This window comes from Vallicoccus soli (genome assembly GCF_003594885.1).
Lineage (GTDB): Bacteria > Actinomycetota > Actinomycetes > Motilibacterales > Motilibacteraceae > Vallicoccus > Vallicoccus soli.
Window position 1 is genome coordinate 1 of record NZ_QZEZ01000007.1, and the last position, 114084, is coordinate 114084.

Here is a 114084-nt window from a genome sequence, read left to right on the forward strand (position 1 = left end):
TTCGACACCCATCACTTCGCCCGGAGGTCCTCCCTCACGTCAACAACGTCCGTGGGCACTACACCTAGCTGCTGTGCGCACGTGGAGTCGCGCCCGCCGACGGCGGGAGGACAGAACCGTGCTCGTGGTCGCGATCGCCCTGTTGAGGCGTGCCCCTCGATGGTCGGTGACGATCGCCGACGTTCCTGTACCGGCACGGGACCTCCAGCGTCCACGTCGTTGCATCCGCTCGATCGGCATGGGTCGAACGGGCGGAGACGTCAGCTCCTGGCCCGTACGACCGCGCCGAGCCTCACGCCGGCGCGGGCTCGCGGCGAGGCGAGAACAGGCGCAGGTGTGCCCGAGGCTCGACACCAGCACACCACCGTCGGCAGACGACGATGACCGCCGGCCCTCACGGCGGACCGATGCCGCCACCCCGGTTCCAAAGGAACCGCGTGTTCCACGTGGAACGTCGTTGGTGCGCTGTCCACCGCATCGTCCACAGATGCAGGGCCGGTGGGTTGTCCACATCACCGCGGCGTGGGTCCGCGGCGGCACCCCCCCGGCGGGTTAGCGTGCCGCGACCCACTGAGGAGAGGACGACGACGTGAGCGACCGACGGCGAGGACTGGGACGCGGGCTGGGAGCGCTGCTCCCTTCGGGGCCGGTGGTGCCCGGGGGCGACACCCGCGGTACGGCCTTCGCCACGACGTCCCCCGTCGACGTCTTCTTCCGTGAGCGCGACGGGATCGCCGCCGTGGGCCACCCGACCACCCCGCTTCCGGAGGACAGGGCGGACCGCCCGAGCGAGGACGGCGCGCCGCCGGCCTTGGAGCACCCCACGACGGGGCACGGGCAGACCGGCCAGCCGGCACCGGCGGACGACGGGTCGGACCACGAGGCGCAGCCCGCGGAGGTTCCGGCCGCCCGACGTCCGGACGTCGCGACCGAGGGCACGGACGGCGGAGCCCTGCCCGGTGACCTCGACGAGGAGCCGCGCCTCATCGGTGGGGCCTACTACGCCGAGGTCCCGCTGGACCGCATCCGGCCCAACCCGCGCCAGCCGCGCGAGGTCTTCGACGAGGAGGCGCTGGCCGAGCTCGTCGCCTCCCTCAAGGAGGTCGGTCTGCTGCAGCCGGTCGTGGTGCGACCCGTCGGCGACGGCTACGAGCTCGTCGTCGGGGAGCGCCGGTGGCGTGCTGCGCAGGAGGCGGGCTTCGAGAGCATCCCCGCCCTCGTCCGGGAAACCGGTGACCAGGACCTGCTGCGCGACGCCCTGCTGGAGAACCTGCACCGCAGCCAGCTCAACCCGCTGGAGGAGGCGGCGGCGTACGGGCAGCTCCTGGAGGACTTCGGCTGCACGCACGACGAGCTCGCCCGCCGCATCGGGCGCTCGCGCCCGCAGATCTCCAACACGCTGCGGCTCCTGCGCCTGCCGCCGCTCGTCCAGCGCCGCGTCGCCGCAGGTGTCCTGACGGCGGGGCACGCGCGAGCGCTGCTCGCCGTCGAGGACGGCCCGGCCCAGGAGCGGCTGGCGCAGCGCATCGTGGCCGAAGGCCTCTCGGTGCGCGCCGTGGAGGAGATCGCGGCGCTCGGGGAGACCGGTGGTGACCCGGTGGTCCGCGCACCGCGCCGGGCCCGTGCCGCGGCGCCCGGGCTCGACGAGCTCGCCGGTCGCCTCGCCGACCGGTTCGAGACGCGGGTCAAGGTCGACCTCGGCAAGAGCAAGGGCAAGATCGTCGTCGAGTTCGCCTCGCTGGAGGACCTCGAGCGGATCGTCGCCCTCATGTCGCCCGGCGCCGGGCTCGGCGACGTGCAGAACCCGGGCCAGCAAGACCAGCAGCCCGCAGAGCCGGGCGCGGCCTGACCCGGCCGACGGCAGCACCGGCGGCGCGGCCCCGAACGGGGCCGCGCGCCGGTCAGGCGCGTCGTGCGGCGGCGCGGGCGACGAGGGCGGCGTACACCTCGCCGAGAGAGCGCTGCGCTGCCGCGACCGCCTGGGGCAGCAGCGAGGTCTCGGTCATGCCGGGAGCGACGTTGACCTCGAGGAACCAGGGGCGGCCGTCGGCGTCGACGATGAGGTCGCTCCGGCTGACGTCGCGCAGGCCGAGCGCGCGGTGCGCGGTGAGCGCGGCCTGGGCGGCGGCCTCCGCCGCGGCCGCGTCGAGACGCGCGGGAGCGAAGAACTCGGTGGTGCCGGCGGTGTACCGGGCCTGGTAGTCGTACACGCCGCCGTCCGGCACGATCTCGACCGCGGGCAGGGCCAGCGGCTCGCCGTCCGGGCCCTCGACGACGGACACGGCGACCTCGGTGCCCTCGACGTGGCGCTCGACGAGCGCGGTGTCGCCATAGGAGTAGGCGTGCACCATGGCCGCGGGCAGCGCGTCTACGCTGCGTACGACGCTCATGCCGAGCGAGGACCCGCCGGACGCGGGCTTCACGACGAGCGGTACGCCGACCCGCGCGACGAGCGCGCCGAGAACCCGCTGCGCCCCGAGCTCGCGGAACGTCGTGTGGGTCAGGGCCACGGCCTCCGGCACGTCGAGCCCGGCGCGGGCGACGACCGCCCGGGCGGACGGCTTGTCGAAGGCCAGGCGCGAGGCGGCGGGGGCCGACCCCACGTACGGGACCCCGACGAGCTCGAGGACGGCGCGCACCCCGCCGTCCTCGCCGGCGACCCCGTGCAGGACGGGGAAGACCACGTCGGGGCGCCACGTGTCGACGAGGTCGAGCAGCTGCGCGTCGGCGTCGGCGAGCTGCACGTCGAGCCCCTCGTCCCGCAGCACCTCCGCGACGCGGCGCCCCGAGCGCAGCGACACGTCGCGCTCGTGGGACAGGCCGCCGGCGAGGACGAGGACGCGCAGGGAGTCGCTCACGGGTTCGGTGCTCCTCGGAGGGTCGGAGAGGGTGGAGGGGTGGCGTACCGACCGGGGTCAGGCGAGGTCGGGCGCCGGGGCGTCGCCGTCGTGGGCCGCGCCGTGCGACGGTGCCGGGCCGAAGAGCTCGCGCATCGACAGCTCCTCCTCGATGACGCCGGCGAGCCGCCGCACGCCCTCGCGGATCCGCGCCGGCTCGGGCAGGCAGTAGGACAGGCGCATGCTCCGCGCGCCCGAGCCGTCGGCGAAGAACGCCGAGCCGGGGACGAAGGCCACCCGTGCGGTGACGGCCCGGGGCAGCATGACCCGCGTGTCGAAGCCCTCCGGCAGCGTGACCCAGACGTAGAAGCCGCCCAGCGGGTGGGTCCACGTCGTGCCCTCCGGCATGGTCGCCGTCAGGGCCTCCAGCGTGGCGTCGCGCCGCTGCCGGTAGAGGTCGCGGTAGACGTCGACCTGCCCGCGCCAGTCCTGCGTCGAGAGGTAGGACGACACGGCGAGCTGGCTGAAGGACGACGGGCACAGCTGGGTGGCCTCGGAGGCCAGGACGAGCTTCTCGCGCACCGCGTGCGGCGCGAGCGCCCAGCCCACCCGCAGGCCCGGGGCGAAGGTCTTGGAGAACGAGCCGAGGTAGATGACCCCCTCGGGGTCGTCGGCCCGCAGGGCGCGGTAGGGGTCGCCGTCGAAGCCCAGGAGCCCGTACGGGTCGTCCTCGATCACCAGCACGTCGTGCCGGCGGCACACCTCGAGCACCTCCTCGCGCCGGCTCTCCGGCTGGGAGGTGCCGGCGGGGTTGTGGAACGAGGGGATCGTGTAGAGGAAGGCGAGCTGGCGCCCCTGCGCCCGCAGGTGCTGGATGGCCTCCTCGAGCGCCACCGGCTCCAGGCCCTTGTCGTCCATCGGCACGTGCACGACGTCCGCCTGGTAGCTGCGGAACACCTGCAGCGCGCCCACGTAGGACGGTGCCTCGGCGAGCACGACGTCCCCGGGGTCGACGAAGATGCGGGTGACCAGGTCGAGCGCCTGCTGCGACCCGGTGGTCATGACCACGTCGTCGGGGTGCCCGTCGATGCCCTCGGGCGCCATGACCTCGCAGACCTGCTCGCGGAGCAGCTCGTCGCCCTGGGCGGTCGCGTACTGCAGCGCCACCGCGCCACGGCGCGCGACGAGGTCGGCGAGGGTCTCGGCGACGGCGTCCATGGGCAGGGCGGACACGTACGGCGACCCGCCGGCGAGCGACACGACCTCCGGGCGGGAGGCCACGCTGAACAGGGCGCGGATCTCCGAGGCGGTCATGCCCTTGGTCCGTGCGGCGTAGTGGTCGACGTAGCGGTCGAGCCGGGAGCCGGGGGTCTGGGGCACGCTCACGACGGTGCTCTCCTCGCTCGTGGCGGGCGGCGGGCGCGCGCGCCCTTCCGGTCCGGCACCCTCGAGGCTAGGCTCCACCACGAGACGAGCGGGACGGGTCGGCCGCGCGTGCCCGGGGCCTCGTCCTGCAGGGTCTGTCACAGGGAGTCTGTCATGCCGCACCGGCGCCGCACGGCGCGACCTGGCCGCGCCCGCGTGGCGCTCGTGGCGGGTCTGCTGGCCGGCGCCGGCGCCGCCTTCCTCAGCGGCTTCCTCGGAGCGCTGCTCACGCGGCAGGACCCGCCCGCGGGTCACCGACCGGCGGCCGCCGCCAGGGGCTGACCGTGTCGCGCCGGGTCGCCAACCTCACCCTCGACACCCTCGACGACCTCCCCGGTCCGTGCCGGGCCTGCGTGCGGTGGGAGCTCGACCCGGTCGCCCAGGACCGCGCCGCCGCCGCCGGCGACCTCGCGCTGGAGAAGGAGGCCTGGGTCTCGTCGGTGCTGCTCGAGTGGGGCTCCTGCGGCAAGGTCGCGTACGTCGACGGGGTGCCGGCCGCATGGGTGCTCTACGCACCGCCCGCGTACGTCCCCCGCGCCGTCGCGTTCCCGACCTCCCCCGTGAGCGGGGACGCGGTGCTGCTGATGACCGCGGCGGTGCAGCCGGAGATGCGCGGCGGGGGACTCGGGCGCGTCCTCGTGCAGAGCGTGGCCAAGGACCTGGTGCGCCGCGGGGTCCGGGCGCTGGAGGCGTTCGGCGACGCCCGCCCCGACGAGGACGCCGACGCGGCGCCGACGGGCGCGCCGGCGGGGCGGCGGGCGCACCGGCGCGCGTGCCTCGTGCCGGCGGACTACCTGCTGGCGGTGGGGTTCAAGACCGTCCGCCCGCACCACCGCTTCCCCCGCCTGCGCCTGGAGCTGAAGAACGCCGTGTCCTGGCGCGAGGACGTCGAGGTGGCGATCGAGCGGCTGCTGGGGTCGATGGCGCCGGAGCCGGCGCTGCGGCGGGTCCGCGGCTGAGCCGGCGCACGGAGGGGCCGTCGGGCCGGTCGCACCCGACGGCTCCGGCTCCGAGCTCAGCGCCGGGCGAGCTCCGGCAGGCGCAGCGTGCCGGTGGGGGCGTCGTCGTCCGGCGGGAGGTAGAGCCGGCCCACGGCCACGACGACGGCCTCGGCGACCACGTCGCGGAAGCCCGGGTCGGCCAGGCGGGCGGCGTCGCCGGCGTTGGTGAGGTAGCCCAGCTCGATCCGCACGGCCGGCATGCGGGTGCGGCGCAGCAGGTCCCAGGTCTTGCCGTGGGTGCGCCCGTCGACGAGGTCGGTGCGGGCGACGATCTCGCGCTGCACCAGCTCGGCGAACCGCTCGCCGACGGCCGAGGAGTGCCCGTGGCGGTCGTTGCCGTAGTAGTAGGTCGCGACGCCCGCGGCGCGCGGCGAGGGCGCCGCGTCGACGTGCAGGCTGATGAGGAGGTCGGCCTCGGCGGTGTTGGCGAAGCCGGCGCGGTCGACGTCGTCCAGGCCGGACTCGGTGCCGCGGGTGAGGAAGGCCAGGACGCCGGTGGCGGTCAGGCGGCCCTCGATGCGCGCGGCGAGGTCCTCCACGAGCGACGCCTCGTCGAGGCCGTGCGCCACGACCCCCCGGTCGGCCCCGCCGTGCCCGGGGTCGACGACGACGACCTTCCCGGAGAGGGCCGGGCCCGAGCGGGCCAGCGCGGTCTCCTCGCGGAGCATGTCCGGCCGACCGCCGACCACGGTGCGGGTCAGGCGTGCCAGGGCCTTGAAGGTGCTCGGGCCGCAGGTGCCGTCGGGCTGCAGCCCCACGTTGCGCTGGAAGTCGCGCAGCGCGGCCTCGGTGCGGCGCCCGAGGACCCCGTCGACCCGCCCGGCGTCGAAGCCCATGTCGAGCAGCCGTCGCTGCAGCGCCGCGACGTCGTCGCCGGTCATCGGGTGGCTCACGGCGTGCGTGAGGATGCGCTCGCCGAGGCGCCAGCGCGCCTCCTCCAGCACCCGGTAGGTCTCCGCGCCCACCACGCCGTCGACGGTGATGCCGCGCTGCTGCTGGAACGCGCGCACCGCGCGGTCCATGGCCTCGTCGAACCGCGAGGGGTCGCCAGGAGCCCCGTCCGGGGTCTCGAGCAGGCCGAGGCGGGCGAGCTTGCCCCGGACTTCGAGGACCGCGGGGCCCGCGTCGCCGCGCCGGAACGCCTGGGGGGCGCTCACCGGGCGCCCGCAAACCGGCGCCGGGCGGTCCGCGTGGGCCTCGTCGACCTCGTCATGCGCAGGGTCCTCGCAGGTGGCGTCGAGGGGGCGGCGTCGGCGTCCCCGGGGCGGGCCGCTCCGTGCGGTCGCACGGGCGGTGGCGCTCCGGCGGCGGCCGGGGCAGCGGGGCCCGGGCGGTCGGCAGAGCGCTACGGATCCTAACCCCGGCGCGGACGACCCCGGCGGACGCGCGCCGCGTGCAGCGCCCGCCCGCCGGTGGGTCGGGACGCGGTGGGCACCGGCCGCACGGGCCGGCGCCCACCGCCGTCGGGGCCCGGGGTCAGAGGAAGGCCTCGAGGTCCTTGAGGATCATGGGCTTCGGCTTCGCGCCCACGATGGTCTTGACGACCTCGCCGCCGCTGATGACGGCCATCGTCGGGATCGAGGTGATCCGGTACGCCGCCGCCGTGGCGGGGTTCTCGTCGATGTTGAGCTTCACGACGTCGATCTTGTCGGCGTGCTCGGCCGCGATCTGCTCGAGGACCGGGGCGACCTGGCGGCACGGGCCGCACCACTCCGCCCAGAAGTCGACGACGACGGGCTTGTCGTTCTTGAGGACCTCGGCGTCGAACGACGCGTCGGTCACGGCCCTGGTGGTGCCCATGGCGCTGCTCCTCGTGCGGTGGTGGGTGGGTGGGGGAGGGGGGGTCAGGCGCTGGCGGGGACGGCCACCTGCGCCGCGTCGCCGGTGAGGTCGGCGTCGTCGAGCGAGGTGAGGTAGCGCTCCGCGTCGAGGGCGGCGGCGCACCCGCTGCCGGCCGCGGTGATGGCCTGGCGGTAGGTGTGGTCGACGAGGTCGCCGCAGGCGAAGACGCCGACGAGGTTGGTGCGGGTCGTCGGGGTCTCGACGAGGACGTACCCCTCGTCGTCGCGGCGGACCTGCCCCGCGAACAGCGCGCTGCGCGGGTCGTGGCCGATCGCGACGAACAGGCCCGTGACGGCCAGGTCGCGCTCGCTGCCGTCCTTCGTGCTGCGGACCCGCAGGCTGCTGAGCTTGCCGTCGGTCGCCACCGCCTCGACCACCTCGGTGTCCCACACGAACTCGATCTTGTCGTTCGCGAAGGCGCGCTCCTGCATGATCTTGCTGGCGCGCAGGCTGTCGCGGCGGTGCACCAGGTAGACCTTGCGGGCGAAGCGGGTGAGGAAGGTCGCCTCCTCGATCGCCGAGTCGCCGCCCCCGACGACGGCGATGTCCTGCCCGCGGAAGAAGAAGCCGTCGCAGGTGGCGCACCACGAGACGCCGTGGCCCGAGAGCTCCTTCTCGCCGGGCACGCCGAGCTCGCGGTAGCCGGAGCCGGTGGCCAGGATCACCGAGCGCGCGCGGTGCTCGCTGCCGTCGCCGGTGCGGACCGTCTTGACCGCCCCGGTGAGGTCGACCTCCACGGCGTCGTCGGCCACCAGCTCGGCGCCGAAGCGCTCGGCCTGCGCGCGCATGCGCTCCATGAGGTCGGGGCCCATGACGCCGTCCGGGAAGCCGGGGAAGTTCTCGACGTCGGTGGTGTTCATGAGCGCACCGCCGGCCGTGACGGCCCCCTCCAGCACCAGGGGCGCCAGGCCCGCGCGCGCGGTGTATACCGCCGCGGTGTAGCCGGCGGGGCCGGAGCCGATGATGATCACGTCGCGGACGTCGCTCACGTGCGCCTTCCCAGTCGTCGTGGCGCGGGCTGCCTGCCCGCGGGGGGTGCAACCGATGCTAGGGGCGGGGTGTTCCCCGCCCCGTCCGCCGCACCCGCGCGCGTCCAGGGCCCGTGCGGGGGGCCCCGGCCGGACTTCCCCGGTCAGCGCGGGGCGCCCACCGCGCCGAGCACGTCGGCGCCGCGCTCGCCGCAGCCCGGCCCCACCGCGACCACCACCCAGGCCGTCGGGTCGTCGACCGGCAGGACGAGGACGGCGGCGGGGCGGCCGTCGTACCGCGCGAGGTCGACGCGCACGGGGTCGCCCGCGAGGGGCCCGGCGGGCAGGTCCTGCGCCCGCAGCGCGGCGACGCAGCGGTCGAGCGCCGCGGGGTCGCGCAGCCGGTCCAGCGCGGAGGCGCCGCCGCCCGGCGCGCTCAGGGCGCTCGGCCCGGTCCCCTGCGCGGCGGGCCCGGGCGCGGCGCCGGCGGGGGCGTCCTGGCCGTCGAGGGCCTCGGGGTCGCCGTCCGCGGCCGGCCCGCGGGCCGCCGGCGCCCCGGGGTCCGCCGCAGCGGCTGCCCCCGCCAGGTCGTCCGCGCCCCAGTCGCGCCCGGAGGCCACCACGAGGGGCCCCGCCGGCGCGGCCTCGACGGCGCCCCCGCCCGCAGCGCTCGAGGCCCCGTCCTCGGCGCCGTGGCCGCCCAGCGAGCCGGCGACCGGGACGGCCACGACCGCGGCCGCGGCGACCGCGGCGGCGGCGCCCAGCAGGGTGCGCGCGCGGCGGGGGCGGCGCCGGGCGCGGGCGGCCGCGAGCTCGTCGGCCCCCGTGCCGGTGCCGGTGCCGGTGGTCCCGGTGCCGGTGGTCCCGGCGCCGGTGGTCCCGGCGCCGGCGGGGCCGGCACCCGGGCGGCCGGGCGCGCCCTCCGCGGCCAGCGCCGTACGCAGCCGGGCGGCCACGTCGTCCGGGACCGGACCCGGGCCGGGCAGGGCGGCGAGGAGCGCGCGGACGCCGCGCAGGTCGTCCAGGAGGGCGGCGCACGCGGGGCACCCCGCGACGTGGCGCCGGCCGAGCTCGGCGTGCCGGTCGCCGTCCCCGCCCCCGCCGTCCCCGCCCCCGCCGTCCCCGCCGGCCCCGTCGGCGGGCCGGTCGTCGAGCGCGTCGAGCGCCGCCGCGTCGAGGTGCCCGGGCCAGGGGACGGGGGAGCCGGCGCCGGGGGTGCCGTACCCGCCGCTCACCGCCGCACCTCCTCGCCGCTGCCGTCGCCGGTGCCGCCGGACCGGGCGGCACCCCTCCCTGGGACGCCGCCGCCGGCCGCGCGGTTCCCCCCCGCGGGCGCGCCCTCGCGCACCCCCGCGAGCAGGGGCACGAGGCGCGCCCGCCCCCGCGCGCACCGGCTCTTCACCGTGCCGGGCGCGACGCCGAGGACCTCCGCGGCGTCGGCCACCGACCAGCCCTCGAGGTCGACGAGGACGAGGGCGGCGGCCTGCTCGGGCGGCAGCGCCCGCAGCGCGTCGCGCACGACGAGCTCGGTGGTCCGCGCCTCGGCGGGGTCGGCGACGACCGCCGCCGGAGCCCGCGGCGGCCGGTCCTCGTCGCCCTCGAGGTCCTCGGGCAGCGGCACGGCGGGGCGGGCCGCCCGCCGGCGGACCCGGTCCAGGCAGGCGTTGACGACGATCCGGTGCAGCCACGTCGTCACCGCGGACTCGCCGCGGAACCCGCCGCGGGCCGAGGCGCGCAGCGCCGAGACGAGGGCGTCCTGCAGGGCGTCCGCCGCTTCCTCGCGGTCGCCGAGCGTGCGCAGCGCGACCGCCCAGAGCCGGTCCTGGTGCCGGGCCACCACCGTGCCGAAGGCCTCGACGTCGCCCGCGGCGTGCCGGCGCAGCAGCTCGGCGTCGGCGACCCCGCCGTCGTCGGCGGGCAGGGGGACGGGCGGCACGCGGGCCGGCGCCTCAGCTGCGCACGGCGAGCTCGGCGACGCCGCCGCGGAACTCGCCGTCGCCGACCTCGGGCAGCTCGGTCAGCCAGAGCAGCAGCCAGCGCGCGTCGACCGGGCGCTCCGGCGCCAGCGTGGTGGTGCCGGCGACGTCGCGCTGCGCCGCCACCTCCACCCAGTCCTCCGGGTCCTCGGGGGCCTCGCCGGCGATCGCCGGCGCGGCGCGCAGCGCCACCGCGCTGCCCTCGCCGTCGAGCTCGACGGTCACGGCGCCCACGCTGCGCACCGCGCCGAGGTCGACGACGAGCCCCACGCCCTCCTTGAGCCCGCCCAGCGGCTCCCCGAAGTACGTCTGGGTCGTCCAGGACGTGCCGCGGTCGCCGTCGACGGCGAGGTCGGCGCGCTCGTCGTGCTCGCTGCCGTCGCCCTGCGGGTCGTACGCCGCGACGCCCTCGACGGGCAGCGCGAGCCCGGCGGGCAGCGTGCCCGGGGGCAGCGGGGCGGCGGCGCTCGGCGGCGGCGACGGGGCGGGCGCGGGCTCGTCCGCGTCCTGCAGGCCGGCGACCACCTGGTAGCCGAGGAGGCTGCTCGCGGCCACGAGCACGCAGCCCACGAGCAGCGACAGCGCGCGCCGCGCGCCGCCGGGCCGCGCGGGCGCGGCGAGCAGGGGCACCGGGGCGTCCGCCGGCACCACGGGCAGGGGCCCGGTGGACGACTCCCCGCCGCTGCCGCCGGTGCGGGGCAGCAGCGCGACGAGCTCCTCGACCCCGCCCAGCGGGGCCCGGTGACGGCGCCGGTGCACCCCGAGCGCGCGGCAGGCGAGGTCGTCCAGGTCGGCCGGGACGGCGGCGCGCACCTGCCCGGGGGCGCACGGCTCGCCGTCGACGACCGGCGCCGGGGGCAGGTCGGTGCGCCCGTGCTCCGCCTCCAGCGGCCAGCGCCCCGTCAGCGCGGCGTAGAGGACGGCGCCGGCGGCGCGCAGGTCCTCGCGCCGGGGGTCCGGCGCGGGCGTCGCGTGCGGGTGGGCCGCGGCCGAGACGCCGAGGCCCGCCACCTTGAGCCGGCCCGCCTCGGTGAGCAGCACGTGCTCGGGCAGGAGCCGCCCGTGCGCGAGGCCGGCGCGGTGGGCGACGGACAGGGCGCGTGCGAGCTCGGCGACGAGCGCCTGCGCCTCGACGTCGGCCAGGGGCCCGGCGGCCAGCAGCGCGGTGAGGTCGCGCGCCTCGACCCACTCCGTGACGACGTACGCGAGGCCGCCCGCCTCGTCGGCGTCGAGGACGGCGACGAAGCGGGGGTCGTCGACGGCGGCGGCCCGTCGGGCGGCCGCGAGCACCGGCCCGGCCAGCGGGTCGCCGGCGGGCAGGACGCGCACCCCGACGGGCCGGTCGAGGACCTCGTCGTGCCCCTGCCAGAGCAGCGCGGGGAGCGCCGGGGCGAGCACGGGCCGGGCGGTGCTGCCCGGCGTGCTGCCCGGCGTGCTGCCCGCGGAGCCGGTCGAGGTGCCGTGCGGCGACGCCGAGCCGGCCGCGGGCCGGCTCAGCCGGTAGCGGCCGGCGAGCCGCTGACCGGGCTCCACGGCGAAGGCCACCTCGTCATGCTAGGGGGACCAGGGGTCCCTGCGGGCGGTCGCGGTGGGGTCCGCCGACCGGGGGTCCGTCAGCCCCTACCCACATCGGCCCCGGCCCCTCCCGCGTTGCATCGGGCGCCACCGGACCCGGCTTGAGCGGGGAGCGGCTCAGCGCCCGAGCCGCGCCCGCAGCTGCCCGGTGAGCCGGGTCACCTCCCGCACCCGCATCCGCCGCGCCGCGAGGACGTACGTGACCGCCGCGAGCGGGAGCGACAGGGCGAGGCCCAGGACGACGCCGGCGTACGAGCCCTCGGGCATGAGGGCCCGCACGGCCTCGAGGACCGCCCAGGCCAGGAGGCCGGCCACGAGCGCGGCGACCGCCAGGCGGACGTACGTGCGCAGCACCCGGTGCCCGTCGAGGCCGCCGACCCGGCGGCGCAGGGTGAGCGCGGAGACGACGAAGCCGACGACGTACGCGAGGGCGTAGGCGGCGGCCACGCCGACCGTCTTGTGCTCGGCGGGCAGGACGCTGTACGCGACGAGGGCAGCGCCGACGTCCAGCGCCGCGATGAGGGCGGCGAGCAGGAACGGGGTGCGGGTGTCCTCCAGCGCGTAGAAGCCGCGCAGCACCAGGTAGTGGGCGCTGAACGGCACGAGCCCCAGCGCGAAGGCGGACAGCACCCGGCCGATCGCCAGGCCGTCCTCCACGCTCGCCTCGCCGAAGCTGAACAGGGCGGCGCCGAGCTCCGGGCCGAGCAGCAGGAACAGCACGCTCGCGGGCACGAGCACCACGCCGACGAGGCGCAGCCCATGGCTCAGGTCGTCGCGGACCGAGCGCAGGTCGCCCTGGACGGCCTGCCGGCTCATCCGCGGCAGCAGCGCCGTCACCACCGAGACGGTGATGATCGAGTGCGGCAGGAGCAGCATGAGGTACGCGTTCTGGTAGGCCAGGTAGCCGCTGCCCGGTCCCCCCTGCTCCGCGACGAGCTTGCCGGCGTCGGTCGTCAGGCGGACCACGACGAGGTACGCCAGCTGGGTCACGCCGACGTACGCCAGGGTCCACTTGGCCAGCGAGCCGGCCCGGCCCAGGCCCGAGCCGCGCAGGTCCAGCCGCGGCCGGTAGCGGTAGCCGACCCGGCGCAGCACCGGCACGAGCGCGAGCGCCTGCACGACGATGCCGAGCGTGGTGCCGGCGCCCAGCAGGGCGATCTCGCCGCCGTCCAGCGACCCGGAGTCGCGCGGGCCGACGGTGGCGACCGCGATGAAGAGCAGCCCGGTCGCGATCGCGACGAGGTTGTTGAGGATGGGCGTCCACATCATGGGCCCGAAGGAGCCGCGCGCGTTGAGCACCTGGCCCAGCAGCGTGTAGAGGCCGTAGAAGAAGATCTGCGGCAGGCACCAGTAGGCGAACGCCGTGGACAGGCGCAGGTCGGCCGGGGACAGCTCGCCGCCGGCGTACAGGCGCACGACGAGCGGCGCGGCGAGCGTCGCGACGAGCGTGACGCCGGCGAGGACGAGCACGGCGAGGGTGAGCAGACGGTCCGCGTACGCCCGCCCCTCCTCCTCCCCCGCGGTCATCGCCCGCACGAGCTGCGGCACGAAGACCGCGTTGAGCAACCCGCCCGCGATGAGCGTGAACAGGACGTTGGGCACGGCGTTGGCCAGCGCGAAGGCGTCGCCGACGGTCGCCGAGCCGAGCGCGGCCACGATGACCACGTTGCGCAGGAAGCCCAGGGCGCGGCTGACCACCGTGCCGGCGGCCATCGCCCCGCTGGAGCGCACCAGGCCCGCGGGCCCGCCCGGCCCGGGCCCCGGCTCCGGGGCGGACGCCGCGGCCGGGTCGGGTCCCGTCACCGGGCCCGGGACCGGGCCGGCACCGGGCTCCGTCGCCGTCGCCCGCCCCGCCGGGGCTCCCGCCCGCTGCTGCGCGTCCTGCTGGTGCACCTCGTCCACGGGGGCCATGCTCGCACCGTCAGCCCGCGTGCCGGCCCCGCGCGCCGTGCCGGTCGCCCCCGCCGGCACCCGCGGTCGCGTCGTCGAGCGCCGCGGGGTCGGGCGAGGTGACCGGCCCGTCGGCGGCGTCGCCCGGCCGGCGCCCGCCCCGGGCACCCCGCACGCGCCGCACCACGTTGCGCGTCGCCGCGAGCAGCAGCAGGGCCAGCGCCGCGAGGGTCACCGCGAGCGCGGCACCGCCGAAGTCGGTCGCCCGCACGCGCACGGCGACCGGGTCGCCGACCGGGTCGCCCTCGACGCTCGTCAGCTGCGCCCGCAGCGTGGCCGCCCCCGGGGCCAGCGCCTCGGCGCTCACCACCACGGCGTCCTTGCTGCCGGCCGCGACGGTCACCGGGTCGCTGGGGGCCACGGTGATCCGGGGCTGGTCGGTGCTGAATGCCACACGCACCGTCACGGCGTACGGCGTGTCGTTGGCGACGGTGACCCGGAAGTCGCCCTCGAGGGAGGGCAGCTGCACGTCGGCCGGGACGACCCGGACCCCCTCGAGGACCTCGTCGAGCGCGCCGAGCGCCTGCTCGCGCAGGGCGGTGCGCAGCTCGGGGCGCGGGCGCAGCGAGGCCGAGACGAGGCGGAGCCGCTGCACGTCGTAGGCCGCGCGCAGCGCCGCCACCGGGTCCTGCGGGGCCCCCTGCTGCGCGGCCCCGTCCTGCGCGGCCCCGTCCTGCGCGGCCCCGTCCTGCGCGGCCCCGTCCTGCCCGGCCCCGTCCTGCGCGGCCCCGTCCTGCCCGGCCCCGGCGGCGGGCCCGGCACCGGCGCGGCGCCGCGGTGCCTGCGCGGGGGCGAGGACCTCGGCGAGCGCGTCCACCCGGGTGCGCACCCGCTCGACGGCGGCGAGGTGCTCGGGCGGCAGCGGTGCCGGCCCGCCCGGCGGGTCCTGCGGGCCGGTCCGCTGCACGTCCTCGGGCACCGGGACGGCGAGCAGGCCGGGCAGCGTCCCCGGTGCGAGCCAGGGGGCGGCTGCGGTCGCCGCGAGGACGGCGCCGGCGGTCCCCGGGGCCGGCCGCCACAGGCGGGGCGGCGCGACGGCCACCGCCCGGGGGATGCCGGGGCGCTCGAGGACGAGCATCTCGGTCTCGGCGACGAAGCGCGCCAGCTGCTCGCCCGCGGTCGGCACGGTCCCCCCCGGCCCGGGTGGCGCGTCGGCGCGGGGCACTAGGGCGCTGAGCGCCGCGTCGGCCAGCGCCACCGGGTGGGCGCCGCCGGCCAGCCGGAGCGAGGCGCGCCCGGTCGGCGTGTACGGCACCTCCGGCGCGGGCAGCGCGGTGTCCTCGAGCACGAGGGCGCGCTCGGGGGCGCCGCGCAGCAGGGTGGTGAGGGTGCCCTCGTCGCCGGTACCGGCAGGGGGCAGCGCCGCGTCGAGCGGGCGGGGGGCGCCCGGCAGGACCGTGCGCAGCACCTGCCCCCCGCGGGCGCGGGCCGCGTCGAGCAGCCCCTCCTGGCCCTCGGCGCGCAGCGCCTCGACGTCGGGGTCGCCGTAGGGCAGGGCCACCCACGAGGTGCGCTGCAGCAGCGCCCGCAGCCGGTCGAGGAAGGCCGCGGCGCGCGCGCCCCCGGTCCCCTCGACGAGCCCGCCGTCCCCGTCGTCCCCGCTGACGACCTGGTAGCCGCGGCGCATGGCGTCGAGGTCGTCGAGGAGCATGGGGTCGACGACGAGGGTGAGGTCCGCTGCCGGGGGTCGGCGCTCGGCCGCGCGCAGCAGCGCGTCGAGCCGGCCGCCGCGGACGACGGAGGCGGCCAGGTCGTCGTCGAGGAACGCGCCGTCGGCGCGGCGGTGCGGCACATCGGCCAGCGGCCAGAGCCAGGCCAGCGACGTCGGCTCCACCTGCGCCGGGTCGGCCGCCCAGGACAGCTGCGTGCGGGCCGTGCCCAGCCGCTGCTCGGCCCGCTCGGCGCCGCCCGCGTCGACCGGTTCGCCGCGCAGCTCGACGGCCAGCGGGTGCACCGCGGTGGCGCCGAGCCCGAGCTGGTCCGCGGGCACGCGCAGCACGAAGGGGGCCGAGGCTCCGGGGGCCAGGTCGCCGACAGCGGTGCGGACGCCCTCGACGGCGGAGCCGTCGCGCACCACCTCGCCCGCGGCGAGCCGCGCGAGGTCGGCCCGGCTGAGCGTGGTGCTGCGCGACAGGCGCAGGCGCGCGTGCGCGTCGACGACCGGCTCGTCGCCGTCGTTGACGACCCGCCCGCGGACCTCGAGGACCTGCCCCGGGCGCAGCACGGACGGCGAGAGCCCGGCCAGCACCACGCGGACCGGGTCGGCGGTCCCGTCGGCCCCCCGGCCGCTGCCCGCGGCGGCGACGGGCGCGGGAGCCAGGAGCACGCCGACGAGCGCGAGGACGGCGACGAGGCAGGCGGCGGAGCGGGCGCCGGCCCGGGCCGGGCGGGCGCGGGTGCCGCAGCGCGCCGCCCCCGGGTCCCCCCGACCGTCCGGCTCCCCGCCCACCCGGTCCGGGGCCGTCACGCCGGGTCCGCGAGCAGCTCCGCCGCGGTGCGGGCGAGCCGGCGCTCCCCGGCGTAGGCGAGGCGGGAGGGCAGGTCGGCCACGGCGACCCAGGCGACCTCCGTCACCTCCACGTCGGCGTCGGAGAGCTCGCCGCCGGTGGCGCGCAGCAGGTAGTGGTGCACGGTTTTGTGGACGCGCCGGTCCGGCGTGACGAACCAGTAGTCGATGCTGCCGAGCGGGGCGAGGACGGTCCCGCGGATGCCCGTCTCCTCCTCCACCTCGCGCACGGCCGTGTCCTCGACGCTCTCACCGGGCTCGATGTGCCCCTTGGGCAGCGACCACAGCAGGCGCCCGCGGCGGTCGAGGCGCCCGATGAGCGCGGCGCGGGGCACGGGGGCGTCGAGGTCCACGACGAGCCCGCCCGCCGACGTCTCCTCCACCTTCCGCAGCCAGCGGCGCGGGGCCGGCTGCGGAGGGGTGCGCATCCGCCGATGGTAGCCAGCGGGACGAGGCGCGGACGGGCCGCGCTTACCCTTGGGCCCCGTGCCCGAGCCCCTCGACGTCCCCACCCCGGCCAGCGCTCCGGCCGGAGGCCCGGCGGACCGCCCCGTCACCGGGCCGGCCGTCGACCCGGCCGCCGTCGCGCTGAGCACGGCGCTCGCCGCGGCCCGGCGCCGGGCGGTCGAGGGACTGCTGCAGGCGACGCCGGTGGCCGTCGAGCTGGGGGAGCGCTTCCGGGCCGCGGGCCACGAGCTGGCGGTCGTCGGCGGGCCGGTGCGCGACGCGGTGCTCGGCCGGGTGAGCGCCGACCTCGACTTCACCACCGACGCCCGTCCCGAGCAGGTGCGTCCCCTGCTGCGCGGATGGGCCGATGCGGTGTGGGACGTGGGCGTCGCCTTCGGCACGCTGGGCGCCCGCAAGGGCGAGGTGCACGTCGAGATCACGACCTACCGGGCGGAGGCCTACGACCGCACGTCGCGCAAGCCGACGGTGACGTACGGCGCCTCGCTGGAGGACGACCTCGCCCGGCGCGACTTCACCGTCAACGCGATGGCCGTGACGCTGCCCGACCTGCGCTTCGTCGACCCGTACGGAGGGCTGCGCGACCTCGCCGCCGGGCTGCTGCGGACCCCGGGGACGCCGGAGGAGTCTTTCTCGGACGACCCGCTGCGCATGCTGCGGGCCGCCCGCTTCGCCGCGCAGCTGATGTTCCACGTGGAACCGGCCGTGGTGGCCGCCATGACGGCGATGGCCGAGCGGCTCGACATCGTCTCCGCCGAGCGGGTGCGCGACGAGCTGTCCAAGCTGCTGCTGGCGACCGCGCCCCGCCGGGGCCTGGCCCTGCTCGTCGACACCGGGCTGGCCGCCCGCTTCCTGCCCGAGCTGCCCAAGCTGCGGCTCGAGGTCGACGAGCACCACCGGCACAAGGACGTCTACGAGCACAGCCTCACCGTGCTGGACCAGGCGATCGCCCTGGAGGACGAGGACGGCCCCGACCTCGTGCTGCGCCTGGCCGCCCTGCTGCACGACATCGGCAAGCCCAAGACCCGCCGGTTCGAGCCGCGCGGCGGGGTGTCCTTCCACCACCACGAAGTGGTCGGCGCGGACATGGCCCGGCACCGGCTCAAGGCGCTGAAGTACCCGAAGGACGTCGTCGACGACGTCGCCCGGCTCGTGGAGCTGCACCTGCGGTTCCACGGCTACGGCACGGGGGTCTGGACCGACGCCGCGGTCCGCCGCTACGTCCGCGACGCGGGCCACCTGCTGCCGCGGCTGCACCGGCTGACCCGCTCGGACTGCACCACCCGCAACCGCCGCAAGGCCGAGGCGCTGCGCCGGGCGTACGACTCGCTCGAGGTGCGCATCGCCGAGCTCGCCGAGCAGGAGGAGCTGGGCAAGGTCCGTCCGGACCTCGACGGCAACGCGATCATGGCGCTGCTCGGCGTCCCGCCGGGCCCGGTGGTGGGGCGGGCGTACCAGCACCTGCTGGAGCTGCGGCTCGACCGCGGTCCGCTGGGGCCCGAGTCCGCCGAGGAGGAGCTGCGCCGCTGGTGGGCGGAGCAGCAGCAGGGCTGAGCAGCCGGGGCCCCTGAGCCGCCGGGGCCCCCGCGGGTCGGGCCGCCGCCGCCTCAGGTCAGAGGTAGACCGGCGGGCGGGTCGAGCCCGGCGGAAGCGGCAGGTCGGCGACCGGGGTCACCGGCGGCAGCACGGCGAGCAGCCCGGCGGCCTGCTCCTTGGCGCCGTCGATGACCTTGCGGGCGAGCAGCAGCTGCGCCGCGCCGGGGGCGCCGTCGATCGAGGAGGTCTCCATGCCCCTCCATCGGCCCGTCCGCGGCTCGGCGCGAGGGGTTCAGGCCGTCGGCACCCGTGCGGCCCAGCGCCGGGACGCCCGGGCGTAGGCCAGGCCGGTCCCGGCGTACCCGAGCGCGACCGCGAGCACGACGGGCGCGGAGACGCCCGACGGGGGGAGCACCAGCGCCGTAGCGCCCGCCGCGGCGACGAAGGCGACGTTGAAGAGGACGTCGTACAGGCTGAAGACGCGGCCGCGGAAGGCGTCGTCGACGCTCTCCTGCACCAGGGTGTCGACGCAGATCTTGGACCCCTGCGCGCTGACGCCGAGCAGGAAGGCGCCGAGGACGACGAGCACCTCGTCGAGCCGGACGAGGTACACCGCCTGGACGGCGCCGGCGAGCAGGAGGCAGGCGGTGACCCACGCCTGCTTCGACACGCGGGCGGTGACCCAGGGCGTCACGAGCGCCGCGGTGAAGAAGCCGAGGCCCGAGGCGCTCACGGCGGCGGCGAGGCCGCCGAGCCCGGCCTGCACGTCCTGCGGGGGGTTGAAGTGGTTCCGGTACAGCAGGATCACCGTGAAGGTGGACACGCCGTAGCAGAAGCGGTGCCCCCCGATCGCGGCGAGCGCGTGGGCGGCGCGCGGGTGGCTGCGCACGTGCCGGGCGCCGTCGAGGAAGCCGGACGCGACGTGCCGCAGGGCCTCGCGGGTCGCGGGCCGGCCCTCGTCGGGGTCGGGGCCCAGCAGGTCGGGGTGCATCGTGCGCGCGACGAGCGCCGAGCCGGCGTAGGCCAGGGCCGCCACCACCGCGGTCTGCGCGTCGGCGGCGTCGCCGCCCCCGAGCGCGGCGACCAGGAGGTAGCCCGCGCCGCCGCCGAGCAGGGCCGCGACCGTCCCGGAGGTGGGCGTCACCGCGTTGGCCATGACGAGCTCGTGCCGGGGGACGACGTGCGGCAGGGAGGCGGACAGCCCGGCGAGGAAGAAGCGGTTCACCGACAGGCAGGCGAGCACCGCCAGGTAGAGGACCGGCCCCTCGACGTCGAGGGCGATGAGCACCGCGACGCCGAGCACCATCGCGGCGCGCAGCAGGTTGGCGCGCACGAGCACCTGCCGCCGGCGCCAGCGGTCCAGCAGCACCCCGGCGAAGGGGCCGACGAGCGAGTAGGGCAGCAGCAGCACGGTGAAGGCCGCCGCGATGCCGCCCGCCGTCGTCTGGCGCTCCGGGGAGAAGAAGAACAGGCTGGCCAGGGCCACCTGCAGGACGCCGTCGGCGAACTGGCTGCTCAGCCGCGTGGCGTAGAGCCGCCGGAAGTCGCGCCCGCGCAGCACGTCGCGCAGGTCGCCGGCGAAGGACACGCCGTCCACTGTAAGGAGGCGTGCGGGGCGCGCTCTCCGCGGCGACGACGAGCGCCCGCCCCCCGGCCGGGGCCGGGGGACGGGCGCGAGGTCGTGCAGGTGGTGCGGGTCGTGCAGGTGGCCTCAGCCGCTCAGCGCAGCGTCCAGCGCAGGACCTTGCCGTCCGGCGCCGCCTCCGGGGCCGGGAGCACTTCGGTCGTGGCGTAGAGGTGCTCGTGGTGCAGCTCGACGGCACCGGGCAGCGGCACCTCGGCGAGCGTCGACTTCTTCCCCTTCGCGATCTTGGTGATCTTGCCCGCGAAGAGCTCGGCGACGTACATCGTGCCGTCGTGGTCCACGGCCAGGTCGACGGCGCTGACCAGGCCCGTGACGACGCGCTTGACCGAGCCGGTGGCCGGGTCGACGCGGAAGACGCCGCCGAGGGCGCCGAGGCTGCCGTCCTCGGGGCCGCCCGGCAGGCTGGTCACGTAGAGCATGCCGTCGGGGCCGACCTCGACGTCGGTCGGGACGGGGTGCAGGTCGTACCGGGAGCCGACGGTGCAGTCGGGCAGGCCGAGGCCCTCGGCGATGGCCCCGGTGATCCGCACGCCGACCGGCGGCAGGACGGCGAGCGTGGAGACCTTGCGGTCCGGCCCGACCCGCAGGAGCGCGTTCGCCCCGGCGTCGGCCACGACGTAGCGGCCCTTGCCGAGCTCGGCCACCTTGTACGGGTTGGGGTTGACGTCGCCCTTCTGCGGCGCCCCGCCGATGAAGTCCGGCACCTGCGCCCGGCAGTCGGCGGTGATCCCCTTGAAGCCGTAGGTCACCTTGCCGTCGGGGTTGTTCCGGATCTCGTGCCGGGCGAGGTCGCCGAGGACCTGGCGGGTGCCGTTGGCCCGCACCTTGACCAGCTTGGCCTCGGGCGCCTCGGGGGTGCCCGCGGTGTAGGTGTAGGCGACGGAGCCGTCGCTGAGCACCTCGACGCCGTTCGGCGAGCCGCCCTCGACGACGGCCACCGGAGCCGGCGCGCCGACCTGCGTGACGAGGCCGGCGAAGGACTGCGCGACGTAGACGTCGCCGGGCTCGCTCACGGCGAGGCCCAGCGGGCCGACGAGCCCGGAGGCGACGACGGTCGGCGCCGGGACCGCCGCACCGGCCGGCGCGGCGAGCGGTACGGCGAGCGCTGCCGCGGCCCCCACCGCGGCGGCGGTCGTGCCCAGCGCCCGGCGAGCCGAGCGGGCCGAGCGGGTCGAGCGGGTGGTGCGGGTCACGGATCCCCCTAGGTCCTGACGTCCGGGGAGGCCCTCCTGGCCGCCCCGCCGCCGGGGACGTTAGGGGGGTGCGGGGGGTGCGCGCGGCCGAACGGGTGAAGCCGTCCCGCGACTCGCCCGGAGCGTTCCCCGATGTCCGGAAGGCCGACGGGCGCCACCGCCGCAGCGGTGGCGCCCGTCGGGGCCAGCAGGGTCGTGCAGGGGTCGTGCAGGGTCGTGCCGGGTCGTGCCGGGTCGTGCAGGGGTCGTGCAGGAGCTGTCCTAGGGGGGCCGGTGACCTCCGCTCAGCGCTCCACGGTGCCGGCGATGAAGCCCTCGACGGCCTCGCGGGCCTCGTCGTCGGTGTACTGCACCGGCGGGCTCTTCATGAAGTAGGACGACGCGGAGAGGATCGGGCCGCCGATCCCCCGGTCCTTGGCGATCTTCGCCGCGCGGACGGCGTCGATGATGATGCCCGCCGAGTTCGGCGAGTCCCAGACCTCGAGCTTGTACTCGAGCGAGAGCGGCACGTCGCCGAAGTTGCGGCCCTCGAGCCGGACGAACGCCCACTTGCGGTCGTCGAGCCACGCGACGTAGTCGGACGGGCCGATGTGGACGTTGCGCTTGCCGATGTCCTGCTGCATCTGCGAGGTCACGGACTGCGTCTTGGAGATCTTCTTGGACTCGAGCCGCTCGCGCTCGAGCATGTTCATGAAGTCCATGTTGCCGCCGACGTTGAGCTGGTACGTCCGGTCGACGGTGACGCCGCGGTCCTCGAAGAGCTTGGTGAGCACGCGGTGGGTGATGGTGGCGCCGACCTGGGACTTGATGTCGTCGCCGACGATCGGCACGCCGGCCGCCTCGAACTTGTCCGCCCACTCCTTGGTGCCGGCGATGAAGACCGGCAGCGCGTTGACGAAGGCCACCCCGGCGTCGATGGCGCACTGCGCGTAGAAGCGCGCCGCGTCCTCGGAGCCGACCGGCAGGTAGCAGACGAGCACGTCGACCTGCGCCTCGCGCAGCGCGGCGACGACGTCGACCGGGGCGTCCTCGGACTCCACGACCATCTCGCGGTAGTACTTGCCGAGCCCGTCGAGGGTGTGGCCGCGCTGGACGACGACGCCGGTCGGCGGCACGTCGGCGATCTTGATCGTGTTGTTCTCGCTGGCGCCGATGGCGTCGGCGAGGTCCTGGCCGACCTTCTTGGCGTCGACGTCGAACGCGGCGACGAACTGGACGTCGCGGACGTGGTACTCGCCGAACTGCACGTGCATGAGCCCGGGCACGCGCGACTGCGGGTCCGCGTCCTTGTAGTACTCCACGCCCTGCACGAGCGAGGCGGCGCAGTTGCCCACGCCGACGATGGCCACGCGGATCGGTGCCACGGTGTTCTCCTTGGTGGTGTTCATCCCCCGTGGGGGTCCCTGTCAGGTCGTGCCGTCGCGGCGTCCGCCGCGGCTGGGGCCGGGTGCCCGGGGGGCGGGCCGCTGCGGGCCGCGCCGTCGCGCTCGCTGTCGATGACCTCGCTGAGCCACCGCACCTCCCGCTCCACCGACTCGAGCCCGTGGCGCTGCAGCTCGAGCGTGTAGCCGTCGAGGCGCTCGCGGGTGCGCTGCAGGGAGGCCCGCAGGCCCCCGAGCCGCTCCTCGAGGCGGCTGCGCCGACCCTCGAGGATGCGCAGGCGCACCTCGGCGTCGGTGCGCCCGAAGAAGGCGAAGCGCACGCCGAAGCCCTCGTCCTCCCACGCCGCCGGGCCGTTCTCGGCCAGGACGGTCTGGAAGCGCTCCTTGCCCTCGGCGGTGAGCCGGTAGACGGTCTTGGAGCGGCGAGGGCCCAGCGCCGGCGCGGTGGGGTCGGCGTCCCCGTCCTCGACGATCCACCCCTGGGCCACCATCTGCTTGAGGCAGGGGTAGAGCGAGCCGTACGAGAACGCGCGGAGCGAGCCGAGCAGGGCGGTGAGCCGCTTGCGCAGCTCGTACCCGTGCATGGGCCCCTCGTGGAGCAGCCCGAGGACGGCGAGCTCGAGGATGCCGACGCGCCGTGCCATGCTGCCCCCTCCCGGCCTGGGATGCTGTTCCGATGCATCGCGCCGATGTGTCGACGTGATGTATCGAACCGATACATCGGAACGATAGGGCAGGCGTGCGGCGTTGTCGACGGCGACGCGCCGGGGCCGGTGCCCGCACCGCTGCGGCCCGCACCGGCCCGTCCCGGCTCACGCCGGGCCGCCGCCGTGCCGAAGCAGGTGCGACGGCAGCACCCGCGAGACGACCCCGACCCCCCGGAGACCCGTGAAGATCCGCTACCCCCGCCAGGGCGTGCCGGGCGTGCGCCGCTTCCTGCCCTCGTGGAAGCTCGTCGTCGGCCTGGGCGCCCTCGGCGTGCTCGCCGTCGTCGGCGCGTTCGGCGTGGCGTACGCCCTGACCGACGTCCCGGAGGAGAACGAGGAGGCCACGGCCCAGGCCTCCATCGTCACCTGGGCCGACGGGCGCGAGATGGGCCGCTTCGGCGTGACGAACCGCGAGGCGGTCGACGTCACGACGCTGCCGGACCACGTCACGCGGGCCGTGCTGGCCGCGGAGGACCGCTCCTTCTACGAGAACAGCGGCGTCAGCCCGCGCGGCATCGCCCGCTCGGCGTGGAACAACCTGCGCAGCGACGCCACCCAGGGCGGCTCGACGATCACGCAGCAGTACGTGAAGAACGTGTACCTCACGCAGGACCGCACGCTCTCGCGCAAGGCCCGCGAGTTCTTCATCGCGCTCAAGGTCGACCGCGAGCGGAGCAAGGACGAGATCCTCGAGGGCTACCTCGACACGATCTACTGGGGCCGCTCGTCGTACGGGATCCAGACGGCCGCCAAGGCGTACTTCGGGGTGAGCGCGCAGGAGCTCACCGTGGCGCAGGCGGCGTACCTCGCCGGGATCATCCAGTCGCCCGGGTCCTACGACCCGGCGCAGGACCCGGAGCGGGCGCGGGCGCGCTGGGAGCACGTGCTCGACGCCATGGTCGAGGAGGGCTGGCTGGCGCCGGAGCAGCGGGCGCGCCAGCGGTTCCCCGAGCTGGTGGAGCACACCCGCACCAACCGCTACGCCGGCACGACCGGGTACCTGCTCGAGCAGGTGCGCCGCGAGCTGCGCGCGAAGGGCTTCACCGACGCGGAGATCGACGGCGGGGGCCTGCGGGTGCGCACGACGTTCGACCGCCGCGCCCAGCGCGACGCCGAGGAGGCGGTGCGCGAGGAGGGCCCGGACGAGGTGCCCGACGACGTCGACCTGCACACCGCGCTCGTCGCGCTGCGCCCCGGCGACGGCGGCGTGGTCGCGATGTACGGCGGCGAGGACTACCTGGAGAAGCAGTACGACGACGCCGTGCAGGGCGCGACGCAGCCCGGCTCGACGTTCAAGCCGTTCGCGCTGGCGGCCGCGCTCGAGGACGGCATCTCGCTGGAGACGACCTTCGACGGCTCGGACGAGCGCAGCTTCGAGGAGTACGAGGACGGGCGCCCGGTCCCGAACTTCGGCGGCGGCGACTACGGCTGGATCGACCTCGTGACCGCGACCGAGAGCTCGGTCAACACGGTCTACGTCGACCTGGGCCTGGAGGTGGGCCCGGAGAGGGTCATGGACGCGGCCGTCCGGGCCGGCATCCCGCCGACCACCGAGGACCTCAACGCGTACCCGTCGAACGTCCTCGGCGTGGCCAACGTCCACCCGGTCGACCTCGCCGAGGCGTACGGCACCTTCGCCGCGCAGGGCGTGCACGCGGACTGGTACACGGTCGCCGAGGTCCGCTCGCCCGAGGGCGAGCTGCTGCTCAAGGGCGGCGGCGGCGCGCAGCGCGTCTTCGACGAGGACGCGATGGCCGACCTCACGTACGCCCTCACCCAGGTCGTGGAGGACGGCTCCGGCTACGCCGCGCAGGACCTCGGCCGCCCGGCGGCCGGCAAGACCGGCACGACGAACGGCGGGCGCTCGGCGTGGTTCGCCGGGTACGTCCCGCAGCTCACCGGCGTCGTGGCGCTGTGGGACGGCGACGACGACCCGAGCCTCGACGGGGTCGGCGGGCGCAGCAGCGTGACCGGCGGCTCCTTCCCGGCGAGCATCTGGACGGCCTTCATGGAGGCCGCCCTCGACGACCTCGACCTGCCCGAGGAGGACTTCCCCGACCGGGCGTACGTCGGCGACGAGGACCGCGGCTCGGCGCCCGAGCCGACGGACAGCACGCAGGACGAGCCCGCCGGGGAGCCGTCGGAGTCCCCGACCGAGGAGCCGGTCGAGGAGCCGTCGGAGTCGCCGAGCGAGGAGCCCTCGGAGTCCCCCTCCGAGGAGCCGACGGCGGCGGACCCGAGCCCGACGGACGAGCCGACCCGCGAGGAGCCGGTCGAGGAGCCCACCGACGGCCCGACCGGCGGCGACGGCGGCGGCGGTGAGGGCGGCGACGGCGGCGACGGCGGCGACCAGGGCGGCGACCAGGGCGGCGACCAGGGCGGCGACCAGGGCGGCGGCACCGGCGGCGGCCAGGGCGTCGCGGCGCCGCCGGCGACCCCCGGGGTCCGCGAGCCCTGAGCCCGGCCCCGTCGGCCCGCCGCCCGCCGCCCGTAGGGTGCGGCGGGTGCGAGGGAACGAGGAGGGCGCGCCGGACCGGGTGCTGCCGAGCCGGGAGGACCCGGTCGCCCGGGCGACGTCCGAGGTGCTCGGCGGGCCGCTGGGCCCCCGGGCGCTGGCCGGGGTGTCCGCGGCGCGGGCGCTGCCGGTGCTGCTGGCGCTGACGACGCTCGCGATGGTCCTGGCGGTGCTCGTCAAGCAGCACTGCCGCACGCAGGGGTGGGACGCGCCGGGGCAGTTCGTCCACCTCTGCTACTCCGACCTGCCCTCGCTGTTCTTCTTCCGCGACATCGGCAGCGGGGCGGTGCCCTACCTGTCCGACGTGCCGCCGGACGCCGTCGTGGAGTACCCGGTGCTCACCGGGCTCGTCATGTGGGTGACGGCCCTGCTCGTGCCGGGGTCCGGGGAGACGGCCGAGCGGGCCCTGACGTACTTCGACGTCAACGTCGTCGGCCTCGCCGCCTGCGCGCTCGTGCTCGTCTGGGCGACGGCGGTGACCGCCCGGCGCCGGCCGTGGGACGCGCTGCTCGTGGCGGTGTCGCCCAGCCTGGTCCTCGCCGCCACGGTCAACTGGGACCTGTGGGCGGTGGCGCTGCTCGCCCTGTCGATGCTCGCCTGGGCCCGCGAGCGCCCGGTGCTCGCCGGGGTGCTCCTCGGCCTCGCGACGGCGGCGAAGTTCTACCCGCTGCTCGTGCTCGGGCCGCTGCTCGTGCTCTGCCTGCGCGCCGGGCTGCTGCGCACCTGGTGGCGCACCCTCGGCGCGGCCGTGCTCGCCTGGCTCGCCGTCAACGTGCCGGTGGCCCTCGCCGCGCCCGAGGAGTGGGCCCGCTTCTACCTCTTCTCCCGCGAGCGCGGCGCCGGCTTCAGCTCGGTCTGGTACGTCATGTACCAGCAGGGCGTCGGCGTGCCGACCGTCTCGGCGCTCAACCTGCTCGCGACCGGCCTGCTCGTCGCGTGCTGCGCCGGCGTCGCGTGGCTGGCGGTCGCGGCGCCGCGGCGCCCGCGCCTGGCCCAGCTGGCCTTCCTCGTCGTCGCGGCGTTCCTGCTGACCAACAAGGTCTACAGCCCGCAGTACGTCCTGTGGCTCCTCCCGCTCGCGGCCCTCGCCCGGCCGGTGTGGCGCGACCACCTCGTGTGGACCGCCGGCGAGGTCGTGCACTTCGTGGGCATCTGGCTCTTCCTCGCCGGCTTCCCGAACGACGGGGACCCGGACCGGGCGCTGCCCGAGGGGCCGTACGGCGTGACGGTGCTGCTGCACGTCGCCGGCACCCTCTGGCTCGTCGCCCTCGTCGTGCGCGACGTGCTGCACCCGGAGCACGACCCGGTGCGCGCCAGCGGCGACGACGACCCGCACGGGGGGCCGCTGGACGGCGCGCCCGACCGCCTCGTGCTCGGGCCCGCCCGCCGCGCCGCCCGCGCCCGGCACGCGGCGCCGGCGGTCCGGCCCTGAGCGCGGCCCCCGGCCCGGCGGCCCGCGCCACCGTGGCGCTGCGCCCGGGCGAGCGGCGCGCCCTCGCGCTGTGGGCCTGGACCCGCGTCGCGGTCCTCGTGGCCGCGGGGGCGGGGGCGTACCTCACCGCCCGCGAGGACGTGCTCGCCGGGCCGCTGGAGCGGTGGGAGCGCTGGGACGTCGTGCACTTCGAGGCCGTCGCGCGCGGCGGCTACGACCAGGAGGGGCCGACCCCGTACGCCGCCTTCTTCCCGGCCCTGCCGCTGCTGCTGCGGGCCCTGGGCGCGCTGGGGCTCGACCTCACCGCGGCGGGGCTGCTCGTGTCGCTCGTCGCCGGGGCGGTGGCGGTGGTGGCCCTCGTGCGGCTCGTGGAGGAGGCGGGTGGCGCGCACCCGGACGGCACCGGCGAGCGCGCCGTGCTGCTCCTGCTCGCCTCGCCCTGCGCGGTGTTCCTGGCCGCCGGCTACACCGAGGCGCTGTTCCTCGCCCTCGCCCTGCCCGCCTGGCTCGCCGCGCACCGCGGGCGGTGGTGGGCCGCGGGCCTGCTCGCCGGGGCCGCGGGCCTGGTCCGGGTCACCGGGCTCTTCCTGGCCGCCGCCCTCGTCGTGCAGTGGCTCGTGCAGCGCGGGCGGCGCCCCCCCGGGCGCGCGGACCTGCCGGACCTCGCCGCGCTGGGCACCGCGTTCGTGCCGCCGCTGCTCTTCATGGCCCACCTGCGCCTGGTCACCGGCGACTGGCTGGCGTGGGTGCACGCGCAGCAGGACGGGTGGTACCGCCGCCTCACCGACCCGGTCGAGGCGTGGCGCACCACGTGGGACGCGGCGTTCGACGACGGCCCGCGGCCCGTGGCCGAGCTGCTGACCTTCCGCGCCGAGCTCGTCGCGGTCGTCGTCGGCGTCGTGCTGCTGGCGGTGCTGCTGCGGCGCCGGGCGTGGGGGGAGGCGACGTACGTCGGCCTGCAGGTCGCGGCGTTCTCGACCTCGACGTGGTTCTTCTCCGTGCCGCGGGCGACGCTGCTGTGGTGGCCGCTGTGGGTGCTGCTGGCCGCCTGGACGCTGCGCCGGCCGTGGGCGCTGCGCGCCTACCTCGTGCTCAGCGTGCCGCTCGCCGTGCTGTGGGTCACGACGTTCACGACCGGGCGCTGGGCGGGCTGACGGCCCGCCACCGGCGCGTCACGGACCCGTCGCCGGCCCGTTCACCGGCGCAGCCAGGGCTGCAGGGCCCGCGTCACCGCGGGCAGCACGAGGTAGGTCATGACCGGTGTGAGGAGCAGCGTCAGCAGCAGCGTGCGCCACAGCACCGGCCACGCGGCCGTGGCGCCGCCGACCGTGGCGTTGGCCGCCAGGCTCACCGGGAAGAAGCCGCACCAGATGACCGTCGCCTGCTTCCAGCGCGGCGGGCCGGTCGTCGCCGGGGCGGGCGCGCCGGCGGCGGGCGCCGCGTCGAACCAGCCCTCGACGCCCGTGCGCCGCTCGGTGCGGGTCTCCTCCACGATCCCCTGCGCCGACGCGAGCCACCACCGGCGCTGCGCCGAGCGCTCCCACGCCGCGAGCTGGTCCGCGCGCGCGAAGCGGTAGAGCATGTGCCACTCGTCCGAGCCCTCGCCGGCGCGGACCCAGCCGAAGCCGAGGAAGCCGGGGAACCCCTCGGCCAGCGCCGCCCCGGCGCGCACCCAGGCGCTCATCTCCGGCGCCCGGTCGGGCGGGGAGCGCCGGGTGACGGCCGTGGTCACCGTCGGGGCGTCGGCCCCGCTCACCGCAGCACCACCCGGTCGAAGGTCGAGGTCGTCATCCGCACGTCGCACTCCAGCTCGTCGCCGATCGCGGGCGCGGGCACGTCGGCGGGCAGCAGCAGCATCGACACCTGCATGTGGGGCGGCTCGGCGAACCAGCGCCGGCGCCCCGCGACGGTGAACGGCGAGAGCGTGAGCCCGGCGGCCTCGAGCCCCCCGCCGACGGCGACCTTCGCCCGGGCCACCAGCCCGGTCACGGCCTTGGGGGCGACCAGGCCGACGCCGTGCGCGGTGCCGCCGGAGACCACGACGAGGGTCCCCGGGAACGGCGCGCGCCGCTGGCGGTAGCCGTACCGCTCGCCGCGCGCCAGCGGGGTCGCGTCGAGCACCGTGCCGGTGGCCCGCGCCGCTCCGCGGTCGCCCAGCCAGAGCGCGGTGCCGGTGCGCGGGCGCAGCACGAGGGGGGCCAGGTCGTGCTCGAGGCGCCGCAGCTGCGCCGGCCCCAGGTGCGACACCCAGAGCGTCCCCGGCTCGATGCCGGCCCCGCGCAGCAGCGCCACGGCGTCGACGACCTGGTCCGCGTGGGTGCCCTGCCCGGGCCCGAGCGGCAGGTGCAGCGCCCAGCCCTCGACGTCGACGCCGCCGAGCAGGCCCGCCACCTCGGGGAGCACCTCCGGGGCCAGCCCGTGCCGGCGCAGCGTGGTGCGCAGCTCCAGGACGACCCGCGCCCGCGGCGTGCGCCCGCCGAGCGCCCGCAGCGACTCCACGTGCGAGACGGTCCGCACCAGGCGGGGGTCGTCCGGCGCGTCCGCCGTCCCGTCGTGGTACGGCGTGAGCACCAGCACCGAGCCGTCGTACGCCGTCCGGACCCGCGCCACCTCCTCGGGCACGCCGACCGCGACGGCGTCGACCCCGAGGCGCGCGGCCTCCTCGCCGAGCCGCTCGAGGCCGAAGCCGTACCCGTTGCCCTTCGCGACCGGGACGAGCCCGGGGGTGTCGGCGACGACCGAGGCCAGGTGCTTGCGCCAGCGCTCGGCGTCGACGGAGAGCGTGAAGGTCACCGCGCGCCCCCGCTCACCGGCGCGCCAGGTACGTCTCGAAGGCCCGGTGCAGCAGCCGGTGGAGCGGCAGGTCCCACTCCCCCAGGTACGCCAGCGCGTGCCCCCCGGTGCCGAGCTTGAACTGCACGAGGCCGAAGAGCGGGTCCTGCGCGTCGAGGGTGTCGCTGATGCCGCGCAGGTCGTACACCGCGCAGCCGGCCGCGTGCGCCTCCTCGACCATCCGCCACTGCACGGCGTTGCTCGGGCGCAGCTCGCGCCGGTGGGACGCCGAGGCGCCGTACGAGTAGGTCGCGTGGTCGCCGACGGTGACGAGGGTGGCGGCCGCGAGCGGCTCGCCCTCGTGCTCGGCGAGGAACAGGCGCAGACGGCGCGGGTCCTCGGCGCGCATCGCGCGCCACATCCCCTCGAAGTAGCCCAGCGGCCGCGGGACGAAGCCGTCGCGCTCGGCGGTGTGGACGTAGAGCGCGTGGAAGGCGGGCAGGTCCTCGGCGCCGCCCTCCCGCACGACGACGCCGCCCTTCTCCGCCTTCTTGACGTTGCGGCGCCACAGCTGGTTGAGCCCCGCGCGCACCTCGTCGAGGCTGCGCCCGGCGAGCGGGAGCTGGAAGACGTGCCGGGGCTGCCCGGCGCTGAAGCCGTGCCCGTCGCCGTCCTCGGCGGGCGGGCGCCAGCCCTGGGCCGCGAGGCCCTCGCGCAGGCCCGCGACCCACGGCGTCGTGGCGTCCGGCGGCACGTCGCCGAGGCGCCGCGCGGTGCCGGCGGCGACCGCGGCCTTGAGCGTCGCCGCCTCCCAGCGCTCGACCTCGACCGGCGGGCCCATCCGCACCGCGAAGGCGCCGCCGCGGCGCAGGTGCCCGACGAGGGGCACGAGCCAGCCGGCCACGTCCTCGGCGACCTGCTCCCACGGCAGCGACGGCCCCTCGGGCAGGTAGGCGAGCGTGCGCCCCAGCACCGGCAGGCGCCGGTGCAGCACGAGCCCGGCGCCCACGAGGCGTCCCGAGCCGTCGTCCCAGCCCACGCTCTCCGCGCGCCAGCCCGCCTTGACCTCACCCCAGGAGGGGCACTGCAGGGGGCTCACCGACGGCTGCTCCGCGATGAACGCGAGGTGCTCCTCGCGGCTGATCTGCCGGACGCGGCGCATGCGCGGGCGGTCCCCCCTCTGGTTCGTGCGCCGGTCTGCGCCGGCCCCTCCTGCGGGGCCCGCCCTGCCGCGACCGGCCCCTGACGACGGTAGTGCTCCGGCGCCCCTACCCCGGCAGGCGCTCCCGCAGCCAGGCCAGGTCGGCGGCCTGCCCGTCGACGCCCCCGGGCGTCTCGACGACCACGGGCGCCCCCGCGGCCGCGACGACGGCCACGAGCTGCTCGGGGTCGACCTGCCCGCGCCCGAGGGCCTCGTGCCGGTCGCGCCCGGAGCCCGCCGCGTCCTTGGAGTCGTTGCAGTGCACCAGGTCGATGCGCCCGGTGACCGCCTTGAGGCGGTCGACGACGTCGGCGAGGTCCTCCCCGCCGGCGTGGGCGTGGCAGGTGTCGAGGCAGAAGCCGATGCGCCCGTCGGGGTCGGCCGCCGCGACGGCGTCCCAGAGGCGGGCCACCGCGTCGAGCCGGCGGGCCATCGCCTGGTCCCCGCCGGCGGTGTTCTCGATGAGCACCGGCACCTTCGCGTCGAGCCGCTCCACGGTCTTGCGCCAGTTGTCGAAGCCCGCGGCCGGGTCGCCGTCCTTGAGGACGTGCCCGCCGTGCACGACGAGCCCGGCGGCCCCGACCTCGGCGGCGAGGTCGACGTGCTGCTGGAGCAGCTTGCGGCTCGGGATGCGGATCCGGTTGTTCGTCGTCGCCACGTTGATGACGTAGGGCGCGTGCACGTAGAGCGCGACGCCGTCCTCGCGGGCGGCCTCGCGCAGCGCCGCGGCGCCCCCCTCGCGGGCCACGACCGGCGCCCGCCACCCCTGCGGGTCGCCCAGGAAGAACTGCACGAGGTCCGCGCCGCGGGCGGCGGCCTCCGCGAGCGGGTCGGCCTGGTCGACGTGGGCGCCGAGGAGGAGCGTGGTCACGCCGACGAGCGTACGGCGGCCGTCCGACGGGTCCCGTCCCGCCGGTGGCAGGCTGGGGCGCGTGATCGTGGCCTTCAGCATCAGCCCGTCCGGCGGCGACGCGGACGGGGGCGTCAGCGAGGCGGTGGCGGAGGCGGTGCGCGTGGTGCGCGCGTCCGGGCTGCCGTGCGAGACCAACGCGATGTTCACCAACGTCGAGGGCGAGTGGGACGAGGTCATGGCGGTGCTCGGGCGGGCCGTCGACGTCGTCGCCGCCCGCGCGCCGCGGGTCTCCCTGGTCCTCAAGGCGGACGTGCGCCCCGGGTGGACGGGCCAGCTGTCGGCCAAGGTGGAGCGCCTCGAGGCGCGCCTCGCGGGTGAGGGGGCGGCCCCGGGCGGGCAGGGGGCGGGGGACCGCACGCGCCCCGAGCAGCAGGAGGACCCCGTGAGCGACCAGCAGCCCCGTACCGGCGCCGACGGCCCCGTCGACCCCGAGGACCTCGCCGCGGCGCACGGGCAGGACCCGGAGCGCCCCGAGGTCGTGGAGCGCTTCGCCCGCCGGCTCGACGAGCAGGGCCGCGAGGCCGCGGTCGAGGACGCCGTCTCCGACGAGCGGGTGCGCGCGAACGACGTCGGGCGCACGCAGAGCACCGGCTACCCGTCGGTGGAGAACCCCTAGCACCGCTCGTCCACAGGCCCGGGCCGGCGACGCCGCGCGACCGGTACCCTGGGACGACCGCGCAGGGCCCCCGCCGTCCGCACCGGACGGTCCCGGAGGCCCCTGCACGACGCACGCAGCCCTCCTGCCACGGAGAGACCGTGGCCGCTGAGTCCGAAGGAGGTGGGTCCGCCATGCGTCACTACGAGCTCATGGTCATCCTCGACGCCGACCTCGAGGAGCGCACCGTCGGCCCGTCGTTCGACCAGTTCCTCAACGTCGTCCGCCAGGGCGGCGGCACGGTGGAGAAGGTCGACGTCTGGGGCCGGCGCCGCCTGGCGTTCGAGATCAAGAAGAAGAGCGAGGGCATCTACGCCGTCGCCGACCTGCGGGCCACGCCCGAGGTCGTCAGCGAGCTGGACCGCCAGCTCAACCTCAACGAGGCCGTCCTGCGGACGAAGATCATCCGCCCCGACACCCGCTGAGCGCACCACCCGTCCCGCCCGCCCCGACGCAGCGAGGAGCAGCCCCATGGCAGGGGAGACCGTCATCACGGTCGTCGGCAACCTGACCGACGACCCCGAGCTCCGGTTCACCCCGAGCGGGGCGGCCGTCGCGAACTTCACCATCGCGTCGACGCCGCGCACCTTCGACCGCCAGAGCAACGAGTGGAAGGACGGCGACGCGCTGTTCCTGCGCTGCTCCATCTGGCGCCAGGCGGCCGAGAACGTCGCCGAGACGCTGCAGCGGGGCATGCGGGTCGTCGCCCAGGGCCGGCTGCGCCAGCGCTCCTTCGAGACGAAGGAGGGCGAGCGGCGCACCGTCGTCGAGCTCGAGGTCGACGAGATCGGCCCGTCGCTGCGCTACGCCACCGCGAAGGTCCAGAAGACCTCCCGCGGCGGTGGGGGCGGCGGCTTCGGCGGCGGCGGCCAGGGCGGCGGGTACGGGGGCGGCTCCGGCGGCGGCCAGGGCGGCGGCTGGGGCGGCTCCGGCGGCCCCTCCGGCGCCGACGACCCGTGGTCGACCCCGCCCTCGGGCGGCGGCGGCCAGGGCGGCGGCGGCTGGGGCGGCTCCGCGGGCGACGAGCCGCCGTTCTAGCCCCGGCGCACCTGCGCCGCTCGCGCCTCCCGCTGCACCCGCACGAGCGCACCACCCGCGGGCCCCGCGCCCGCACCGACGTCCACCCACCATTCCGGGCCGCCTCCTGCGCGGACCAGCGCCCGGGCCCAGACGAACTGGAGCACCACAATGGCCAAGCCTCCGCCGCGCAAGCTGAAGAAGAAGGTTTGCGTGTTCTGCAAGGAGAAGATCACCTACGTCGACTACAAGGACACGGCGCTGCTGCGGAAGTTCATCTCCGACCGCGGCAAGATCCGTGCCCGTCGCGTCAGCGGCAACTGCACCCAGCACCAGCGCGACGTCGCGACGGCCGTGAAGAACAGCCGCGAGATGGCGCTGCTGCCCTACACGAGCACCGCGCGCTGAGGGAGGGGACCCACGTGAAGCTCATCCTCACCCAGGAGGTCTCCGGCCTCGGCGGCCCCGGCGACGTCGTCGAGGTCAAGGACGGCTACGGCCGCAACTACCTGGTCCCGCGCGGGCTCGCCCTGCGCTGGACCCGTGGCGCCGAGAAGGACGTCGAGGCCCTGCGCAGGGGCCGCGCCGCCCGCGAGATCAAGGACCTCGGCGCCGCCAACGAGGTCAAGGGCCGCCTCGAGGGCCTGACCGTCACCCTGCCGGTGCGCGCCGGCTCGGGCGGTCGGCTCTTCGGCTCGGTCACCGTCGCCGACGTCGCCAAGGCCATCACGGCCGCCGGCGGCCCGGAGGTCGACCGCCGCCGCATCGAGGTCGACCAGCCGATCAAGTCGCTCGGCGCGCACCGCGTCTCGGTCCGCCTGCACCCCGAGGTGCTCGCGACCGTGCCGGTGGAGGTCGTCGCGTCCTGACGCGCGGCCCCGCCCGGGCACCACGCACGAGGCCCGCACCCCCTCCCGGGGTGCGGGCCTCGTCGCGTCGCGGCGTCGCGCGGGTGGCGCGGCGGGCGCGTCAGTGCACGGGTGCCGCGCCCTCCTCGGCGAGGCGCTCGGCGCCGGACGTGGTCTTCAGCGGCACCTCGCGGATGAGCAGCACGACGCCGAGGGCGAGCGCCGCGAGCGGGGTCGCGATGAGGAAGAGCTCGGCGGTGCCGGCGGCGTACGCCCCCTGAACGAGCCCGAGCACCTCCGGCGGGAGGGCGGCGACGTCCGGGACCGCGGTGTGCCCGCCGCCGCCCCCGCCGCCCGCCGCGCCGAGATCGGAGGACACCCGCGCGGCGAGCACCGCGCCGAGCACGCTCACGCCGATGGTCCCGCCGAGGCTGCGGAAGAACGAGATGACCGAGGTCGCGGCGCCGAGCGCCGCGGCCGGGACGTCGTTCTGCGCGGCGAGGACGAGGTTCTGCATGAGCAGGCCGACGCCGGTGCCCAGCACCGCCATGTGCAGGCCGAGGGCCCAGACCGGGGTCCCGGCGTCGAGCGTGGACAGCAGCCCGAAACCGAGCGTCATGAGCACGCCGCCGGCGACGAGGAACCGCTTCCACCGCCCGGTGCGGGTGATGAGCGCGCCGGCGACCGTCGAGGACACGAGCAGCCCGAGGACCAGGGGCAGGCTCATGAGGCCGGCCCGGGTCGGCGAGTAGCCGAGGGCGACCTGGAAGTACTGCGACAGGAACACCGTCCCGCCGAACATGGCGATGCCCACGAGCGCGCTGGCGACGGTGGCGAGGGTGACGGTGCGGTGGCGGAAGATCGTCAGCGGCACGACGGGCTCGTCGACGCGGGCCTCGACGAGGACGGCGAGGGCGAGCAGCGCGGCGCTGGCGCCGACCATCGCCGCGGTCTGCCAGGACGCCCAGGCGAAGTCCGTGCCGGCGAGGGTCACCCAGACGAGCAGCAGGCAGACGCCGGCGGTGATGAGCGCCGCGCCGAGCCAGTCGATGGAGCGGCGGCGGCGCACCTGCTCGAGCTCGAGCGTGCGCTGCAGCAGGACGATGGCGAGCAGGCCGAACGGCACGCCGACGAGGAACGTCCAGCGCCAGCCGAGCCACGAGGTGTCGACGAGCACGCCGCCGATGAGCGGGCCGGAGACGGTGGCGACGGCGAAGACCGCGCCGAACACGCCCGCGTACCGGCCCAGCTCGCGCGGCGGGATGATCGCCGCCATGACGATCTGCACCAGGGCGGTCAGGCCGCCCGCGCCGATGCCCTGCAGCGCGCGGGCCGTGATGAGGGTGCCGATGCCCTGCGAGAGCCCGGCGAGCAGCGACCCCGCGACGAAGACGACGAGCGAGAGCTGCACCAGCAGCTTCTGGCTGTAGAGGTCGGCGAGCTTGCCCCACAGCGGCACGCTCGCGGTCATCGCGAGCAGCTCGGCGGTGACGACCCAGGTGTAGACGGACTGGCTCGCGCCGAGGTCGGCGATGATCACCGGCAGCGCGTTGGAGACGATCGTCGCGGCGAGGATCGCGACGAACATGCCGGTCATGAGGCCGGAGAGCGCCTGGAGCACCTGTCGGCGGTCCATGCGGCTGGCGGGCAGGGCGGTGCCCTGCCCGGGCGGGTCGGCGGTGGCGGTCACGGTGGTCCTCCGGGGGTGGTGCGGGTACGGGGCGCGCTGCCGGGCGGCGTCGGCCGGCGCGCGGGACGGGCTGGTGCGGGGGGTGCGGGGGCTGCCGGGCTCAGGGGCCGGTGGCGGTGGCGACCGCGGCGAAGGCCTCGTCCACGAGGCCGGCGAGCGGCGCGGCGCCCCCGCCGCGCTGCCACTCCACGAGCGCGTGCCGGGCGGTCGCGGACGCGACCGCGGCGAGCAGGCGGGGGCGCGCGTCCTCCGGCGGTGCCCCCGCGCGCTCGGCGAGGGCCGCGGCGAGCTCCTGCTCCTCGGCGGTGCCGGCCGCCACGAGCCGCGGCAGCAGCGAGGGGGTGGCGGCGATGACGTCGAGGCGCACGAGCCAGTCGTCCCGCTCGGCCTCCAGCGCGGCGAGCCGCACCCGGAGCACGCGCCGGCAGGCCTCCCACGCCGGCAGCGCCGGGTCCTCGGCGAGCAGCGCCGCGCGCACCTCGCCGGGCACGCGGCCCACGGGGAAGACGAGCGCCTCCTCCTTCGACCCGAAGTGGTTGAAGAAGGTCCGGTACGACACGTCGGCGCGCGCCGCCACCTCCTCCACCGTCACCGCGTCGAGGCCCCGCTCGGCAGCGAGCTCGAGCACGGCGGCGGCCAGCGCCGCCCGCGTGCCCCGCTTCTTGCGCTCGCGCAGGCCGGGGGCCGGCGCGCCCGTGGGCGCTGCCGCCCCCGTCCCGGCCGTCGCCGCCGTCCCCTCGGTCACGCCCCCAGTGCACCAGAATCGCTGCAGTCTGTGCAACGTTTCCCGGTGTGCAGCGGGCGTGGCGCGCACCACGTCCCCGCTCCCTCCACGAGGGGCACCCTCAGGCGCGCGTGGCCCCGGTCACCAGCCAGGCGTCGGAGCGCCAGCGCAGGACGAGCGTCACGAGGCGGGCGAGCATGAAGCCGCCGAAGGCCCACCACAGGGCGCTCAGCCCCGCCGACGTCGCCGCGACGAGCAGGGCCAGGGGCGCGTACACGACGAGGGTCACCACGCCCGCCGCGGCGAGGTAGCGCCCGTCGCCGGCGCCGATGAGCACCCCGTCGAGGGCGAACACCACCCCGGCGACGGGCTGCTGCACCGCGGCCACGAGCAGGACCCCCGCGAGGAGGGCCTGCACGGCCGGGTCGGGGCTGAACCAGCCGTCGTACGCGGGGCGCAGCGCGACGACGAGCGCGCCGAGGACGGCGCCGCTCACCGCGCCCCAGCCCACCATGCGCCGGGTGGCGGCCCGCGCTGTGGCGACGTCGCCGGCGCCGAGGTGCCGCCCGACGAGGGCCTGCCCGGCGATGGCGACGGCGTCGAGCGCCAGGGCGAGCAGGCCCCACAGCGCGAAGGCCACCTGGTGGGCGGCGACCGCCGTGTCGCCCTGGCGCGCGGCGACCCAGGTGGTGAGCAGGATCGCCGCGCGCAGGGTGAGGGTCCGCACGAGCAGCGGCGCGCCGGCCGACGCCGCGGCCCGCGCGCCGGCCCAGGACGGGCCGAGCGGGGTGCCGGCGCGGCGGGCCCCGCGCACGACGATGCGCAGGAAGGTCGCGGCCATGGCGGCCTGGACGAGCACGGTCCCGAGGGCCGACCCCGCGACGCCGAGGCCGGCGCCGTGCACGAGGAGCAGGTTGAGCGGCGCGTTGACGGCCGCCCCGGAGGCCGCGACGACGAGGGGCGTCCGGGTGTCCTGCAGGCCGCGCAGCACGCCGGTGGCCGCGAGCACGAGCAGCATGGCCGGGATGCCGGGGGCGCTGGCGAGCAGGTACGTGCGGGCGTGCCCGGCGGCTGCGCTCTCGGCGCCGAGCGCGCGCACGACGGGCCCGGCGGTCGCGGCGGCGAGCACGGCGAGGCCGGCGCCGAGGCCGGCCGCCAGCCACAGCCCGTCGACGCCCTGGCGCAGGGCGCCGGCGAGGTCGCCCGCTCCCACCCGGCGCGCCACCGCGGCCGTCGTGGCGTAGGCGAGGAAGACGCACAGGGCCACGAGCGTGGTGAGGGCCGCGCCGGCCACCGCCACGCCGGCCAGCTGCGGCGTGCCGAGATGGCCCACCACGGCCGTGTCGGCGAGCACGAAGAGCGGCTCGGCCACGAGGGCCCCGAAGGCCGGCACCGCGAGGCGCAGGATCTCCGCGTCCAGCGGGCTCGGCCGGGGTACGAGCCGGCGGGCGGCGGAGCGGCGCGCGGGGCCCGCGCCGGGCCGGGGGCTCGCCGGGGTGGTCGGCACGGTAACGATCGTACGCCGCACCTGGTCCTTACCCGCCCGCCGGGACCGGCCGTCCGGCCGTCCCCTGGCCCGTCCACAGGCCGTGGACGCCGTGGGGGCAGCCCGTGCGGCGCGGCGGCCCCCCGCCCGGGCGCGCCGTCCCCAGCGCCGTCCCCAACCGCGTCCCCCGGCGCCCCCAGGGCGTCCCCAGCCTTCTCCACAGCCTGTGCACAGGGGTGGCGGGGAGGCGTTGGACCCCGTGGCCCGGCGCCGCCTAGCCTCCCGCGAGCGCCGCGGCCGGCAGCGCCCGCGGACCACGTCCGCGGACCTGTCGGACCCGGGACGTAGGACTGCTGCGCGAGCAGCGGACGAGCCGCCCGGGCGACCGGGCGCCGACGACGAGGGGGGAGCGCGTGAGCGTCGCGCAGCTGCAGGGCGGGCACGGCGGTGACCTGCCGGAGCCGCGCGGCGGGCGCGACGGGGGGCGGGACGCGGCGTACGAGCGGGTCCCGCCGCAGGACCTCGCCGCCGAGCAGTCGGTGCTCGGGGCGATGCTGCTGTCGAAGGACGCCATCGCCGACGTCGTCGAGGTGCTGCGCGGCGGCGACTTCTACAAGCCGGCCCACGAGCTGGTGTACGAGGCGGTCCTCGACCTCTACGGCCGCGGCGAGCCGGCCGACGCGGTCACCGTCGTCGCCGAGCTCACCAAGCGGGGCGAGGTCGCGCGCGTCGGCGGCGCGCCCTACGTCCACACCCTCATCTCCACCGTCCCCACCGCGGCCAACGCCGGCTACTACGCGCAGATCGTGCGTGAGCGTGCCGTGCTGCGCCGGCTCATCGAGGCCGGCACGCGCATCGTGCAGATGGGGCAGGCCGCCGACGGCGGCGAGGCCGACGAGATCGTCGACCGGGCGCAGGCCGAGATCTACGCTGTGACGGAGCGGCGCACGTCGGAGGACTACGCGCCGCTGTCGGACATCATGGAGGGCGCCCTCGACGAGATCGAGGCGATCGGCTCGCGCGGCGGCGAGATGGTCGGCGTCCCCACCGGCTTCGCCGACTTCGACCAGCTCACCAACGGCCTGCACGGCGGGCAGATGATCGTCGTCGCGGCCCGCCCCGCGGTAGGCAAGTCGACGCTGGGCCTCGACATCGCCCGCTCGGCCGCGATCAAGAACCAGATGGCGACGGTGATCTTCTCCCTGGAGATGGGCCGCAACGAGATCACCATGCGCCTGCTCTCGGCCGAGGCGCGGGTGCCGCTGCACCACATGCGCAGCGGCACGATGAGCGAGGACGACTGGAACCGCCTGGCCCGGCGCATGGGCGAGGTCTCCGCGGCGCCGCTGTTCATCGACGACTCGCCGAACATGTCGATGATGGAGATCCGGGCCAAGTGCCGCCGGCTCAAGCAGCGCAACGACCTCAAGCTCGTCGTCATCGACTACCTGCAGCTCATGAGCTCGGGCAAGCGGGTCGAGTCCCGCCAGCAGGAGGTGTCGGAGTTCTCCCGCGCCATCAAGCTGCTCGCCAAGGAGCTCGAGGTCCCCGTCATCGCGATCTCCCAGCTCAACCGCGGGTCCGAGCAGCGGACCGACAAGAAGCCGCAGATGTCCGACCTGCGCGAGTCCGGCTCCATCGAGCAGGACGCCGACATGGTCATCCTGCTGCACCGCGAGGAGCTCTACGAGCGCGAGTCCCCGCGCGCGGGCGAGGCGGACTTCATCGTGGCCAAGCACCGCAACGGCCCCACCGCCACGATCACCGTCGCCTTCCAGGGGCACTACTCCCGGTTCGTCGACATGGCCCAGATGTAGGGCAGGCGCCGCCGGCGGGACGGTCGCGGGCCACCCGATGCTCACGCACCGGTCGCCGGAGCCGGGTGACCGCCCGGTGCGACGGGGTACGGCGGTGCCGTCCAGCACCCGTCGAACCGAGGAGCCGTCGTGCCCCAGGTCCCGCAGCCCGTCACCGACGACAGCATCGCCGTCCGCCAGCTCTCGCACTACCAGTTCAGCTGGGTCGCGGGGGAGCCCGGCCAGCCCGGGACGTACACCCTGCAGCTCGTGCTCGACCAGGGCGCGTGGGAGGAGGTCCTCACGCTCGACCCGGACGACGCGGACAACCTGCAGGACCTGCTCACCGCGCAGGGGACCGTGCACTACGACGTGCGCCGGCGCGTCCTCATGTTCGGCGTGAAGCAGCCGGGCAGCTGAGAGCCCGGGCGACGTGGTCGACGGCGCCGGCCCCCGACGCGGGGGCCGGCGCCGTCGTGCGTCCCGGCGACGGTGCGGCGACGGTGCGTCAGCCGCGGCTGCCGTACCGGCGCATGGTGAGCGGGCCGAACACGGCGACGAAGAGCGCCGACCAGCCCAGGACGAGCAGCACGTCGCCGCCGTCCGCCGTGCCGTGCATGAGCCCGCGCACGCCGGTGGCCAGGTGGCTGATGGGGTTGACGCCGACGACCGCCTCGAGCCAGCCGGGCATCGTCGCGGGGTCCACGAAGATGTTGCTGCCGAAGGTCAGCGGGAACAGCACCATCATGCTCGTGCCCATGACGGAGTTCGGGGTGCGCAGCACGAGCCCGAGGTAGGTCCACGCCCAGCCGAGGCTGAAGGCGAAGACGAGCAGCAGCGCCACCCCCGCGAGGACGCCCGCCACGCCCGCGTCCGGGCGGAAGCCCAGCACCACGCCGAGGACGACGACGATCGTCGAGGCCAGGGTGAAGCGCACCGCGTCGCCGAGCAGCGCGCCGACCATCGCCGAGGGGTGCCAGACCGGCAGCGAGCGGAAGCGGTCGAAGACGCCCTTCTCCCGGTCGGTGTTGAGCGCGACGCCGGTGTACATCGTGATCATGACGACGGTCTGCACGAGCACGCCCGGCAGGAAGTACTGCACGTACGCCGACACCGAGCCGGCGAGGGCGCCGCCGAACAGGTACGTGAACATCAGCGTCGTGATGACCGGGAAGGCCGTCACGTCGAACAGCTGCTCGGGCACGTGCTTGATCCGCAGCAGCGCCCGCCAGCCGAAGGTCGCGGACGCGCGGGCGGCCGACGGCCGCGGCGGGCGCACTCCGCCGACGAGGGCGGCGTGCAGCGCCGCGGGGTCGTGGGGCTGCCCGCCCGCCGCGCTGCTGGTGCTGGTCGTGCTCGTCGTGCTCGTCGTGGTCATGCCGGCACCTCCTCGGTGCGCTCGCCGTCCGCCTGGCGCGGTACGGACCCGTCGTGGGCGGTACGGCCGGTGAGGGCCAGGAAGACCTCGTCGAGGCTGGGCTGGCCGAGGGCGAACTGCGCGACCGCGAGCCCGGCGGCGTCGAGCGCCGCGAGCGCCCGCGCCACCGGGGCGGCGTCGTCGCCGACGCGCGCGGTGAGGGCCGCCGGGTCCGCCGCCCGCTCGACGTCGACCCCGAGCTCGCGGACCAGCAGCTCGCGGGCCCGCTCCCGCTCGTCGGGGTGCAGGACGCGCACGTGCAGCGCCCCGGCGCCCACCGAGGCCTTGAGCTGCCCGGGGGTGCCCTCGGCGATGACCCGGCCGGTGTCGATGACGCTGATCCGGTCCGCGAGCTGGTCGGCCTCGTCGAGGTACTGCGTGGTGAGCAGCACCGTCGTGCCGGTGGCGACGAGCGCGCGGACGATGTCCCAGACCTGCCCGCGGCTGCGGGGGTCGAGCCCGGTCGTGGGCTCGTCGAGGAACACCAGGTCCGGGCGCACGACGATGCTCGCGGCGATGTCGAGCCGCCGGCGCATGCCGCCGCTGTACTTCTTGACCTGCCGGCCCGCGGCGTCGGTGAGGCCGAAGGCGGCCAGCAGCTCGTCGGCGCGGGCCTTGGCGCCGGTGCGGGAGTGCCCCAGCAGCCGGGCGAGCAGCAGGAGGTTCTCGCGGCCGGTGAGGTCCTCGTCGACCGAGGCGAACTGCCCGGTGAGGCTGACCCTGCCGCGCACGGCGTCGGCCTCGCGCACGACGTCGTGGCCGAACACCCGCGCGGTGCCGGCATCGGGGCGCAGCAGGGTGGCCAGCACTCGGATGGTCGTCGTCTTGCCGGCCCCGTTGGGGCCGAGGAAGCCGTGCACCCCGCCGGTGGGCACGCGCAGGTCGACGCCGTCGACGGCGGTCGTGCCGCCGAACCGCTTGACGAGGCCCTCGGTCTCGATGGCCGGGACGTCCACGGCTCAGCCCTCCCGCTGCGGCGGGCTCGGGGCGGTGCTGGGGGGCTGCATCGGCGTCTCCTGGGGGACGGGCCGCGGCGCGGCCGCTCGAGGGGTGGACCCCCGGGACGTCCCGGACTCATCGCCCGGTCCGCGGTCGAGGTCACCCCGCCCGCACCCCGGCGGGGTCCGCCTCCTTGACCGCCTGGAGCGTGTACGTGTGGGGCAGCCGCCACGGCGCCTCGCGCAACCGCTTCTCGCCGCCCCCGACGTCCTCCATGAGCCCGGGCAGCGCGTCCCACGGGACGCTGTCGTGCTCCTGGAGCATCGTCAGCCGCAACCCCCGGGCGAGCAGGGCGGTGACGACCTCGCCGAGCCCGTGGTTCCACGTGGAACTGCGGGTGTGGGTGAAGCGCACGTCCGTCGCGACGTACGTGCCGTCCTCGTCCCACACGTCGGGCTCGACGCGCTCCACGTAGGGGTAGCGCAGCGCCAGCACCCCGTCGTCGCGCGCGTCGTCGAGCGCCCAGAGCACCGGGTGGGCCTCCCGCAGGAACAACCGGCCGCCCGGACGCAGCAGCCCGGCCACGACCCCGGCCCAGCGCTCGACGGACGGCAGCCAGCACAGGGCGCCGATCCCCGTGTAGACGAGGTCGAACGCCCCGGCGCCGAGCACCTCGACCGCGTCGTGCACGTCCGCGTGCACGTACTCCACGGCCGGGCCGGCGGCCGCGGCGAGGCGACGGGCCTGCTCCACGGACGCGGCCGAGAAGTCCAGACCGGTCATCGTCGCGCCGCGCCGGGCCAGCGAGAGGGTGTCCGTCCCGAGGTGGCACTGCAGGTGGACCCCGCGCAGTCCGCTCACGTCGCCGAGCCGCGGCAGGTCGAAGCGGACCACGTCGGAGAGGTGCTCCGGGTCGTCGACGAACCGCGCGAGGCCGTAGTCCGGGGACGCGGCGTGCGCCGGCGCCCGCTCGTCCCACAGGGCGCGGTTCATGGCCGACGCCTCGTCCCTGGCGGTGCCGCCGTCCCCGCTGCTGCCGCTCGTCGCCGTCACGCGCGCCAGCCTGCCAGCGCCGCCCCCCGCCCGTCCGCCGTGTCCGTCCCCACACCGCCGTGGTTCGCGTCGGGCGGGTCGCGCCGGGCAGCATGGAGGGACCGCACGGAGCCGTGTGACCGCACCACGCCCGCGTACCCGCACCGCCTCCCGTGACCCTCGCCGGGACCGGCGGCGCCCGGAGGACCCCCGTGACCCCTCGCCCGACCCTGCGCGCGCGCCGGCCCGCCGGCCTGCGCGTCCCGCGCCCGCTCGCACCGGCGGCCGCCGGTGCTCCCGCTTCCCCGCGCGCGCTGCGCGCCGCCACGACCGCCGTGTTCGCGCTCGACGGCGCGGTCTTCGGCAGCTGGGCCGCGCGGGTGCCCGACGTGGCCGCGCAGACCTCGGCCTCCCCGACCGCCCTGGGCGCTGCCCTGCTCTGCATCGGCCTCGGCGCGCTCGCGGCCATGCAGCTCACGGGTGCGCTGTGCGCGCGCCTGGGCGCCGGGCTCGTGAGCGCCGCCGCGGCGCTGGTGCTCTGCGCCGTGGCCGTGCTGCCGGGCCTCGCCGGGTCCGTGCCGCAGCTGTGCGCCGCCCTCGTGGTGTTCGGCGCCGCCAGCGGAGTGCTCAACGTCGCCATGAACAGCCTGGGCGTCCAGGTCGAGGCGCGGCGCGCCCGTCCCCTGCTGCCCTCGTTGCACGCGGCGTTCAGCCTCGGCGGCCTCGCCGGGGCCGTGCTCGGCGGCGCCGCCGGCCAGGTGCTGGGGGTCGCGCCCCACCTGCTGCTCGTCGCCGGCGTCGGCCTCGCCGTGGTCGCCGCGGCCGCACCCGTGCTGCTCCGCCTCGACGCCCGGCCGGGCGCCCTGCCGCGCGCTGGGGGGTCGGTGGGCGTGCGCGGGAGCCGCGCCGCCGCGCCCCTCGTCGCGCTCGGCGCCCTCGCGGGGTGCGCGGCGTACGGCGAGGGCGCGGTGACGGACTGGGCCGCGCTGCACCTGCGCGAGACGCTGCACGCCGGGCCGGCCGTGGCTGCGGGCGGCTACGCCGGCTTCTCGCTGGCCATGGCCGTCGCGCGCCTGGCCGGCGGCGGCCTGGTGCAGCGCCTCGGCGCCGCGCCGGTGGTCACGGGCGGCGCGGTCCTGGCGGCGGGCGGCGCCCTGCTGGCCGCCCTCGCGCCGAGCGCCCCGCTCGCCCTGGCGGGCTTCGTCGTGGTCGGCCTCGGCCTGGCCAACGCGTTCCCGCTGGCCGTGGCCCGCGCGGGGGCGCGCGGGGGCGCCCGCGGCGTCGCGCTGTCCACCACCGTGGGGTACGCCGGGATGCTCGGCGGGCCGCCGCTGCTGGGCTTCGCGGCCGAGCGGGCAGGGCTCCCGGCGGCCCTCGCGTCCGTGGCGCTCCTCGCCGCCGCCGCGGCGGCCCTCGGGCCGGCCGTGGCCCCCGCCCCGCGCGCGCTGCTGCGCCCGCTCCGCACCGCCGTCGCCGCGCGGGTGCCCCGCCCGTCCTGGGACCCCGCGCGCGGCTACGTCCTCGACCTGCCGCTGCTGCTCGACGGGCGCGCGAGCGCGGTGCCCGCCCGTGCTCCGCGGCCGGCCGCCGAGGGCCTCGGGCTCCTGCTGGCGTGAGCCCGGGCGGACGTTGACGCGTCAGCGTCTGCGGCGTACCGTCGGCGTTGCTTGAACCCTCAACGATCTGCCCGCGCCGCACCGGGAGCCGCCGTGACCGCCCCTGCCCCCGCCGCACCCGCCGCGGCGTACGACGCGCTCCTCCCCGCGCTGCGGGCCGCGAGCGCGGCCCAGCCCGCCTGGACGCCGGACGACGGCCCGCTCCCGCCGGTCTACCTCAGCCACGGCGCGCCCCCGCTGCTCGACGAGGCCGGCTGGATGCGCTCGCTCGCCGCCTGGGCCCGCTCGATGCCCAGGCCGCGCGCCGTCCTCGTGGTGAGCGCCCACTGGGAGTCGGCCCCGCTCGCGCTCTCCGCGCCCGCCGCGGGCACCCCGCTCGTCTACGACTTCGGCGGCTTCGCCCGCCGCTACTACGAGCTGGAGTACGCCACCCCGGACGCCTCCGCCCTGGCCGCGCGGGTCGCGGCGGCGATGCCCGACGCCGAGCCGGTGCACCAGCACGGCTCGCGCGGGCTGGACCACGGCGCGTGGGTGCCGCTCATGGTGATGTACCCGCTCGGCGACGTGCCGGTCCTGCAGCTGAGCATGCCGACGCACGACCCCGCGCGGCTGCTCGCGCTCGGCGCCCGGCTGCGGCCGCTGCGCGAGGAGGGCGTGCTCCTCGTCGGCTCGGGTTTCATGACGCACGGCCTGCCCTTCCTCGGGCGCGAGCAGTGGACCCGCGGCGCCGTGCCGACCTGGTCGGCGGAGTTCGACGCGTGGGCCGCAGAGGCGCTCGCGCGCGGCGACGTCGACGAGCTCGCCGCCTACGCCACCCGGGCGCCGGGGATGCCGTACGCCCACCCGACGGTCGAGCACCTCAGCCCGCTCTTCGTCGCGCTGGGCGCCGCCTCCCGCCCGGACGCACCGGCGACGACGACCGTCGACGGCTTCTGGATCGGCCTGGCGAAGCGGTCCGTCCAGCTGGTGTGAGGTCGTCGCCGGTCGGCCCCAGGGTCGAGCGCGCCGGCCGACCGGGTCCTCGCGCGCCGGACGGGGCCGTCCCGCACCGGTGAGAGCGGGGCGGCGCGGCGGTCCACCCCGTGACCGAGCCCGGCGCCGCCGCTGCCCGGCGGCGGCACCCGACCCCGAGGAGCACCCGTGCCCGAGCTGCGCGCGTACGCCCTGTCCCTCTCCCTCGACGGCTACCTCGCCGGCCCCGACCAGGGCCCGGACGCCCCGCTGGGTGTCGGCGGCGAGCGGCTGCACGCCTGGGTGACGGCGACCGGCGCGTGGCGCGACCGGCACGGGCTCCCCGAGCCCGGCGCGGCCGACCCGGTGGACGAGCGCTTCGCCGCGCGCGGTGGCGGCGACGAGGTCGGCGCCACGATCATGGGGCGGAACATGTTCGGCCCCGTCCGCGGCCCCTGGCGCGACGCCTCCTGGCGCGGCTGGTGGGGCGAGGAGGGCCCGTTCGGGCACCCGGTGCTCGTGCTCACCCACCACGCCCGCGAGGACCTCGTCCTCGGCGACGGCACTCGCTTCCGCTTCGTCACCGGCGGGCCGCGCGCGGCGCTCGACCTCGCGCGCGAGGCCGCGGGCGACCGGCACGTGCGCGTCGGCGGCGGCGCCGCGACCGTCCGGCAGTATCTCGCCGCCGGCCTGCTCGACGAGCTGCACCTGGCCGTCGTACCGGTGCTGCTCGGCGCCGGCGAGCGGCTCTTCGCCGACGACCTCGGCGCCGCCGCGAGCGGGTACGAGGTCGTGGAGCACGCGCCGTCCTCGACCGTCACCCACATGCGGCTGCGGCGGCGCGCTCAGCCGTAGATCCGGTCGCCGTACGACGGGCCGTAGTAGCGCTCGAGCTCCTCGAGGCTCTCCCCGGGCCGCTCGAGCGCCTGCGCGATGCGCGCGCGGGACGGCAGCGCCCCCGGGTCCCAGGTGGCGGGGTCCCACAGGGACGAGCGCAGGAAGGCCTTCGAGCAGTGGAAGAAGACCTCCTCCACCTCGAGCACGAGCGCGAGCGGCGGCCGGTGCCCCCGCACCACCATCGCGTCGAGGAACGGCGCCTCGCGCACCACGCGGGCGCGCCCCGCCACCCGCAGGGTGTCCCCGCGGCCGGGCACGAGCACGAGCAGCGCCGCCCGCGGGTTCTCCAGCACGTTGCGCAGGCTGTCCGCGCGACGGTTGCCGGGGCGCTCGGGCAGGGCCAGCGTGCGCTCGTCGAGCACGAGGACCGACCCCGGCGGGTCGCCCCGCGGCGAGACGTCGCAGCGCCCGGCGGCGTCCGCCGTGGCGAGCAGGAGGAACGGGCTGCGCCGCACCCACTCGGCCGCGTACGGGTGCAGGGTCGCCCGCGGCTTGTCGCGCGCGGCGGGCAGCGGCTCGCCGAGCAGGCGCGCCAGCTCCGCCCCGTCGGTGACCTCGGTCCAGGGCTGCACACCCCGCATCCTGCCGCGGCGCGCCGCTCGCGGGTACCGGACAGCGCGTCGAGACCTGTCGGTCCGCGGGCCTAGCGTCGGGCCGTGACGACGAGCGGGACCGCCCCTGCACCGCCGGCCACCGGCGCCCCCGACCTCCCCGCGCTGCTGGCGGCGGGCACCACGGTCGTGCTCTGGGCCTCGGCCTTCGTCGGCATCCGGCACGTGGGCACCGAGGTCGGGCCGGCAGCCCTGACCCTCGGGCGCCTCGCGGTGGCGGCCCTCGTCCTCGGCCTGGTCCTGCTGGCGCGCCCGCGGGCGGCCGGCCCGCGCCCGTCCCGGCGCGACCTGCCCCTGCTCCTGCTGTGCGGGCTGGCCTGGTTCGGGGCGTACAACGTGGCGCTGAACGCCGCCGAGCAGCGGCTCGACGCCGGCACCGCGGCGATGCTGGTCAACGTCGGCCCGCTGCTCATCGCCGCGCTGGCCGGGGTGGTGCTCGGCGAGGGCTTCCCCCGCCCCCTCGTCACCGGGCTGGGCGTGGCGTTCGCGGGCGTGCTGGTCATCGGCGCGGCGAGCTCCTCGGGCGGCGCGGAGGCGTGGGGCGTGGTCCTGTGCCTCGTCGCGGCCGTGGCGTACGCGGTGGGCGTCGTGGCGCAGAAGCCGCTGCTCGGCCGGCTCACCGGTCTGCGCGTCACGTTCCTCGCCTGCGCGGTCGGCGGGGCCGCGTGCCTGCCCGCCGCCCCGGCGCTGGCCGACGACCTCGCCGCGGCGAGCACCGGCACCGTGCTGTGGCTCGCCTACCTCGGCGTGTTCCCGACCGCGGTGGCCTTCACCACGTGGGCGTTCGCCCTGTCGCGCACGACCGCGGGCCGCATGGGCGCGACGACGTACCTCGTGCCGCCGCTGGCCGTGCTCATGGGCTGGGCGCTGCTCGGGGAGGTGCCGGCGGCCCTCGCCCTGGCCGGCGGGGCGCTCTGCCTGGCGGGAGTGGCGCTCGCCCGCCGACGGCCTGCGCCATGATGGGCGCGCACGCCGCAGCGCCCCCGCGCCGCGGCACCGACGGGGACGGAGCACCAGCGCGCGATGAGGACGAGGCGCTCGACGGCGGTCGGGCTGACCGTGACCGCGATGCTCGCGATGGGGCTGACCGCCTGCGGGCAGGACGAGGAGGTCGAGGCGGCCGCCGTGTGCACCGACGCCGAGACCGGTGAGCGGGTCGACGACGACCAGTGCGACGACGACAGCTTCCGGGGGGTCGGCGGCGGCGCCTTCCTCTGGTACTTCCTGCCGATCGGCGGGCGCGCGCCCGCCATCGGGTCCCGGGTCACCGGGGGGACGTACGACCGCCCGTCGGGCAGGTACGCCCTCGGCGGGGTCGACCGCGGCGGCCAGACGATCAGCCGCGGCGGCTTCGGCGGGTCGTCCCAGTCCGGGCGCATCGGCGGCTGACCGGCGCGTGTACCGGCACCTCTCCCGCCCGCGCGACGGCTGGCGGCGCACCGTCGAGTCCCAGGGGCTCGTCTGGCCCACGACCCGCACCCCCGACGGGCGCGAGGTCCCGTACTGGGACGAGTCGGCGTACTACGAGCTCTCCGAGGACGAGGTCGAGCACCTCGAGTCCGTCACCGAGGAGCTGCACCGCATGTGCGTCGAGGCGGCGCGGCACGTCCTGGCCGAGCCGGCGCGCCTCGACGCGTTCGGGCTGCCGCGCGCCGCCCGCGACTACCTGCGCAGCACCCTGCTCAGCGGGTCGCCGAGCCTCTACGGCCGCTTCGACCTGCGCTACGACGGGCTGGGCCCGGCCAAGCTGCTGGAGTACAACGCGGACACCCCGACCGGGCTCGTGGAGACCGCGGTCGTGCAGTGGCACTGGCTCGAGGAGGTCATGCCCTCCACGGACCAGTGGAACTCGGTGCACGAGCGGCTGGTGCGCGCCTGGCAGCGCACGGGCCGGCACGTCGTGCACTTCGCCCACTCCGCCGCGGACGAGGAGGGCGAGGAGTGGATGACGGTCGCGTACCTGCGCGACACCGCGATCGAGGCCGGCCTCACCACGTACGGCCTCCAGGTGGAGCAGATCGGCTGGGACGCCGCGGCCCGGGTCTTCGCCGGGCTCGACAACGAGCCCATCCACACCTGCTTCAAGCTCTACCCCTGGGAGGACATGCTCCGCGAGCCGTTCGGCCAGCACGTCCTGGACAACCCGGCGGCCGCGACGTGGATCGAGCCGGCGTGGAAGGCGGTGCTGTCCAACAAGGCGCTGCTCGCGGTGCTGTGGGAGCTCTACCCGGGCCACGAGAACCTCCTGCCGGCCTACCTCGACGGGCCGCGCGACCTCGTGGAGTGGGTCAAGAAGCCGCTGCACGGGCGCGAGGGCGACGGCATCGAGGTGCACACCCTCGCCGGCGACACCCGCCGCGCCTCCACCCGCTACGGGCCCGAGGGCCACTGCTGGCAGGAGTACGCCGAGCTGCCCCGCTTCGACGGGAACCACGTCGTCATCGGCTCGTGGGTGGTCGACGGCGAGGCCGCCGGCTGCCTCGTCCGCGAGTCCGACGAGCCCGTGACCGACTACTACGCCCGGGTGCTGCCGCACGTCATCGCCGCGCCCCGCCCCGACGAGGCCACGCAGCGCGCGTGGCTCGACGCCTGAGACCCCGGAGGTCACCACCCGTGCTCGAGAGCCTCGGCTACGGCGCCGCCTACACCCTCGTGGGCATCGCCCTGCTCGCGGTCGGCTTCGTCGTCCTCGACCTGCTGACCCCCGGCCACCTCGGCCGGCACATCTACGAGGACCGCTCGGTCAACGCGGGGATCGTCGCCTCGGGCGGGTTCCTGTCGCTGGGCGCGGTGCTCTTCACCGCGATCTGGACGAACGCCGACTCCGGCTTCGGCGAGGCGCTCGGCTACACCGTCGCGTTCGGCGCGCTCGGCATCGTGCTGCAGGCGGTCGCGTTCCTCGTCCTCGACGTGCTCACCCCGGGCAAGCTCGGCGAGCTCGTCACCGAGCGCCACTTCCACCCGGCCTCGCTCGTCACCGCCGCGTCGCAGCTCTCGGTCGCCGCGATCATCGCGGCGTCCATCGCGTAGGGCCCGTCGCGGTGCGCGAGCTGCTCGCCCGCATCGTCGGGCGTCCCCGCTACCTCGTCGGCGCGATGGTCGCCGACGTGCTGGTCTGCGGCTGGCTCTACGCCCTGCTCGAGGGCAAGGGCCCGGTCGAGGGCCCGTGGTGGGGGATCGTCACCGGCACCACCACCGGCTACGGCGACTTCTACCCCTCGACGACGGCCGGCCGCGGCGTCGCCGCGTTCCTCATGGTGTCCATGATCCTGCTGACCGCCTGCTTGACGGCGCAGCTCACCGCGCACCTCATCCCGGACCCCAACGTCTTCACCCACGAGGAGCAGGAGCAGATCAAGGCCCAGCTCGCGGCCGTCGAGGCCAAGCTCGACGCCCTGCTCCAGCAGCGCGAGGGGAGCGGTCCGCCGCCCGGCTGAGGACCGCCGCTCACGCTCCGTCCCCCCGTACCCCCGAGCGGGTCGTCCTGCTTCGTCCGGATCCGCACCGGCCCGTCCCCAGCGAGACTCCGAGGCGCAGGACATCGCCCACGCAGCCGCGCGGGTGCCGGTGGGGACGGGGGACGGACGGGTGCGCGCAGCGCGACGGGGTGCGAGCGGCAGGGGCGGTCCCGCGCGCGCGGGGCGGTCGGCGCGGGCGGGCGCTGCGGCGCTGCTGCTGGCCGCCCTCGCGGCGGTGCCCGCCGTCGCGGCCGGGGGGCTGGCGGGGGCCGGGCGCGCCGGGACGAGCGCCACGGCCGTGCCCGCGACGACGGCCGTGCCCGCGACGACGGCCGTGCCCGCGGCGACGGCCGCGGTGGGGGCGCCCGCGGCGCGCCCCGCCGCTGCCGCTGCCGGAGCCGCCGCCCGCGAGGCCGAGCGCGTCGCCCGGCAGGTCGCCGGGTCCGCGGCGGAGCAGCGCGCGGGACGGGTCGTGGAGCACGTGCGGTACCAGCGCCAGGTCGAGGACTGCATGCGGGCGGCGGGCCTGGACTACCCGCGCCTACCGCTCGTCGACGTCCCCGGCGGCACCGCGCTGCCGGGCGCCTGGACGGCACCGCTCGGGGCCGACCTCGGGGCTGGTGCGCAGGTGCGCGCGGTGGCGCGGCAGGACCCGGCCCCGTCCGCGCGGGCGGCGCAGCGCCTGGCCGCCGCCGAGCAGGGCCCCTGGTACGCGCGGCTGCGCGGCTGCGAGCCGGACCCGTCGACGTACCTCGACAGCCACGTGCCCGCCGGCGCCGTCCGCCTCGGCGCGCTGCTCGCCGCGGAGGTGGCGGCCGCCGAGCGCGCGGGCGTCACCGCCGCGGCGGCCGGCGGCTACCGCACCTGCCTGCAGCGGGCGGGCGTCCCCGCGACCTCGTACGAGGACCTGCGCCTGCGGGTCCTGGCCGCGTACCCCGGCCAGGACGCGGTGGCGGCGAGCCGCGGGGCCGGGGGGGCGTGGGACCGGGCGGCCGCGCTGGAGGCCCGGGCGGCGGCCGCCGACGGCACCTGTCGGGCCCCGCTGCGCACCGCGGCCCTGCGGGCCCTGCAGCCGCGGCTCGGCCCCTTCGCAGCGCACCACGCCGCGGAGCTCCGCCGGGTGCGCGCGGACTGGGCGGCGCTCGCGGCCGAGGCCCGCCGCTACGAGCGGCAGGGGCTGGTGCAGCCGGCCGCCCTGCGCTGGTAGCCGCTCAGGCGTCGACCCGCGCGACCTCGCCGGTGCGCAGGCCCTCCTCGTGCTCGCGCAGCTCGCGCCGCACGACCCCCATGAGCAGGTAGACGCCGATGAGGTTCGGGATCGACATCGCGAAGATCATGGAGTCGGAGAAGGCGATGATCGGGCCGAGCGAGGCCGCGGCGCCGATGACGACGAAGGCGAGGAACACCACCTTGTAGACGGTGTCCGCGACCCGGCTCTCGCCGCTGAGGTACGCCGTGGCCTTCGCGCCGTAGTAGCTCCAGGCGAGCTGGGTGGAGAACGCGAAGAGCACCACGGCGAGCGCGAGCACGTTGTCGAACCAGGGCAGCACCGTCTCGAACGCGGTCGAGGTCAGCTGCACCCCCTCCTCGCCCTGCTGCGTGTACGCGCCCGTGACGACGATCGTCAGCGCGGTCATGGTGCAGATGACGACGGTGTCGATGAACGGCTCGAGGAGGGCGACGTACCCCTCGGTGACGGGCCGGTCGGTCTTGACCGCCGAGTGGGCGATCGGGGCGGAGCCGAGCCCGGCCTCGTTGGAGAACGCGGCGCGCTGCACGCCGACGATGAGCACGCCGACGACTCCGCCGGCCACGGCCTCGGTGTCGAAGGCCCCCTCGACGATGAGGCGGGCCGCCTCCGGCAGCGCGGAGGCGTTGGCGAGCAGGACGACGACGCAGGCGGTCACGTAGAGGACCGCCATGAACGGCACGAGCTTGTCGGTGACGCTCGCGATGCGCCACATGCCGCCGATGATGACGACGCCGACGACCGCGGCGAGGAGGAGCCCGAACAGCACGCCCGCGGCGCCCCCGCCGAGCAGCCCGTCCTCGCCGCCCGTGACCGCGCGCATCTGGGCGAAGGCCTGGTTCGCCTGGAACGCGTTGCCGCCGCCGAGCGAGCCGAGGATGCAGAACACCGCGAAGACGGCGGCGAGCACCTTGCCGAGGCCCGCCATGCGCCGCTCGGCGAGGCCCCGGGACAGGTAGAACATCGGGCCGCCGGAGACCGTGCCGTCCGGGTTCACCCGGCGGTACTTCACCCCGAGCGTGCACTCGGTGAACTTCGTCGACATCGCGAGCAGGCCCGCCACGATCATCCACAAGGTCGCGCCGGGCCCGCCGAGGGTGATGGCGACGGCGACGCCGGCGATGTTGCCGAGGCCGACGGTGCCCGACACCGCGGTGGCGAGGGCCTGGAAGTGCGAGACCTCGCCGACCTCGTCGGGGCGGGTGTACTTGCCGCGCACCAGGTCGATGGCGTGCTTGAAGCCGCGCAGGTTGACGAAGCGGAAGGAGAGCGTGAAGACGACGGCGGCGAGCAGCAGCCAGGCCACGACGACCGGGAACGTGACGTCGCCCAGCGACACCTCGTAGAAGACGACGGACTCGATCCGGTCCGCGATGCCGGCGAAGTTGTCGTCGATGAAGGCGTCGAGGCCGCTGGGGGCCGGCGCGGAGGCCAGGGCGGGCAGGGCGTACGGGTCCATCACGGCACCACCGTCACGGGGACCTCGGCGATCTGGATGAGGTTGCTCGCCGTCGACCCGAAGAGCAGGGAGCGCACGCGGCTCTCGCCGGTGCGCCCGACGACCAGGTGCGTCGCGCCCGCCTCGCGGGCCAGCGCGCAGAGCGTCTCGGCCGGGTGGCCGTGCCGGACGACGGCCTCGGCCCGGACGCCCTCGCCGCGCAGCTGCTCGACGAGCGGGTCGACGAGGCGGTGGGCCATCTCGACCTCGTGCGCCTTGGTGAGGCTGCGCCGCTCGTTCTCCTCCGCGCTCTGCACGGTGAACGGCGACCAGGGGACGACGTGCGCCACCACCACCCGCCCGTCCCCGACGTCGCGCAGCCGCGTCGCGAAGCGGACGGCGCGCCGCCCCGCCTCGCTCGCGTCGACCCCGACCACGACCGCCACGGCGGGCTCCCTCCGGTGGGTAGCCCCCCACGATGGCGCAGCAGCGCCGTCCTGGGAACCCCCCGGTGAGCGGAGGGCGACGCTCCGGTGCCGCTCCTCCCCCTAGCGGGGGGTGCGGGGCGGGAGCGTGAGGAGCGCGTGGACGCCCGCGGCGACGAACCCCGGCAGGTCCCGGGGGTGCAGCCGCCGCAGCGGCGGGCGCCGCGCGGGGGTCGTGGCCGCCCGCCCGAGCGCCGCGAGCAGGGTCAGCAGGACGACGAGGTACGCCGTGAGCGCCATGCCCCCACCGTGGTGCAGCCACCTCCCGACGACGAGTGGCAGGACTGCCGTGGTGCGTCGAGTTCCTGCCACGGGTCGCGGCGCGGCGCGCCGGGTGCAACCGGCCGCGCGGGCGGGGCGTACGAAGGGCAGGAGGTGGCGCGCCGCGGCACCCGGCAGGGAGGGGGGTCCGTGGACGCCGCCGAGTTCGACGCGTTCTACGAGCGCTGGGTGCGCCCGCTGACCGGGCAGCTGTACGCGATGACGGGGGACCTCGCGGAGGCGCAGGACGTCGTGCAGGAGGCCTTCGCCAAGGCCTGGGAGCACCGCGCGCGGCTCGACGCCGAGGCGGCGCCGCAGGCGTGGGTGCGCACCGTGGCGTGGCGGCTCGCCGTCAGCCGGTGGCGGCGCACCCGCAACGCGCTCACCGCCTGGCACCGCAGGGCGGACGACCAGCCGGTGCCGCCGCCGTCCGAGGACCACGCGGCGCTCGCCGCCGCCCTGCGCCTGCTCCCCGCCGAGCAGCGCCGGGCGGTGGTCCTGCACCACCTGTGCGACCTCAGCGTCGAGCAGGTCGCCGCCGAGACCGGCGCGCCGACCGGGACGGTCAAGGCGCGGCTCTCGCGGGGCCGGGCGGCGCTCGCCGCGCACCTCGCGCAGGACGACGGGCTCGGCGACGACGACGCCCTGGGCGGCGGGCCCCGCGGCGCGGGAGCCGGGCGGGGGTACGGGCGCGCGCCGCAGCGCGCGCAGCGGCCGGGGGACCGGCTGCGCATCGACATCGACGGGGACGCGGTACGGACGGCGCAGGGCGCCGCCGCGGCAGGAGGGGCAGGACGATGAGCGAGCGGGACGAGCTGGGGCGGGGCCTGGACGACCTCGCGGGGGCGGGCGAGCGGGCGGCGCGCCCGCGCGCGGCGGCGGACGTGCGGCGCGCCGGTGACCGGCGCCGGCGGCAGCGGACGGCGTACGCGGGGGTGGCCGCCGCGGCGGTCGTCCTCGGCGGCGGCCTGGGCACCGGAGCGCTGCTCGCCGACCGCGGCGACGACCGCGGCACCGTCGTCGCCAGCGTGGCCGACCCCGGGGCGACGGCCGGCGCGACGCCGACCGCACGCCCGACGACCCCCACCACGCCGCTCGCCGTGCCGAGCGCGGAGCCGTCGGGGGAGCCGAGCGATGAGCCGTCGGGAGAGCCGTCGGGGGAGCCGAGCGGGGAGCCGTCGCAGGAGCCGGGCGGCGGAGAGCCGTCGGGCGCCGCGTCGCAGGAGCCCTCCGCGCCGGCCGAGCCCTCGGGCGGGCCGTCCGAGGAGCCGTCGGAGGAGCCGTCCCAGGAGCCGTCGGGGGAGCCGTCCGGAGAGCCCTCGCAGCCGGCCGAGCCGTCGCAGGGACCGTCGGTGCAGCTCCCGCCCGTTGCGGAGCTCGAGCACGGCGGCACGGCGTGGGCGGTGTACCTCGCGGTGACCTACGAGCCCGACGACGCGCGCCTCGAGCAGGCCCGCCGGGACGCGGCGGCCCTCGGCTACGAGGTCGGCGCGGGCGACGTGGACTGCGACCAGGGCGCCCGGGAGGCCCTCCGGCTCGACCCGGACCGGTACTACCGCGGTGCCGCCGTCTACTTCGGCTCCGCGCAGGACGCGCAGGCCTTCGTCGACGCCTTCGAGCCCGGCGTCGTGGGCACCGCCCGCGTCACGACCTACTGCCTCGACTGACGCCCTGCGCGCCGGGGCGCAGGGGCGGGTGCCGGCCGACCGGCCGTACCCGCCCCCCGCCGCGACCACGCGCGGAGGGCGCCGCGGGTCCCGCTCCCGCCGCGATGATGAGCGCGTGGTGAGCCGGGTCCCCTCCGGGGTCCCGCCCCCCTCCGCCGTGATCATGCGCAGAGGGCGAGGGCTGCGCTCGCCCACGGGTCCAGACCCGCGGTCGCCCGCGCCGTGCCGGCGTGGTCGTGGCGGTCTCCAGGGCTCCCGCCCGCCCTCCGCGCATGATCACCGCGGGCTCCCGGTGGGCGTCGTCAGGGCCCGCCGCGCCACCCCTGCATGATCACGGCGGGGCCTCCGGCGGGCGCGGCCCCGGTCACCGCCACCCCCGCAGGGTCGCGGCGGGCTCCCGCGGCGCCCCGGTCACCGCCATCCCCGCATGGTCGCGGCGGGGCTGGTGGGCGCCGCACCGCCATCCCCGCATGGTCGCGGCGGGGTCAGGGCTGGGCGGCGCGGAGCTGGCGGGCGATCTCGCGGAGGTACCAGCGGCGCAGGTCCGCGTGCTCGGCGAGGCCCTCGGCCTGCACGAGCAGGCCGCCCTCGGCGCTGAGGCCGGCGGCGGCCTCGACGGCGTCGAGGTAGCGCAGCGCGGCGTCGGCGGCGGAGGGGGGCAGGGTGAGCTCGAGGGTGGCGACGGCCTCGCCGTTCGCGCGGGCGCGCATCCCGAGCCCGCGCAGCTGCAGGCGGCCCTCGGCGAAGTCCTCGACGGCCTCGTCGAGGCGCCGGGCGACGAGCAGGGCGGCCGCCCCGGTGCCCTCGCCCTCGGCGGCGGGCCGGGCCCGCCCGGCGTCGAGCAGGACCAGCCGCAGCTCGCGGACGAGGTCCTCCATGTGGGACTTCGCGGCGAGCAGCGCGGCGACGGGCACGTCGCGCAGCACCACGCGCACCGGCAGCTCGGAGGTGTCGGGGCCGAGGTCGCCGTCGGCGCGCGACCACATCTCGACGAGGTCGTCGACGTCGAGCTCCTGCGGGGCGGGCGCGTCGCCGCCGAGCTCGAACCAGACCACCTTGCCGCCCTCGCGCGGCTCGACCCCCCAGCGGCGGGCGAGCGTCGCGACGAGCACGAGGCCCCGCCCGCTCATCGCGGTGGCCCGCAGCGCGCCGGGCAGCGGCAGCACCGGGCTCCCGTCCTGCACCTCGACGCGCACGCCGCCCTCCTGGGCGACCACCCGGACCTCGACCTCGGTGCGGGCGTGCAGCACCGCGTTGGCGACGAGCTCGGAGACGAGGAGGGCGGCGTCGTCGGCCAGGGCCGCGAAGCCGGCGCGCTCGACCTGCGCGGCGACGGCGCGGCGCGCGCGCGCGACGGCCGTGGGCTCCGGCGCGTAGCGCGCCGCGCACGGCGGCGGGATCGCCACCTCGGCTCCTCCTGCGTGCGACGGTCGTGGCCCCCGGGCGGCGCCGCACGCGCGTGCCCCCCGGGACGGCGGTGTCCTCGCCGCACACGCTACGCCCGCGGGTCGTGCCGGAGATCACGCGGGGGTCGGGAACCGGCTGCTCCGCCGCGTGGTTGTCGCGTCAACGAACCGCACGTCGACCTCCCGGAGCACCGCGTGACCCTCGCCCTGCACCCCGACGCCCAGGACCTGCTCTTCCGCACGGCCCGGACCGCCACCCGCTTCACGGACCAGCCGGTGGGCGAGGACGAGGTGCGGGCGGTCTACGACCTGGTCAAGCTCGGCCCGACGGCCATGAACGCGAACCCCCTGCGCGTGCTCCTCGTGCGCAGCCCGCAGGCGCGCGAGCGGCTCGCCGTGCACATGGCCGAGGGCAACCGCCGCAAGGTGCTCGACGCGCCGCTCGTCGCCGTGCTCGCCGCCGACGTCGACTTCCACGACGACCTGCCGCGGCTCTTCCCGCACGCCCCCGGGGCGCGGGACCGCTTCGCCGAGGACGAGCTGGCCCGCGAGGACGTCGCGGTCCGCAACGCGATGCTGCAGGCGGGCTACTTCATCGTGGGCGTGCGCGCGGCGGGGCTCGCCGCGGGCCCCATGACGGGCATGGACGCCGCGGGCGTGGAGAAGGAGCTGTTCCCCGACGGGCGCCACCGCGTCGTCCTCGTGGTCGCGCTCGGCCACCCCGCGCCCGGCGCCGGGCACCCGCGCGGGCCGCGCCCGGACTACGACGAGGTCGTCAGCACCGTCTGAGCGCGGGCCGGGCCACCGGTCACAGGCGGCGCTCGAGCTCGACCGTCGTGCCGGTGGGGCCGGCCGCGACCCGCACGTCGGCGAAGGCGGCCATGAGGGTGGAGCCACGCCCGCGGTCCATGGAGGCCCGCCGCTCGCGCCACCCGCCGGAGTCGCGCACCGCGACGCGCACGAGGCGCGGCGCGACGACGAGGTGCACCTCGACCTCGGGCCGCGCCGGGTCCTGCGCGTGCTCGACGGCGTTGTTCACCGCCTCCGACACCGCCACGAGCAGCTCGTACGCGACGTCGTCCGGGACGCCGGCCGCCGCCAGGTGCCGGCGCAGGTCGCGCCGGGCGCCGGCCGCGGCCGAGGTCGCCGACGGGTACGACAGCAGGACGTCCGCCGGCGCGACCGGCGGGGCGGCCGCGGGGAGGGGGGCCGCCGGCAGCCGGCGCACCACGAGCACCGCGACGTCATCGAGGTCCACCGCGCCCGTACGGCCCGCGTCGCCGGCGCCCGGGTGCCCGGCGAGCACCGCGTCGACGACGTCGGGGGCGGGCGCGCCGCGGGCCGCGCCGAGGCGGCGGAGCAGGCGCGGCATGCCCTGCTCGAGCTGGTCCCCGCGGTCCTCGACGAGCCCGTCGGTGCACAGGAGCAGCACCCCGCCGGGGGCGAGGTGGGCGCGGTGCACCGGGGGCGGGGCCCAGGCGGCGAGCGGCCCGGTGCCGAGCGGGGCGCCCGGCTCGCCGGACAGCCACCGCGCGCCGCCGGCGTCCTGCAGCACCGGCGGCAGGTGCCCGGCCGAGGCCCACTCGAGGGCCCCCGTCGACGGGTCGAGCCGCACCACGAGCGCCGTCGCGGTCGCCGGCGCGCCGTCCACGCCGCCCAGGCGGGCGACGAGCGGCTCGAGGCGCCCGAGCACGTCGGCCGGCCCCAGGCCCTCGCCCAGGTGGGCGCGCGCGCCCGCGCGCAGCTGCCCCATGGCGGTCGCGGCGCCGAGGCCGTGCCCCTCGACGTCGCCGACGCACACGGCGAGGCGGCCGTCGGGCAGGTCCACGGCGTCGTACCAGTCCCCGCCGACCTCGGCCTGGCCGGGCGCGGGCAGGTAGCGGGCGGCGAGCTCGAGCCCCGGCACGTCGGGCAGCCGGTCGGGCAGCAGGCTGCGCTGCAGCACCAGCGCGACCCGCTGCGTGCGCTCGAGCTGCCACCTGCCCTCGGCGACCGCGCCGAGCATGCGGGCGAGCGGCCGCAGCAGCTCGACGGGCGGTCGGGCGCTGCCCGGGGGCAGCCGCACGGCGACGCCGCCGAGCCGGCGCCCGTCGCGCCCCCGCACGTCCTCGGCGGCGACGGCCGCGGCGCCCGGCTCGACCGGCGCGGCGCCCTCGGGGTCGGTGAAGGACAGCCGCCCGCCGTCGTCGTCGACGAGCTCGCTGGTCGCGGCCGCGCCGCCCAGCAGGGCGCGCGCCTGGCGGGTCAGCCGCAGCACCGCGTCCTCCAGGGCCCGGCCCGAGGCGATGACCGCGGCGGTGTCGGCGGCGGTGGTGGCGAGCTCGTCGAGCTGGGCGCGGTGCGCCGTGCGCAGCCGGGCCAGCGCGACGGTGGTCCGCAGGCGCGCGACGAGGTCGCCGGCGGTGAAGGGCTTCACGACGTAGTCGTCGGCGCCGAGCTCGAACCCCTCGACGCTCGCCTCCTGCCCCGCCCGCGCGGAGAGCACGACGACGGGGAGCGCCGCGGTGCCCGGGGCGCGGCGCAGCGCGCGCAGCAGCTCGAAGCCGTCGACCCGCGGCATCATCACGTCGGTCAGCACCACGTCGGGCGCGCGGAGCCGCACGGCCGCGAGCGCGGCCTCGCCGTCCTCGACGGCCTCGACCGCCCAGCCCTGCGCGGTCAGCAGGCGCTCGAGGTACGCCCGCATGTCGGCGTTGTCGTCGACCACGAGCACCCGCACCGCGCCCAGCGGGTCGTCGGCCCGCGCCGCCGCACCGCCCGGCCCCGGAGGGGTCGCCGCACCGGTCGACGGGGCCGGGGCGGCGAGCCAGTGCTCCGCGGCGTCGGCCGCGTCCGCCGCGCGCCCGGTCGGCGCGGCGGTGGGGGCTGCGCCGGCCCCCGCCGCGGGCGCGTCCGCGGCGCCCGCCGGGTCGAGCGCCGCCCAGGGGAGGGTGACGACGAAGGTCGAGCCCTCGCCCGGCGCGCTGCGCACCGCCACCCCGCCCCCCTGCAGCAGCACGAGCTCGCGCACCAGCGCGAGCCCGATGCCGCTGCCCTCGTGGCTGCGCGAGCGGGCGCCGGCGACGCGGTGGAACCGCTCGAAGAGCCGCCCCTGCTCCTCGGGGGCGATGCCGATGCCGGTGTCGGCGACCTCGAGGACCACGCCGTCCAGGTCGTGCCGCAGCACCACCGCCAGCCCGCCGACGAACGTGTGCTTGAGCGCGTTGGACAGCAGGTTGGTGACGACGCGCTCCCACGCGGCGGGGTCGAGCGCGACGCGCCGCGGCAGCGGCGGGCAGTCCACCTGCAGCCGGAGCCCGGCGCGCTCGACGGCGGCGCGGAAGGCGCTGGCCAGGTCCGTGGTGAGCGCGGCGAGGTCGACGACCTCCCGGCGCCCGTGCGCGCGCCCGGCCTCGATGCTGCTGAAGGTCAGCAGGTCGTCGACGAGCCCGCGCAGGCGCAGGGCGTTGCGCCGCGCCGTCTCGACCCGCTCGCGCTGGGCCGGGCCGAGCGGCTCGTCGACGGCGTCGAGGGCGTCGGCGAGCGGGCCGAGCATGAGCGTGAGCGGGGTGCGGAACTCGTGGCTGACGCCGGTGAAGAAGGCGGTCTTCTCGCGGTCGAGCTCGGCGAGCGCCTCCGCCCGGGCCCGCTCCTCCTCGTGGGCGCGCGCGTTGCGCACCGCCACCGCGACCTGCTGGGCGAGCAGCTCGACGAACGAGCGGTACGGGTCGTCGAGCGCCCGCGCCGCGCTCACCCCGGTGACGAGCACGCCGACCGGGCGGCCCCGGTCGGCCGAGGCGAGCGGCAGCGCCAGGGCCTCGCGCACCGGCTCGTGCCACGGCCCGCTCGGCACCGCGACCCGCGCGGGCACGTCCGTGACGAGCGCCGGCCGTCCGGCCGCCGCCGCGCGCAGGCCCCAGGGGTCGGGGTCGCCGCCGACGTCCAGCACCGCCGGCAGGGCGTCGGCGACGGGGCCGACGAGCGCGACCCGGCGCAGGACCGCGCCCTCGCGCACGTAGGCCGCGGCGAACGGCACGTCGAGCGGGTGCCGGGCCAGGACGGCGGCGAGGTCGTCGCCGGTCGCCGCGACGGTCGTCGTCTCCCCGGCCCGCACGGCGAGCTCGCGCAGGAGCCGCAGCCGGCGCTCGCCGACGACCTGCTCGGTGACCTCGCTGCACACGGTGAGGACGCCGACGGTGCTGCCGTCGTCGTCGCGGACCGGGGCGTGCGAGACGCTGAAGTACGCCTCCTCGCGGTAGCCCGACCGCTCGAGGAGCAGCTGCAGGGCGGGCACCCACGACGCGACGCCGGTGGCGACGGCCTCGTCGATGAGGGGGCCGAGCACGTGCCAGCTCGAGGCGAGCGTCTCGCGCACGTCGCGGCCCATCGCGGACGGGTGCTGTTCGCCGATGAGCTGGGAGTACGCGTCGTTGTAGAGCTGGGTCAGCCCGTCGCCCCAGAGGACGAGCATGGGGTAGCGCGAGGACAGGACGGTGCGCACCGCCGCGCGCAGGCTCTGCGGCCAGCCCTCGACGGGCCCGACCGGCGTGGCCGCCCAGTCCACCCGGGCCATGAGGGCGCCGGCGGCCCCGCCGCCCGCGAAGAGCCCGTCCCCCGCCACCACGGTCCTCCTCGCGACGCCGCCCCGACGACCGGGACGGGCGTCATCGTGCCACCCGGCCCCCCGGCCCGCCCGGCGGGCGCAGCCCCCCGGCGAGCAGGTCGACGAGCCGCTCGAAGCTCTCGTCGCGGTCGAGCGGGAGGCCGTACCCCCCGGCGGCCTCGAGCGCGCAGAAGCCGTGCAGCGCGGCCCGCACGGCCCGGACGGCGTGGACGGCGTCGTCGCCCTCGAGGCCCCAGCCGCGCAGGACGGCGGTGAGCACGCCGACGAGGTCCGCGGCGGCGGCGGTGAGCTCCTCGTCGTCCGCGGCGGGGGCACGCTGCAGCGCCTCGTACGTCCCGGGGTGGTCACGCGCCCAGGCCCGGTACGCCCGCGCCACGGCGCGGAGCGCGTCGGGGCCGCTGCGCCCCACGGCCGCCTCGCGCAGGGCCGCGGCGAGCCCGCGCAGGCCGGCGAGCGCGACCCGCCGGCGCAGGTCGGGGAGGCCGTCGACGTGCTTGTAGAGCGAGGGGACCCGCACGCCGAGCTGCTCGGCGACCGTGGCGAGGGTGGTGGCGGCCCACCCGGCCGCGTCGGCCCGGGCCGCGGCCGCGGCCACGACCCGCTCGGGGGTCAGCCCCGCGCGCGGCATCAGGCGACCGCCGCGCGGCGGGCGAGCGCCAGCACGGCGGGCGTGACGACGTCGGGGCGCTCGAGGTGCGGGTAGTGCCCGGCGCCGTCGACGAGCAGCACGTCCGCCGGCCCGCCGAGCGCCGCGGCGGTGCGCCGCGCCTCCTCGGCGGGGTCGGCGAAGTCGGGGTCCTGGCATCCCACGACGACGAGGGCCGGCGCCCGCACGTCGCCGAGCACGGCCTCCGACGCCGCGTGGCCGGCCCGCGCCATCGCCGCGACGGCCGCCCAGCGCCCGGGCTCGCGCAGGTTCGCGGCCAGGGCGCGGCGGTGCTCGGCGAGGTCGTCGGGGCGGGTGCCGTAGAGCGAGGGGACGTACGCCGACCACAGCGGGCGGCCCAGCGGGGTGCGGGCCACGAGCCACGCCGCCGCGCGCTGGCCCCGGGTGCGCGGCACGTCGCGCACGAACGCGCCGCTGAGCACCAGCCCGGCGACGAGGTCCGGGCGCCGGGCCGCGGCGACGACCGCCGCGCCGCCGGAGTAGCTGCTGCCCACGAGGACGGCCGGGCCGCCGAGCTCCTCGACCAGGGCGAGGAGGTCGCCGGCGACCGCGGTGGTGCTGACGTCGTCCCAACCGGTGCTGGCGTCGCCGTGGCCGCGCAGGTCGAGCGCGGCGACGCGGTGCCCCGCGGCGCGCAGGGCGGGCGCGAGGCGCCGGTACGTGCCGCGCAGGTCGCCCATCCCGTGGGCGAGGACGACGAGCGGGCCGTCGCCGGCCACGTCGTACCCGAGCGTGCCGCCGGGCCGGTGCAGGGTGCCGAGCACGGGAACCTCCTGAGCCTGTGGGCTAAGTACATTAGCCAGCATGCACCCGCCCGTACCGTCCGTCAAGGCCGGCGACGCCCGCAGGGCCCGCCCGCCCCTAGGCTCGCGCCATGACCGAGCGCCGCGAGACGGAGTGCTGGCTCACCGACATGGACGGCGTGCTCGTCCACGAGGGGCAGGCCCTGCGCGGGGCCGCCGAGTTCCTGCAGCGCCTGGTCGACCGCGAGCGGCGCTTCCTCGTCCTCACCAACAACTCGATCTTCACCCCGCGCGACCTCAGCGCGCGGCTGGCCCGCAGCGGCCTGCTCGTGCCGGAGGAGGCCATCTGGACCTCCGCGCTGGCGACCGCCACCTTCCTCGCCGACCAGGCGCCCGGGGCGTCCTGCTACGTCATCGGCGAGGCCGGGCTCACCACCGCGCTGCACGAGGCCGGGTTCGTCATGACCGACACCGACCCGGACTACGTCGTCCTCGGGGAGACCCGCACCTACTCCTTCGAGGCCATCACCCGGGCCGTGCGGCTCGTCGGCGCCGGCGCCCGCTTCATCGCGACCAACCCCGACGCGACCGGGCCGTCCGCGGAGGGCCCGCTGCCCGCGACCGGCGCCATCGCCGCGATGATCACCCGCGCGACCGGGGCGGAGCCGTACTTCGTCGGCAAGCCCAACCCGATGATGTTCCGCAGCGCGATGAACCGGATCGACGCGCACTCGGAGACCACGACCATGGTCGGCGACCGGATGGACACCGACATCGTCGCCGGCATCGAGGCCGGCCTGCAGACCGTGCTCGTCCTCAGCGGGTCGACGCGCCGCGACCAGGTCGAGCGGTTCCCGTTCCGCCCGAGCATGCTCCTGGAGTCGATCGCCGATCTCGTCGAGCACGTCTGAGCGCCCGTCGTCGGGGCTGACCGGGGTGCGGGGGTGGGGCTAGCCTCACCCCCGGGACGCCCGCCCGCCGGATGGGCGGGCCCGCCCGCGCGGAGGACGGTGACGGCATGACCTCGACGACCCTCCCGCGCGGCGACCTGCGCAGCCCCGCCCCCGGTGCCGGACCGGAGCGCTCCTGGTGGTGGGACAGCGCCTACCTCCTGGCCGCCTTCCCGCTCGCCGTCACCTCCTTCTCCGTGCTCGTCACCGGCGTGGCCGCCTCGGCCGGCCTCCTCGTCACCCTCCTCGGCGTGCCGCTCGGCGTGCTCACCCTGCTGGCGGCGCGCTGGTTCGCGGTCGCCCAGCGGTGGGGCCTGCGGGCGGCGGGGCACGACGCGCCCGAGCCCCCGTACGCCCCCCTGCGCCTCGGCACCCTGCGCGGCTGGGTCGAGCCGCTGCGCGAGGGGCAGCTGTGGCGCGACCTGCTGCACGGCCTGGTGTCGTCCCCGCTCGCCACGGTCACCTGGAGCGTGCTCGTGACGTGGTGGGCCGGGGCGCTGGGCGGGCTGACGTACCCGCTGTGGGTCTGGGCCGTGCCCCAGGACGGCGAGACGCTCTTCGAGCTGCTCGGCCTGCCGACGGCGCTGGAGCAGGTCGCGTACGTGCTGCTCGGCGCCCTGTTCGCCGTCAGCCTGCCGGTGGTCTCCCGCGGGCTCGCGACGGCGCACGCCGCCCTCGGGCGGACGCTGCTCACGGGGCAGGGCGCGGCCGAGCTGCAGCGCCGGCTGCGCCAGGTGTCCGCGAGCCGCGACTCGGCCGTGCAGGCCGAGGCCTCGGCCATGCGCCGGCTCGAGCGCGACCTGCACGACGGGCCGCAGCAGCGCCTCGTGCGGCTCACCATGGACCTCAGCGCCGCCCAGCGCCGGCTCGAGAGCGACCCGGAGACCGCCAAGCCGCTCGTCGCCGAGGCGCTCGCCCAGACCCGCGAGGCGCTCGGCGAGCTGCGGGCGCTCTCGCGCGGCATCGCCCCGCCGATCCTCACCGACCGCGGGCTCCCGGCGGCGCTCGCCGCCGTGGCCTCGCGCTGCACCGTGCCGGTCGACCTCGACGTGCGCCTCGCCGAGGGCGAGCGCCTGCCCGCGCACGTGGAGAGCGGCGCGTACTTCGTCGTGACCGAGGCGCTCACCAACGTCGCCAAGCACAGCGGCGCGACGGCGGCCCGGGTGCGGGTCGACCGCTCCGGCGGCTGGCTGCGCATCGTCGTCGAGGACGACGGGCACGGCGGCGCGCACGCGGCGAAGGGGCACGGGCTGGCCGGGCTCGTCGAGCGCACCGCGGCGCTCGAGGGCGGGCTCGACGTCGACAGCCCGCCCGGCGGGCCCACCGTCCTGCGCGCGGTGCTGCCGTGCGGGTGAGGGCGCTGCCGCGGGGGCCGCGGGCGTGAGGGTGGTGCTGGCCGAGGACTCGGTGCTGCTGCGCGAGGGCCTGGTGCGCCTCCTCGAGGAGGCCGGCTGCGCCGTCGTCGCGGCCGTGGGCGACGGCCCCTCCCTCGTCCGGGCGGTGCGCGAGCACCGCCCGGACGTCGCCGTCGTCGACGTGCGCATGCCGCCGACGCACACCGACGAGGGCCTGCGCGCCGCGCTCGAGGCGCGCGCCGCGGTGCCCGGCACGGGGGTGCTGGTGCTGTCGCAGTACGTCGAGGAGGCGTACGCCCGCGACCTGCTCGGCGACCGCGCGGGCGGCGTCGGCTACCTGCTCAAGGACCGGGTCAGCGCCCTCGACGAGCTCGCGGACGCCGTGGAGCGGGTCGCCGCCGGGGGCACCGTGCTCGACCCCGACGTCGTGGCCCAGCTCTTCGCCCGCTCGCGCCGCGACCCGCTGGAGGCGCTCTCGCCGCGGGAGCGGGAGGTGCTCGGGCTCATGGCCGAGGGCCGCACGAACCGGGCCGTCGCCCGGCACCTCGGGGTGAGCGACGGCGCGGTCGAGAAGCACGTCTCGTCGATCTTCACCAAGCTCGACCTGCTGCCGAGCGACGACGACCACCGCCGGGTGCTCGCCGTGCTGCTGTGGCTGGCCGGCTGAGCCTCAGCGCGAGGGCGGCGACGGGCCGTCGGGCTGCCCCGTGGTGCCGCCGACACCCTCCACGACCTGCTGCGCGAGGTCCCGGAGCTTGACGTTGCGGCCCTGGGAGGCGCGTCGCAGGATGCCGAAGGCCTCCTCGGCGCCGCACCGGTTCTGGGCCATGATCACGCCCTTGGCCTGCTCGATCACCGCCCGGCTGGCCATCGCGGCCTGCATGTCGGAGGCGAGCTTGGCGATGTCGGTGTAGGCCACCGCGTTGGCCACCGCCACGGCGAGGTGCGCCGCGAGCTCGCGGGCCACCTCCTCGCTGCGCTCGGTGAACGCCGCCGGCCGCCGGCTGTAGCAGTTGAGCGCCCCCACGACCTCGCACTGCAGCGGCAGCGGCACCGACATCGAGCTCAGGACGCCGGCCTCGACGGCGCGGGGGGCGTAGTCCGGCCAGCGGGTCTCGGTGCGCATGTCCGGCACGTGCAGCACCGTGCCGGAGGTGCCGGCGTCGATGCAGGGGCCGTAGCCCGCGCCGTACTGCAGCTCGTCGGCCGCGAGCGCCATCTCGCCCGCGTGGGCCGCGGTCCACGGCCGGTCCTGCCGCACGAGCGTCAGGGACACCTCGTCGGCGCCCTCCACCACCTCGTTCGCGATCCGCACGATCCGCTGCAGCACCTCGTCGAGGGACGCGCCGCCGAGCTCGACGGCGAGGAGCGACGTGAGGACGTCGGGGGGCAGCAGGCTCACCCCGGGGAGCCTAGCCGCCGCCGGCCCCCGCGCCCCCCGGGCGCGGACGGGCCCCCGCCGCGGGGAGCGGCGGGGGCCCGGTGGCCCTGCTGCGTGCTGCTGGTGCTGCTGTGCTGCTGCCGTGCTGCTCAGCCCGCGGGGCGCACCCGGTCGGTCGCCGGGGCGGTGACGCCGGGGTTGGCCGCGAGGTAGTCGGTGAACGCGTCGAGGTCGACGGCGCCGTACACCCGGTCCTCGCCCTCGGTGAGGGTCGTGAAGCCGTCCCCGCCGTCGGCGAGGAAGTTGTTGACCGTCACCCGGTACGAGGCGGCCGGGTCCACCGGCTCGCCGGCGATGCGGACGTCGCTCACGGTGCCGTCCGCCGCGAGGGCGTAGGTGAGGGTGGAGGAGGGCTGCAGCAGCCGGCCGGTCTCCTCCTGCTGCTCGAGCACGGCGACGAGCTCCTCGCCCGTCATCGTCTGGGTGACGAGGACGTTGCCGAACGGCTGGACCGTGAAGGCCTCGCGGTAGGTGACGACGCCCGGCGCCTCGCCGTCCGCGGACTCGGCCGCGACGAGGTCGGCGCGCACGCCGCCCGGGTTCATGAGCGCGACCTGCGCGCCCTCGTCCTGCGTGGCCGCGAGCTGCGCGTCGGCGATGAGGTCGCCGAGCGGCGTCTCGCCCTCGGCGTCGGCGGCGCGGGTGATGTCGCCGCCGATGGTGCCGACCTCGCGCCCGGCGATCGGGGCGATGGCCTCGGCGTACTTGGCGATGAGGCGGGTGGTGGCGCGGTCCGGGCGGACGTCGCGCGTGACCGGGTGGTTCAGCGCCTCGGTGAGCGGGCGCACGACGTCGTTCGCGCGGCGGTCGATCGTCAGGTCGATCTCGGAGACGATGCGCCCGTTCGCGGCGCCCTGCACGACCGGGCGGCTGCGCCCGTCCGGGCCCTGCACGACGCAGTTGTACTGCTGGTGCGAGTGGCCGGTGAAGACCGCGTCCACCTCCGCCGCGGCGAGGCGGGCGATGGTGCCCGCGGCGCCCGGCAGGGTCGAGCAGGTGTTGAGGGCCACGCCCGTGCTGTCGCCCTGGTGGAGCAGGAGCACCTGCGCCTCGACCCCGCGGCGCGCGAGCTCCTTCGAGGCCTTGGCGATGGCCGCGACCTCGTCGGTGAACTGCAGCCCGGCGATCGCGGACGCCGAGACGATGGTCGGCGTCTCCTTGAGCGGCACCCCGATGAAGCCGACCTTGACGCCCTTCGGGAAGCGCTTGACCGCGGAGGCCGGCATGACCAGCCGCCCGGTGTCCTCGTCGACGACGTTCGCCGAGAGGTAGGTGAAGTCGGCGCCGGCGAAGCCGTCGCCGCCGAAGCAGCCCTCGGTCGGGTGGCAGCCGCCGTCCTGGATGCGGCGCAGCTCCGCGAGGCCCTCGTCGTACTCGTGGTTGCCCGTCGAGGAGGCGAACAGGCCCAGGCCGTTGAGGAACTCGACGGTCGGCTCGTCCTTCGCCGCGGCGGAGAGGAACGGCGTGCCGCCGATGTTGTCGCCGGCGGAAACGAAGACCGAGTAGTCCTGGTCGCGGTCCCGCCGCAGCTGCTTGACGTGCGTCGCGAGGTACTCCGCGCCGCCGACCGGCTCGAGCGTCTGGGGGGTCTGCCCGTCGGGGCCGAGGACGGTCAGGCGCGAGCTCGACCCGGTGGGGGGCTCGAGCTGGCCGTGGAAGTCGTTGATCCCGAGGATCTGGACCGTCGCGTAGCGGTCGTACCCGGCGCCCTGCGCCCCGGCGGGCGCGCCGGACGGGGCGGCCGAGGCGGGGGCGGCGGCCAGCGGGGCGAGCAGGGCCGCGCCGGCCGCCAGGACGGCGGCCCGGCGGACGGCGCGGGCGGGACGCGCGGCGCGTCCCTGACGTGCGGAGGGCATGGTGCTCCCGTGGTCGAGGTGCTGACCGCGGGACGGTAACCCGCCGCCGGGGCCCCTACCAAGGGGTGCCACCGGATCGCCACCGCCCCTTCCGCCGCGGCGCCACCCGGCGGGGGTCAGACCGTGACCGCCGCCGGCTGCGCGAGCCCCGCGACGACCTCGGCGAGCACCGCGTCGGCGTCCTCGTGCGGCACCTGGCAGGTGCCCGCGGCGAGGTGGCCGCCGCCGCCGTACCGCAGGCAGACCGCGCCCACGTCGACCGGCGAGCTGCGGTCGATGATCGACTTGCCCACCGCGAGCACGGTGTTCTGCTTCTGCTTGCCCCAGAGGACGTGCACCGAGACGCGGGCCTGGGGGAAGAGCGCGTACACGACGAACCGGTTGCCGGCGTGCACGACCTCCTCGCCGCGCAGGTCGACCACGACGACGTCGCCGACGACGCGGCTGACCCGCCAGAGCTGGGCGACGAACGCGTCGTGCTGGGCGCGGTAGAGCTGCGCGCGCTCGGCGACGTCCGGCAGCGCCAGGATGGCCTCGACGTCCTGGTGCTCGATGACGGCGTCGATGAGCTGCATCATCAGCTGGTAGTTCGAGATGCGGAAGTCGCGGAAGCGGCCGAGGCCGGTGCGGCTGTCCATGAGGAAGTTGAGCAGGGTCCAGCCGGTCGGGGCGAGGACCTCGTGCAGCTGGTACTGCGCGGAGTCCGCGCGGTCGACCGCCTCCATGAGCTCGGCCGAGACCTGCGGGAACGTGGCCGCGCCGCCGAAGTGGTCGTAGACCACCCGCGCCGCGGACGGGGCGTGCACGTCGATGACGTGGTTGGCGGCGCCGCCGCCGGTGCGCAGGCCCTCGGAGTGGTGGTGGTCGAAGACCGTGTGCGCCGCGGGCGCGTACGGCAGGTTCGTGAGGATGTCGCGGTCCGTGATCTCCACGGTGCCGTCCTGGACGTCCTTGGGGTGCACGAAGGTGATCTCGTCGATCAGCCCGAGGTGGCGGAGCAGGACCGCGCAGACGAGCCCGTCGAAGTCGGACCGCGTCACGAGGCGGTGGGTCACGGGGGTCCTCCCGGTGCGGTGGTGCCGCCCGGGCTGGACGGCGTCCGTCCCATCGGCAGCCCGGCGGCCCGGCTTGAGCCGCGGCGAGCCGGCGCGCGGGCGGGCCCGCGGGCCGCGCTGCGCCCGTCCTGCCCCGGTCTGGGCACCGCCTGATCGTGCCGTGCTCCGAAAGCACAGTCGGGCTTCGACCTTTCACGGGACGAAGTCCTTCCTCGGGCGGTCCCAAGGCCCTAGCGTCCTCCCCGAACACCGACCCCCGGGGGAGGAGCGCCGTCCGCGACGCCGCGGCCGCACCCGGGGACACGCTCGAGGAGGAGCATGCGATCCACCGCACGAGGACGCGGTACGAGGGGGGCGGTGGGCCTGCTCGGGCTCGCGCTGCTCGGCACCTCGGCCACCGCCGTCCTGCCGACCGCCGCGCAGGCGGCGGGCAGCGCCGCGCTCGACCGGCCGGCCGCGTCGGCCCCGGGGGCCGCCGCCGCGGCCGACCTGCCGGACCAGGAGCCGGGGGTGACCCTGCGGACGTACCAGCTGGGCCAAGCCCTGGACAGGCTGTGCGTCCTCAAGGACGGCCAGACCCCCAACGTCGACAAGCGGATGCCGGTCGTCGACTGGACGACGGCCGAGCAGTTCGGCGCCGAGGACAACTTCGTCTCCGAGGTGCGGGGCAACCTGCACGTGCCCGCGGACGGCGAGTACGCCTTCCGCCTCGTCAGCGACGACGGCTCGCGCCTGTCGATCGACGGGCAGGTCGTGGTCGACCACGACGGCCTGCACGGGGCGGAGCCCAAGGACGGGACCACCACCCTCACCGCCGGGCCCCACGCGCTGGCGATCGACTTCTTCGAGGCCGGGTACGGCCAGCAGCTCACCCTGCAGTGGCGCCCGCCCGGCGCCGCGGGCTTCACCCTCGTCCCCGAGTCCGCCCTGAGCACCGACGCCGGCGTCGTGCGGGTCGTCGCGCCCGGGACGAAGTACTGCGAGGGCGCCACCGACACCGCCGGCGACGGCCTGCGCCTCGACGCGGTCAACCCGATGTACGACCTGCTCGACCTGCGGCCCGGCGGCTTCGAGCCCATGGTCGCGGCGATGGAGTTCGTCGGCGACGACCTCTACGTCGTCACCTCGGGCGCGGTGAGCCCCGCGGGCCCGCCGGAGGACCCCACGCCGGGCGAGGTGTTCCTCCTCGAGGGCGCGGCGACCGCGGACAGCCCCGACGACGTCGTGCCGGTGAAGGTCGCCAGCGACCTGCTCAACCCGATGGGCATCGACCACGTCGACGGCTCGCTCTACCTCTCCGAGCGGGACCGGCTGACGAAGCTGGTGCCGGACGGCGACGACCCGGACGAGCTGCTCGACCACGAGACCGTCGCCGAGTGGCCGTACGGCGGGAACTTCCACGAGTTCGCGTTCGGCCTCGAGCACGACGCGGAGAGCTTCTACGTCAGCCTGTCGGTCGCCATCGACTTCGGCGGCGCCACGACGAACCCGCAGCCGGGCGGGCCGGACCGCGGCACGACGATCAAGGTCGACCGCGACACGGGGGAGATCACGTACGTCGCCGGCGGCCTGCGCACGCCGAACGGCATGGGCTGGGGCCCGGGCGGCGAGCTCTTCGTCATGGACAACCAGGGCGGCTGGCTGCCGTCCTCGAAGATGGTCCGGATCGAGCAGGACCGCTTCTTCAACCACTACCAGAACCCGGCCGGGAGGTTCGAGTCCCAGCCGGTCACCCCGCCGGTGCTGTGGCTGCCGCAGAACGAGATCGGCAACTCCCCGAGCAACCCGGTGATGCTGCAGGAGGGCCCGTTCGCCGGGCAGATGGTCTTCGGCGACGTCACCTACGGCGGCCTGCAGCGCGCGTACCTGGAGAAGGTCGGCGACGACTACCAGGGCGCGGTGTTCCGGCACTCCGCGGGCCTCGAGGCGGGCATCAACCGCACCGTCCTCGGCCCCGACGGGTCCCTCTACGTCGGCGGCATCGGCGAGGCCGGCAACTGGAGCGAGCCGGGCAAGCTCAAGTACGGCCTGCAGAAGCTGCGGCCGAACGGCACGAGCGTCTTCGACATCCAGAAGGTCGAGGTCACCGAGACCGGCTTCGACCTGACGTACACCGAGCCGCTGTCCGACGACACGGTCGACGGCATCGCCGGCGCCTACCGCGCCCAGCACTGGCGCTACGTGCCGACGCCCGCGTACGGCGGCCCGAAGGTCGACGAGGAGGTCCTGCCGGTGACGGCGGCCCGCGTCTCGGCCGACCGGCGCACGGTGTCGATCGACGTCGAGGGCCTCGAGCCCGGCCGCGTCGTGCACCTGCGCTCGCCGCGCTCCTTCACCTCGCAGGACGGCGAGGAGCTGTGGAGCACCGAGGCCTGGTACACGCTGAACACGCTGCCCGGCTACGTGCCGCCGCCGGACCTCGGCTACTACGAGGCCGAGGAGGCCGCCCTCGCCGGCGGCGCGGGCGTCACCACCGAGCACAACGGCTACTCCGGCGCCGGCTTCGTCGACGGCTTCCTCAACCCCGGCGCCTCGGTGACGTTCACGGCGAAGGCCGAGCGGGGCGGCGTGCAGCCGGTCCACCTGCGCTACGCGAACGGCCCCAACCCGTTCACGGGCACCAAGACCGTCTCGGTCGTCGTCAACGGCACCGAGGTGGAGCCGTGGGCGCTGCCCAGCACCCGGGACTGGCAGGCGTGGGGGGTCGCCACCCGCCAGCTCGACCTGCGGGAGGGCACCAACACGATCACCGTCCGCTTCGACCAGGGCGACGACGGCAACGTGAACCTCGACGCCCTGCGCGTCGGCGCCACCCTGGACACCTGCGCCCCGACGCCGGCCGAGGCGGGCTGGACCAGCCTCTTCGACGGCACGCTGGCCAGCTTCACCGCCTGGCGGCACGCGGGCGACGGCTCCTTCGGGCGCCAGGACGACTGCACCCTGCGCACCAGCGGCGGCCTCGGCCTGCTCTGGTACGAGCCGCAGGAGTTCGAGGACTACGCGCTGCGGCTGGACTGGAAGCTCGTCAAGGACGACAACGGCGGCGTCTTCGTCGGCTTCCCGAACCCCGGCGAGGACCCGTGGGTCGCGGTCGACCAGGGCTACGAGGTGCAGATCGACGCCACCGACGCGGACGACCGCACCACCGGCGCCATCTACACGTTCCAGGGCGCGGACCTCGCCAAGGTCGAGGAGGCGCTCGAGCCCGTCGGCCGGTGGAACGCGTACGAGATCCGGGTCGAGGGCCAGCGCATCCAGGTGCTGCTCAACGGCGTGCTGGTCAACGACTTCACCAGCACCGACCCCGCGCGCGACCTCGCGGGCTTCGTCGGCGTCCAGAACCACGGGGGCGGCGAGACGGTCTCCTACCGCAACATCCGCATCCAGCCGCTCGGCGACGCCGACGTGACGGCGCCGACGGTGTCGGTCGCCACCGCGCCGGCGGAGCCCACCGGCACGGGCGGCTGGTGGACCGGGCCGGTGACGGTGACCGCCACGGCGCAGGACGCGGTGGACCCGTCGCCCGCGCTCGAGGTGTCGACCGACGGCACCACCTGGGCGCCGTACGCCCCCGTCGAGGTCACCGAGGACGGCGAGCGCACGCTCCGGTTCCGGGCGACGGACAGCGCGGGCAACGTCTCCGAGCCCGAGCAGGTCGTCGTCAAGGTCGACCGGACCGCGCCGGTCGCCGCGCTCGTCGGCGGCCCGAGCGGCACGGTGCCGGCCGGGCAGGTCCCGGCCGCGCCGACCTGCGAGGCGTCGGACGCGACCAGCGGGCTCGCCGGCTGCGAGGTCACCGGCTACAGCACCGAGGTCGGCCAGCACGTCCTGCGGGCCACGGCGACCGACCGGGCCGGGCTCACCACGACGGTGACCCGCGCCTACGCGGTCGCGGCGGTGGGCGGCCTGCCGGCCGCGCCGACCAAGGTCAAGGCCGTCGCGGCCGACGGGTCCGCGCGGGTCACCTGGGCGGCGCCGAAGCACCGGGGCGGCTTCACGGTCACCGCCACCCCGGGCGGGGCGACCTGCACCAGCCCGTCCGCGCGCACCTGCGTGGTCACCGGCCTGGTCAACGGCACCTCGTACACCTTCACGGTGGTCGCGAACAGCCCGGCCGGCCCCTCGGCGCCGTCGGCTCCGTCGGTCCCGGTCACGCCGTCGTGGCGCCCGGGCACCCCCGGCAAGGTCTCGCTCGCCGTGTCGGCGAAGGCGTCCTGCGCCGGCGGCCGGGCCGTGCTCGCGGTCCACGTCGTCAACAAGGAGGCCGTCAAGGCCGACGTGCGGATCACCACCCCGCTCGGCGAGGTCAAGGTGACCGGTCTCGCGCCGGGCGCCGCGCACCAGCAGCGGTTCCGCGGGACGTCGGCGACCCTCGCCGGCGGCACCGCGAGCATCGCGGGCTACACCTGGCGCGGCGGCACGGGGCACTACGCCGTCTACCAGGCCGGCTACGCCGGGACCGCCTGCTGACGCGGTCCCCGCGCGGGTGAGGGGAGCCCGGGACCGGCCGCGCCGGTCCCGGGCTCCTCGCGTCCGGGCCCGCCCGCCCCGGCGCCCCCCGGGCCGCTGCGCCGTCCCGGGCCGGCCGGCGGGGTTCGGGCCGCCCGTCGCGGGCACGACCGCACGGCACACGGAGGCGACGAGCGGAGGTCGGGACGATGGCGGACGGTCCACGGACGGACGAGCACGGGGCGCAGGGGCAGGGCGCGGTCGTGGAGCTGCGCGAGGAGCGCGCGGTCGTCGACGTGACCCGGGTGCCGGCCGAGCGGGTGCGCTGGGGCAAGCGCGTCGTCGTCGAGGAGCGGACCGTCGTCGTGCGCCTGCGGCGCGAGGAGTTCTTCCTCGAGCGCGAGCGGCTCGACGGCGGCCGCACCGCGGGGGAGGCGCTCCCGGGCGCCGGGCAGGGCGCCGACGAGGGCCCGCGCGGCGGCGAGCTGGTCCTGCACGAGGAGCGCGCCGAGGTCGTCGTCACCACCGTCCCCGTCGAGCGGGTCCGCGTCGCCGTGGACCGGCAGGTGGTGGACTCCCGGCTCGAGGTGGAGCTGCGCCGCGAGGAGGCCGAGCTCGTCGAGGACGGGCTCGTGGACGGGCCGGACGCCGTACGGGGCGGCGGGACCCGCTGAGGGTCCCGCCGCCCCGCCCCGCGCCCCGCGCCCCCGCGGGGGCGGGCCGGCTAGCGGTCGCGGCCCGCGGCGGCCCAGGCCCCGCGCCAGGACGAGCGCGTGCGCGTCTGCAGCAGCGAGCCCTGGTAGAGCCGCGCCGCCAGCGCCACGAGCAGCACCGCGGTGAGCGCCACGAGCCCGGCCGAGGCCACGCCCTCCCACCAGGCCGCGTCCCCGGTGAGCAGCCGGCGCGGCATGGTGAACGGCGCCGAGAACGGCACCCAGGAGGCGACCACGAGCGCGGGGCCCGTGGCGTACACCGCGACGAAGAACGGCACGAGCACGACCGCCTGCAGCGGCAGCGTCGTGGACTGCAGGTCCTCCTGGCGCGAGGCCAGCGCGCCCGCCGCCGCCCAGACGCAGGCGAGCATGAGGAAGCCGAGCAGGAAGAAGACGAGGAACCACGGCGACGAGGTCGCGATGAGCGACACGAGCTCGCCCTGCCCGGCCACCGAGGCGGCGAGCATGCCGACGCCGACGAGCAGCACGAGCTGGGCGACGGCGAGCACCGTGTTGCCGAGGACCTTGCCCGCGAGCAGCGCGCGCATCGGCACCGCCGCCACGAGCAGCTCGACCACCCGGCTCTGCTTCTCCTCGGTGACGCTCTGGGCGATGCCCATGCCGAAGAGGAACACCGAGTAGAACAGCAGCACCGAGAACGCGATCGACAGCACGAGGGCGCGGCCCTCCTCGCCGTCCGGGTCGAGCAGCCGCTCGCCGACGGGGGTGCCGGCGAGCAGCTCCTGGCGCTCCTGGGCGGACGCGCCGAGGTCCTGCAGGCCCGCGTCGAGCTGGGCGGTGGCGACCGCCTGGCGCAGCAGGGTCGCCGCGCCGTCGGGGACGGCGGTGTCGCCGACGAGCTCGTACGAGCCCCCGCCGCCCGCCGGCAGCAGCGCCACGTCGGCGTCGCCCTCGTCGAGCGCCGCCTCCGCGGCGCGGGCGTCCGCGGCGTCCACGACGGTGAAGCGCGGGTCGGCGTCCTCGCCCTCGGGGGCTGCGGCGGCCGAGGCCGCGTCCGCCGCCTCGACGGCGGCGCGCCCGCCCGCGTCGGTCACCGCGACCTCGTACCGCTCGGGGCCCCCGCCCCCGATGAGGGCCTGGATGCCGATCCCCCCGACGATGATGACGAGGGTGAAGGCCAGCGAGGCGAGGAAGGCCTTGTCCCGCAGCTTGGCGGCGACCTCCCGCTCGGCGACGATGCGCACGGCGCGCGAGCCGCTGCCGCGGCCCCCGGGGGCCGGGGGCCGGGGGGCGGTGCCGCCCGCGGTGCCCGTGGCGGTGGCGGTGGTGGTCATCGGACGACCTCCCGGAAGAGCTCGGCGAGGGTGGGGACGACGGGGGTGAACTCGCGGACGGTGCCGGCCTCGAGCGCCCGGCGCAGCAGCTCCTGCTCCTGCGCGCGCAGGACCCCGGGGTCCGCGTCGGTGAGGGTCGGCAGCTCCACGAGCGCGCGGGGGCCGTCGACGTCGAGGACGTCGAGCCCGGGCACCCCCCGGAGCCAGCCGGCGTCGGGCTCGACCGTGAGGCGGTAGCGGGCGCGGGCGTGCGCGCGGCGCAGGCCCTGCGCGTCGCCCGCGGCGACGACCCGCCCGCTGTCGACGATGACCACCTCGTCGCAGAGCCGCTCGACGAGCTCGAGCTGGTGGCTGGAGAACAGCACCGGCACGCCCGCCGCGGCCCGCTCGCGCAGGATGCCCGCCATCGCGTCGACCGCCAGCGGGTCCAGGCCGCTGAACGGCTCGTCGAGCACGAGCAGCACCGGGTCGTGGACCAGCGCGGCGGCCACCTGCACGCGCTGCTGGTTGCCCAGGCTGAGGGCGTCGAGCTTGTCGCCGGCGCGCTCGCCGAGCCCGAGGGCCTCCAGCAGCTCCTCCGCGCGGCGCCGCGCCTCGGCGTCGTCGACGCCGTGCAGCCGGGCGAGGAAGACGAGCTGGTCGCGCAGCGGCATCTTGGGGTAGAGCCCGCGCTCCTCCGGCATGTAGCCGAAGCCCTGGCGCACCGCGAGGTCCAGGGGGGCGCCCTCCCAGCGCACCTCGCCGGAGTCCGCGCCGGTGACGCCGAGGACGATCCGCATCGTCGTCGTCTTGCCCGCGCCGTTGGCGCCGACGAAGCCGGTCATCGTGCCGGGGCGCACCCGGAAGGACACCCGGTCGAGGGCGGTCACCTCCCCGAACCGCTTGCTCACCTGGTCGAGCTCGAGCACCGCTCCTCCTCGCGTCGTCCGCACGCCGCGGGTCCGTCCGCAGCACCCCCGACGCTAGGCGCGGGCCCCCTCCCGGGCGTCCGCCCGCGGGATGGACCTCGGGGTCATCCCGGGGGATGACCCCCGTCCGCCGCGCCGGGCGCGACGAGTCCGGTCTCGTACGCGAAGACCACCGCCTGGACCCGGTCACGCAGCCCGAGCTTGGTGAGCAGGCGCGAGACGTGGGTCTTCACGGTCGCCTCGCCGAGCACGAGCAGCGCGGCGATCTCGGCGTTGGTGCAGCCGCGCGCGACGTGCACGAGGACCTCGCGCTCGCGCTCTGTCAGCCGCTCGTGCAGGTCGGGGCGGGCCGCGCGCCCGGGCCGGCCGGCGAACCGCTCGATGACCCGGCGGGTGACCGCCGGTGCCAGCAGCGCCTCGCCGCGCGCGACGACGCGCACCGCCGCGACGAGGTCCTCGGGCACCGCGTTCTTGAGCAGGAAGCCGCTGGCGCCCGCCTCCAGCGCGGCGAACAGGTAGTCGTCGCGGTCGAACGTCGTGAGCACGATGACCGCGCACCCGGGGTCCTGCACGACCTGGCGGGTGGCGGCGAGGCCGTCGGTGCCGGGCATCTGCACGTCCATGAGCACCACGTCGGGGCGCAGCGCGCGGGCGGCGGCGACGGCCTGGTCGCCGTCGGCGGCCTCCCCGACGACCTCGAGGTCGTCCTCGGTGCCGAGGATCATCCGGAAGCCGGCGCGCACGAGGTCCTGGTCGTCCGCGAGGAGGACGCGCACGGGGGCGGGGCTCACGGGACCACCGCCGGAGCGGCCGGGGCGGTCCCCGGCCCGCCGGAGCCCTCGGGGGGCGCGGCGAACCGGGCGCGCACCCGCCACCCGCCCTCGGGGCGGGGCCCCACCTCGAGCTGCCCGTCGTGCAGCCCGACGCGCTCGCGCATCCCCACCAGCCCCAGCCCGGAGCCCTCCGGCCGGCGCCGGGTGGGCACCGTGGGGCGCCCGTCGTCGACGACCTCCACCTCGAGCTCGTCGGCGAGCCACCGCACGCGCACCAGGGCGTGCCGGGCGGCCGCGTGCTTGACGACGTTCGTCAGCGCCTCCTGCACCACGCGGTAGGCCGAGACCGAGACCGACGGGGGCACCGGGCGCGGCGCCCCCACCACCGCCAGCTCCACGTCGACGGCGCCGGCGCTGCGCGCCACGAGGTCGGGCAGCCGCTCCAGCCCCGGGGCCGGCTCGACGCCGCCCTCCGAGCGCAGGACGCCCAGCAGGCGGCGCATCTCCTCCACCGCGGCGCGGCTGCTGCGCTCGATGAGGCCGATGGTCTCGCGGGCGCGCTCCGGGTCGCGGTCGAGCACCCGCCGCGCGGCGCCGGCCTGCACGCCCATGACGCTCACGTGGTGCGCGACGACGTCGTGCAGCTCGCGGGCGATGCGCAGCCGCTCCTCCAGCACGGCCCGCCGCTCGCTGCGCTCGCGGGTCGCCCGCAGCTCGTCGGCGACCGCCGTCAGCTCGGCCCGCTGCCGTGCCGAGCGCCAGGCCGCGTCGCCGAAGACCCAGGCGGCGGAGAAGTACGCGACGTTGAGCAGCAGGCCGTACGCGACCGACGCGGTGAGCGGCGGCAGCGCGCCGCGCTGCTCCCCGGACAGGTCGAGCGACGCCTCGGCCCAGGCGGTCTGGGACAGCGCGATCCCGAACCAGCAGAACATGGCGACCACGACGACCACCCGGGTCGCCAGGCCCGCGCGCCGGTCGCGGGCCCAGGCGCCGGCGGTGTAGAGCGCGGAGAAGAGGGCGACCGAGGTCATCGTGCCCTCGGGGACGTACCGGGCCTGCAGGGCGATGAAGACCGTGGCGACGACCGCGAGCACCGTGAGCGGCGCCCGCCGCCGCACGCAGAGCGGCAGGCAGACCGCGAGCACCCACGCCGTCTGCTCGGCGGTGGAGGGGTAGGGGCCGAACTCCACGCCGGTGCTGCGCGCCAGCTCCAGCGACACCTGCCCGCCCGCGGCCACGAGCAGGCCGAGGATGACGTCGGCGCGCTGCTCGGCCCGCGTCGGGCCCGGCCGCCGCCACTCCCCGTCGCCGGTGCCGTCCTCCCGCGCCCGCAGCGCGTCCACGTCGCGACCGTCCACGCCCCGACCCTAGGGCCGGGCCGCCCCCACGGGCGCCGGGGCGAGCAGCGCGGGGACCTCGGCGGCGGGCACGGCGCGGGAGTACCACCAGCCCTGGGCGTGCGTCGCGCCGAGCCGCGCCAGCTCCGGGAGCAGGGCGGCGTCCTCCACGCCCTCCGCGACGACGTCGAGCCCCAGGTCGCGGCCGACCCGGACGATGGCGCGCAGGAGGGAGGAGAGCTGGGGGTCGGCGCCGTAGGCCTGCACGTAGGAGCGGTCCACCTTGAGCACGTCGAGGGGGAGCCGGCGCAGGTGCCCGATCGAGGTGAACCCGGTGCCGAAGTCGTCGAGGGCGACCCGCACACCGCGCCCGCGCAGCCGCGCCAGCGTCTCGCGCGCCTGCGCCTCGTCGGCCAGCAGCGCGCTCTCGGTGACCTCCAGGGCGAGCAGCTCCGCGGGCAGGCGCGCCGCCGCGAGCGCCGCACCGACGACGTCGTCGAGGTCGCCGGTGGCGAGCTGCAGCGCGCTGAGGTTGACCGCGACGCGGACCGGCGTCCCCGCGGCCCGCCACCGGGCGGCCTGGTGGCAGGCCCGGCGCAGCACCCAGCGGTCCAGCGCGACGACGGCGCCGGTCTCCTCGGCAACGGGCACGAACTCCCCGGGCGGCACGAGCGCGCCGTCGCGGCGCCAGCGCACCAGCGCCTCGACGGCGTCGACGGCCACCACCTCGCCGCCCGGGCCCAGCGTCGCCAGGGGCTGGTAGTGCAGCTCGAGCTCGTCGCCCTCGAGGGCCTCGCGCAGCGCCCGCGCCACCTCGTCGCGGCGCACGACCGCGGCGTGCAGGTCGGGGTGGTAGACGTGGGCCTGGTCCTTGCCGAGCTCCTTGGCGCGGTACATGGCCAGGTCGGCGTCGCGCAGCACCTCGGCCGGGTCCGCGCCGGGGGCGACGACCGCCACGCCCGCGCTGGCGCTGAGGACGGGGCGCAGGCCCCCCACGTCGTACGGGGCGGCGAGCGCCCGGACGAGCCGCGCGGCGACCTCCGCGGCGGCCGGCTCGGGGGCGCGGGCGAGCAGCACGGCGAACTCGTCGCCGCCGAAGCGGGCCACGACGTCCCCGCGCACCTCCCGGCGCAGCCGCTGCGCCGCCTCGACGAGCAGCCGGTCGCCCACGTCGTGCCCGGCGAGGTCGTTGACCTCCTTGAAGCCGTCGAGGTCGAGGAACACCACGGCGCCGGGGACCCGGTGGTCGGCCGCCGCGCCCTGCAGGGCCTCGACGAAGGCGGCCCGGTTGGCCAGGCCGGTCAGGGCGTCGGTGCTGGCGCTGCGCTCCAGGGCGAGCGCGGCCTCCCGGCCCTCCAGGCCCGTGAGGAGGAGGCGCAGCACGACCGCCGCCGAGAGCATCACGGCCATGACGAGCTCCAGCGGCTGCAGGGTCCCCCCGCCGAGCCCGGTGGCCAGCACCTCGACGATCACGGAGACGACGAGCACCCAGGTCATGGCGGGCGTGGCGCCCGCACCCACCCCGCCGCCCGCGCCGCCGCGGGTGCGGGTGATGGGGCGGAACAGGTCCGAGCCCCAGCGGCTCGCGAGGGCCACGACGACCAGGAGCAGGCCGCCGAGGACGTAGCCGGCGGACGCGAGCGGGTCGCGGTCCGCGGCGGCGTACGGGCCCCGGGCGATCGCGCCGGCGAGCATGAGGTCGGCGAAGCTGATGCCGACGAGCGCCACCGCGCCCAGGAGGAGCACGCCGCGGTCGCGCCGCACGCCGAGCCGGGCCGAGGTGAGGCACGCCCCGAGGAGCACGAGGTCGGCGGCGACCATGAGCAGCCCGGTGAGGTAGGTCGCGAACTGCTCGCCGTCGAAGGGCGGCCCCGCCGGGACGTCGTCCCACGCGAGCAGCCCGGCGGCGAGGGCGCCCACCACGCCGTCGAGGGCGGCGCGGGCGAGCACGACCCGGCTCCGCCCGACCCGGGGGAGCCGGAAGACCACGAGCATGGCGCAGGCGTACGGCACCACGGCGAAGCTGCCGACGACCGCGGGCAGCACGTCGAGGTGCTCCGGCAGCGCGCGCGCCGCGAGCCAGCAGCCGGTGCTCGCCGCGCCGACGAGCAGGGTCACCGAGCAGGCCCGCCAGGGCCAGCGGGCCGCGCCCTCGGTCCGCGCCCCGGCGGCCCAAGCGGCGCCCGCGGCCGCGCACCAGGTCAGGACCACGACGAGGGCGCTGCCGCCCCCGCGCAGGTGCTCGCGGGTGGCGGGGGCGAGGCAGGCGGCCGCGTACGCGGAGGTGAGGAGCACGGCGAGGAGCGCCCCCGCGGCCAGGCGCAGCCCGGCGCGGGGCGCCGGCGCAGGGACGGGCTCCACGTCCCCCTCATCGGCCGGCCGGCGGGCGATCTTCACGCCCCGGGGCAGACTGGCCGGGTGACGCGCACCGCCCCGCTCCCGCCCCCCGGCGGCTGGACCCGGTACGTCGCCCTCGGCGACTCGTTCACCGAGGGGCTCAGCGACCCCGCCGAGGACGGGAGGGGCTACCGCGGCTGGGCGGACCGGCTGGCCGGGCACCTCGACGCGCACGCGCGGGCGCGGGGCGGGCCGGGCACCGGGTACGCCAACCTCGCCGTGCGCGGCCGCCTGCTCGGCGCCGTGCTCGACGAGCAGCTGCCCGTGGCCCTGGCGAGCGGCGCGGACCTGGTGAGCCTCGTCGCCGGCGGCAACGACGTGCTGCGTCCCGGCAGCGACGTGGACGCCCTCGCCGAGGCGGTGGAGACCGCCGTCGCCGCCCTGCGCGCCACGGGCGCCGACGTGCTCCTCGCCACCGGCGCCGACCCGCGCGACTCGCCCGTCGTGCGCCGCACGCGGGGGCGGGCGGCGACGTACAACGCGCACCTGTGGTCCGTCGCGGCCCGGCACGGCTGCGCGGTCGTGGACCTGTGGGGCATGCGCGCGCTGCGGGACTGGCGCATGTGGGCCGAGGACCGCATCCACCTGGCGCCCGAGGGGCACCGGAGGGTCGCGCTGCAGGCCGCCGCGGCGCTCGGGCTCGACGTGCCGGACGACGGCTGGCGCGAGCCGCTGCCGCCCGTGCCGCCGCGACCCCGGCTCGAGGGGGCCCGCGAGGACGCGCGCTGGGCCCGGGAGCACCTCGTGCCGTGGGTACGGCGCCGCCTCGCCGGACGCTCGTCGGGGGACGGCCTGGCCCCGAAGCGGCCGGTGCCGCAGGACTGGTCGCGCCCGGCGCTGGACGTGCGGGACTGACGTGCCGGAGGGCGACAGCGTCTGGCGCACGGCCCGCACCCTCGACGCGGTCGCCGGGCGTCGGGTCCTGCGCGGCGACCTGCGCGTGCCCCGGCACGCGACCGCGGACCTGGCCGGCGCCACGGTGCTCGGCACCGGCACCCACGGCAAGCACCTGCTGACCCGCTTCGACGACGGGCGGACCCTGCACACGCACCTGCGCATGGACGGGTCGTGGTCGGTGCTCGGCCCGGGCAAGCGGCTCCCCGGCCGGCTGCTGCCGGACCTGCGGGTGCTCCTCGCCGTCGACGACGGCCGCACGGCCTGCGGGCTGCGCCTGCCCGTGGTCGAGCTGCTGCGCACCGCGGACGAGGCCGAGGTCGTCGGCCACCTCGGTCCGGACCCCCTGCGCGAGGACTGGGACGAGGACGAGGCGGTGCGCCGGCTCACCGCGCGCCCGGAGCGCCCGGTCAAGGCGGCCCTGCTCGACCAGCGGCTCATGGCCGGGATCGGCAACCTCTGGGCGGACGAGACGTGCTTCCTGCGCGGCACCTCCCCGTGGACCCCCGTCGGCGAGGTCGACGTGCGCGGCGCGGTGCGCCTCGCGGCACGGATGCTGCGGGCCTCGATCGCCGACCCGCGCGCCCACCAGGTCACCACCGGTGACCCCCGTCCGGGCCGGGACCACTGGGTCGTCGGCCGGGCGCACGAGCCGTGCCGCCGCTGCGGCACCCCGGTGCGCGTCGTCGCCGAGGTGCCGGGCGACGCCGAGCGCCGCCGCACCTGGTGGTGCCCGCACTGCCAGCCCGGCCCGGGCCCCGACGCCCTGCAGGCCCGCAGCGCCGCCCGGTCCGTCCGGGGCCTCGGCTGCTGAGGGCGCGCGGGGTCAGGCGTCGCGGCGGGCGGTGACGGCGGCCGCCGCCGCGAGGGCGGCCGCGACGTAGGCGCCCAGCACCGCGAGCCCCGCGGCGGGGGGCAGGTAGCCGGGGCGCTCCTGCAGCTGCGTCACCGCCTGGCCGGCCTGGCTCGGCAGCCACGGGCCGACCGCGTCCGCCACGCCCGCCGGGAGCAGGCCGACGAGCACCGGCAGGAGGAACAGCACGACGGTGAGCACGACGACGGCCGCCGCGGAGGAGCGCAGGAGCGCCCCCGCGGCCAGGCCCAGCAGGGCCACCAGGACGAGGTAGGCGCAGGTGCCGAGGACGGCCGCCGGGACGCCGGGAGCGGTCGGCGCGAGGCCCAGCCCCTGGCGGTCGAGCAGGGCGAGCCCGAGCACCGCGCTCGCCGAGGTGGCGAGGAGGACCACCGGAGCGGTGAGGGCGACGAGCAGCAGCGCCTTGCCCGCGAGCAGCGCGCCGCGCTGGGGCACCGCGGTGAGGGTGACCGTGACCAGCCGGGACCCGTGCTCGGCCGTGACGAGCAGCGCGCCCAGCACGCCCAGCGCCACCTGCCCCATGAAGACGCCGCTCAGGGCCTCGGCCACCGGCTCGAGGGCCGCCCGCTCGGCCGGGGTCAGCGCGGACGCGTCCGCGGCGCCGGTGATGGCGGCGGCGATGCCGACCATGATCGCGGCGAAGCTGCCGAGGGCCGCCCAGGTCGAGGGCACGGAGCGGGCCTTGACCCACTCGGCGGCGACGACCCGGCGCAGCTGGGCCGGGCGCCCGCCGCCGGCAGCGCGGGCGAGCGCGGCGGCGTACGGCTGCGCGGGGCGCCCGGGCGCGGACGGCGCGCTCACGCCGCGGCCCGGGCGCCGGCCCGCGGCCCCCGCGGCGCCTCGGGCGCCCGGCCGGGCGCCCCCCGGAACTGCACCGCGCCGCGGGTCAGCCGGAGGTACGCCTCCTCCAGCGTCGCCCGCTGCGGCGACAACTCGAGCAGCGTGACCCGGTGGGCCGCGGCGATCTCCCCGACCTCGTCCGTGCGGGTCCCCCGGACCCGGACCACCTCGCCGCCCTCGGCCCGGGCCGACAGCCCGCGGGCCCGCAGCAGCGTCGCGAAGGCGCCGGCGTCGGGGGTGCGCACGAGCACCCCGCCCTCGTCCGCGGCCTCGACGACCGCGCGCACCGTGGTCTGGGCGACGAGCCGGCCGCGGCCCACGACGACGAGGTCCTCGGCGGTCACCGCCATCTCGCTCATGAGGTGCGACGAGAGCAGCACCGTGCGCCCCTCGGCGGCCAGGCCGCGCAGCAGCTCGCGGATCCAGATGATGCCGTCGGGGTCCAGGCCGTTGACGGGCTCGTCGAGCACGAGCACCGGGGGGTCGCCGAGCAGCGCCGCCGCGATCCCGAGGCGCTGCGCCATGCCGAGGCTGTAGCCGCCCGCCGGGCGCTCGGCCACCGCCTCCAGCCCGCAGAGCCCGAGGACCTCGTCGACCCGCCGGGCGCTGATGCCGTTGCTCCGGGCCAGGGCCAGCAGGTGCGGTCGCGCGCCGCGCCGCGGCGCCACGGCGCGCGCGTCCAGGAGCGCGCCGACGAGGTGCAGGGGCGCGCGGAGCGACGCGTACGGCACCCCCGCGACGAGCGCGGTCCCGCGGTCGGGCCGGTCCAGGCCCAGGAGCACGCGCAGCGACGTGGACTTCCCGGCGCCGTTCGGCCCCAGGAACCCGGTGACCACCCCGGGGCGGGCGGTGAGCGTCAGTCCGTCCACCGCGACGTGGTCGCCGTAGCGCTTGACGACGTCCTCCAGCACGATCACGGCGCCTCCCGCAGCCCGAGGTGCTTCGACGATGGAAACATAAGCGCCCCGGGGGTCGAGCGCCAGCGGTCAGAGGGCGGGGCCGCCCCGCCGGGCGAGCACCTCGCGGGCGCGGTCGGCCTCCGCCCAGGTGCACACCACGTCGTACTTGCTGCTCACGATCTTGCTCGTCGAGGTGAAGTCGCGGCGCCCGCCGGACAGGGCGTGCCCGACGAAGCCGAAGACCGCGCCGAACACCAGGCCGTACAGCACCGCCGCGGCGATGAGGCCGAGGTCGCTCGTCTCGCTCGAGGAGAACAGCGACAGCAGCAGGCCGACGAAGAGCCCGAACCAGGCGCCGCTGCCGGCGCCGGCCAGCGCGGCCCGCCCGCGGGTGAGCCGCCCCCGCACCCGCTCCACCATCCGCAGGTCGGACCCCACGATGCTCACGTGCTGGACGGGGAACTCCTGGTCGGACAGGAAGTCGACGGCGGTCTGGGCCTCGAGGTAGGTGTCGAACGTCCCCACCACCTGGCCGCGCGGGATGTCGGAGTAGAGCTCCTGGGCGGACATGCGTGACCCTCCTGGTCGGTCGTCGTGCGGTGGCCGTGCCGTCGTCGTGCCGTCGTCGTGCCGTCGTGCGGGGTGGTCGCCGGCATGGGCGCGCCCCTGACCGGGCAACGCAGGACCGCACGACGACGATCCCCGACGGGAGGAGCCACCATGCAGATCGACAAGGCCCAGATCCTCGAGCTGCTGCGCGGGCAGGGCGACGAGCAGAGGGCCCAGCAGGCCGACCAGGAGCTGCCGCAGCAGGTCGACACCGACCAGCACGGCGACCTGCTCTCGCGCCTGGGCATCAGCCCGCAGGACCTGATCGCGCGCTTCGCCGGCGGCGGCGGGGGCGGCGGCCTCGGCGGCCTGCTCGGCTGACCCGGCGCTCGCGCCGGGACCCCGCGGCGGCGCGCGGGGTTTCGGCGGGGCCCCGCCGGGCGACCCTGGGGGGCATGCACCTCGTGAAGCGGTTCGCCGCGACCATCGGCGGCGTGGCGCTCCTGGCGGTCGGCGCGGCCATGATGGTCCTGCCGGGCCCCGGCATCCTGCTCATCGTCGCCGGGCTGGCCGTCCTCGCCACCGAGTACGTGTGGGCCCGGCGCCTGCTCGTCAAGGCCCGCGAGCAGGCCGAGAAGGTGCAGGAGGCCGCCGTGGCCTCGCCGCTGCGCACCGCCGGCAGCGTCCTCTTCGCCGTCGGCATGGTCGTGGTCGGCGTGCTCATGCTCGTCGTGGACGACGTCGCGTGGCCGTTCCTGGCCTCGCTGCTCGACCGCGTCTGGGGCCCGGTGACCGGCGGCATCCTCGTCGTGACGGGCCTGGTGCTCGTCACGACCACCTGGATCACGGTCCGCACCGCCCGCGGCGAGGAGACCACCCACACCCAGGGCCGCGTCCCCGGGGCGGACAGCCGCGGCGCGACGCGCTTCCAGGCGTCCTGACCGGTCCCCGCCCCCGGCTGCGCCGCCGCCCGGGCGCGCCCGCACCCGGTGCCCGTGGTGGACTGCGGGGGGACGGCGCGCGGGCGCCGGGCGAGGGGGACCCGTGGAGCTGACCAACTGGGCGGGCAACGTCGCGTTCGGCGCGCGCCGGCTGCACCGGCCCGCCTCGCTCGAGGAGCTGCGCGACGTCGTGGCCACCGCCTCGTCGGCGGGGGAGCCGGTGCGCGTCCTCGGCACCGGGCACTCGTTCAACCGGGTCGCCGACACCGACGGGCACCTCGTGTCGGTCGCCGACCTGCCGCGCGAGGTGGACGTCGACCGCGCCGCGGGCTCGGTGCGGGTCAGCGGCGGCACCCGCTACGGCGAGCTGGGGGCCCACCTGCAGGCCGCGGGCCTCGCCCTGCACAACCTCGGCTCCCTGCCGCACATCAGCGTCGCGGGGGCCTGCGCCACCGGCACGCACGGCTCGGGGGTCCGCAACCGCAACCTGCCGAGCGCGGTACGGGCCGTGGAGCTCGTCACCGCCGGCGGCGAGGTCGTCGTCCGCCGCCGCGGCGAGCCCGGCTTCGAGGGCGCGGTCCTCGCGCTGGGCGCGCTGGGGGTGGTGACCGCGCTCGAGCTGGACGTGCAGCCCTCGTACGACGTGCGCCAGGTCGTCCACGACGACCTGCCCCTCGCCGCGCTCGAGGAGGACCTCGACGGGGTGATGGGGGCGGCGTACAGCGTCAGCCTCTTCACCGACTGGCAGGACCGCGACGGGCGGGGCCCCTTGCTGCAGGCGTGGCTCAAGGCGCGCGACGGCGAGGAGCTGCCGGGGGCCGCCTGGCGCGGGTCGCGCCGCGCCGACGGCCCGCGGCACCCGGTGCCGGGCGTCGCGACCGACCCGGCGACGGAGCAGGGCGCCGTGCCGGGGCCCTGGAACGCGCGGCTGCCGCACTTCCGCCTGGAGTTCGTGCCGAGCAACGGCGAGGAGCTGCAGTCCGAGTGGTTCGTCGAGCGCGGCCACGGCATCGAGGCGCTGCGCGCGCTGCTGCCGCTCGCGGACCGGCTGGCCCCGGTGCTCATGATCAGCGAGCTGCGGACCGTCGCCGCCGACGACCTCTGGCTCAGCCCCTCGTACGAGCGGGACTGCCTCGCGCTGCACTTCACCTGGCACCTCGACACCCCGGCCGTGCTGCCGGTCGTCGCGGCCGTGGAGGAGGCGCTGGCGCCGTTCGCGGCCCGACCGCACTGGGGCAAGGTCTTCACCGCCGGCGGGCCCGAGGTGGGCGCGCTCTACCCGCGGCTGGACGACGCGCGCCGACTCGCCGCCGAGCTCGACCCGCGCGGGACGTTCCGCAACGAGCTCGTGGACCGCTACGTGCCGCGCTGGGCGGCGGCGACGGCGCCCGCCTGAGCCCGGGGCCCGGGCACCGCGGCGGCGGCCGGCGGGTAGCGGTCGGCCATCGCCCCCGGCGGGCCGGGGCGGCCGTAGTGCCAGCCCTGCGCGAGGTCCACCCTGCAGCCGAGGAGCGCGGCGGCGTCCTCCGGGCCCTCGACCCCCTCGGCGACGACCTGCGCGCCGCTGCCGTGCGCGAAGTCGCCGAGCGAGGTGACGAGGGTCCGCAGCACCGGGTCGCCGGCGACGCCGTCGACGATGCTGCGGTCGAGCTTGATGACGTCCGGCGCGGTCAGCACGATGTGGCGCAGCGAGGAGAAGCCGGTGCCGACGTCGTCGATCGCCAGGCGCATCCCGCGCGCCCGCAGCGGCCCGAGCACCGCGTGCAGGGCCTCGTAGTCCTCGACCGGGTCGTGCTCGCACAGCTCGAGCAGGACGCGCTCGAGCGGCAGCCGCCCCAGCAGGGCCGACGCCCCGGGCGTGACGAGCGTGCCGGGGCTGATGTTCATCGAGACGTAGCCCGGCACGACCTCGAGGTGGTCCGCGGCTCGCTCCAGCGCGAGCAGCTCGAGCTGGTCGCCGAGGCCGAGCTCGTGGGCCTGGGCGAAGACGACGTCGGGGGTGAGCCCCCAGGCGCGCGGGAAGCGGCTCAGCGCCTCGGCGCCGGCCCGCACGCCCGTGCCGAGGTGCACGATCGGCTGCAGGACGACCTCGGGGCCGCCCGCGTCCATGACCGGGCCGAGCCGGCCCATGACCTCGCCGCGGCGGGCGCGCTCGGTGACCTCGGGCTCGACGACCACCGCGGCGGCCTGCGCGAGCACCTCCATGAGGGCCTTGTCGCGCTTGCCGAGCCGGTGGTCGGTGGTGAGCGAGGCGGTGCAGAAGGTGCCGTACAGCGAGCCGTCGCTGAGCGTCACCGGCACGGTCACGAAGCTCCGGATGCGGGGGAAGCGGGCCGCCGGCAGCTCCATCGCGGCCGGGTGCTCGCGCAGGTCGGTCATCACGGCCGGCAGCCGCCCGTCGAGGACGGCCTGGCACAGCGTCCGCTCGCGGGCCTGCTGGTAGCCCTCCTGGAACAGCAGCGGCACGCTCGACTCCACGACCTCCAGCGTCTGCGTGCCCCCCTCCATGCGGCTGAGGAAGGCCACGCTGACGCCGAGCGACTCCTTCGCGGTGCGGAGGAGGTCGGCGAGCTGCTGCTCGACGTCGGTGCGCTGCCTGGCCACACCGGAGCATCGGCACGCCGCACCCCGGGCTGGAGGGGGCCGTCCGGGGGTATGCGCACGGGCGGCGCGGCCCGGACGGGGCCGCACGACGAGCGAGGAGACGCATGAGCACCGTGCACGAGGTCTGCCCGGCCGACGCCCTGCCCCCCGGCGAGGTGGCGGTGGTCGAGGGCACCCCCGACGGGCGCGTGGCGGTGTTCAACGTCGACGGCGAGCTGTACGGCCTCGAGGACCGCTGCTCCCACCAGCAGGCGTGGCTCTCCGAGGGGTACGTCGAGGACTGCGCCGTCGAGTGCCCCCTGCACGCGGCGATGTTCGACCTGCGCACCGGGGAGCCGAGCGGCCTGCCCGCGACGAAGCCGGTGCGCACCTACCGGGCGTACGTCGAGGGCGGCACCGTCAAGGTCGAGGTCCCCTGACCCCTGCCCCGCCGTGGTCGTGCGGTGGTGGCGGCCTCGGCCTGCCGCGATCGTGCGGTGATGGCGGCGCGCGGAAGCTGTCGGACCCCCTGCCTAGCCTCCTCAGCGGCCGGAGGGCGACGGGACGCTGGGGAGGCGGCGTGGACGCGACGACGCTGGTGCTCGGGGCGACGGGGACGACGGGGCGGCGGGTGCGCGCCGCCCTGGAGCGCCGGGGGGTGCCGCTGCGCGCGGCGTCGCGCCACGGTCCGGTGCGCTTCGACTGGGGCGACCGGACGACGTGGGACGCGGCGCTCGGGGGCGCGACGAGGCTGTGGCTCATGGCGCCCGACGGCGTGCCGGTCGACCCGGCGCTCGTCGAGCTCGCCGCGCGCCGCGGGGTGCGCCGGGTGGTGCTGCTCTCGAGCAGCGCGGTCGAGGAGATGGGCGACGCCCGGTTGCTGGCCGCCGAGGCCGCGGTGCGCGGGGCCGGCGTGCCGTGGACGGTGCTGCGCGCGGACTGGTTCGACCAGGACTTCTCCGAGGGGTTCCTGGCCCCGGGGGTCGCGGCCGGGGAGGTGGCCCTGCCCCTCGGCGACCTGCGCCAGGCGTGGGTGGACGTCGCCGACGTCGCGGAGGTGGGGGCCGCGCTGCTCGCCGGCGACGCGCGCGACGGGGCGCACGAGGGGGAGGTGCTCGAGGTCCGCGGCCCGCAGGCGCTGACCCTCGCCGAGTGCGTGCACGAGGTGGCGGTCGCCGCCGGGCGCCCGGTGCGCGCGGTGACCGACCCGGGGGCGTACGTCGCCGGCCTCGAGGCGGTCGGCGTCCCGCGGGAGGAGGCCCAGGGGGCGTTGGCGGCCTTCGCCGCCCTCGTCGCCCGCGGCGACGACCCCGACGGGGACGACCTCGTGGCGCGCGTCACCGGCCGACCGGCGCGGTCCTTCCGGGACTGGGCGCGCGCCGCCGCCGCGGAGGGGGCGTGGCAGGCGCCGGGACCTCCGGCCTAGCCCGGGGAGGTGGACCTGGCGGCCGCGGCTCCGGACCGGGGTGCGCGGGCGCCGAGGAACCTGGTGGAGGGCGCCACGGGTGCGCCCACGACCGGAAGGACCCCCGTGCCCCGCAGCGCCACCACCCGCAGCGCCACCGCGCGCCTCGCCGCCGCCGTCCTGGCCGGAGCGGTCCTCGTCCCGGTCGCCGGCGCGCTCCCGGCGGGGGCGGCCTCCGACGCGCCCGCGTCCCGCAGCGCCGCCGCCGGGCCGGCAGCGGGGCCGGAGCCCGCAGCGGGGCGGAAGCCCGCGCCGAAGCCCAAGCCGGCGCCGAAGCCCAAGCCGGCGCCGAAGCCCAAGCCGGCGCCGAAGCCCAAGCCGGCGCCGAAGCCCAAGCCGGCGCCGAAGCCCAAGCCGGCGCCGAAGCCCAAGCCGGCGCCGAAGCCCAAGCCGGCGCCGAAGCCCAAGCCGGCGCCGAAGCCCAAGCCGGCGCCGAAGCCCAAGCCGGCGCCGAAGCCCAAGCCGGCGCCGAAGCCCAAGCCGGCGCCGAAGCCCAAGCCGGCGCCGAAGCCCAAGCCGGCGCCGAAGCCCAAGCCGGCGCCGAAGCCCAAGCCGGCGCCGAAGCCCAAGCCGGCGCCGAAGCCCAAGCCGGCGCCGAAGCCCAAGCCGGCGCCGAAGCCCAAGCCGGCGCCGAAGCCCAAGCCGGCGCCGAAGCCCAAGCCGGCGCCGAAGCCCAAGCCGGCGCCGAAGCCCAAGCCCGCACCGGTCGCGGTGGTGCGCACCGGTGACGTGGTGGCGGTGGACGCCGCGGCCGGCACGCTGACCCTGCTCGTCCGCGGCGGCACCGAGAAGGACCTGCGCGGGCGGACCGTCGTCGTCGATGTGCCGGCGGGCGTGCCGGTGCTGCGCAACGACGTCGCGGCCGGGCTGGCCGACCTGCGCGTCGGCGACGAGGTCGCCGTCAAGGCGCGTCGTACCGGCACCACCGTCGTGGTGCAGCGGGTCAGCGCCGAGGGCCCGGAGGACGTCGTCGAGCCCGAGCCCGAGCCGACCGTCGAGCCGACCCCGGAGCCGACCGTCGAGCCGGCGCCGGCGCCGGAGCCGACCGTCGAGCCGGAGCCCGCGCCGGAGCCCACCCCCGCCCCCTGACGCGCGCCGGTGCCGGAGCCCTGCCCCCCGGCCCGTTTCCGGCACCCCTGCGCCGGGGACCGGGGGGCATGGCGGTCTGCGAGGTGTGCGGGAACGACTACCGGCTGGCCTTCGAGGTCCACGCGGCCGGGGCGGTGCACGTCTTCGACTCGTTCGAGTGCGCGGCGCACCGGCTCGCCCCGCGCTGCGAGCGGTGCGGCGTCACCGTGCTCGGCCACGGCGTGGAGGCGGACGGCGTCTTCTACTGCTCGGCCCACTGCGGCCGCCAGGGCGGGCGCCCGAGCGGCGCGGGCCTCGTCGACGCCTCGGGGGAGGCGCCGGTCCTCGACGGGTCCTGAGCGGCCCTTGCCGAGGCGCGGAGCGGCGGGCAGGCTGCCCCGCGCGGCCGCGGCGCACCGCCCGGCCGGGCCCCGAGGAGGACCTGGTGGACGAGTCGGACATCCTGGCGCGCGTGCGGGCGCTCGTCGACGAGGAGCACGCCCTGCGCGAGCGCCTCGCGGCCGGCGAGCTGACCGACGCGGAGGAGCACGCGGCCCTCGGCCGCGCCGAGGAGGAGCTCGACCGGTGCTGGGACCTCCTGCGCCAGCGCCGCGCCCGGCGCGAGTTCGGCGAGGACCCCGCCGCCGCGACCCCCCGCCCCGCCTCCACCGTCGAGGGCTACCTCCAGTAGGCGCCCCGTCCTCCCGGCGACCGCATGATCGCCGCCGGGCAGGTGCATGGTCGCGGCGGGTCGGGGCGCATCTTCTGCCGCGATCATGCGCGGAGGGCGCTCGCGCGTCGGGGGGGTGGGCCGTCAGGTGCCGAGGGCGGCGCGCAGGCGCCGTACGCCCTCCTCGACGCCGACCTGCGGGGACCAGCGCAGGTCCCGGCGGGCGGCGGTGAGGTCGAACCAGTGGTCGGTGGCGAGCTGGGTGGCGAGGAAGCGGGTGAGCGGGGGCTCGTCGGCCCGCCCGAGCAGCGACCAGACGCCCTCGACGGCGGCGCCGGCGCCGTACGCCAGGGGGTAGGGGACCGAGCGGCGCACCGGCGGCAGCCCGTGGGCGTCGAGGATCCGCCCGACGACGTCGGCGACGGGCCGGGGGTCACCGGCCGAGACGAAGTACGCGCGCCCGCCGCAGGCCGGGTCGTCCTCGCCGAGCCGGTCGAGCGCCGCGAGGTGCGCGGCGGCGGCGTCCTCGACGTACGTGGTGTCGACGACCGCCCCGCCGCCGCCGACGAGCCACAGCCGCCCCCGCCGGGCCCGGTCGACGATGCGCGCGGTGAGCTGGGTGTCGCCGGGGCCCCAGACCAGGTGCGGGCGCAGCGCCACCGTGCGCAGCACCCCGTCCCCGCCCCGCAGCGGCGTGCGGTCCGCGGCGAGGGCCAGCCGCTCCGCGGCCGCCTTGGTGCGCGGGTACGGGGTCTCGTAGCGCCGCGCGTACGGCAGCGACTCGTTCCCGCCGCGGATGCTCCCCCCGGCGTGGACGACGCTGGGCGTCGAGGTGTGCACGAGCCGCGGGACGCCCAGCGCCACGCACGCCTGCACCACCCGGAGCGTGCCGGTGACGTTGGCCCGGTGGTAGTCGGCCTGGCGCCCGCCCATGCCGGCCTTCGCGGCGACGTGCAGGACGGCGTCGCAGCCGGCGACGGCGTCGCGCACCGCCGCGGGGTCGGCGACGTCGCCGCGGCGCGCGTCGACGCCGAGCCGTGCGAGCCACGGGTACGACCCCCGCGCGAGCACCCGCACCGCGTCGCCCCGCGCCGCGAGCGCGCGGACGACGGCGGAGCCGAGGAACCCGCCCCCGCCGGTGACGAGGACCCTCACCGCAGCCGGCCCGCGGCCCAGCGCGCGAGGGCTGGGCGGTCGATCTTCGCGTTGTGCCGGATGTCCACCGGGAAGCGCTTGCCGTAGAAGAGCACGGTCCGGACCCGCTCGGTCACCGGTGAGGACGCCGCGAGGTCGAGCACCTCGCGGGCGAGCGCGTCGGAGGCGCGGTGGCCCGGCTCGAGCTCGAGCACCGCGACGGGCCGCTGGGCCCCCGGCTCGCCGACGCCGACGAGCGCGCTCCGTCGCACGGCGGGATGCGCGTCGAGGCGCACCTCCACCGGCACCGGCCAGAGCGTGCCGCCCGCCGCCCGCACCCGGTGCGCCGCCCGCCCGGCGAACCAGAGCCGCCCCTCGTCGTCGAGCCAGCCCGCGTCGCCCATGCGGTGCGCGAGCCGGCCGTCCCAGCGGGTCTTGGCGAGCGCGGTCTGGACGGGGCGCTCGGCGTACCGCTCGGTGACGTTGGGCCCGCGCACGACGACCTCGCCGACCTGCCCCGCCGGGAGCAGGTCCTCGGCGCGCAGCGCGGGCAGCTCGCCGTCGACGACCCGCACGACGGCGAGGTCGACGCCGGGCACCGGCCGCCCGACGCAGATCCCGACGGCGCCGGAGCGCCGCAGCCGCAGCACCTCGTCGCTGCCGACGTCGGTGACGGGGAGGGCCTCGGTGGCGCCGTACGGGGAGTGCACCTGCGCGCCGTCCGGCAGCATCGCGAGGGTGCGGCGCTGCACCTCCGGCGTCACCGGGGAGCCGGCCGACACCACGCGGGTGAGCGAGGCGGGGAAGCGCTTGCCGGTCTCGGCGCCCCAGCGGCTCACGGTGTCGAGCAGCGCCGGCGAGCCGAACATCACCGTGGCGCCGGCGTGCTCGGCGGCGGCGAGCACCTGGCGCGGGTCCACGTCCGCCGGTCGGGTCGGGTCCATCCGCGGGACGATCGTCGAGATGCCGAGCAGCGGCCCGAACAGCGCGAACGGCGGGAACGTCGCGAGGCTGACGTCGCCCGGGCCGAGGCCCCACAGCTCGCGCAGCAGCGCGACCTGGGCGAGGAACTGCGGGTGGCGGTACTCCACGCCCTTGGGGACCCCCGTGCTGCCGGTGGTGAAGAGCACCGCGGCCGGGTCCTGCGCGGGGGGTGGCGCGAAGGGCAGCCGCCGCACCCCCTCGGCCTCCACCTCGGCGAGCGTCGCCCCGCCGCCGGGCACCCGCCGCCCGACCGTCACCGACCGGCGGACCGTCGGGCACCAGCGCAGCGCCCGGCGCGCGACCTGCGCGCGGGGGATGCCCACGAACGCCTCGGGGCGCACCTCGCCGAGGCAGCGGCCGAGGTTCGCCGTGCCGATCCCGGGGTCGACGAGCACCGGCACGGCGCCCGCGCGCAGCAGGCCGAAGGCGAGCGCGAAGAAGTCCTCGCCGGGAGGCACGAGCATCGCCGTGCGGGTGCCGGGGCCGATCCCGTACGCGCTCAGCCCCGCCGCCAGCGCGTCGGCGCGGGCGTCGAGGCCGGCGTACGTCGTGGCGCGGAAGCCGCTGCGCCCGGCCGGCACCCACGCGGCGACGGCGCCGGGGGTCGTACGCGCCGCCTCGGCCAGCGCGCCCGCGAGGTCGCGGGCGCTCACGTGCGGTCCAGCAGGTCGAGCACGCGCGGGACCACGACCTCCCGGGCGTCCTCGAGGACGAAGTGCCCGGCGTCCTCGTACGCGTGGACCTCGGCCGAGGGCACCAGCTCGCGCCAGCGCTCGAGGATGCGCGCGTCGAGCACCGGGTCGCGCAGCCCCCACAGCACGAGGACCGGCACCTGCGCGAGCAGCCCCGGCAGGGCCCGCTCCGTCGCGGCGAGCAGGGCGTGCGCCGGGGCCGAGGGCGAGGCCGGCACGTCCTGCACGAAGCGCAGCACCGCGAGCCGGCGCGCGGGGGAGTCGTACGGCGCGAGGTAGCCGCGGCGCACCTGGCGCGGCATCCGGTGCACGACGCCGAGGTGCACGGCCCCGCGCACGAAGGCGTTGCCGAGCAGGACGGCCCCGTCGCCGGCGTACGGCACCCGCGCCGCCCGCAGGTGCCACGGCAGGCCGGCGCCGGGGGGCAGGGGGAACGCGGCGGTGTTGAGCAGGACCACGCGGCGCACCCGCTCGGGGTGGCGCACGGCCCAGGCGAGCGCGATCGCGCCGCCCCAGTCGTGGACCACGAGCGTCAGCGGGCCGTCGGGCAGCACGGCGTCGACGAAGCCGCCGAGGTCCTCGACCCGCCGCTCGTACGTGAAGGGGTAGTCGCCCGCCGCCGGGCGCGCGCTGCGGCCCATCCCCACGTGGTCGGGGACGACGGCGCGGTGCCCGTGCGCGGCGACCGCCGCGGCGAGGTGCCGGTAGTGGTACGACCAGGACGGGTTGCCGTGCACCATGAGCACCGGCTCGCCGGCGCCCTCGTCGAGGTACGCGACGTCCTGGCCCCCCACGGTCACGTGGCGGGCGTCCGGGAGGTCGGGGAGGCGGAGGTCCGCCCTCACCAGTGCACTTCCGCGGCGCAGGCGTTGAGCCCGCTGCCGATGCCCATGAGGACCGCCTTGTCGCCGCGGCGCAGCCGGCCCTCCTCCGCCGCCTTGGACAGCACGTACGGCACGGAGGCCGGCCCCATGTTGCCGTGCTCGGGGAAGATCAGCGGCACGCGCTGCGGGTCGATGCCGAGGGTGTCGCAGACCGCGCGGGTGTGGACGAGGCTCACCTGGTGCAGGGCGTAGAGGTCGAAGCCGTCCGGGTCCCACCCGTACGCGTCCACGGCCTCCTTCCACGTGAGGTGGCCCAGCTCGATGCCGGCGTCGAGCAGCCCGCGCAGGTCGGTGAGCATCTCGTGGGCGTGGCCGGTGCACAGGTGCGCGTGCTGCGTGCTCGCCCGGCTCAGACCGCCGAGGTACGCGTGCCCGTCGTCGACCGTGCCCTTGCGGGACAGCACCATGGCCACCGCGCCGGAGCCGAGCGTCAGCGTCGCGAACTGCTCGCGCAGGACCTCCGGGGTGCCCTTGGTGAGCAGCCGCTCGATGGTCGACTCGACGACGAAGCGGCTGCTCTCGGCGTTGACGACGATCCCGTGGTCGATCTCGCCGCGCTCGATCATCGTCGAGACCAGGTTCATCCCGTTGACGAAGCCCAGGCAGGCGTTGCCCAGGTCGAAGTTCATGGCGGTCGTGGGCAGGCCGAGCTTGCCGTGCACGATGCTCGCGGTCGACGGCTCGAGGAAGTCGCGGCTCACCGAGGTGTTGACGAGCATGCCGAGCTGCTCGGCGGGGACGCCGCTGCGCTCGATCGCGCGGCGCCCGGCCTCGGCGGCGGGGTCGCTCGGCGGCGTGCCCTCGTCCCAGACGCGGCGCTGGCTGATGCCGACGAGGCGCCCGAGCAGGCCGCGGCCCACCCCGAGCCGCTTCATCGCCGGCGCCAGCCGGTCCTCGATGGCCTCGGAGGTGAGGACCTGCGGGGCGTCCAGGTGCGCCAGCCCGCTGATGACGACGTCGCTGTAGCGCTGTCCTGCGTTCGGCACCCGCGGTCCCCTGTCACCTGGTCATCGGCGCTGGCGTCAGCGCTCGTCGTCAGCACCCCTCGAGCGCCCCAGCGTATGCGAGCAGCGCGCCGGGGCGTCCCGACGCGGTACCCGCCCCGGCGCCGCCGCAACCGGTCCCCCCGCCCTCCCGCGCCCGCCACGCGCTCGTCGGGGTCCCGCCCTAGGCTGCGCCCGTGACGGACGCCACCCCTGCCGCCGCCCCCTCCACCCCGCGCCTGCGCGCGGCGCTCGACGCCGTGCCCGCGTACGTGCCCGGCCGGACCGCCGCGGGCGAGGTGCTGTGGAAGGCGTCGTCCAACGAGAACCCGTACCCGCCGCTGCCGGGGGTCCTCGAGGCCGTCGGGCGCGAGGTCGCGGCCATGAACCGCTACCCCGACATGACCGCGGGGGCGCTCGTGCAGGAGCTGTCCCGCCGCTTCGACGTGCCGCCGGAGCACCTGGCCACCGGCACCGGCAGCGTGGGCGTGCTCCAGCAGGTCGTGCAGGCCACCGCCGGGCCGGGCGACGAGGTCGTCTTCGCCTGGCGCTCCTTCGAGGCGTACCCGATCGTCGTCGGCATCGCGGGGGCCACCGCCGTGCGGGTGCCGCTCACCGCCACCGAGGAGCACGACCTCGACGCCATGGCCGAGGCGATCACGGACCGTACGCGCCTCGTGCTCGTCTGCTCGCCGAACAACCCGACCGGCCCGGCGGTCCGGCGGGCCGCCCTCGAGCGCTTCCTCGACCGGGTGCCGCCGGACGTCCTCGTCGTGCTCGACGAGGCGTACCGCGAGTTCGTGCGCGACCCGGAGGTGCCGGACGGGGTCGAGCTGCACCGCGACCGCCCCGGCCTGTGCGTGCTGCGGACGTTCTCGAAGGCGTACGGCCTCGCCGGCCTGCGGGTCGGCTTCGCGGTGGCCCACCCGCCGGTCGCCGAGGCGCTGCGCAAGACGGCGGTGCCCTTCGGCGTCAGCGGGCCGGCGCAGGTGGCCGCGATCGCGTCCCTGCGCTCGGAGGAGGCGCTGGCGGAGCGGGTCGAGGCGCTCGTGCAGGAGCGGGCGCGGGTCGTGGCGGCGCTGCGCGCCCAGGGCTGGGACCCGCCCGCGAGCGAGGCGAACTTCGTCTGGCTGCGGCTCGGGGAGCGCACGGGGGAGTTCGCGGCCGCCTGCGAGCGGGCGGGGGTCGTCGTGCGCCCGTTCGCGGGCGAGGGCGCGCGGGTCACCGTCGCCGAGCCCGAGGCGAACGACGCGTGGCTCGCGGTGGCGGCGACGTTCGTCCCCTGACGCCGCTCACGGGGAGGGATGGGGTCGTCGCCAGGGGGTAGTCGCTGGGTCACGATCACCCGTCCGCCGTACGGGGGACGACGCCGCGCAGCCCTGTGGTCACGGGCTGCGCCGCCCTACAGTGGGGCCGCGCGGAAGGACCGCCGCGGTGTGCGAGGGGGAAGCGGACCGCATGGACACGCCCGCCACGGCGACCCGGCGCGCGCCGGGCACCGCGGCCGAGCGCCTGGCCGTCGTGCTGCGCGTCGCCCGCCGGCTCGCGGCGGTGCACGACGAGGCCGAGGCCGCCCGGACGCTGGTCGCGGCGGTCCGCGACCTGCTCGCGGCGCGCACCGGGTTCGCCTACCTCGATCGCGGCGACCGGCTCGAGATCGTCGCCGAGGAGGGGGGCGAGCCGGGCGCGGCGCAGCGCTGGGGCGCCCTGCCGCTGGACGTCGACCTGCCCGTGACCCGCGCCGTCCGCGAGCGCGCGGTGCTGCACCTGCCGGACCTCGCCACCCGCGACGCGCTGTTCCCGCACCTCGCCGGCACCCCGCTCGCGGCCGCCGGCTGGGTCGTCCTGCCCCTGCTCGTCGACGGCGCCGAGGGCGCCGAGCGCTGCCTCGGTGCCCTCGCGGTCGGCTGGACCGACCCGCACCCGCTCGACGAGGACGAGCGGGGCTTCCTCGAGGCGCTCGCCAGCCACGGCGCCCAGGCCCTGGACCGGGCGCGGCTGTGGGCCGCGGAGCGGGCGGCGCGCCGCTCCGCCGAGCGCACCGCCGAGCGGCTGCGCCTGCAGCAGCGGCTCTCCGCACGGCTCACGGAGGCGCACGACGTCGGCGCCGTCACCGCGACCGCCCTCGCGCACGTGCGCGACGCGCTCGGCGCCGCCGGCGCCTCGCTCCTGCAGGTCGACCAGCGCCGCGGCGAGCTGGTCCGGCTGGGCGCCGCGGGGGTGCCGACGCTGCCCGGCGCCGACGGTGCCGCGCTGCCGCTGGCGGCGCCGTCGCCGCAGTCCGACGCGGTGCGCCGCCGGGCGCCCGTCGTGCTCGCCGACGCGGCCGAGCGGGCCGCGCGCTACCCCCTGCACGCGGGCGGGGTGGCCGGGGAGGGGCTGGTGTGCGTGCCGCTCGTCCTCGAGGGGCGCGCGCGGGGCGCGCTGAGCGTCGTCCTGGCCGGGCCCTGCACGTGGGGCGAGGACGAGCTGCGCCACCTCGAGGCCGTCGCGGCCCAGTGCGCGCAGGCCCTCGAGCGCGCCCGGCTCTTCGAGCACACCCGCTGGGTGGCCTCGACGCTGCAGCGCAGCCTGCTGCCCGCGCGGCTCCCCGCGCTGCCGGGCCTGCAGGTCGCGGTGCGCTACCGCCCGGTCAGCCGGCGCGCGGAGGTGGGCGGTGACTTCTACGACGTCTTCCGCATCGCCCCGGGGCGCTTCGGCCTGGTCATCGGCGACGTCTCCGGCAAGGGCGTTCCCGCGGCCACCCTCACCGCGATGGCCCGCTACACCGTGCGCGCCGCCGCCCGGCGCGAGACCGGGCCGGCGGAGGTGCTGGGCGTGCTCAACGAGGCGATCCTCGAGGCGGGGGAGGAGGACGACCGGTTCGCCACGGTCGCGTACCTCGACGTCGAGCCGGTCGAGGGCGGCGCCCGCGTGCGGCTGTGCGTGGGCGGGCACCCCCTGCCCGTGCTGCGGCGCGCCGGCGGCGGCGTGGGGCCGGTCGGCCGCCCCGGGATGGCGCTGGGGCTCCTGCCGGTGCCCGACGTCGACGACGTGGAGATCGTGCTCGGGGCCGGCGACGCCCTCGCGCTCTTCACCGACGGCGTCGTGGAGGCCCGCGACGCGTCCGGGGCGTTCGACGACGACCTGCCCGAGCGGGTGCTGCGCGGCGTGCCGGCCGGCGCCGACGCCGAGGAGGTCGCCGACCGGCTCGAACGGGCCGCCCTCGACTTCCAGTCCGGCGCTCCGCGCGACGACATCGCGGTGCTCGTGCTGCGCGTGCCGTCGGCGACCGACGCGGTGTGGGCCCGCGGCTCCGCGGCCCTCACCCTCGACGGCGACCCCACGTCGCCCGCGCTCGCCCGGCGGATGGTCCGGGCGTTCCTGCGCGCGCACGGGCTCGACGCGGTCGACGAGGTCGCCACCTTGCTCACGAGCGAGGTCGTCACCAACGCCGTGGTGCACGCGCGCACCGCGGTGGGGCTGCGGGTGCACGCGGCCGCCGACCGCGTGCGCGTCGAGGTCAGCGACGGGTCGCGCCGGCGGCCGGTGCGCCGCGAGCTCGACACCGAGGCCACGGGCGGGCGGGGCCTGCTCCTGCTGGACCGGCTCGCGACGACGTGGGACGTGCGGCGCACCGGCGACGGCAAGACCGTCTGGTTCGAGCTCGAGGCGCCGCCCGCGGACGGCTGACCCCCGTACGCCCCCCGCGCGGTCCCCGCGGCGCCGTCGCCCGGACGGCCCCGTCCGCAGGTCCCGGACGGCCCCGTCCGCAGGTCCCTGCCGCACCGGCCCGCAGGTCCCGGTCCTCACCCGGACGGAGACCTCAAGCCGGGCGGGCGCGGTGCCGAAGGTACCGGCATGAGGACCCCGTACCGCCCGTCCCGCCCCGCCGCGCGGGGCGACGAGCGCGGGGGCGCGCCCGCCGCGGCCCCGCGCCCCGGCGAGCCCGCCGACGTGCTGCCCGCCGGCGCGGGGCTGCGCGACCTCGGGTCCGACCTGGCCCGCGCCACCCTCGCCGGTCTCGCCGCCGCGGCCCTGGCGGTCGCCGGCGTCGCCGGCGTCGGGCAGCTCGGCGGCGCCCCCGGCCCCCGCGGGTCCGCCGGGGCCGCCGCGGCGCCGTACGCCGCCGGGCCCGGCCCCGCCCCGGCCCCGCCCGCGCCGCTCGACCTGCGCCCCGCGCCCTCGCCGACGGACGGCGCGACCAGCCCGGCCGGCGCCCCCGCCGCGACCGGTGCGGCCGGTGCGAGCGGCGCCCCGACCGCGGTCCTCGACCTGCCCGGGGCGGCGCAGGGCCGCGGGGTCCTGCGGCGCGGCGCACCGCTCGGGGTGGACCCGGTGCCCGGCGCCGACCGACGGGCGGAGGCGCCCGGCGCCCCCGGGGGCGCCCCGGCCCCGCGCGACGGTGCCCCCGCCCAGCCGCTGCCGGGCGGCGACGGGCCCGGCTCCCCGGTCGGGGACGACGACTTCGTCGTCGACGCCGGCGACGTGGTGACCCCCGTGCCGACCCCGCGCCCGACGCAGGAGCCCGCGCCGTCCACGCCGTCCACGCCGTCCGCGCCGTCCACGCCGCCGCCCGTCGTGGAGGCGCCCGGCGACCCGGCTCCCACCGACCCCGCCACGGGCACGCCCGACCCGGGCAGCCAGGCGCCGGACCCGCAGCCGAGCCCCGAGCCGCAGCCCGTGCAGACCCCGCCGCCCGTCGTCGTCGACCCGCCGACCGCGACGGGCCCGGGGACGGTGCCCCCGACGGCGCAGCCCCCGGCGTCGACCCCCGACCGCGCGCCCGACGGGGCCCCCGCGGGCGCCGCGGAGCAGGGCGCGCCGGCCGCGCCGGCCGCGCCGGCCGCGCCCGCCGGGGAGCCGCCCGCGGCGCCGGAGCCCGCCGCCGCCCCGTGACCCGCCGCGGGTCCGCCCCCGACGTGCCCCCGACGGGCCCCCGACGCGCGAGCGCCCGCCCGCCCCCTCGACGGGGCCGGGCGGGCGCTCGCGCGTCCTGGCGGGTCAGCGCAGGTAGGGCTCCGGGTCGACGTACTCGCCGTCGACCAGCACCTCGAAGTGCAGGTGGCAGCCGGTGGAGTAGCCGGTCGTGCCGATCTCGCCGATGACCTGGCCCTGGGCGACGCTCTGCCCGGTGGCGGTCTGCAGGCCCTGCTGGTGGCTGTACGCCGTCGCGAGGCGCCGGCCGCCGACGACCCCGTGGTCGATGACGGTGCGGTAGCCGTAGCCGCTCGCGTACTCCGCCTCGACGACGCGCCCGGCCTGCGCGGCGAGGATCGGCGTGCCGCAGGAGTTGGCGATGTCCATGCCGGTGTGGAGCTTGTGCACCCCGGTGATGGGGTGGGTGCGCATGCCGTAGGGCGAGGTGAAGCTGCCCTCGGCGGGCACGACCAGGCCGGAGCCGGACACCGGCGGCACCCCGGTCGCGGCCATGGTGGCCAGGCGCTCCTTGAGCGCGGCGGCCTCGTCCTGCATCGCGCGGTACTGCGCCTCGTCGAGCCGCTTCGTGGCCTCGGCGCGGGCGACGGCCTCGGCCCGCACGGCGACGAGGGCGGTGACGCGGTCGCGGCTGCGGCTGGCGCGGGTGACGAGGGAGCGCTCGCGCTCGACGACCGCCTCGGCGGCGGCCTCGCGGCGCTGCACCTCCGAGCGCGCGGCGGACAGGGCTGCCTCGTGCTCGGCGAGGCGCGCGCGCTGGGCGTCGAGGTGCGCGATCTGGTCCGACTGGCGCTGGGACACCTCGCTCGTCAGGGCGACGGCGGCGGCGAGCTCCTGCGCGTCGCGCGCCCCGAGGGCGACCGAGAGCTGGCGGGCGGGACCGTCGAGGCCCTGCACGTACACCTCGTGGGCCAGGGCGGCGGCGGTGCGCTCGGCCTCGGCCAGGGCGGCGCGGGTGCGCGCGACCTGCGCGGTGGCGGCCCGCTCGGCACGCTGGGCGCGCACGAGCTCGGCGGCGACGGCGCGCTCGCGGGCCTGGGCGCCGCGCAGCGCGCGGGTCGCCCGCTCCAGCTCGGCCTGCGCCCGCGGGAGCGCGGCCTGGGCCTGCGCGAGGCGGTCGCGCGCGTCGCCGACGGCGGCGCGCGAGCGCTCCACGGCGACGGCCCCGCGCTCGTCGGCCGCGGCGAGGGGTGCACCGGCGACGACGGGGAAGAGGGACGCGGACAGGGCTGCGCACGCAGCGAGGACGACGGGACGTGCTCGCACGGGCGGCAGCTCCTCGGGGTCGCGGTCGGCGCGCGCCGTCAAGGCGGCGCGCCGTTCGGGGGACGCTGGGAAACTACCTGCCGGGGCACCAAGCGGCGGTAAAGCGGCGGCGATCCTGTGGACGGGACCGCCCGTCGGGCCCCGCCGCCGGCACGCACCGCCAGCGTCCCGTCGCGCAGCGTCCCGACGCCGGGCCGGCCCACCCCGCACCGCCGCCGGGGCACCGCTGCGCCGCGTCCCCGCAGGTCACGCCCCGGTCACGCCGGGGCCACCCGGGCGCCGCCCGCCGTCCCCCGGGCCCGCCGGGCCCGCCGGGCCCCCGCTCCTACCCCCGGACCGGTACGTTGTCCCGCACGGGCCTGTGAGTCGCACCACAGGGGCGTCCCACGGGGCCCGGACGGGCACCGGAGCCCCCCACCTCGGGGCGCCGCGGGCCCGTCGCCGGCCGCACCCGCCGGCGCCCGGGGACCCCGGGCGGGCGGGACGTGACGAGGACAGGAGCGCCCGTGACCGACACCGTCGTCGGCGCGGCGGGCGCCCGGGCGCACCCCGGGACCGCCGCGCAGGCCCCCACCCCCGACGTGCCCGGGGAGGTCGCCGGCCCCGAGCTCGTGCAGCTGCTGACGCCCGAGGGCGAGCGGGTGCACCACCCGCGCTACGACCTCGAGACCACGCCCGAGGAGCTGCGCTCCCTCTACCGCGACCTCGTCCTCGTGCGCCGGGTCGACGTGGAGGCCACCGCCCTGCAGCGCCAGGGCGAGCTCGGCATCTGGGCCAGCCTGCTCGGCCAGGAGGCGGCCCAGGTCGGCTCGGGCCGCGCGCTGCTGGCGCGGGACCACGCGTTCCCGACCTACCGCGAGCACGGCGTCGCCTGGACGCGCGGGGTCGACCCGCTCCAGCTGCTCGGCCTCTTCCGCGGGGTGAACCACGGCGGCTGGGACCCGGCCGAGCACGGCTTCCACCTCTACACGATCGTCATCGGCGCCCAGACGCTGCACGCCACCGGCTACGCGATGGGGATGCAGCGCGACGGCGCCGAGGCGGCCACCATCGCGTACTTCGGCGACGGCGCCTCCAGCCAGGGCGACGTCAACGAGGCCTTCACCTTCGCCAGCGTCACCTCGGCCCCGGTCGTGTTCTTCTGCCAGAACAACCACTGGGCGATCTCCGAGCCGCTGGAGCGCCAGACCCGCATCCCGCTCTACCAGCGCGCGCTCGGCTTCGGCTTCCCCGGCGTGCGGGTCGACGGCAACGACGTGCTCGCGTGCCTCGCCGTGACCCGCGACGCCCTGCGCACCGCGCGCGAGGGCGGCGGCCCGACGCTCGTCGAGGCCTACACGTACCGGATGGGCGCGCACACGACCTCCGACGACCCGACCCGCTACCGCATCGCCAGCGAGGTCGAGCAGTGGAAGCTCAAGGACCCGCTCGAGCGGCTCAAGGCGCACCTCGTGCGGGGCGGCTGGGCCGACCAGGCCTTCCTCGACGACCTCGACCGGGAGGCCGAGGCGCTGGCCGTACGGCTGCGCGAGGGCTGCCGCGCGCTGCCCGACCCGCCGCCCACGGCGATGTTCGACCACGTGTACGCCGAGCCCCACCCGCTCCTCGCGGAGGAGCGGGCCGGGATGGTCGACTACCTCGCCTCGTTCGAGGACGCTCCCGAGGGGGCCGCGCGATGACCACCACGACGCTCGCGAAGGCGCTCAACGGCGGGCTGCGCCGCGCCATGGACGCCGACCCCAAGGTCCTCGTCATGGGCGAGGACGTCGGCAAGCTCGGCGGCGTCTTCCGGGTCACCGACGGCCTGCAGAAGGACTTCGGCGAGGACCGGGTCATCGACACCCCGCTCGCCGAGTCCGGCATCGTCGGCACGGCGATCGGCCTGGCCCTGCGCGGCTACCGCCCCGTGGTGGAGATCCAGTTCGACGGCTTCGTCTACCCGGCGTTCGACCAGATCGTCAGCCAGCTGGCCAAGATGCGCGCCCGCTCGCTGGGCGCGGTGTCCCTGCCGGTCGTCGTGCGGATCCCCGTCGGCGGCGGGATCGGCGCCGTCGAGCACCACAGCGAGTCCAACGAGGCGTACTTCGCCCACACCGCCGGCCTGCGCGTCGTCGCCTGCTCGACCCCGGACGACGCGTACTGGATGGTGCAGCAGGCCGTGGCCTGCGAGGACCCGGTGCTGCTCTACGAGCCCAAGCGGCGCTACTGGGACAAGGGCGAGGTCGACGAGGCGCGCGCCTGGGACGACCTCACGCCGCTGCACGCGGCGCGGGTGCTGCGCGAGGGCACCGACGTCACCGTCGCCGCGTACGGCCCGACGGTCCGCACGGCGCTCGACGCCGCGGCGGCCGCCGAGCGGGAGGGGACGTCCCTCGAGGTGCTCGACCTGCGCTCGCTGTCCCCGCTCGACCTCGGCGCGCTCGAGGCGTCGGTCGCGCGCACCGGGCGGCTCGTCGTCGTCCACGAGGCGCCGACCTTCCTCGGCCTCGGCGCCGAGGTGGCGGCCCGGGTGACCGAGCGCTGCTTCTACCGGCTCGAGGCGCCCGTGCTGCGCGTCGGCGGCTACGACGTGCCGTACCCGCCGAGCCGCCTCGAGGACGCCTTCCTGCCCGACCTCGACCGCGTCCTCGACGCCGTCGACCGCTCGCTCGCCTTCTGAGGACCCGAGGACCTGACGTGCCCGAGATCAAGCAGTTCCGCCTGCCCGACGTCGGCGAGGGCCTCACCGAGGCCGAGATCGTGTCGTGGAAGGTCAAGGAGGGCGACGCCGTCGCCGTCAACGACGTCATCGTCGAGATCGAGACCGCGAAGTCGCTCGTCGAGCTGCCGTGCCCGTACGCCGGCGTCGTCGCCGAGCTGCTCGTGCCCGAGGGCACCACGGCCGACGTCGGCGCGCCGATCATCGCCGTCGACGTGGCCGTCGGGGCGTCCGCGCCGCCCGTGCAGGCGACCTCCTCGCTCGCCGAGGACCTGGTGCCCACGCCGCCGCCGGTCACCGAGGAGGCGCCGGCGCGCCAGCCCGTGCTCGTCGGGTACGGCCCCCGCGCCGCCGCCACCGCGCGCCGGCCCCGGCGCGGGCGCCCCGACCCGTCCGGCGCGGCGCCGGTCCAGCAGGCGCTGCACGGCGCGTTCGTGCCCTCGCCCTCGCCCGCCCCCGCGCAGGCCCCCGGGCCCGTCCCGGCGGCGGTGCTCGCCAAGCCCCCCGTGCGCCGCCTGGCCAAGGAGCTGGGCGTCGACCTCGCGACCGTGGACCCCACCGGTCCCGGCCGGGTCGTCACCCGCGCCGACGTCGAGGCCGCCGCGGCCGCCGCAGCCCCCGGCCGTGATCATGCAGCTCCCGGGCGTGATCATGCAGATCCCGGCCGCGATCATGCAGTGCCCGGACGTGACCATGCGCCCGCCGGCGCGGTGCGCATCCCGGTCAAGGGCGTGCGCAAGGCGACCGCGCGGGCGATGGTCGCGAGCGCCTTCACCGCGCCGCACGTCACCGAGTGGGTCGAGGTCGACGTCACCCGGACGCTCAAGCTCGTGCGCCGGCTCAAGGAGGACCCCGCGCTCGCGGGCCTGCGGGTCGGCCCGCTGCTGCTCGTCGCGCGGGCCTTCGTCCTCGCGCTGCGCCGGCACCCCGAGGCCAACGCGTCGTGGGACGAGGACGCGCAGGAGATCGTCCTGCACCCCGCGGTGCACCTCGGCATCGCCGCGGCGACCCCGCGCGGGCTCGTCGTGCCGAACGTCAAGGGCGCCGATGCCCTGGCCCTGCCGGACCTGGCCCGGGCGCTGGACGAGCTCGTCCGCACCGCGCGCGCGGGCCGTACGCAGCCCGCCGACCTGCAGGGCGGCACCGCGACGATCACCAACGTCGGCGTCTTCGGCGTCGACGGCGGCACCCCGATCCTCAACCCCGGGGAGTCGGTGATCCTCGCCGTCGGCGCGGTCCGCGAGAAGCCGTGGGTGCACAAGGGCAGGGTCCGCCCGCGCTCGGTGCTCCAGCTGTCGCTGAGCTTCGACCACCGCCTCGTCGACGGCGAGCTGGGCTCGAAGCTCCTCGCCGACGTGGCGCGGGTGCTCGAGGACCCGTCGTACGCCCTCGCCCTCTGACCCGCGGCGGGTCACCGCCGCGACCACGCGGAGCACCCCGACGGGTCGCTTGCGTGGTCAGCGCGGCTGCCGCGCTCAGGTGCGCGGGCGCAGCACCGCCGTCCAGGCGACCGCCTTGGCCGAGGCGGAGTCGGCGACGGCGGTGAGGCCGCCCGCGGTGCCGGCGGGGACCGGGGCGCCGCTGTCGGCGACGAGGCTCGTCACCCGGCCCGAGCCGTCGGTGACCAGCTCGCTGCGCTCCTGCGTACCGGCCGGCGCGGTCCACCCGGTCGTGGCGCTGGACTTGTCGGCCCAGCCGGACACCACCCAGCTGCCGGTGGTCGCCGGGAGCGCGGGGGCGGCGTGCTCGGCCCGCGACGCGGTCTCCGCGACGGCCGCGAAGGCCGGCGGCGCCGCCTCGGCGCCGGTGTACGCGAGCACCGCCAGCGTCGCCTTGGCGCGTGCGTCGAGCGCGACCGAGACGGTGCGCCCGGCGTCGCCGTCCTCGGCGACGGCGTGCCACACGAAGGTGTGCAGCTCGCCGCGGGCGCCGACGGCGTCGCCCAGCAGCGTCCAGCCGCGCAGCCCGGCGGGGGCGGCGGGGACGCGGTCGGCGGCCACCGACAGGCTGAGCAGCAGGGCGTCCCCGGCGCGCACGCCGTCCGGGACCGGCGCGCCGAGGGTGACGGCGTTGCCGCTCGTGCCCGTGGCGCCGACGAACCCGACCTCGGCCTGCGCCGGCGGGGCCTGCACGACGACGGTCGTCTCCGTGGTCGCCGTGGCGCCGCGGTCGTCGGTCACCGTGAGGCGGACCGTCCAGGTGCCGTCGGCATACGCGCGGGTCGCGGTCGGCCCGCTGGCGGTGGTGCCGTCCCCGAGGTCCCAGGCGTACGACACCACGGTGCCGTCGGCGTCGCTGGACCCGGAGGCGTCGAAGGTGCAGGCGCCGCTGGGGTCGCACTGCTGCGCGACCTGCGCGACGGGGGCGGCGTTCGGCACGGGGGCCAGCGCCTCGGAGGAGGCGAAGAGCGCGCGGGTGCGCCAGGTGCCGTCGGCGACGACGGTGCGCGCCGCGCCGGCGGGGCGGCCCGCCACGAGCGGGACCGCGCGCAGGTGCCCGTCCACGCTGGAGCCCCAGAGCAGCTCGCCGCCGGCGACCGCGAGGCCCGCGGCGCCGGTGAAGCCGGTCGTCGCGGCGACCAGCTCCTGCGCCCCCGGCACCTCCCCGTCGAGGGTGAAGTAGCGGTAGTAGAGCGCCGCGCTGCCCGAGCGGGTGTAGTAGACGCGGCCGGTGCCGGCGTCGTACGCCATGCCGGTGACGCCGCTGATCGTCCACGGGATCTTCGCGCCGTTGTCGGGGTCGTTGCGCAGGTCGACGTCGCGTGCCGGGCCGAGCCCGTCCGTCGTCAGCGCGCGAGCGACGAGCCGGCCGTCGGACTGGCCGAGGTAGAGCTGCCCGCCGGCCACGAACGCGCCGCGCGCGGCGCCCCAGTCGAGGTCGGCCGGGACGGGCACGACGGTGGCCGGCCCTGCGGCGGTGCCGTCGAAGGGGCGGGCCGCGAGGCCCGCGGGGACGGCGCCGGCGGCGGCGGTGCGCCCGGCGTAGAGGGTGGTGGGCAGCGTGGTCGCGGCCTGCGCGCGCGGGACGTACCCGCCCTCGAGCGGGAGGAAGGCCACCCGGCCGTGGTACTCGCCGCCGAGCCGGTCGGTGTCGCTGCCGACCCAGAGGCCCTGCTCGGTCGCGTGCAGCGCCTCGGCGCCGACCCCGCGGGTGCGGCCCGGGTTCCACGCCAGCGGCAGGCCGTTGACGGGGTCGAGCGCGGCGACGCCCTCGCGGGCCACCGCGCCGGGGCCGGCCTGGTTGCTCTGGAACGGGTTGTTCATCCACCGCATGTGGCCGCCGACGTAGACGACGCTGCCGGTGACCTCGACGCCGTAGAGGGTGTCGCCGCCGGTGTAGTCCACCCAGGCGGGGTCCTGCCCGGCGGTGGTCGGCGCGGTGTCCCAGCGGGCCGCGGTGTCGCAGAGCGTGCCCGTGGACTGGCCGCCGTCGAACGCGCCGGTGGTGGTGACGACGAAGTACGAGCCGTCGGGCGCGTAGTCGACGTCGCGCATGTAGGTGTCGAAGGCCTTCGACGCGCAGGGGCGGGTGTAGCGGGTGGTCGCCCAGGGGGAGAGGGCCGCGGGCCCGTCGGCGGGCAGCGCCACCCGGGCGATCTGGCGCCGCGCCTCGCCGGCGACGGTCGAGAAGTTGCCGACCGCGACGAGCTCGCTGCCGTCGTGCGCGACGTCGAAGCGCTGGATGTTCGTCGTGCCGCTGTTGTGGATGCCGGAGAACGGCACGTCGACCTGCGGCAGCAGCGCGCCGGTGTCCTTGTCGAGCGCGGCGAGCGCGCCGCGGGGGGTGCCCCCGACCGCGGTGAAGGCGCCCGCGGCGTAGAGGCGCGAGCCGCGCACCACGACGTCGTTGACCCGGGAGTTCGGCACCCGCGGCTGCCCGGCGGCGAGGCGCCCGTCGAGGGTCAGCTTGGCGAGCCGGCGCTGGGTCGCCCCGGCGATGCGGGTGAAGGTGCCGCCGACGTAGAGCGACGTGCCGTCGCTGTCGAGGGACTGCACCGCCCCGTCGGGTGCGGGGTCGAAGCCCGGCACGATCGTGCCGGTGCTCGCGGAGAAGGCGAAGAGCCCGCTGCGGGGGAGCGGGGCGCTGGTGCGCGTCTGCGCCACGCTGGTGAAGCTGCCGCCCACCACGACGACGTCGCCCACCTGCACGATCGAGCGCACGGCCCCGTCGAGCACGTGCGGCGTGCTGTCGACCGGGTCGGCGCTCACCACCCCGGTGTGCACGGGGGTCGTCACGGCCCCCGCCGGCACCGGCTGCGCCGCGAGGGCGAGCACCGCGGCGCCCGCCGCGAGCACCCCCCGGCGCCATCCCCCTGCGTAGGTCGTCCGCGCGCGCGTCCCCATCCCAGCCCCCCAGCCGTGTGCAGCGGCGTCGCGCCGGGCCCGTCCGTCGGGGCGCGTGCTGCCGCTCTGCCGGTGACGCTAACCCGCTCCGCAGCGCTGCGTGACCGCTTCGCCCCCGATCGGCCGCTGTCCGGGCGGGGTCCGTCGCGGAACGTCCGGTATCCGGTGACGCTCCGTGGTCACCGCGGGGCCGGCAGCAGGGCCGCCATCTCCGGCAGCTCGAAGAACGCCGCGGTCTGGCGCGCCGACGGGCCGCCGGCGTCGGGGTCCGCCCCGGCCGCGAGGAGCAGGCGCACCGTCTCCTCGTCGCGGCGGAAGACGGCGGCCGCGAGCGCGGTCTGCCCCCGGTCGTTCGCCCGCGAGTGGTCCGCGCCGTGCGCCAGCAGCGCGGCGACCGTCGCGGGGTGCGCGTGGTACGCCGCCAGGATGAGCAGCGTGTCGCCCTTGTCGTTGGTGAGGTCGGGGCTCAGCCCGGCGTCGAGGTAGCCGGCCAGCTCCTCGGTGCCGCCGTGGCGCGCCAGGTCGAACAGCCGGTGCGCGAAGTCCAGGACCTCCGGGTCGAGCTCTGCCATGGGCCCGAGCCTAGGCGGCGGTGCCCGGGCAGGGTCCGGGCGCGGGGTCAAGGCGGGGCGCGCCGGCGCCGACGTACGGGGGCATGGAGCACCCCACCGCACCGGCCCGCCCGCGGCCCGTCCCCGCCGCCGCGGCCGGCACCCTGCTCGCGGCGCTGCAGGAGGGGCGCCTGCGCGACGCCGGGCACCTCGTGGCCGGCGGGGTCGCCGACGACCCGGTGCCGGTCCTCGGCACGCTCGCCGCGCGCGCCCTCGACGTCCTCGACCTGCTCGACGCCGCCGGAGCCCCGACGACGGCGAGCGCGCTGGCCCGCACCGCGGGGCTGCACCGCACGCCGTGGGCCGCCGCGACGCGGCTGTGGGCCCTGGCGCTGCGCGCCGGCAGCCCCGAGGAGGCGTTCGTCAGCGTCGCGGACGAGGAGGCGGAGCACCACGCGTTCGCGCTGGCGTGCCTCGTCGCCGGGCTGCTCGACCGGTACGCCGGGCTCGTGGGCGCCCCCGAGCCGGACGTGCGCCGCCTGCTCTGGTCGTGACCCCGGGTCCGGCCCGGCCCCCGCGACCCGTACGGGCCCTCAGCCCTGGCAGGGGTCGTGGTCGTCGCCCGCGGCGATCGCCGCGCTGACCCGCCGCGCGACCGACTCCAGGACCGCGACCTCCTCGGGCGAGAGCAGGTCGACGAAGTAGCGGCGCACGGTCTCCACGTGCCCCGGCGCGGACGCGGTGAGCGCGTCGCGCCCCGCCGCGGTGAGCCGCACCATGGTGCCGCGCGCGTCGGTCTCGCAGTCGAACCGCTCGACGAGCCCGCGCTGCTCCATGCGCCGCAGCTGGTGCGAGAGCCGGCTGCGGTCCCACCCGGCGTCGCGCCCGAGCTCGCGGGCGCGCAGGACGCCCTCGGGCGCCTCGGACAGCGGGACGAGCAGCGCGTAGTCGGCGGTCGAGAGCCCGCCCTGGGCGAGCTGGCGGTCGACGACGCCGTCGAGGTCGCGGCGCATCACGAGGTACGCCCGCCACATCCGCGCCTCGTCCTCGTCCAGCCACCGCACCGCTGCGCCGGCCGCGGCGCGCTCCGTCAGGTCCACCCGTCCAGCGTACCCCGGAATGTTGACACGTCAGCGTGAGTTCCCGTAGCGTCGATGTTGACAGGTCAACAAGACCTGGCCGACCCGCCGCCCCGCAGGAGCCCGCGATGACCCAGACCGCCGTCCCCACCGCCCTCACCCCCGCCGAGCTCACCGGCGACTACGTGCTCGACGCGTCGCACAGCCGCATCGGCTTCGTCGCCCGCCACGCCATGGTCACCAAGGTGCGCGGCCAGTTCACCGAGTTCGCCGGCGGCGCCCACCTCGACCTCGCGGACCCGACCGCGTCCAGCGCGCACGTCGACATCGAGGTCGCCAGCGTCGACACCCGCAACGAGCAGCGCGACGGCCACCTGCGCACCAACGAGTTCTTCGACGCGCCGAGCTTCCCGCAGATCACCTTCCGCTCGACCGGCGTCGAGGTCCTCGACGAGAGCACCTTCGCCGTCACGGGCGACCTGACCATCAAGGGCACCACCAAGCCGGTCACCGTCGAGTTCGAGTACACCGGCGCCGCGAAGGACCCGTTCGGCAACGTCCGCGTGGGCTTCGAGGGCCGCGCGAGCCTCAACCGCAGCGACTTCGGCGTGTCCTGGAACGCCGCCCTCGAGACCGGCGGCGTCCTCGTCAGCGAGAAGATCGCCCTGGAGTTCGAGCTCTCCGCCATCAAGGTCCAGGTCGAGGCCCCCGCCGAGGTGCCCGCCGAGGCCCCCGAGGCCTGAGGCCCGAGCACCGCTGCCGCCGGGGGCGCTGCCCGCAGCGCCCCCGCGGCGGCCGCCGCCCCACCCGCACCCCACCCCCGTACGACCCCTCCTGAGGATCGAGGACCCGCCATGCAGTTCGGCGTCTTCACCGTCGGCGACGTCACCCCGGACCCGACCACCGGCCGGACCCCCACCGAGGCCGAGCGCATCAAGGCGATGGTCGCCATCGCCCGCAAGGCCGAGGAGGTGGGGCTCGACGTCTTCGCGACCGGCGAGCACCACAACCCGCCGTTCGTGCCGTCGTCGCCGACCACCCTGCTCGGCTACGTCGCCGCCCGCACCGAGCGGCTGCTGCTCTCCACCTCCACGACGCTCATCACCACGAACGACCCGGTGAAGATCGCCGAGGACTACGCGACGCTGCAGCACCTCGCGGACGGCCGCGTCGACCTCATGCTCGGCCGCGGCAACACCGGCCCGGTCTACCCGTGGTTCGGCAAGGACATCCGCGACGGGCTCGCGCTCGCCGTGGAGAACTACGCGCTGCTGCGCCGGCTGTGGCGCGAGGACGTCGTGGACTGGCAGGGCCGGTTCCGCACCCCGCTGCAGTCGTTCACCGCCACGCCGCGCCCGCTCGACGGCGTGCCGCCCTTCGTGTGGCACGGCTCGATCCGCACCCCGGAGATCGCCGAGCAGGCCGCGTACTACGGCGACGGCTTCTTCCACAACAACATCTTCTGGCCGGCCGAGCACACCCGGCGGATGGTCGACCTCTACCGTCGCCGCTGGGAGCACTACGGCCACGGCCCCGCCGACACGGCCGTCGTGGGGCTCGGCGGGCAGGTGTTCATGCGGAGGAACTCGCAGGACGCGGTGCGCGAGTTCCGCCCCTACTTCGACGTCGCCCCGGTCTACGGCCACGGCCCGTCGCTGGAGGAGTTCTCCGCGGAGACCCCGCTCACCGTCGGCAGCCCGCAGCAGGTCGTCGAGCGGACGCTCGGCTTCCGCGACGTCGTCGG

The 114084-nt window shown here is 77.4% G+C and carries 102 protein-coding genes and 2 pseudogenes (1 of these 104 only partly in view); 49 read left to right on the forward strand and 55 right to left on the reverse strand.

The features are described 5' to 3' along the window. Positions 1–589: 589 nt before the first annotated feature. The gene (locus tag D5H78_RS14145; protein ID WP_119951163.1) at positions 590–1849 is read left to right on the forward strand and encodes a ParB/RepB/Spo0J family partition protein; all 1260 of its coding nucleotides are present in this window, start codon (positions 590–592) and stop codon (positions 1847–1849) included. Positions 1850–1901: 52 nt separating this feature from the next. Here the strand turns inward: D5H78_RS14145 and D5H78_RS14150 are convergent, their stop codons facing one another. Both D5H78_RS14150 and D5H78_RS14155 read right to left on the reverse strand, forming a co-directional pair. Continuing rightward, positions 1902–2858, reverse strand: a complete 957-nt coding sequence (locus D5H78_RS14150) for a D-alanine--D-alanine ligase family protein (RefSeq protein WP_119951164.1) — start codon at positions 2856–2858, stop codon at positions 1902–1904. A 57-nt stretch (positions 2859–2915) separates the two neighbouring features. After that, positions 2916–4223, reverse strand: a complete 1308-nt coding sequence (locus D5H78_RS14155) for an aminotransferase-like domain-containing protein (RefSeq protein ID WP_245941671.1) — start codon at positions 4221–4223, stop codon at positions 2916–2918. 323 nt (positions 4224–4546) lie between these two features. On the opposite strand from D5H78_RS14155, the gene D5H78_RS14160 reads away from it, so the two are divergent. After that, the gene (locus D5H78_RS14160; RefSeq protein ID WP_119951165.1) at positions 4547–5221 is read left to right on the forward strand and encodes a GNAT family N-acetyltransferase; all 675 of its coding nucleotides are present in this window, start codon (positions 4547–4549) and stop codon (positions 5219–5221) included. A gap of 56 nt (positions 5222–5277) precedes the next feature. Here the strand turns inward: D5H78_RS14160 and D5H78_RS14165 are convergent, their stop codons facing one another. The 9 genes from D5H78_RS14165 to D5H78_RS14200 all read right to left on the reverse strand — a co-directional run bounded on the left by D5H78_RS14165 (position 5278) and on the right by D5H78_RS14200 (position 16508). Continuing rightward, positions 5278–6420 (reverse strand): N-acetylmuramoyl-L-alanine amidase, encoded by a 1143-nt coding sequence (locus D5H78_RS14165; RefSeq protein ID WP_119951166.1) that lies wholly within the window; start codon positions 6418–6420, stop codon positions 5278–5280. Positions 6421–6739: 319 nt separating this feature from the next. Continuing rightward, positions 6740–7063 (reverse strand): thioredoxin, encoded by a 324-nt coding sequence (gene trxA, locus D5H78_RS14170; RefSeq protein WP_119951167.1) that lies wholly within the window; start codon positions 7061–7063, stop codon positions 6740–6742. Between the two features lie 44 nt (positions 7064–7107). Continuing rightward, positions 7108–8094 (reverse strand): thioredoxin-disulfide reductase, encoded by a 987-nt coding sequence (trxB, locus tag D5H78_RS14175; protein ID WP_119951168.1) that lies wholly within the window; start codon positions 8092–8094, stop codon positions 7108–7110. Positions 8095–8237: 143 nt separating this feature from the next. Then, entirely contained in the window at positions 8238–9308 is a 1071-nt protein-coding gene (locus tag D5H78_RS14180) for an anti-sigma factor (protein ID WP_119951169.1), read from the reverse strand. Further along, positions 9305–10009: an RNA polymerase sigma factor SigM gene (sigM, locus tag D5H78_RS14185; RefSeq protein WP_119951170.1), complete on the reverse strand. Its 705-nt coding sequence runs from the start codon at positions 10007–10009 to the stop codon at positions 9305–9307. Before sigM ends, D5H78_RS14180 begins: the two co-directional genes overlap by 4 nt. Before the next feature lie 13 nt (positions 10010–10022). After that, entirely contained in the window at positions 10023–11594 is a 1572-nt protein-coding gene (locus D5H78_RS14190) for a protein kinase family protein (protein ID WP_119951171.1), read from the reverse strand. Between the two features lie 147 nt (positions 11595–11741). Then, the gene (gene murJ, locus D5H78_RS14195) at positions 11742–13535 is read right to left on the reverse strand and encodes a murein biosynthesis integral membrane protein MurJ (RefSeq protein ID WP_133412068.1); all 1794 of its coding nucleotides are present in this window, start codon (positions 13533–13535) and stop codon (positions 11742–11744) included. A gap of 10 nt (positions 13536–13545) precedes the next feature. Next, positions 13546–16041 carry a DUF6049 family protein gene (locus D5H78_RS19110; protein ID WP_133412069.1) on the reverse strand — a complete coding sequence of 832 codons (2496 nt, stop codon included), beginning with the start codon at positions 16039–16041 and terminating at the stop codon, positions 13546–13548. Next, positions 16038–16508, reverse strand: a complete 471-nt coding sequence (locus D5H78_RS14200) for an NUDIX hydrolase (RefSeq protein WP_165865751.1) — start codon at positions 16506–16508, stop codon at positions 16038–16040. Before D5H78_RS14200 ends, D5H78_RS19110 begins: the two co-directional genes overlap by 4 nt. Positions 16509–16668: 160 nt before the next feature. On the opposite strand from D5H78_RS14200, the gene D5H78_RS14205 reads away from it, so the two are divergent. Then, on the forward strand, positions 16669–18099 hold the full coding sequence (locus tag D5H78_RS14205; protein WP_119951343.1) for a CCA tRNA nucleotidyltransferase: 1431 nt from the start codon (positions 16669–16671) through the stop codon (positions 18097–18099). Positions 18100–18157: 58 nt separating this feature from the next. Here the strand turns inward: D5H78_RS14205 and D5H78_RS19415 are convergent, their stop codons facing one another. The 5 genes from D5H78_RS19415 to D5H78_RS14225 all read right to left on the reverse strand — a co-directional run bounded on the left by D5H78_RS19415 (position 18158) and on the right by D5H78_RS14225 (position 22945). After that, positions 18158–18334: a hypothetical protein gene (locus D5H78_RS19415; RefSeq protein WP_165865752.1), complete on the reverse strand. Its 177-nt coding sequence runs from the start codon at positions 18332–18334 to the stop codon at positions 18158–18160. Positions 18335–18373: 39 nt separating this feature from the next. Further along, positions 18374–19669, reverse strand: a complete 1296-nt coding sequence (locus D5H78_RS14210; RefSeq protein WP_119951345.1) for an MFS transporter — start codon at positions 19667–19669, stop codon at positions 18374–18376. Between the two features lie 131 nt (positions 19670–19800). Next, positions 19801–20919, reverse strand: coding sequence for a ScyD/ScyE family protein (locus D5H78_RS14215; RefSeq protein ID WP_119951173.1), 1119 nt, complete (start codon positions 20917–20919; stop codon positions 19801–19803). A 284-nt stretch (positions 20920–21203) separates the two neighbouring features. Next, positions 21204–22283: an inositol-3-phosphate synthase gene (locus D5H78_RS14220; protein WP_119951346.1), complete on the reverse strand. Its 1080-nt coding sequence runs from the start codon at positions 22281–22283 to the stop codon at positions 21204–21206. A gap of 20 nt (positions 22284–22303) precedes the next feature. Next, a complete protein-coding gene (locus D5H78_RS14225) occupies positions 22304–22945 on the reverse strand; it encodes a PadR family transcriptional regulator (protein ID WP_119951174.1) in 642 nt (213 codons plus the stop codon). 244 nt (positions 22946–23189) lie between these two features. On the opposite strand from D5H78_RS14225, the gene D5H78_RS19585 reads away from it, so the two are divergent. The 3 genes from D5H78_RS19585 to D5H78_RS14240 are packed head-to-tail and all read left to right on the forward strand — an operon-like array spanning position 23190 to position 28109. Beyond that, on the forward strand, positions 23190–25466 hold the full coding sequence (locus D5H78_RS19585) for a transglycosylase domain-containing protein (protein WP_177891247.1): 2277 nt from the start codon (positions 23190–23192) through the stop codon (positions 25464–25466). A gap of 46 nt (positions 25467–25512) precedes the next feature. Beyond that, positions 25513–26955 (forward strand): glycosyltransferase family 87 protein, encoded by a 1443-nt coding sequence (locus D5H78_RS14235; protein ID WP_218566627.1) that lies wholly within the window; start codon positions 25513–25515, stop codon positions 26953–26955. 32 nt (positions 26956–26987) lie between these two features. After that, positions 26988–28109 (forward strand): mannosyltransferase family protein, encoded by a 1122-nt coding sequence (locus D5H78_RS14240; protein ID WP_218566628.1) that lies wholly within the window; start codon positions 26988–26990, stop codon positions 28107–28109. 41 nt (positions 28110–28150) lie between these two features. On the opposite strand, the gene D5H78_RS14245 is transcribed toward D5H78_RS14240, so the two are convergent. From D5H78_RS14245 to D5H78_RS14260, 4 genes are all read right to left on the reverse strand, one after another. Further along, positions 28151–28711 carry an antibiotic biosynthesis monooxygenase gene (locus D5H78_RS14245; RefSeq protein ID WP_119951175.1) on the reverse strand — a complete coding sequence of 187 codons (561 nt, stop codon included), beginning with the start codon at positions 28709–28711 and terminating at the stop codon, positions 28151–28153. Then, the gene (locus D5H78_RS14250) at positions 28708–29748 is read right to left on the reverse strand and encodes an alanine racemase (RefSeq protein WP_119951176.1); all 1041 of its coding nucleotides are present in this window, start codon (positions 29746–29748) and stop codon (positions 28708–28710) included. Before D5H78_RS14250 ends, D5H78_RS14245 begins: the two co-directional genes overlap by 4 nt. A gap of 13 nt (positions 29749–29761) precedes the next feature. After that, a complete protein-coding gene (locus D5H78_RS14255) occupies positions 29762–30889 on the reverse strand; it encodes a lipid II:glycine glycyltransferase FemX (protein WP_119951177.1) in 1128 nt (375 codons plus the stop codon). Positions 30890–30995: 106 nt separating this feature from the next. Continuing rightward, positions 30996–31799, reverse strand: a complete 804-nt coding sequence (locus tag D5H78_RS14260; RefSeq protein WP_218566629.1) for a deoxyribonuclease IV — start codon at positions 31797–31799, stop codon at positions 30996–30998. Between the two features lie 61 nt (positions 31800–31860). Here D5H78_RS14260 and D5H78_RS20495 point away from each other — a divergent pair. The 5 genes and pseudogenes from D5H78_RS20495 to rplI form a co-directional block, all read left to right on the forward strand. Then, a pseudogene (locus D5H78_RS20495) lies at positions 31861–32154 on the forward strand (thiamine-binding protein); the annotation flags it as partial. Between the two features lie 476 nt (positions 32155–32630). After that, positions 32631–32921, forward strand: a complete 291-nt coding sequence (gene rpsF, locus D5H78_RS14270; protein WP_119951178.1) for a 30S ribosomal protein S6 — start codon at positions 32631–32633, stop codon at positions 32919–32921. 46 nt (positions 32922–32967) lie between these two features. Then, positions 32968–33534 carry a single-stranded DNA-binding protein gene (locus D5H78_RS14275; protein WP_119951179.1) on the forward strand — a complete coding sequence of 189 codons (567 nt, stop codon included), beginning with the start codon at positions 32968–32970 and terminating at the stop codon, positions 33532–33534. A 150-nt stretch (positions 33535–33684) separates the two neighbouring features. Next, on the forward strand, positions 33685–33921 hold the full coding sequence (gene rpsR, locus D5H78_RS14280) for a 30S ribosomal protein S18 (RefSeq protein ID WP_119951180.1): 237 nt from the start codon (positions 33685–33687) through the stop codon (positions 33919–33921). Positions 33922–33935: 14 nt separating this feature from the next. Continuing rightward, positions 33936–34382: a 50S ribosomal protein L9 gene (gene rplI, locus D5H78_RS14285; RefSeq protein ID WP_119951181.1), complete on the forward strand. Its 447-nt coding sequence runs from the start codon at positions 33936–33938 to the stop codon at positions 34380–34382. A 100-nt stretch (positions 34383–34482) separates the two neighbouring features. Here rplI and D5H78_RS14290 read toward each other — a convergent pair whose 3' ends face one another. The 3 genes from D5H78_RS14290 to D5H78_RS14300 all read right to left on the reverse strand — a co-directional run bounded on the left by D5H78_RS14290 (position 34483) and on the right by D5H78_RS14300 (position 38291). Continuing rightward, positions 34483–35997 (reverse strand): MDR family MFS transporter, encoded by a 1515-nt coding sequence (locus tag D5H78_RS14290; RefSeq protein WP_119951350.1) that lies wholly within the window; start codon positions 35995–35997, stop codon positions 34483–34485. Positions 35998–36151: 154 nt separating this feature from the next. Further along, positions 36152–36796: a TetR/AcrR family transcriptional regulator gene (locus tag D5H78_RS14295; RefSeq protein ID WP_165865753.1), complete on the reverse strand. Its 645-nt coding sequence runs from the start codon at positions 36794–36796 to the stop codon at positions 36152–36154. A 100-nt stretch (positions 36797–36896) separates the two neighbouring features. After that, positions 36897–38291, reverse strand: a complete 1395-nt coding sequence (locus D5H78_RS14300) for an MATE family efflux transporter (protein WP_425472962.1) — start codon at positions 38289–38291, stop codon at positions 36897–36899. 320 nt (positions 38292–38611) lie between these two features. On the opposite strand from D5H78_RS14300, the gene dnaB reads away from it, so the two are divergent. Beyond that, entirely contained in the window at positions 38612–40078 is a 1467-nt protein-coding gene (gene dnaB, locus D5H78_RS14305) for a replicative DNA helicase (protein ID WP_218566665.1), read from the forward strand. Between the two features lie 129 nt (positions 40079–40207). After that, the gene (locus D5H78_RS14310) at positions 40208–40477 is read left to right on the forward strand and encodes a hypothetical protein (RefSeq protein WP_119951185.1); all 270 of its coding nucleotides are present in this window, start codon (positions 40208–40210) and stop codon (positions 40475–40477) included. A gap of 88 nt (positions 40478–40565) precedes the next feature. On the opposite strand, the gene D5H78_RS14315 is transcribed toward D5H78_RS14310, so the two are convergent. From D5H78_RS14315 to D5H78_RS14325, 3 genes are all read right to left on the reverse strand, one after another. Next, complete coding sequence (locus tag D5H78_RS14315) at positions 40566–41435, reverse strand: ABC transporter permease (RefSeq protein WP_119951186.1); 870 nt, start codon at positions 41433–41435, stop codon at positions 40566–40568. After that, positions 41432–42430, reverse strand: coding sequence for an ATP-binding cassette domain-containing protein (locus D5H78_RS14320; RefSeq protein WP_119951187.1), 999 nt, complete (start codon positions 42428–42430; stop codon positions 41432–41434). The genes D5H78_RS14315 and D5H78_RS14320 overlap by 4 nt, the downstream gene beginning before the upstream one ends. 142 nt (positions 42431–42572) lie before the next feature. Next, positions 42573–43406 carry a class I SAM-dependent methyltransferase gene (locus D5H78_RS14325; protein WP_119951351.1) on the reverse strand — a complete coding sequence of 278 codons (834 nt, stop codon included), beginning with the start codon at positions 43404–43406 and terminating at the stop codon, positions 42573–42575. Between the two features lie 251 nt (positions 43407–43657). Here D5H78_RS14325 and D5H78_RS14330 point away from each other — a divergent pair, with 251 nt between their 5' ends. The 3 genes from D5H78_RS14330 to D5H78_RS14340 all read left to right on the forward strand — a co-directional run bounded on the left by D5H78_RS14330 (position 43658) and on the right by D5H78_RS14340 (position 46867). Beyond that, positions 43658–45061, forward strand: coding sequence for an MFS transporter (locus tag D5H78_RS14330; RefSeq protein WP_218566633.1), 1404 nt, complete (start codon positions 43658–43660; stop codon positions 45059–45061). A gap of 93 nt (positions 45062–45154) precedes the next feature. After that, on the forward strand, positions 45155–46033 hold the full coding sequence (locus D5H78_RS14335; RefSeq protein ID WP_119951188.1) for a dioxygenase family protein: 879 nt from the start codon (positions 45155–45157) through the stop codon (positions 46031–46033). A gap of 168 nt (positions 46034–46201) precedes the next feature. Next, positions 46202–46867, forward strand: a complete 666-nt coding sequence (locus D5H78_RS14340) for a dihydrofolate reductase family protein (RefSeq protein ID WP_119951189.1) — start codon at positions 46202–46204, stop codon at positions 46865–46867. Here D5H78_RS14340 and D5H78_RS14345 read toward each other — a convergent pair. Continuing rightward, positions 46858–47490: an MSMEG_1061 family FMN-dependent PPOX-type flavoprotein gene (locus D5H78_RS14345; protein WP_119951190.1), complete on the reverse strand. Its 633-nt coding sequence runs from the start codon at positions 47488–47490 to the stop codon at positions 46858–46860. The two genes, D5H78_RS14340 and D5H78_RS14345, sit on opposite strands and share 10 nt — an antisense overlap. Positions 47491–47565: 75 nt before the next feature. Here D5H78_RS14345 and D5H78_RS14350 point away from each other — a divergent pair, with 75 nt between their 5' ends. The 6 genes from D5H78_RS14350 to D5H78_RS14380 all read left to right on the forward strand — a co-directional run bounded on the left by D5H78_RS14350 (position 47566) and on the right by D5H78_RS14380 (position 52185). Beyond that, positions 47566–48480 (forward strand): DMT family transporter, encoded by a 915-nt coding sequence (locus D5H78_RS14350; protein WP_218566635.1) that lies wholly within the window; start codon positions 47566–47568, stop codon positions 48478–48480. 63 nt (positions 48481–48543) lie between these two features. Continuing rightward, a complete protein-coding gene (locus tag D5H78_RS14355; RefSeq protein WP_119951191.1) occupies positions 48544–48909 on the forward strand; it encodes a tRNA-dihydrouridine synthase in 366 nt (121 codons plus the stop codon). 7 nt (positions 48910–48916) lie between these two features. Beyond that, a complete protein-coding gene (locus D5H78_RS14360; protein WP_119951192.1) occupies positions 48917–50113 on the forward strand; it encodes a glutathionylspermidine synthase family protein in 1197 nt (398 codons plus the stop codon). Between the two features lie 20 nt (positions 50114–50133). Next, positions 50134–50550: a DUF350 domain-containing protein gene (locus tag D5H78_RS14365; protein ID WP_119951193.1), complete on the forward strand. Its 417-nt coding sequence runs from the start codon at positions 50134–50136 to the stop codon at positions 50548–50550. Between the two features lie 11 nt (positions 50551–50561). After that, positions 50562–50957: a potassium channel family protein gene (locus D5H78_RS14370; protein WP_218566636.1), complete on the forward strand. Its 396-nt coding sequence runs from the start codon at positions 50562–50564 to the stop codon at positions 50955–50957. Positions 50958–51213: 256 nt separating this feature from the next. Next, on the forward strand, positions 51214–52185 hold the full coding sequence (locus D5H78_RS14380; protein WP_165865754.1) for a hypothetical protein: 972 nt from the start codon (positions 51214–51216) through the stop codon (positions 52183–52185). A gap of 4 nt (positions 52186–52189) precedes the next feature. Here D5H78_RS14380 and D5H78_RS14385 read toward each other — a convergent pair whose 3' ends face one another. The 3 genes from D5H78_RS14385 to D5H78_RS19420 all read right to left on the reverse strand — a co-directional run bounded on the left by D5H78_RS14385 (position 52190) and on the right by D5H78_RS19420 (position 54390). Further along, on the reverse strand, positions 52190–53686 hold the full coding sequence (locus D5H78_RS14385) for an alanine/glycine:cation symporter family protein (protein WP_119951354.1): 1497 nt from the start codon (positions 53684–53686) through the stop codon (positions 52190–52192). Continuing rightward, positions 53686–54111, reverse strand: coding sequence for a universal stress protein (locus D5H78_RS14390; RefSeq protein ID WP_119951195.1), 426 nt, complete (start codon positions 54109–54111; stop codon positions 53686–53688). Before D5H78_RS14390 ends, D5H78_RS14385 begins: the two co-directional genes overlap by 1 nt. Before the next feature lie 102 nt (positions 54112–54213). After that, positions 54214–54390 carry a hypothetical protein gene (locus D5H78_RS19420; protein ID WP_165865755.1) on the reverse strand — a complete coding sequence of 59 codons (177 nt, stop codon included), beginning with the start codon at positions 54388–54390 and terminating at the stop codon, positions 54214–54216. Positions 54391–54561: 171 nt separating this feature from the next. On the opposite strand from D5H78_RS19420, the pseudogene D5H78_RS14395 reads away from it, so the two are divergent. Then, a pseudogene (locus D5H78_RS14395) lies at positions 54562–55035 on the forward strand (RNA polymerase sigma factor); the annotation flags it as partial. Between the two features lie 173 nt (positions 55036–55208). Next, positions 55209–56078, forward strand: a complete 870-nt coding sequence (locus D5H78_RS14400) for a hypothetical protein (RefSeq protein ID WP_119951197.1) — start codon at positions 55209–55211, stop codon at positions 56076–56078. Positions 56079–56563: 485 nt separating this feature from the next. Here the strand turns inward: D5H78_RS14400 and D5H78_RS14405 are convergent, their stop codons facing one another. Beyond that, positions 56564–57484: an ATP-binding protein gene (locus D5H78_RS14405; protein ID WP_119951198.1), complete on the reverse strand. Its 921-nt coding sequence runs from the start codon at positions 57482–57484 to the stop codon at positions 56564–56566. Positions 57485–57679: 195 nt separating this feature from the next. Between D5H78_RS14405 and D5H78_RS14410 the strand changes: the two genes are divergently transcribed. After that, positions 57680–58273 (forward strand): malonic semialdehyde reductase, encoded by a 594-nt coding sequence (locus D5H78_RS14410; RefSeq protein WP_119951199.1) that lies wholly within the window; start codon positions 57680–57682, stop codon positions 58271–58273. Positions 58274–58292: 19 nt separating this feature from the next. Here D5H78_RS14410 and D5H78_RS14415 read toward each other — a convergent pair whose 3' ends face one another. Genes D5H78_RS14415 through D5H78_RS14425 form a run of 3 tightly spaced genes read right to left on the reverse strand, consistent with a single transcriptional unit; the run spans position 58293 to position 63518 of the window. Further along, complete coding sequence (locus D5H78_RS14415; RefSeq protein WP_218566638.1) at positions 58293–62084, reverse strand: SpoIIE family protein phosphatase; 3792 nt, start codon at positions 62082–62084, stop codon at positions 58293–58295. A 43-nt stretch (positions 62085–62127) separates the two neighbouring features. Further along, positions 62128–62715, reverse strand: coding sequence for a TetR/AcrR family transcriptional regulator (locus D5H78_RS14420; protein ID WP_119951200.1), 588 nt, complete (start codon positions 62713–62715; stop codon positions 62128–62130). After that, a complete protein-coding gene (locus tag D5H78_RS14425; protein ID WP_218566639.1) occupies positions 62715–63518 on the reverse strand; it encodes an alpha/beta fold hydrolase in 804 nt (267 codons plus the stop codon). The genes D5H78_RS14420 and D5H78_RS14425 overlap by 1 nt, the downstream gene beginning before the upstream one ends. 110 nt (positions 63519–63628) lie before the next feature. Here D5H78_RS14425 and D5H78_RS14430 point away from each other — a divergent pair, with 110 nt between their 5' ends. From D5H78_RS14430 to D5H78_RS14440, 3 genes are all read left to right on the forward strand, one after another. Continuing rightward, positions 63629–64408 carry an HAD-IIA family hydrolase gene (locus D5H78_RS14430; protein WP_119951202.1) on the forward strand — a complete coding sequence of 260 codons (780 nt, stop codon included), beginning with the start codon at positions 63629–63631 and terminating at the stop codon, positions 64406–64408. Positions 64409–64515: 107 nt separating this feature from the next. Then, positions 64516–65802 (forward strand): sensor histidine kinase, encoded by a 1287-nt coding sequence (locus D5H78_RS14435; RefSeq protein ID WP_119951356.1) that lies wholly within the window; start codon positions 64516–64518, stop codon positions 65800–65802. Between the two features lie 25 nt (positions 65803–65827). Beyond that, positions 65828–66469 carry a response regulator transcription factor gene (locus tag D5H78_RS14440; protein WP_119951203.1) on the forward strand — a complete coding sequence of 214 codons (642 nt, stop codon included), beginning with the start codon at positions 65828–65830 and terminating at the stop codon, positions 66467–66469. A 3-nt stretch (positions 66470–66472) separates the two neighbouring features. Here the strand turns inward: D5H78_RS14440 and D5H78_RS14445 are convergent, their stop codons facing one another. The 3 genes from D5H78_RS14445 to D5H78_RS14455 form a co-directional block, all read right to left on the reverse strand. Then, positions 66473–67204, reverse strand: coding sequence for a GAF and ANTAR domain-containing protein (locus D5H78_RS14445; protein ID WP_119951204.1), 732 nt, complete (start codon positions 67202–67204; stop codon positions 66473–66475). 128 nt (positions 67205–67332) lie between these two features. Then, positions 67333–69099, reverse strand: coding sequence for a bifunctional metallophosphatase/5'-nucleotidase (locus tag D5H78_RS14450; RefSeq protein ID WP_119951205.1), 1767 nt, complete (start codon positions 69097–69099; stop codon positions 67333–67335). Between the two features lie 116 nt (positions 69100–69215). Beyond that, complete coding sequence (locus D5H78_RS14455; protein ID WP_119951206.1) at positions 69216–70154, reverse strand: exopolyphosphatase; 939 nt, start codon at positions 70152–70154, stop codon at positions 69216–69218. Positions 70155–70511: 357 nt separating this feature from the next. On the opposite strand from D5H78_RS14455, the gene D5H78_RS14460 reads away from it, so the two are divergent. After that, positions 70512–74624: a 3-keto-alpha-glucoside-1,2-lyase-like domain-containing protein gene (locus D5H78_RS14460; protein ID WP_218566640.1), complete on the forward strand. Its 4113-nt coding sequence runs from the start codon at positions 70512–70514 to the stop codon at positions 74622–74624. Between the two features lie 188 nt (positions 74625–74812). Further along, the gene (locus D5H78_RS14465) at positions 74813–75277 is read left to right on the forward strand and encodes a DUF2382 domain-containing protein (protein ID WP_119951207.1); all 465 of its coding nucleotides are present in this window, start codon (positions 74813–74815) and stop codon (positions 75275–75277) included. Between the two features lie 50 nt (positions 75278–75327). Here the strand turns inward: D5H78_RS14465 and D5H78_RS14470 are convergent, their stop codons facing one another. The 5 genes from D5H78_RS14470 to D5H78_RS20320 form a co-directional block, all read right to left on the reverse strand. Beyond that, a complete protein-coding gene (locus D5H78_RS14470; protein ID WP_119951208.1) occupies positions 75328–76611 on the reverse strand; it encodes an ABC transporter permease in 1284 nt (427 codons plus the stop codon). Further along, complete coding sequence (locus D5H78_RS14475; protein ID WP_119951209.1) at positions 76608–77519, reverse strand: ABC transporter ATP-binding protein; 912 nt, start codon at positions 77517–77519, stop codon at positions 76608–76610. The genes D5H78_RS14470 and D5H78_RS14475 overlap by 4 nt, the downstream gene beginning before the upstream one ends. Positions 77520–77623: 104 nt before the next feature. Further along, positions 77624–78310: a response regulator gene (locus D5H78_RS14480; protein WP_119951357.1), complete on the reverse strand. Its 687-nt coding sequence runs from the start codon at positions 78308–78310 to the stop codon at positions 77624–77626. After that, positions 78307–79650, reverse strand: coding sequence for a sensor histidine kinase (locus tag D5H78_RS14485; protein WP_218566641.1), 1344 nt, complete (start codon positions 79648–79650; stop codon positions 78307–78309). Before D5H78_RS14485 ends, D5H78_RS14480 begins: the two co-directional genes overlap by 4 nt. Positions 79651–79659: 9 nt before the next feature. Next, positions 79660–81990, reverse strand: a complete 2331-nt coding sequence (locus D5H78_RS20320) for a putative bifunctional diguanylate cyclase/phosphodiesterase (protein ID WP_119951210.1) — start codon at positions 81988–81990, stop codon at positions 79660–79662. A gap of 57 nt (positions 81991–82047) precedes the next feature. On the opposite strand from D5H78_RS20320, the gene D5H78_RS14495 reads away from it, so the two are divergent. Together D5H78_RS14495 and D5H78_RS14500 are read left to right on the forward strand one after the other, a co-directional pair. Beyond that, complete coding sequence (locus D5H78_RS14495) at positions 82048–82881, forward strand: SGNH/GDSL hydrolase family protein (protein WP_119951211.1); 834 nt, start codon at positions 82048–82050, stop codon at positions 82879–82881. 1 nt (position 82882) lies between these two features. Next, complete coding sequence (locus D5H78_RS14500; protein ID WP_119951212.1) at positions 82883–83734, forward strand: Fpg/Nei family DNA glycosylase; 852 nt, start codon at positions 82883–82885, stop codon at positions 83732–83734. Between the two features lie 12 nt (positions 83735–83746). Here the strand turns inward: D5H78_RS14500 and D5H78_RS14505 are convergent, their stop codons facing one another. The 3 genes from D5H78_RS14505 to D5H78_RS14515 all read right to left on the reverse strand — a co-directional run bounded on the left by D5H78_RS14505 (position 83747) and on the right by D5H78_RS14515 (position 86103). Continuing rightward, positions 83747–84595, reverse strand: a complete 849-nt coding sequence (locus tag D5H78_RS14505) for an ABC transporter permease (RefSeq protein WP_119951213.1) — start codon at positions 84593–84595, stop codon at positions 83747–83749. Beyond that, complete coding sequence (locus tag D5H78_RS14510) at positions 84592–85551, reverse strand: ATP-binding cassette domain-containing protein (RefSeq protein ID WP_119951214.1); 960 nt, start codon at positions 85549–85551, stop codon at positions 84592–84594. The genes D5H78_RS14505 and D5H78_RS14510 overlap by 4 nt, the downstream gene beginning before the upstream one ends. Before the next feature lie 69 nt (positions 85552–85620). Continuing rightward, positions 85621–86103 carry a YflT domain-containing protein gene (locus D5H78_RS14515; protein WP_119951215.1) on the reverse strand — a complete coding sequence of 161 codons (483 nt, stop codon included), beginning with the start codon at positions 86101–86103 and terminating at the stop codon, positions 85621–85623. A gap of 150 nt (positions 86104–86253) precedes the next feature. Between D5H78_RS14515 and D5H78_RS14520 the strand changes: the two genes are divergently transcribed. The 3 genes from D5H78_RS14520 to D5H78_RS14530 all read left to right on the forward strand — a co-directional run bounded on the left by D5H78_RS14520 (position 86254) and on the right by D5H78_RS14530 (position 88419). After that, positions 86254–86463: a hypothetical protein gene (locus D5H78_RS14520; protein ID WP_119951216.1), complete on the forward strand. Its 210-nt coding sequence runs from the start codon at positions 86254–86256 to the stop codon at positions 86461–86463. 74 nt (positions 86464–86537) lie between these two features. Further along, positions 86538–87023, forward strand: a complete 486-nt coding sequence (locus D5H78_RS19825) for a PGPGW domain-containing protein (RefSeq protein WP_218566642.1) — start codon at positions 86538–86540, stop codon at positions 87021–87023. 103 nt (positions 87024–87126) lie between these two features. Beyond that, positions 87127–88419 carry an FAD-binding protein gene (locus D5H78_RS14530; protein ID WP_218566643.1) on the forward strand — a complete coding sequence of 431 codons (1293 nt, stop codon included), beginning with the start codon at positions 87127–87129 and terminating at the stop codon, positions 88417–88419. On the opposite strand, the gene D5H78_RS14535 is transcribed toward D5H78_RS14530, so the two are convergent. Beyond that, entirely contained in the window at positions 88380–89627 is a 1248-nt protein-coding gene (locus D5H78_RS14535; protein ID WP_119951217.1) for an EAL domain-containing protein, read from the reverse strand. The two genes, D5H78_RS14530 and D5H78_RS14535, sit on opposite strands and share 40 nt — an antisense overlap. 113 nt (positions 89628–89740) lie before the next feature. Here D5H78_RS14535 and D5H78_RS14540 point away from each other — a divergent pair, with 113 nt between their 5' ends. After that, positions 89741–90046 (forward strand): bifunctional 3-phenylpropionate/cinnamic acid dioxygenase ferredoxin subunit, encoded by a 306-nt coding sequence (locus D5H78_RS14540; protein ID WP_425472963.1) that lies wholly within the window; start codon positions 89741–89743, stop codon positions 90044–90046. Between the two features lie 140 nt (positions 90047–90186). Continuing rightward, on the forward strand, positions 90187–91032 hold the full coding sequence (locus tag D5H78_RS14545) for a Rossmann-fold NAD(P)-binding domain-containing protein (protein ID WP_218566644.1): 846 nt from the start codon (positions 90187–90189) through the stop codon (positions 91030–91032). Here D5H78_RS14545 and D5H78_RS14550 read toward each other — a convergent pair. Further along, positions 91029–91793, reverse strand: a complete 765-nt coding sequence (locus D5H78_RS14550; RefSeq protein ID WP_119951219.1) for a hypothetical protein — start codon at positions 91791–91793, stop codon at positions 91029–91031. The genes D5H78_RS14545 and D5H78_RS14550 overlap by 4 nt on opposite strands. On the opposite strand from D5H78_RS14550, the gene D5H78_RS14555 reads away from it, so the two are divergent. From D5H78_RS14555 to D5H78_RS14565, 3 genes are all read left to right on the forward strand, one after another. Then, complete coding sequence (locus tag D5H78_RS14555) at positions 91786–92160, forward strand: hypothetical protein (RefSeq protein WP_133412071.1); 375 nt, start codon at positions 91786–91788, stop codon at positions 92158–92160. The two genes, D5H78_RS14550 and D5H78_RS14555, sit on opposite strands and share 8 nt — an antisense overlap. A 68-nt stretch (positions 92161–92228) precedes the next feature. Next, complete coding sequence (locus tag D5H78_RS14560) at positions 92229–92498, forward strand: hypothetical protein (RefSeq protein WP_119951221.1); 270 nt, start codon at positions 92229–92231, stop codon at positions 92496–92498. Positions 92499–92584: 86 nt separating this feature from the next. Beyond that, positions 92585–92830: a DUF2630 family protein gene (locus tag D5H78_RS14565; RefSeq protein WP_119951222.1), complete on the forward strand. Its 246-nt coding sequence runs from the start codon at positions 92585–92587 to the stop codon at positions 92828–92830. 123 nt (positions 92831–92953) lie between these two features. On the opposite strand, the gene D5H78_RS14570 is transcribed toward D5H78_RS14565, so the two are convergent. From D5H78_RS14570 to D5H78_RS14585, 4 genes are read right to left on the reverse strand one after another with little or no spacing between them, the layout of a single operon-like run. Further along, on the reverse strand, positions 92954–93964 hold the full coding sequence (locus D5H78_RS14570) for an NAD-dependent epimerase/dehydratase family protein (protein ID WP_119951223.1): 1011 nt from the start codon (positions 93962–93964) through the stop codon (positions 92954–92956). Continuing rightward, on the reverse strand, positions 93961–95580 hold the full coding sequence (locus D5H78_RS14575) for a fatty acid CoA ligase family protein (protein WP_165865756.1): 1620 nt from the start codon (positions 95578–95580) through the stop codon (positions 93961–93963). The genes D5H78_RS14570 and D5H78_RS14575 overlap by 4 nt, the downstream gene beginning before the upstream one ends. Next, on the reverse strand, positions 95577–96464 hold the full coding sequence (locus D5H78_RS14580; RefSeq protein WP_119951225.1) for an alpha/beta fold hydrolase: 888 nt from the start codon (positions 96462–96464) through the stop codon (positions 95577–95579). Before D5H78_RS14580 ends, D5H78_RS14575 begins: the two co-directional genes overlap by 4 nt. Then, on the reverse strand, positions 96461–97489 hold the full coding sequence (locus D5H78_RS14585) for a 3-oxoacyl-ACP synthase III (protein ID WP_119951226.1): 1029 nt from the start codon (positions 97487–97489) through the stop codon (positions 96461–96463). The genes D5H78_RS14580 and D5H78_RS14585 overlap by 4 nt, the downstream gene beginning before the upstream one ends. 194 nt (positions 97490–97683) lie before the next feature. Between D5H78_RS14585 and hisC the strand changes: the two genes are divergently transcribed. From hisC to D5H78_RS14600, 3 genes are all read left to right on the forward strand, one after another. Then, a complete protein-coding gene (gene hisC, locus D5H78_RS14590) occupies positions 97684–98772 on the forward strand; it encodes a histidinol-phosphate transaminase (protein ID WP_119951227.1) in 1089 nt (362 codons plus the stop codon). 172 nt (positions 98773–98944) lie between these two features. Then, entirely contained in the window at positions 98945–101158 is a 2214-nt protein-coding gene (locus D5H78_RS14595) for a SpoIIE family protein phosphatase (protein ID WP_119951228.1), read from the forward strand. 168 nt (positions 101159–101326) lie between these two features. Beyond that, positions 101327–102364: a hypothetical protein gene (locus D5H78_RS14600; RefSeq protein ID WP_119951229.1), complete on the forward strand. Its 1038-nt coding sequence runs from the start codon at positions 101327–101329 to the stop codon at positions 102362–102364. A gap of 105 nt (positions 102365–102469) precedes the next feature. Here the strand turns inward: D5H78_RS14600 and D5H78_RS14605 are convergent, their stop codons facing one another. Next, positions 102470–103669, reverse strand: coding sequence for a peptidoglycan DD-metalloendopeptidase family protein (locus tag D5H78_RS14605; RefSeq protein WP_133412072.1), 1200 nt, complete (start codon positions 103667–103669; stop codon positions 102470–102472). 581 nt (positions 103670–104250) lie between these two features. Between D5H78_RS14605 and pdhA the strand changes: the two genes are divergently transcribed. From pdhA to D5H78_RS14620, 3 genes are read left to right on the forward strand one after another with little or no spacing between them, the layout of a single operon-like run. Beyond that, positions 104251–105348 carry a pyruvate dehydrogenase (acetyl-transferring) E1 component subunit alpha gene (gene pdhA / locus D5H78_RS14610; RefSeq protein ID WP_342782476.1) on the forward strand — a complete coding sequence of 366 codons (1098 nt, stop codon included), beginning with the start codon at positions 104251–104253 and terminating at the stop codon, positions 105346–105348. Continuing rightward, positions 105345–106328, forward strand: coding sequence for an alpha-ketoacid dehydrogenase subunit beta (locus D5H78_RS14615; RefSeq protein WP_119951232.1), 984 nt, complete (start codon positions 105345–105347; stop codon positions 106326–106328). Before pdhA ends, D5H78_RS14615 begins: the two co-directional genes overlap by 4 nt. 17 nt (positions 106329–106345) lie before the next feature. Further along, positions 106346–107767, forward strand: a complete 1422-nt coding sequence (locus D5H78_RS14620) for a dihydrolipoamide acetyltransferase family protein (protein WP_119951233.1) — start codon at positions 106346–106348, stop codon at positions 107765–107767. A 75-nt stretch (positions 107768–107842) separates the two neighbouring features. Here the strand turns inward: D5H78_RS14620 and D5H78_RS14625 are convergent, their stop codons facing one another. Both D5H78_RS14625 and D5H78_RS14630 read right to left on the reverse strand, forming a co-directional pair. Continuing rightward, positions 107843–110662 (reverse strand): PKD domain-containing protein, encoded by a 2820-nt coding sequence (locus tag D5H78_RS14625; protein ID WP_133412073.1) that lies wholly within the window; start codon positions 110660–110662, stop codon positions 107843–107845. A 227-nt stretch (positions 110663–110889) separates the two neighbouring features. Beyond that, entirely contained in the window at positions 110890–111282 is a 393-nt protein-coding gene (locus tag D5H78_RS14630; protein ID WP_119951235.1) for an ankyrin repeat domain-containing protein, read from the reverse strand. 83 nt (positions 111283–111365) lie between these two features. Here D5H78_RS14630 and D5H78_RS14635 point away from each other — a divergent pair, with 83 nt between their 5' ends. Continuing rightward, entirely contained in the window at positions 111366–111815 is a 450-nt protein-coding gene (locus tag D5H78_RS14635; RefSeq protein ID WP_119951236.1) for a hypothetical protein, read from the forward strand. Between the two features lie 39 nt (positions 111816–111854). Here D5H78_RS14635 and D5H78_RS14640 read toward each other — a convergent pair whose 3' ends face one another. Next, positions 111855–112361: a MarR family winged helix-turn-helix transcriptional regulator gene (locus D5H78_RS14640; RefSeq protein ID WP_245941673.1), complete on the reverse strand. Its 507-nt coding sequence runs from the start codon at positions 112359–112361 to the stop codon at positions 111855–111857. A gap of 107 nt (positions 112362–112468) precedes the next feature. Here D5H78_RS14640 and D5H78_RS14645 point away from each other — a divergent pair, with 107 nt between their 5' ends. Next, positions 112469–113083 carry a YceI family protein gene (locus D5H78_RS14645; RefSeq protein ID WP_119951237.1) on the forward strand — a complete coding sequence of 205 codons (615 nt, stop codon included), beginning with the start codon at positions 112469–112471 and terminating at the stop codon, positions 113081–113083. Positions 113084–113194: 111 nt separating this feature from the next. Further along, a protein-coding gene (locus D5H78_RS14650) for an LLM class flavin-dependent oxidoreductase (RefSeq protein ID WP_119951238.1) crosses the window boundary here: on the forward strand, positions 113195–114084 show its 5' portion. 223 nt of this gene lie beyond the right edge of the window; the window shows 890 of its 1113 coding nt (coding positions 1–890); it begins with the start codon at positions 113195–113197; its stop codon lies off the right edge, out of view.

What these genes read in the sequence shown, in the direction of transcription:
- D5H78_RS14435 (WP_119951356.1), top strand. Translation starts at nt 64,516, where the DNA reads ATGACCTCGACGACCCTCCCGCGCGGCGACCTGCGCAGCCCCGCCCCC.
- D5H78_RS14645 (WP_119951237.1), top strand. Translation starts at nt 112,469, where the DNA reads ATGACCCAGACCGCCGTCCCCACCGCCCTCACCCCCGCCGAGCTCACC.
- D5H78_RS14615 (WP_119951232.1), top strand. Translation starts at nt 105,345, where the DNA reads ATGACCACCACGACGCTCGCGAAGGCGCTCAACGGCGGGCTGCGCCGC.
- D5H78_RS14420 (WP_119951200.1), bottom strand. Translation starts at nt 62,715, where the DNA reads ATGCCGCGCGCGGGGCTGACCCCCGAGCGGGTCGTGGCCGCGGCCGCG.
- D5H78_RS14345 (WP_119951190.1), bottom strand. Translation starts at nt 47,490, where the DNA reads ATGCGGGGTGTGCAGCCCTGGACCGAGGTCACCGACGGGGCGGAGCTG.
- D5H78_RS19825 (WP_218566642.1), top strand. Translation starts at nt 86,538, where the DNA reads ATGCACCTCGTGAAGCGGTTCGCCGCGACCATCGGCGGCGTGGCGCTC.
- D5H78_RS14450 (WP_119951205.1), bottom strand. Translation starts at nt 69,099, where the DNA reads ATGCCCTCCGCACGTCAGGGACGCGCCGCGCGTCCCGCCCGCGCCGTC.
- D5H78_RS19415 (WP_165865752.1), bottom strand. Translation starts at nt 18,334, where the DNA reads ATGGAGACCTCCTCGATCGACGGCGCCCCCGGCGCGGCGCAGCTGCTG.
- D5H78_RS14275 (WP_119951179.1), top strand. Translation starts at nt 32,968, where the DNA reads ATGGCAGGGGAGACCGTCATCACGGTCGTCGGCAACCTGACCGACGAC.
- D5H78_RS14515 (WP_119951215.1), bottom strand. Translation starts at nt 86,103, where the DNA reads ATGTCCGCCCAGGAGCTCTACTCCGACATCCCGCGCGGCCAGGTGGTG.
- D5H78_RS14600 (WP_119951229.1), top strand. Translation starts at nt 101,327, where the DNA reads ATGAGGACCCCGTACCGCCCGTCCCGCCCCGCCGCGCGGGGCGACGAG.
- D5H78_RS14315 (WP_119951186.1), bottom strand. Translation starts at nt 41,435, where the DNA reads ATGACCACGACGAGCACGACGAGCACGACCAGCACCAGCAGCGCGGCG.
- D5H78_RS14635 (WP_119951236.1), top strand. Translation starts at nt 111,366, where the DNA reads ATGGAGCACCCCACCGCACCGGCCCGCCCGCGGCCCGTCCCCGCCGCC.
- trxA (WP_119951167.1), bottom strand. Translation starts at nt 7,063, where the DNA reads ATGGGCACCACCAGGGCCGTGACCGACGCGTCGTTCGACGCCGAGGTC.
- D5H78_RS14385 (WP_119951354.1), bottom strand. Translation starts at nt 53,686, where the DNA reads ATGGACCCGTACGCCCTGCCCGCCCTGGCCTCCGCGCCGGCCCCCAGC.
- rpsR (WP_119951180.1), top strand. Translation starts at nt 33,685, where the DNA reads ATGGCCAAGCCTCCGCCGCGCAAGCTGAAGAAGAAGGTTTGCGTGTTC.
- D5H78_RS14595 (WP_119951228.1), top strand. Translation starts at nt 98,945, where the DNA reads ATGGACACGCCCGCCACGGCGACCCGGCGCGCGCCGGGCACCGCGGCC.
- D5H78_RS14225 (WP_119951174.1), bottom strand. Translation starts at nt 22,945, where the DNA reads ATGGCACGGCGCGTCGGCATCCTCGAGCTCGCCGTCCTCGGGCTGCTC.
- D5H78_RS14430 (WP_119951202.1), top strand. Translation starts at nt 63,629, where the DNA reads ATGACCGAGCGCCGCGAGACGGAGTGCTGGCTCACCGACATGGACGGC.
- D5H78_RS14255 (WP_119951177.1), bottom strand. Translation starts at nt 30,889, where the DNA reads ATGCGCCGCGTCCGGCAGATCAGCCGCGAGGAGCACCTCGCGTTCATC.
- rpsF (WP_119951178.1), top strand. Translation starts at nt 32,631, where the DNA reads ATGCGTCACTACGAGCTCATGGTCATCCTCGACGCCGACCTCGAGGAG.
- D5H78_RS14200 (WP_165865751.1), bottom strand. Translation starts at nt 16,508, where the DNA reads ATGCGCACCCCTCCGCAGCCGGCCCCGCGCCGCTGGCTGCGGAAGGTG.
- D5H78_RS19420 (WP_165865755.1), bottom strand. Translation starts at nt 54,390, where the DNA reads ATGGCGCTCACGGCGTACCTCGTCGTCCTGCTGACCCTGCTCGCGGCG.
- D5H78_RS14355 (WP_119951191.1), top strand. Translation starts at nt 48,544, where the DNA reads ATGAGGACGAGGCGCTCGACGGCGGTCGGGCTGACCGTGACCGCGATG.
- D5H78_RS14520 (WP_119951216.1), top strand. Translation starts at nt 86,254, where the DNA reads ATGCAGATCGACAAGGCCCAGATCCTCGAGCTGCTGCGCGGGCAGGGC.
- D5H78_RS14325 (WP_119951351.1), bottom strand. Translation starts at nt 43,406, where the DNA reads ATGAACCGCGCCCTGTGGGACGAGCGGGCGCCGGCGCACGCCGCGTCC.
- murJ (WP_133412068.1), bottom strand. Translation starts at nt 13,535, where the DNA reads ATGGCCCCCGTGGACGAGGTGCACCAGCAGGACGCGCAGCAGCGGGCG.
- D5H78_RS14290 (WP_119951350.1), bottom strand. Translation starts at nt 35,997, where the DNA reads ATGGACCGCCGACAGGTGCTCCAGGCGCTCTCCGGCCTCATGACCGGC.
- D5H78_RS14465 (WP_119951207.1), top strand. Translation starts at nt 74,813, where the DNA reads ATGGCGGACGGTCCACGGACGGACGAGCACGGGGCGCAGGGGCAGGGC.
- D5H78_RS14630 (WP_119951235.1), bottom strand. Translation starts at nt 111,282, where the DNA reads ATGGCAGAGCTCGACCCGGAGGTCCTGGACTTCGCGCACCGGCTGTTC.
- D5H78_RS14470 (WP_119951208.1), bottom strand. Translation starts at nt 76,611, where the DNA reads ATGACCACCACCGCCACCGCCACGGGCACCGCGGGCGGCACCGCCCCC.
- D5H78_RS14400 (WP_119951197.1), top strand. Translation starts at nt 55,209, where the DNA reads ATGAGCGAGCGGGACGAGCTGGGGCGGGGCCTGGACGACCTCGCGGGG.
- D5H78_RS14560 (WP_119951221.1), top strand. Translation starts at nt 92,229, where the DNA reads ATGGCGGTCTGCGAGGTGTGCGGGAACGACTACCGGCTGGCCTTCGAG.